The sequence below is a fragment of the Xenorhabdus doucetiae genome, assembly GCF_000968195.1.
Taxonomy (GTDB): Bacteria; Pseudomonadota; Gammaproteobacteria; order Enterobacterales; family Enterobacteriaceae; genus Xenorhabdus; species Xenorhabdus doucetiae.
The window spans coordinates 634,385-749,727 of record NZ_FO704550.1 but is presented as its reverse complement, the minus strand read 5'-3'; the positions used below and the strand labels follow the sequence as shown (position 1 = coordinate 749,727).

Sequence of the window (115,343 nt, the reverse complement as noted above, 5' to 3'; positions counted from 1 at the left end):
CGAGTTATCCCTTGGGCAAGTGGCCCTGGTCCTCTCGGCTCCCGCGAAGATCACCAACCATCTGGTGGCGATGATTGAAAAAACGGTTGCCGGGCAAGAGATTGTTTCCAATATGAGCGATGCCAGCCAAATCTTTGCTGATTTACTGTCAGGATTGAAAGAGCAACAAACCGGGTTTGATTATAAGCGCCTGAAAGGAATGGTTGAGCGTGAACTCGCCAGCCTGAAACAGACGCTGCACGGCATTTCCCTGTTGAAACAATGTCCAGACAGCATTAACGCCTCCTTGATCTGTCGTGGTGAAAAGCTATCGATTGCCATCATGGAAGCGGTGCTACAGGCACGGGGTCATCAAGTCACGGTCATTGATCCGGTCAAAAACCTGTGTGCACATGGGCATTATCTCGAATCTACCGTCGATATCCATGAATCGTCCAAACGCATTGCCGAACTTAACATCCCGGCTGACCACATCATCCTGATGGCCGGCTTCACGGCGGGTAATGAAAGTGGCGAACTGGTCGTATTGGGGCGCAACGGCTCTGACTATTCAGCCGCAGTACTGGCAGCCTGCCTGCGAGCCGACTGCTGTGAAATCTGGACGGATGTCGATGGTGTTTATACTTGTGATCCCAGGGCGGTTAAAGATGCACGCCTGCTAAAAAGCTTGTCATATCAAGAAGCGATGGAGTTGTCTTATTTCGGCGCGAAAGTGCTTCATCCCCGGACTATCGCCCCTATCGCCCAATTTCAAATTCCTTGCCTGATAAAAAACACCGCCAACCCCGATGCGCCGGGGACGTTTATTGGTGATACGCTGATTGATAATGCTCTTATTGATCATGAACAAAAAGATCAGAATATGCCGATTAAGGGCATTACCAATCTGAACCATATGGCGATGATCAACGTGTCCGGCCCCGGCATGAAAGGGATGGTCGGGATGGCGGCACGGATCTTTTCCGTCATGTCGCGCAAAGGGATTTCCGTCGTGTTAATCACCCAGTCCTCGTCAGAATACAGCATCAGTTTCTGTGTCCCGCAAAAAGAGCTGGTCAACGCGCAGAAAGCACTGACCGAAGAATTTTATCTGGAGCTGAAAGATGGTGTGCTTGATCCCATTGACGTGATCGACAACCTGGCCATTATTTCTGTCGTCGGGGATGGGATGCGTACCCAGAAAGGCACTTCCGCCCGCTTTTTCTCCGCATTGACTCGTGCCAATATCAACATCATTGCCATTGCGCAAGGCTCTTCTGAACGCTCCATTTCTGCCGTCATTGACAATGATGCCGCGACGACGGCTGTTCGTCTCTGCCACCAAATGCTGTTTAACACCGCCCAAGTGGTTGAAGTGTTCGTTGTCGGTGTGGGCGGCGTAGGCAGTGCGTTAATCGAGCAAATTCGCCGTCAGCAAACTTGGCTCAAACAGAAACACATCGATCTGCGCGTCTGTGGTATTGCCAATTCCCGTGCTTTGTTGACGGATATGCAGGGCATCAGTCTGGATAACTGGCAACAAGCACTTTCAGAAGCCACTGAGCCTTTCAGCCTGAGTCGCCTGATCCGCCTTGAAAAAGAGTATCACCTCCTGAATCCGGTGATTGTGGACTGTACGTCTAATCAGTCGATTGCGGAGCAATATGCCAGCTTCCTCGGCGACGGTTTTAACGTTGTCACCCCCAATAAAAAAGCCAATACTTTGTCGATGGCTTATTACCGCCAAATCCGTCAGGCGGCAGAAAAATCGAAACGCAAATTCCTGTACGACACCAATGTCGGGGCGGGCTTGCCGGTTATCGAAAACTTACAAAACCTGCTGCATGCCGGTGATGAATTAGTCCAGTTCAGCGGTATCTTGTCGGGTTCCCTATCCTACATTTTCGGCATGCTGGATGAAGGCATGACGCTCTCACAAGCGACCCTGCTGGCAAAAGAGAAAGGCTTTACCGAACCCGATCCACGGGATGATCTCTCTGGCATGGACGTTGCCCGAAAACTGTTGATCCTGGCGCGCGAGGCGGGCCATGAGCTCGAGCTGGAAGATATCCATGTAGAGCCTGTTTTACCCCTCTCGTTCGACGCCAGTGGTGATATTGACAGCTTTCTGCAACGTTTACCGCAACTGGATCAGGCATTTAGCCAGCGTGTAAAAGAGGCCGCAGAACAAGAAAAAGTGTTACGTTATGTTGGCTTGATTGAGCAAGGCCGTTGTACAGTGAAAATGGTCGCTGTTGACGGCAATGATCCACTGTATAAAGTTAAGAACGGCGAAAACGCGCTGGCTTTCTATACCCGTTATTATCAACCCATTCCGCTAGTATTGCGTGGTTATGGCGCAGGGAATGATGTCACGGCTGCCGGCGTTTTTGCTGATATATTACGCACTCTATCATGGAAATTGGGGGTTTAATGGTTGTCAGGGTTTATGCGCCTGCCTCTATCGGGAACGTTGGCGTCGGATTTGATGTGCTTGGCGCAGCGGTTTCTCCCGTTGATGGCTCGTTGCTTGGAGATTGTGTCTCCGTCAGTGAAGCTGAAAGTTTCAGCCTGAATAATAAAGGGCGATTTGTCGGCAAATTACCGGCCGATCCCAAACAAAATATTGTCTACCAAGGCTGGCAGCTTTTTTGTCAACGGTTAGGGAAAGCGCTGCCCGTTAGCATGACATTAGAGAAAAACATGCCGATTGGTTCCGGGTTAGGTTCCAGTGCCTGCTCTGTGGTGGCGGCTCTGGTGGCGTTGAATGACTATGCCGGCCGGCCGTTTAACCCACACCAATTGCTGGACATGATGGGGGAATTAGAAGGGCGCATTTCCGGTGGTGTTCATTATGATAATGTCGCCCCCTGCTATCTGGGTGGATTGCAGTTGATCTTATCTCAGGAAGAGACCACTTGCCTGCCAGTCCCCACATTTGATGATTGGCTCTGGGTCATGGCGTATCCCGGCATTAAAGTCTCGACATCAGAAGCCCGTGCGATCCTGCCAACCCACTACACCCGTCAGGATATCATTGAGCATGGACGTCACTTTGCCGGCTTTATTCACGCCTGCCATACCCGGCAACCGGAACTGGCAGCCAAATTAATGAAAGATGTGGTGGCAGAACCTTACCGCACACAACTGTTACCCGGATTTGCCGACGCCCGTGATGCGGTTAAGCAATTAGGGGCACTGACATGCGGCATTTCCGGCTCCGGCCCAACACTTTTCGCCATTTGTCATCAAATGGCGGTAGCCGAAGAGGTTGCACACTGGCTGCAACAACATTACGTACAGAATGATGAAGGTTTTGTACACATTTGCCGTCTGGATCTCGCAGGCGCACGACAGGTAAAGTAACCATGAAATTATATAACTTAAAAGACAGCAGCGAGCAGGTCAGCTTTTCACAGGCGGTAAAACAGGGATTGGGCAAACAACAGGGGCTATTTTTTCCACAGGATTTGCCGGCATTCAACCGTGATGAAATTGATGACTTATTGAAATTGGATTTTATCAGCCGCAGCCAACGCATTCTCTCCGCCTTTATTGGCGATGAAATTCCCGCAGAGCAATTAGCCACCCGCGTAAAAAAGGCGTTTGCCTTCCCTGCCCCCGTCGCCACTGTCGAAGATGACATCGCTTCACTGGAACTTTACCACGGCCCGACACTGGCCTTTAAAGACTTCGGCGGCCGCTTTATGGCGCAAATTCTGGCGCAGATCGCCGGAGAACAGCCCGTCACGATTTTGACTGCGACCTCCGGTGATACCGGTGCCGCCGTTGCCCATGCCTTCTATGGCTTGCATAACGTACAGGTTGTGATCCTTTATCCCGAAGGCAAGATCAGCCCATTGCAGGAAAAACTCTTTTGCACGCTGGGCGGAAACATCCATACCGTCGCAATCAAGGGGGATTTCGATGCGTGTCAGGCCTTGGTCAAACAGGCTTTTGATGACGAAGCGTTGAAGCAAGCTTTGCATCTCAACTCCGCCAACTCGATTAATATCAGCCGCCTGCTGGCACAAATCTGTTATTACTTTGAAGCGGTTGCGCAGATCCCGGCTGAAAAACGTGAACAGTTGGTGATTTCCGTCCCAAGTGGCAATTTCGGCAATTTAACCGCGGGGCTACTGGCAAAATCACTGGGGCTGCCGGTAAAACGTTTTATCGCAGCCACCAATGTTAATGACACCGTTCCGCGCTATTTAGCGGAAGGCCAATGGCTGCCACAGCAAACCATTGCAACCCTGTCCAATGCCATGGATGTCAGCCAGCCCAATAACTGGCCGCGCATCGAAGAACTGTTCAAACGCAAAGGCTGGGCGCTGAGTGAACTGGCAAATGGTGTGGTGGATGACGCAACCACGCAAGACACCCTGCGTGAACTGGCGGCAAAAGGCTATATTTCCGAACCCCATGCGGCCGTTGCTTATCGCGTCTTGCGTGATCAATTACAAGCAGGGGAATATGGCTTATTCCTGGGAACGGCGCACCCCGCCAAATTCAAGGAAAGTGTCGAAGCCACCCTCGGCCAGCCATTACCTTTGCCAAAAGCCTTAGCTGAACGCGCGGATCTGGATTTGTTATCCCACTTTATGCCTTCTGATTTCGCCACCTTGCGTGAATTTTTGCTGGAAAGAGCGCCAAAATAAAATAACCTGACATTGATCACTCCACTGATTAAGGTGGAGTGATCCCATGCTGGATGCGATTGATATTAAAAATAAAAATTAATGCTGTTCGGGACGCTTAAACACCCACTCATCCCCTTTGGAGAGGGATTCATCAAACGCATACCCTTCCAGATTGAACTCCACCAGCCGGGCGGGATCGGTCAGTTGATGCTGGATGATAAAACGGCTCATCAACCCACGCGCTTTTTTAGCGTAGAAACTAATGACTTTGTATTTGCCATTTTTTTCATCCAGAAAAACCGGCTTGATTATCTTGGCTGCCAGCTTTTTGCGATTGACCGCTTTGAAATACTCATCGGAGGCCAGATTGACCAGAATATCATCACCCTGTTGTTCCAGTGCGGTATTTAAGTTTTCCGTAATGCGATCACCCCAGAACTGATACAGGTCTTTACCGCGCGGATTTTCCAATTTAATCCCCATTTCCAGACGATAAGGCTGCATCAAGTCGAGAGGACGCAATACCCCATACAGGCCGGACAAAATTCTCAAATGCGTTTGGGCAAAATCAAAATCGCCGGCAGAGAAAGTTTCGGCCTGCATTCCGGTGTAAACATCGCCTTTAAAGGCCAAAATCGCCTGACGGGCATTTTCTGGCGTGAAATCAGGCTGCCATTCACCAAAACGGGCGGCATTCAATCCCGCCAACTTATCACTAATCCCCATCAAGCTACTGATTTGCGCCGGTGTCAGCGCCCGGCAAATCGCGATCAGTTGTTGGGATTCTGCCAATAACTGCGGTTGGCTGAACTTTTCGGTTGCGAGTGGACTGTCATAATCGAGTGTTTTTGCAGGAGAAAGGGTAATAAGCATGATTTTTTTCCTCATAATCCAGACGTTCCCCACTTTAACAAAAAAGCACACCAAGGGGAGAATCTCAGCGATACGATTTTCTTACCTTACAGCCGCGCTTGGCCATGTTATTATCACCGGATGGTGAGGCAACGTTGCCAACGATTTTACGTATAACGATGAGATATTAAACATGACCGATAAACTGACTTCCCTGCGTAAACTGACAACAGTCGTAGCAGATACCGGGGATATCGCGGCAATGAAACTGTATCAGCCGCAAGATGCGACCACCAACCCTTCCCTGATTTTGAACGCTGCGCAAATTCCAGAATATCGCCAACTGATTGATGAAGCCGTTGCATGGGCGCGTAGTCAAAGCGACTCCCGTGAACAACAAATTATTGATGCCGGCGATAAATTGGCGGTCAACATTGGTCTGGAAATTCTGAAACTGATCCCCGGCCGTATTTCTACAGAAGTCGATGCGCGTCTGTCTTATGACACCGAAGCCAGCGTCGCGAAAGCAAAACGTCTGATCAAACTGTACAACGACGCGGGCATCAGCAACGATCGCATTCTGATCAAACTGGCTTCCACCTGGCAAGGCATCCGTGCAGCGGAACAACTGGAGAAAGAAGGCATCAACTGTAACCTGACGCTGCTGTTCTCCTTCGCTCAGGCACGTGCTTGTGCAGAAGCGGGTGTCTACCTGATTTCGCCATTTGTCGGCCGTATCCTTGACTGGTACAAAACAAACAGTGACAAGAAAGAGTTTGCACCACATGAAGATCCGGGTGTGGTTTCTGTTTCTGAGATTTATCAGTACTACAAAGAACACGGCTACAGCACGGTAGTGATGGGTGCAAGTTTCCGTAACGCCGGCGAAATTCTGGAACTGGCAGGCTGTGACCGCCTGACAATCTCTCCGGCACTGCTGAAAGAACTGTCTGAAGCAGAAGGTGAAGTCGAGTGCAAATTGGGTTATGAAGGCGAAATCAAAGCACGTCCAGCGCCAATGACTGAAGCTGAGTTCTACTGGAACCACCACCAAGATGCCATGGCAACGGAAAAACTGGCGGAAGGTATCCGTAAGTTTGCAGTAGACCAAGGCAAACTTGAGAGCATGATCGCTGATCTGCTGTAATTCCCGGCGATAGGCTATTTTTTGACAGCCTATTTTTTACACAAGTGTCTTACTCAAAGGCGACTAATGAGGTCGCCTTTACTCAATAAATTTCAAGTTTCAGCCACACATTTTATTATTTTTTCTCATTTTTATAGCGAATTGAGGTTTGTATGAATGTATTGCGCATTGGCCTCGTATCTGTTTCTGATCGCGCTTCACAGGGGGTTTATCAGGATAAGGGGCTGCCTGCACTGGAAGCATGGCTGAAAAAAACCATTATCACACCTTTTAGTGTAGAAACCCGCCTGATCCCTGATGAACAAATCCTGATTGAACAGACATTATGTGAACTGGTCGATGAACTGGGATGCCATCTGGTGCTGACCACCGGGGGAACCGGCCCGGCACGTCGTGATGTCACGCCGGATGCCACGCTGGCGGTTGCTGATCGTGAAATGCCCGGATTTGGCGAACAGATGCGTCAGATCAGCCTGCAATTTGTGCCAACCGCAATCCTGTCCCGACAAGTCGGCGTGATCCGCAATCAAGCACTGATCCTCAATCTTCCCGGCCAACCGAAAGCCATCGCAGAGACGCTGGAAGGGTTGAAAGACGAAAACGGCAAGGTGTTAGTCGCAGGAATTTTTGCCAGTGTTCCCTACTGTATCCAACTGCTCGACGGCCCGTATGTGGAAACGAATGAAACCGTTGTCGCTGCGTTCCGGCCGAAAAGCGCACGGCGCTTATAATCATCGAGTGAAAAGGTTCTGAGCGCATTCAGAACCTTTCAGGGAAAATAAACCCATTCTAAGATTTCGTCTCAATGCGCATTCCGGCCTCTTTCCAGCCCGAAAAGCCTTTTTTAAACCGGCGGGCGTGAATTCCCTTAGCACGCAGCAATGCGAGGGCATTGGCAGAAAGCACGCAATAAGGGCCACGGCAATAGGCGATCAATTCTTGATTGGAGGCCAATTCGTCCAGCCGGTTTTCCAGTTCATCAACCGGAATATTCATGGCATTGGGTAAATGACCCTGTTCAAACTCCTCTTTTGGCCTGACATCAAGTAACGTCATACTCTTTGCTTTAATCCTCTCCAGCAGCTCTTCCCATGAAATGGCTTCCTGATTGCTCGAATCATCGATCAATCTGCGCATCTCTTTGCGGTTAAATTCGGCATATTGTTGCAGTGCAGCGATAATTGCCATAATAGGCCCTTCACTCCGACGGTAAAGCACATGCTTGCCGGATTTGCGGGACTGGAGCAGTCCGGCGCGTTTGAGGTGTTGGAGATGTTGGGAAGTATTGGCAATCGACAGGCCGGAAAGCGCCGACAAATTTTCCACGGATTGTTCAGTATCGATCAGACACTCAAGCAACACCAATCGATGGGAATTTCCCAACACCTTCGCGATTTCCGCGATCTCAACCAGAATTTCTTTATCAAACATTGACTTTATACTTCCCGAATTATTATATTCAATGAACTAATTGATTATGATGGTATCAAAGTTTTTTCGCTATTTCGAGTATCCATTGCTTGACCATATAGATTGATTGACCCTACAGATAGCCACAATTCGGAGGATCGCAACAGATGAATGAAGGATTGGAGTTTATTATTTATTCTATATTGATTGGTGCCGGCGCAACAATTGTTATGGATCTTTGGGCGGTTTTCATCAAACGGTGTTTCGGCATCCCCTCATTAAACTACAGCATGGTAGGCCGCTGGATTGGGCATATTCCCAAAGGCAAATTTATCCATACCAGCATCCTGCAAGCTGAACCCGTGAAAGGTGAAACCGCAATGGGTTGGTTGGCCCACTATCTGATTGGGATCATTTTTGCCGGTTTCTTATTGCTCGTTTATGGATTAGAGTGGGCGCAACACCCCACTTTTCTGCCCGCGTTAATAACCGGTATCGTGACTTTAGTTGCCCCTTTCTTCATTATGCAGCCGGGCATGGGCATGGGGATTGCAGCCTCTAAAACACCCGCCCCCAATACCGCCAGATTAAGAAGCCTGATGGCACATACTTCTTATGGCGTTGGTCTGTATTTAGCGGCGTTATTATTCACATTATTTTCTTAATTTTATTTCTCAATAACCGTCGATAAATTTGGATTATTTATCGACGGAGGTGTGTTGAATTTTCGTGCATTCTTTCTTATTAATATCTAATTTGGAATATTTCCCAATGAATTAATCTGCTTAACCAGAATGATGAGCCAAATTTAACTCTGGAGTTCACAATGTCTCTTTCAAATGTCACTCAATCCAGCATCCCTATCGCCGTTTACCTCCTGGGCCTAAGCTTGTTTGCAATGGGCAGCTCTGAATTTTTAATCTCAGGTGTATTGCCAAAAATTGCTGAGGATTTGCAAGTTTCTTTACCATCCGCAGGAATGTTAATTTCAGCGTTTGCTGTAGGTGTTTTACTCGGTGCGCCACCTCTGGCAGTCGCAACACTACGCTGGCCCAGACGTGCAACTTTACTCGCAAGCCAAGCGTTATTTGTCGCAGCAACGACTATTGGGATGTTTTCACAGGACTACTGGCCATTACTCATCTCTCGTATTGTGAGTGGCGTGGCTTATGCTGGATTTTGGGCGGTTGCTGCAACAACAGCGGTCAACCTGGTGACTCAGGATCGTACTGCAAAAGCACTGTCTATTGTGGTGAGTGGATTGAGTTTGGCAATGGTAGTTGGCGGGCCGCTTGGAACCATGATCAGTGATATTGCTGGGTGGCGTGCAGGGTTCTGGGCCATTGCAGCAGCGACATCCGTTACAGCCATTGCGTTGTGGTTTATGTTGCCTGAAATACAGCAGGAACAGATACCTGCATTACATACTGAATTAAAAGTGATGGCTCAACCCAAACTATGGGTTGCTTATTGTACGACCGTATTCACAACGGCAGCCTATATGGCAACCTTCAGTTACTTAGGTGCGCTACTTATCGATGCAAGTAAGTTAGCCGTTACTTGGCTTCCGGCAGTCCTCTCCCTTTTTGGTATTGGGGCTTTTATCGGATTAACGATAGGGGGTCGTACAGCCGATAAGTCCCCTTTCAGTACACTCGGTATTGGAACAATTGGCGTTATTGTTATCTCTGTTGCATTAGGTTTTTTAGCCGAAAATCTCATAATGACAATTGGTCTGGTATTTCTGCTCGGTATATTTGGCTTCGTTGTTAACCCTGCGGTAATGAATAGAGTTTATACGATCGCAGCGGGTGCTCCAACATTGGCCGGAGCAACCAATGTGTCAGCTTTCCAGCTTGGGATTACTTTAGCGCCCTTATTGGGTGGATTAGCCATAAAAGCAGGTTATGGGTTACCTTCAATTGGTTGGGTCAGTGCGCTATTAGCGATGGTAGCTCTGATTCCAATCCTGCTTGATGCCCATTTACACAAGAAAAAATATTAAGTGTAATTAACTTATATCTGGATTATCACTCTTGCGGAATAAAATCCTTTAATTGCTTATCATTAAGTATGCTGTTGTGAGTTTGTTACCATAATCTGAACTTAGACTTTTCTTCCCATTAAGTTCGTATTTAAAAATAGAACACAGCAGCATATTCTTTATCACCCTCCAGATCAGAAAAAAACTCACCTTGTGTGAAATAAAAAACTCATCCTCATCTCCATAAAAAACAAAAAACCATAAATTCAATTAGTTAAAGAAAACATAAAAGTCAACAAATAAAAATTATTCATTACAAATCGTTATTAGATATGTCCTGTAGTTATAAACTTGTTGAATTAATGTTAGATGCCAAATACCATTCAGGCAAAATCGGATAACTAACCAAACCGTTTATTTATGTTTTCATAAGGTTTTATTTCATCAGTAAAAATAATCATAAACAAAATAGAATATTACATAGAGAAACTTTAAATCCTCGGTCAAATGTAGGAGCTACTGTATGCAGCTTTTTCTCAAAGCATTGAAAGAATCTGGATTACAATTTTCTGTTTCTCCTGAATTATATAAACAAGAAAATGAAAATACAGAAATAGAAATTTCCCAATTAACACAACAGATTAAGGATATACTCTATAATATATTACCACTAAACTCCCCTATTCCAATAACATCACACGTGGAATCTCCTGAAACAGAAGACTTTCCATTAACCGATATTCAATATGCTTATTTGATTGGGCGTAATCCTGGGCTAGAGCTGGGAGGATTGACAAGCTGCCTATATACCGAATGGGATATAAAATCTTTAGATATCGCGTTATTAAATCAGGCCCTGAATAAGATTATTGAGTACCACCCCATGTTACGGGCAACGTTATCTTCGGACGGTCAGCAAAAGATTTTACCTATGCCATTAACCTATACCATTTCTATTCAAGATGGCAGGGCATGGTCAGATTCAGAAAAAGATAAAATGCTGGCAATATTTCGTCAGGAAATGGAAACGCAATTATTACCTATGGATAAAGCGCCCACATTTGATATACGGGCAACCCTACTTAATAATGATATTACCCGTCTGCATATTTATTTCGACTTGATGTTTGTCGATATTCATAGTGTCCGGTTGGTATTACGTGACTGGTGGAAAATTTATCAGGGTCATAAACTGCCTGTTTTACCTGATAACAGCAGTTTCCACCGTTATATTAAATCAGAACGTTATTTACAGGGACAACCGCAGGGGCTGCGTGATAAAACCTATTGGGAGAAACAGTTAGATCATTTACCTCAACCACCCGAATTACCGTTAAAAAATGCGCCAGAGATCATTTCTCCGCCGGTGTTTAAACGTTACAGCCGAAAAATCTCTGCTGAAACATTATTCGCTCTGCGGAAAAAAGCGGAATTACGCCAGCTCACGTTGGAAACCGTGCTTCTCGGTCTGTACGCAGAAGTACTGCGTCAATGGTCGAAACGTCAAACGTTTACCCTGACAATCACGCAATTTGGCCGCCGCCCCTATTTTGCTGGCATTGAAAATATGGTCGGCAACTTCCTGCAACCGCTGTTATTGGGCGTCGGGGGAACCGGAGAAGAAAGCCTCTATGATCGTTTAGTGCAGATCCAGACTGATCTGATGCTGAATCGCTGGCACTGTTCCCATAATGGTGTTCAGGTTCTGCGGGAGTTGACCCGCCGGAATCATGGCAACCGGGCAGCCACCGCGCCGGTTGTCTTTAGCAATACTCTGACAGCGGATTTGGACAACGTAGTCACCGATACCGGTTGGACGGAAGCGACCCACGTCTATAGCAGTAACCAAACCCCACAAGTCTGGTTAGAGAACCAGGTTGTCCGGGTTGATGATCTTGTCCAGATTAACTGGAACACCGTCAATGAGTTATTCCCTGACGGCATGGTGGAAGCCATGTTGGATGCGTATATGGCGCTGCTGGCGACGTGTGCCGAAGAGGATTCTGTCTGGGATGAAAACATCCCCTTGGTGCCCTTGCCGAACTCAGATCGGATGGAGCGGGAACAAGCCAACGCAACGGATACCGAATTTGATCTCAAACCCCTGCATGAAATGGTGTTACAGGCCGCCGCCAAATTCCCTCATGCCATTGCGCTGATTCAGGGTGACAAACAGGTCACCTACGCAGAAATGGTCAGTAAAGCTGATGCCGTAGCACAACAACTGCGAGCCTCCGTTCAAATCGATACCAGTGATATTGTCGCGGTTTCCCTGCCACAAAGCCCGGCGTTGGTCATCGGGTTACTGGGCGTGCTGATGTCAGGAGCGGCCTACGTCGCCATTGATCCCCAGCTTCCTGCTGAACGCCGGATGAGTTTACTCCGCCGCTGTTCAGCCAAGGGAATTGTCACTGACAGCACGGTTTTTGCCCATGATGAATTCCCTCATTTACTCCGTATCAATCTGGATGAGTGTCCGGTGTCCGGCGCGAGGGATACAGAACAAGCGACCATGCCATCCATTCAGGGATTGGATGATCTGGCCTATGTCATCTTTACCTCCGGTTCCACCGGAGAACCGAAAGGCGTCATGGCTTCCCACCGTAATGCCGCCAATACGGTGGTTGATATTAATCACAAATTCCACGTCACCAAAAAAGATGCCGTGTTGTCGGTCGCACCAGCCGGATTTGATTTGTCCGTTTATGACTATTTCGGGCTATTGAGCGTGGGCGGAAAAGTGGTTTTTTCCCTGCCTGAAACCGCCAATGATCCCAAAATCTGGTTAGATCTGCTGATCAAACATCACATTACTATCTGGGATAGTGTACCGGCTCCCGTGAAAATATTGGTAGACAGAAATGGTTCCGCCCTGTCTGAAAGCCCCTTAAGGTTAATCCTGATGAGCGGGGACTGGATACCGGTCGATCTACCGGAACGTATTCGGGAGAGTCTGCCAGAGACGGCGATTATCAGCCTTGGCGGAGCGACTGAAGGCTCTATCTGGTCGATCCATTATCCCATTGAGGAAATTGATAAAAACTGGAAAAGCATTCCTTATGGCAAGCCGCTGGCAAATCAAACGTTCCATGTTTTGAATAATTGGCTCCTTCCCTGCCCCAAATGGGTGACCGGAGAGCTTTATATTGGCGGCGACGGCGTGACCCAAGGTTATTTGGGCGACGCAGAAAAAACCGCACTGCGCTTTATTACTCATCCTGTGACGGGTGAACGGCTGTACCGAACCGGCGATTTAGGGCGATATATTGCCGGAGGTTTGATCGAAATTTTAGGACGTGAAGATAATCAGGTAAAAATCAATGGCTACCGTATTGAATTAGGTGAAATTGAGGCCTGCCTCCTGACCCATGAAAACGCCAGCCATGTTGTCATTGATGCCCCGGTTCATGCCAAAACCGGCCAACGGCATATTGTTTCCTATATTGTGCCCGAAGCACCAGAAACACTGGCTGATCCGGCGCATTTTCAGGAGCAGCTACGGGAGATTGCCCGCAAAACATTGCCCTCTTATATGGTGCCCAGTTATTACCTCTTATTGGCGCATATGCCATTAACCAGTAATGGAAAAATTGACCGTAAAGCACTGCCTGCCCCTTGGTCTGACAGCGAAGAACACGCTGATGCGCCAGTCAAGCCCGCGAATGAGATAGAAGCCAAGATCCTGAAACTCTGGCAAGCACAGCTCCAGCATGATGATTTTGATGTCACCGATGGCTTTTTTGATATTGGCGGTGATTCGCTGCACGCCGTGGGTTTACTGAGTGCGCTGCGACAGGAATTTAATATTACGCCCGTTGGCGAGCAGGACATCATCGAAGGGCTGTTTATGAATGCCAATATTCAGTCTTTCTCTCGCATCATCGAAACCCTCGTTCAATCTCAAGTGGTGAATGAGCTATGACCAAAATATACGATTATATCGTGGTCGGTGGCGGTTCCGCAGGCTGCGTGGCCGCATCACGCCTGTCCGAAAATAGCATGAAGTCGGTATTGCTGATTGAAGCAGGCTGCCAATCTGATGTACATGATCCGGCCAGTCCGCTCAGGGATGCGTCAAGACTGGTACTGGAAGGCTATAACTGGGATTACGAAGCCAATGTGCGCAATGATGAGCGGTTTACCGCCCTGATTGCGCCTCCCGTGCACGAACAAGGTAACCAGCAACAGGTTCGCAAACATAAAGAGCGCAAACCGTTTAATTATCGCGTGGGCAAAGTGCTGGGGGGTTCTTCCGCCGTCAACGGTGCCATTGCCCTGCGCGGATTTCCGAGCGATTTCGATCAATGGGCGCAAATGGGTTGCCCTAGTTGGTCTTGGCAGCAGGTTCTGCCGTGGTTTAAGCATCTGGAGAATGATACCGATTATCCCGGCGATAATATCCACGGTTCACAAGGGCCGATGTGTCTGCGCAGACCACCGCAGGGTGAGATCCATCCGCTGGATAGGGCCTTTGCCCGTGCCTGTGAACAGCTTGGTGTGCCTTATGCCAATGATCTCAATGTCGGGGAAGATCCCGCCGTCGGCCCTGTACCCGCCAATGTCATCAATGGTGCCGAAAGAGTCGATGTTTATCGTTCCTATCTTGAACCGAACCTGAGCAGGGAAAACCTGCACGTGATAACCGATGCCTTGGTCACGCAGATCATTTTTAACGGCACGGTTGCCGCCGGGGTAAAAATCATTCAGGCGGGAGAAGAGCGGGTTTATCAGGCCGGACACATTGTTCTCTGCGCTGGCGCGATTGGCTCAGCCACCTTATTGCAGCGTTCAGGGGTGGGTGATCCAGAACATCTGGGCAAATTAGGTATCCCTGTGGTTGCATCCGTGCCCGCCGTTGGCAGAAATCTCACTGACCATGCCTCCGTGGTACTCTGGGCGCTCCCCAAAGCCGGTGTCTGTACCACCGGATTACCGTGGCGGCAAATTGCTGCCCGCATTAACAGCGGTTATGACGAAAACGTCGATGTGCAAATTGGCTTGCTGAACAATGTTGCCAGCGACACCGTACCGGGATTCAGAGATCGTGTGACTTATCCGATGTTAGTGGGCGCTTCCGTGATGTTGATGCGTCCAGAGATGCGCGGGCAGGTCTTCATCAGCTCTGCCACACCCACAGAATTACCCCAGATTGATCTGCCATTAACCCGAACCCCGTCAGATATCTCTCGTCTGGTCGGCGGGGTGCGTAAAATCTGGCAGGTTTTGCACCATCCAGAAGTGAATGTGTTCCTTGATGGCATCCAGTTTTGGTCTCACTCCATGATTAATAACGATGAAATCATGAACAGTGCCATCAAGAATCTGGTCAATCCGGGCTGGCACGCCTCTGGAACGCTCAGAATGGGTCTCCACAGTGATCCCGATAGCGCCACGCAGGAAGAGGGGCAGGTACATGGCATTACCGGCGTCACCGTTGCCGATGCGTCCCTGTTCCCCACCATTCCCTCCATGCCAACCAATCTGACCACCATTATGGTAGCTGAACGCATTGTCAGTTTCCTGATCAAGCGAGAAGAAACAGGGCGGAGGATAAATGAACATTAATTGCAGGCGGGTGATTTATGCCTTTCCACATGCCGGGGCAACCACCGCCGTTTATCGCCCCTGGCTTAATGATCTGATGGCAACTCAATCGGCGATCTTGCAGCCCGTTGCCATCCCTGGTCGTGGCGCTCTGGCGAAGGAGCCGGAACTGCATGATCTCGATTCACTGATTGAGCGATTGGCTGCCGATATCTGGGCGGATTGGCAACAAAAACAGGCGCTGGGTATCACGGAGTGGATCACCTTTGGCCACAGTTTTGGTGGGGTGCTGAGTCTCGCGGTGGGTCAGGCGCTAATAAGCAATTACGGCACTTCTCCCTTATTTGGCGTGGTATCCAGTTCTGTTCCTCCTCATCGTCAACTCAACGATGAGCGGCATGAGTGGACAGATGAACAATTGATGCAGAAAACCAGACAGGATCAAGGGACACCCGCCGCCATTTTGAACGAGCCGGCGCTGATAAAACCCATCATCCGGCAACTGCGCAATGATTACCGGATACGCAGCCAATTTCCCCGGCTTGGCAATAGGCAGGTGAATTACCCGCTGGTGCTGATTTCCGCCACCCACGACAGGCATGTCACGTTGGCAGATATGGAAGCGTGGAAAGGTTACACCTCGAACGCTATTTCGCTTATCCATATCGAAGGAGATCACTTTGCTGTGTACCAACATTGGGATGTCATCAAACAAATACTGCTGAGTAAAACAAATATTGCTGAATAAAACAAAGGCTGACAAAGAATCTGGAGTGAATATGCGTATTGAGATTGATAGTTTTGATCATTACCGAAAATCCTGCCGTGAATTTCTTGCGCGGGAAATCGTGCCTGAGCATCCAAAATGGGAAGAGAACGGGCTGGTTGAGCGATCCTTTTGGGAGAAATTAGGTCAGGCAGGATTGTTAGGCATGGCTGTCAGCCCTGAGTTCGGGGGACGGGGAAAAAATGATTATCGCTTCGCCGTGATCCTGACCGAAGAGCTGATCAAAGCTGGTGTCACTGTGCCGGGGATCGTTGCCCATAATGATGTGGTGACCAGCTATCTCTTTTCCCTCGCTAATGGGGAGCAGAAAAACCGGTGGCTGCCGGAATTGTGCAGCGGAAAAAGGGTCGCCGCCATTGCCATGACGGAACCCGGCGGAGGCTCCAATACCGCAGATATCAAAACCGTGGCGAAACGTCAGGGCGATTATTATCGAGTCAATGGCAGTAAAACTTACATTACCAACGGCATCAATGCGGATCTGATCGTCGTCGCGGTAAAAACCGACGAAGGAAAACAGGGTCAGGGGATCAGCCTGCTGGCCATCGAGCGGGATATGCCCGGATTCACGAGGGGAGCGCCATTAAAGAAAATTGGCTGGCATGGCAGCGACACGGCGGAACTCTTTTTTGATGATTGCAAGGTGCCCGTTACCAACCTGATTGGCCGTGAAAACCTCGGTAACTATTATTTTATGTCAGCCATGCCGCGCGAACGCCTCAGCATTTCAACCGTGGCGGTGGCCAGCGCAGAACAGATATTGCAGAGCACCCTGGACTATGTAAAAGAAAGAGCCGCTTTCAATCAACCGATCGGCTCCTTTCAATACAACCGTTTTATGCTCGCGCAATTAGATACCGAAGTAAACATCGCCCGCATCTACCTTGATAACGCCGTTGATCGCTTTAACCAAGGGCTTTTCACTTTAGTCGATGCCGCCCGCATCAAGTTGTGGACAACCGAACTGCAAATGAAAGTGGCCGATCGTTGCCTGCAATTGCACGGTGGCTTGGGTTACCTGCGTGATTCCATTGCCGGCAAGAATTGGCTGAATAGCCGCGCCCAGACCATTTACGGTGGCACCAGTGAAGTACTGCAAGAAATCATCAGCAAATCAATGGGACTTTAAGCCGTGATCGTTGTTGGAGAGGATATAAGGGTTATGAATAAGCAAAACACTACGTCGTGTCTCATTCAATCAGTCAATGTCAGTCAATGGAATGCGATTATTCTCGATTGGGCGAATGTCGAAAACTGGGATATGAATACGGACGATGCCGCCTGTTTCTTTAATGTCGATCCGGCGGCGTTTTTTATTGCCTATCGTGGGAGCCACCCCATTGCATCAATCTCGATGGTCAATTATTCCGATTCTTATTCGTTCGGTGGCAATTTCATCATTCTGCCAGAATACCGCAACCATGTTTGTGCCGGCAGAATCTGGCAATGGTCGATGGACTATGCCGGACACCGCACCATTGGCTGTGATGGTAACTGGGATAAAACGCAACTCTACGGAAAAAGAGGCTTTGCTATTCATTATCGCAATGTCCGGCTTTCCGGGATCATCAGGCAAAAAATCACCCCACCCGCCGGCGCTCTTCCGATCACACCCGCCAATATTGATGAAGTCATTCAGTATGATGCGGAATGCACCGGCATTTATCGCGGGGCACTACTTGCCAACTGGTTCTGGGGAAAAGAACGTTATGGATTTTGCACTTATTCCAGCACCGGGATTTCCGGCGTCATCGGCATCAGGCGATCACAAAATGGCTACCGAATCGGCCCTTTCTTCGCCGATAACGCCGACGTTGTTGAAACATTGGCCCTGACCGCATTCGCCCAGATCCCGGCGGGTTTACCGGTATCCGTTGATGTTCCCGAAACCGATAACAACGATTTTCTCCCACTGGCGAACGAATATGGGCTAAAGGGGCTTTTTAACACCTACAGAATGTACAAAGGCAATCTCATACCAAAGGGGCGGCTGGATAAGGTCAAAGCCATTGCGTCTTTGGAGTTGGGGTAATCATCATTAACAAAGATATTCCTATTGAGAGGTAATGTATGGCAAATGAAACACCGACCTTATTTGAATGGATGGGAGGCCGTGAGGTACTCATGAAACTCATGGCCACCTTTTATGCCAAGGTCGAAAAAGATGAACTCCTTGCCCCGCTGTTTAAAAACATGAAATCCGATCATCCCGGCCATGTCGCCATGTGGTTGGAAGAAGTGCTCGGTGGGGAAAAACGTTATACCGACGAGCGTGGAGGCTTCAAAGTCATGTTGAGCCGTCACAGGGGCAGAAGCATTCAGCCGGAACAGAGAAAGAGATGGGTCACTTTGCTTATGGAATCAGCGGATGAAATCGGCCTGCCTGCTGATCCTGAATTTCGTGCCGCATTTGCCAGTTATATCGAATGGGGTTCGCGCCGGGCTGAAGCTAATTCTCAACCCAATGCCGCCCCTTCACGCCGCGAAACCGTACCCAAATGGGGCTGGGGAGAGGCGCCTCCGGGCACGCCCTGATCGTTACAGAAACGGAGAGATAGAGAGGTAAGTTCATGCTGTTGGCAATCAGTGACCTGCATGTATCTCATGCCACCAATAGGGCAATAGTCGACTCGTTCAGGCCAGCCACGCCTGACGATTGGCTGCTGCTGGCAGGTGATATTGCAGAGCAGGAGTCAGACTTTACTTGGGTCATCAGTACACTTTCCCAACGGTTTGCCCAAGTGGTCTGGACGCCGGGAAACCATGAGCTTTGGTGCACGCCCAAAGATCAATTAAAGTTGCCCGGCGTTCCACGCTATGAACATCTGGTCAATATCTGCCGACAGCATAACGTACTGACGCCTGAAGATGAGTTCCGTCATTACCGCAGGGGGAATGGGACAACCGTGACCATTGCCCCTATTTTTACGCTATACGATTATTCATTCAGAAATGAGGCTGACTATACGGCGGAGCAGGCCATCGAACGCGCCCGGCGTTGTGGGGTCATTAGCTCTGACGAGTTCTTCCTGAAAACCTATCCCCACCGAAATATTGTCGATTGGTGTCGGGAACGTATCCACTATACCGAAAAACGCCTGAACGCCATTCCAGAAGGTGAAGATATCGTGCTGATCAGCCATTTCCCTCTCACCCGTAAGCCGCTCGAATCGCTGCGCAACCGCGAATTTTCCATTTGGTGTGGCAGTGAAAAAACGCACCCATGGGCATCACGAACCGGGGTTCGTCTGGTGGTCTACGGACACTTGCACCTGCCTGATCTCGACTATATTCACGATGTTGCCCATTTGGAGGTCTCTTTGGGCTATCCGCGGGAATGGCAAGCGCATGGCAGGAAGTCTTATTTAGTGCCACTGGATGGATTATTGGAACACACGAACGAATATCACCCATCATCTATGCTGATAAGAGGCTAATTTAGCGATGAAAAATGATGAAATCCTGCCACAGATAAAACCCCGGATTTTAATCGGGGCAACCGGGTCAGTGGATATCACCCTGCTGCCCAAATATCTTGCCGCCATTAAAGCAACCATCGACTGTACATTGACGGTCTTGATGACCCAGCCTGCCACCACTTTTTTACCCGCCTCAACCGTTGCACTCTATGCCGATCGGGTGATTAACGGAGAGATGCCACACGATTGGCCGACCGACAAACCTTCGCGCATTGTCGCGGATCATGATCTGATGGCGGTTTTACCCGCAACAGCTAACACACTGGCGACGGTTGCCTGTGGCGGCGCACCCAATCGGTTAACAACGGTCATTCTGGCCTCGACATTTCCGGTGCTGTTTTTTCCGGTGATGGGCAGCGTCATGTGGGAAAAACCGGCGACACGTCGCAATATCAATCAATTGCGGGATGATGGTTACCACGTCATTGAACCCAAGTGGCATGAAAATTTTGACGTTTCACTACAACGAATGGTTGGGCATCCTTCATTACCGGAGATTGAAACCGTCATTTTATTACTGAAACAACATTTACCCAAACATCTGCCAAAATAAATCCTGAGATTAATCGCCTCGTGGAAGAGTAATAGCCGTAAACTCTTCCTCGATTCAAATCTAAACTACCTATCCCGACAATGAACCCTGTTTAAAAATTGCAGAACAAATGGCTTTTAATATAGCATAAGTTTTATTTTCAACTATTTTGGTTCTGGCAAGATAATTGGGAATAATCACCTTATATCCTATTTTATAACTATAAATCGGTAATTTATGTCACAAAATCTCATTCGTCCATTAAACAAACAGGATTATAAAACTCTGTCCTTAGCGTCTTTAGGCGGCGCTCTGGAATTTTACGATTTTATTATCTTTGTCTTTTTTGCTGTTGCCCTGGGAGAACTTTTTTTCCCGGCGGATATCCCGGAATGGCTCAGGCAATTACAGACATTTGGTATTTTTGCTGCGGGTTATCTGGCCCGGCCTTTGGGTGGGATCATCATGGCCCATTTTGGCGATCGGGCTGGGCGTAAGAAAATGTTTTCACTCAGTATCGTGATGATGGCCGTACCCACACTCGCCATCGGCCTGTTGCCGACCTATAACACCATCGGCATGGCAGCGCCTGTGCTGCTGTTACTGATGCGGATCATGCAGGGAGCCGCGATTGGCGGAGAAGTGCCCGGTGCCTGGGTTTTTGTGGCAGAGCATGTGCCCCATAAACGCATTGGGCTTGCCTGTGGTATTTTGACCGCAGGACTGAGCATGGGGATTTTATTTGGTTCCCTCGTCGCCACCCTGATTACCTCTCTTTACCCCAAGCAAGAAGTGTTGGATTGGGCATGGCGTCTGCCATTTTTCCTGGGAGGAATTTTCGGCCTGTGCGCTATGTACCTGCGCCGCTGGCTGCATGAAACCCCGGTCTTCAAGGAAATGCAGGAACGCAAGGCATTGGCAGAAGAGCTGCCCCTCAAATCTGTCGTTTTCAATCACAAGCGCGCCATCTCAATTTCCATGCTGCTGACATGGCTGCTTTCTGCCGGCATTGTCGTCATTATCTTGATGACTCCAACCTATATGCAGACAGTATTTCATCTGGAACAATCACTGACTTTGCAGGCAAACAGTCTGGCCATCATCGCATTAGCGATCGGCTGTATCTGTGTAGGCTATTTATGCGATAAGTGGGGAGCCAGTATTGTACTGATTGTCGGCTGCCTTCTATTAGCGGCCGCCACTTGGTTTTTCTATCACAATATCAGCCACGAACCGCGCAAACTCTTTAGCGCTTACGCCTTCGTCGGGCTGGCGGTGGGCGTCATTAGCGCAACACCTTTTGTCATGGTGAAGAGCTATCCACCAGAAGTCAGGTTCAGTGGCATTTCATTTTCATATAATCTGGCTTATGCCATTTTTGGTGGACTAACCCCCATTTTTGTCACCCTATTGCTGACATATACCCCACTGGCACCCGCCTACTACATGATGACCTTATCGGCTGTTGGTCTTTTACTGGGATGTTACTTGCGGAAAAAATCTATCTGATCATGCGGAGGGGAGCACAGGATGAGCGTCATTCGCTCATCCTGTTGAAAAACGGTTAAGCGTGTTTCACTTCACCAATGGGCAGAACAGTGCGGCCATATTGTTCATTCAGCACTTCCGCCATTGCCAGATAGAAAGCACTCGCACCACAGATAATGCCTTCAAAACCCGCGAAGGTCAGGATGTCAGCATTGCCGGTGATATTGCCAATTGCCAGCAATGCAAACAGCAGCGTCAGGCTGGCAAACACAAATTGCAGGACACGGTTAGCTTTCAACGTACCAAAGAACATAAACAGCGTGAAAATGCCCCACAGTGCGAGGTAAACGCCAAGGAACTCATGGCTGGTGGCTTCAGCCAGACCCATTTTTGGCAGGAAAAGCAACGCGATCAGGCTCAGCCAGAACAGACCGTAAGAGGTAAATGCGGTTGCCGCAAACGTGTTCCCTTTCTTGTACTCAAAAATGCCGGCCAGCACTTGAGCCAAACCACCATAAAAAATGCCCATGCTCAAAATCGCGGATGCCAATGGGAAAAAACCGGCATTGTGCAGATTCAACAAAATGGTTGTCATGCCAAAACCCATCAAACCCAATGGGCCTGGGTTCGCCAACTGATTAGAATGCATACTTCCCCTAGAAAATACAGAAATTATAAAAAGCGGCGAATCATAATGGGATGACATCAATGACACAATGGCCTGAGAAAAATTTTTTTATTAAATCTCAATTTTTTTTCAATTCCCCCCTTGATGATGAAATGAATGACCCCATCTAAGTCTCAACTACAGTTACTGCTGAATATTTCGGCATAAGCTGAAAAACAAAATGGGGAATTTCTGGCAAACCGAGCCATTGAAAAGAAAACATTCGTCCTCATATAGCTTAGTAACTTGACCGAATATATGAATTTTTTGTGGAGGCGTTTAGATGGGTAAAATTATTGGTATCGACTTGGGAACTACCAACTCTTGTGTAGCAATTATGGACGGCACAACCACGCGTGTGCTTGAAAACAGTGAAGGTGATCGTACTACACCTTCCATCATCGCATATACTCAGGATGGTGAAACTCTGGTTGGTCAACCAGCTAAACGTCAGGCTGTTACTAACCCGCAAAACACGCTGTTCGCCATCAAGCGTTTGATTGGCCGTCGTTTCCAAGACGAAGAAGTGCAGCGTGACGTCTCTATCATGCCATACAAAATCATGGCAGCAGATAACGGCGATGCGTGGCTGGAAGTGAAAGGCCAAAAAATTGCACCACCACAGGTTTCTGCTGAAGTTCTGAAAAAGATGAAGAAAACAGCGGAAGATTATCTGGGTGAACCTGTCACCGAAGCGGTTATCACCGTGCCAGCCTACTTCAACGATGCACAGCGTCAGGCAACGAAAGATGCCGGCCGTATCGCGGGTCTGGAAGTTAAGCGTATCATCAACGAACCAACCGCAGCGGCGCTGGCTTACGGTCTGGACAAAGAAGTGGGCAACCGCACTATCGCCGTTTATGACTTGGGTGGTGGTACTTTCGATATCTCTATCATCGAAATCGATGAAGTAGATGGCGAAAAAACCTATGAAGTTCTGGCAACCAATGGGGATACCCACTTGGGTGGTGAAGACTTCGACAGCCGCATGATCAACTATCTGGTTGACGAATTTAAGAAAGAACAGGGCATCGACCTGCGTAATGACCCGCTGGCCATGCAGCGTCTGAAAGAAGCGGCAGAAAAAGCGAAAATCGAGCTTTCTTCTGCCCAGCAGACTGACGTGAACCTGCCATACATCACGGCAGATGCGACCGGTCCTAAGCACATGAACATTAAAGTGACCCGTGCAAAACTGGAATCTCTGGTTGAAGATCTGGTTAAGCGTTCTATCGAGCCGCTGAAAGTTGCCCTGAATGACGCTGGCCTGTCTGTCTCTGACGTTCAGGATGTCATTCTGGTTGGTGGTCAGACCCGTATGCCAATGGTGCAGAAAGCCGTTGCAGATTTCTTCGGCAAAGAGCCACGCAAAGACGTGAACCCGGACGAAGCGGTTGCGATGGGTGCTGCGGTTCAGGGCGGTGTACTGGCAGGTGACGTGAAAGACGTGCTGCTGCTGGACGTGACTCCACTGTCTCTGGGTATCGAAACCATGGGCGGCGTGATGACTTCCCTGATTACCAAGAACACCACTATCCCAACCAAGCATAGCCAAGTGTTCTCTACTGCGGAAGACAACCAGTCTGCGGTAACCATTCACGTACTACAAGGTGAGCGTAAACGTGCCAGCGATAACAAATCCCTGGGTCAGTTCAACCTGGATGGTATTCAGCCAGCACAACGCGGAACACCACAGATCGAAGTGACTTTCGATATCGATGCTGACGGCATCCTGCACGTTTCTGCGAAAGACAAAAACTCTGGCCGTGAGCAAAACATCACCATCAAGGCATCTTCTGGTCTGAACGAAGAAGAAATCCAGCAGATGGTACGTGATGCAGAAGCAAACGCAGAAGCTGATCGTAAGTTTGAAGAGCTGGTTCAGATCCGTAACCAAGCTGACCAACTGGTTCACGGCACCCGTAAGCAAGTTGAAGAAGCGGGCGACAAACTGGCAGCGGACGATAAAGCGGCCATCGAGAAAGCGACTTCTGAGCTGGAAACAGCGGTAAAAGGCGAAGACAAAGCGGAAATCGAAGCGAAGATCCAAGCACTGGTCGAAGCATCCCAGAAACTGCTGGAAATCGCACAACAGCAAGCCCAGGCGGGTGCTGCTGATGCCGGCGCAAGCAACGCGAAGAAAGAAGACGACGTTGTAGACGCTGAATTCGAAGAAGTTAAAGATAAAAAATAATAGCCCTTAGCGGGCAAAGTAACAGGGCGCCTGTTACTTGTTAACTGGCACGGGCGTTGAGGTAACTCCACGCCCGTGCGTGCGTGTTAAGGGTAGACAATACGATGGCAAAAAAAGATTATTACGACGTTTTGGGCGTTTCCAAAACCGCAGACGAAAAAGAGATCAAAAAAGCCTATAAACGGCTGGCAATGAAGCATCACCCTGACCGTAATCAGGGTGATAAAGAATCAGAAAGCAAATTCAAAGAAATTAAAGAAGCGTATGAAATCCTGACCGATCCTCAGAAACGCGCCGCTTATGACCAATATGGTCACGCAGCCTTTGAACAGGGTGGCATGGGCGGTGGCGCAGGTTTCGGTGGCAGTGGGGCTGACTTTAGCGATATCTTTGGTGACGTTTTCGGCGATATTTTCGGTGGTGGCCGTCGTCAGCAACGCCCCAGCCGTGGCTCAGACCTGCGTTACAGCATGGAGTTAACTCTGGAAGAAGCTGTCCGTGGTGTGACCAAAGAGATCCGTATTCCCACACTGGAATCTTGTGATACCTGTCATGGCAGCGGCGCCAAAGCGGGCACCAGCCCGGAAACGTGCCCAACCTGTCACGGAGCAGGCCAAGTTCAGATGCGCCAAGGGTTCTTCGCGGTTCAACAGCCTTGTCCTCAGTGTCACGGGCGCGGAAAAGTCATCAAAGAGCCTTGTGGTAAATGTCATGGGCATGGTCGCGTTGAAAAATACAAAACGCTGTCGGTTAAAATTCCGGCCGGTGTCGACACAGGCGATCGCATTCGCTTAAGCGGAGAAGGTGAAGCCGGTGAACAAGGTGCACCAGCCGGCGATTTGTACGTTCAGGTACAAGTCAAAACGCACCATATCTTCGAGCGTGATGGCAGCAATCTCTATTGTGAGGTGCCGATCAACTTCGCAACCGCAGCGTTGGGCGGCGAAATTGAAGTCCCTACCCTTGATGGTCGCGTCAGCCTGAAAATCCCTGCGGAAACCCAGACCGGCAAACTGTTCCGCATGAAAGGCAAAGGGGTGAAATCCGTCCGTGGCGGCGTTCAGGGCGATTTGTTGTGCCGTGTGGTGGTAGAAACACCGGTTAAGCTGAACGAAGAACAAAAAGAGCTAATGCGTAAACTGGGTGAGTCTTTTGGTGGAAAAAGTGGGGAAACCAACAGCCCGCGTTCCAAGAGCTTCCTTGATGGCGTGAAAAAATTTTTTGATGATTTGACGAAGTAATTTTATTTACTGATAAAATCATTAATAACGTTTTCCCTGATTATCTTTTGGGCTGGATAATCAGGGTTGTTTTAGACAATTTATAATCCTATTGACTCCCTGCACATTCCTTACCCCAATTTAGTCCCAATAACCCCAGCCACAATCACAACACAAGCCAATAACCGCATTTTGCTAAACGGTTCCCGCAAAATAACAACCGATAATAACATCGCAAATAACACGCTGGTTTCACGCAAGGCGGCAACCAGCACAATAGGCGCATGGCTCATCGCCCAAATCACAATGCCATAACTCAATAACTGCATCAACCCGCCCAGTAACCCTTGCTGCCAATATTGGCGAAGATGCCTGCCGGCACGACTCCAATATTTGCAATACATCATCGCGCCCATGACCCAACCATTAATCGCGAACAACCATAAAATATAGCTCAAGGTATTCACGCTGGCGCGGGAGCCAGCCCCATCGGCTAAGGTATAACCTGCGGTAAATACGGAGGTTGTGATGGCGGCAATCAACGTCTTGCGATCTAATTGCAAGGATTTTTTCCCTTGTGGAAACGCAATTAACATGATCCCCACAATAATAAGTGCCACGCCCAGCATAGCAAGCGGCGGTAACATTTCCCGCAAGATAAGCCAGCTCAATAAGGCGGTGATTAATGGCGCACAACCTCTGGCAATGGGATAGACCTGACCCAAGTCTCCCGTCGCGTAAGAGCGGCTTAAAAACAGACAATACGCCGTATGTAAGATCGCAGAGAAGATTAACCACGGCAGGGAGGATAAAGTCGGCAATCCGACCCAAAATAGTCCCAATGTCGCAATGAGTCCGGCAAAAAAGACAATGATCGAAATCCCCAAGAACCGGTCAGCACTAATCTTAACTAAGGCATTCCAACTGGCATGCAGCATAGCTGCGCCAAGGACAAACAGGAAAAGTAACGTTGTCATGGATGATTTTACTGATATCGTTAGCACAAATAATGATTAAAAATTATTCTGTTATGCAGTGTAGCTTATCAATATTGCGAAAAACATTATTTCATCATGTTATAATTCGAATATAACGATTAATTTAGCATAAATAACCTGCTTTTTCCGATATCATAACTAGCATAACATTCACGACCTTGATCAATTTCATAGGTTAATTTATCCATGACAGCAATCATTCGCCAATTCTTGAAATTAGAGGCTGCGGGAGGCCTCCTTCTCATTATCGCGGCCGTTATTGCGCTGATTATGGCGAATACGCCATTGCAGGGTATTTATCATCAATTTCTCAATCTTCCTGTTGCGGTGCAATTCGCCGCATTAGAAATTAACAAACCATTATTATTATGGATAAATGATGGATTAATGGCGGTGTTTTTTCTCATTGTCGGGCTGGAAGTGAAGCGGGAACTCATGGAAGGCTCGCTTGCCGGTCGTGACAAGTCCATTTTCCCGGCGATTGCTGCGCTTGGCGGAATGCTGGTGCCTGCTTTGATCTATCTGCTGTTTAATGGCAGTGATGAGATCACACAACAAGGTTGGGCAATTCCCTGTGCAACCGATATTGCTTTTGCGCTGGGCGTCATGGCCTTGTTGGGGAAACGTGTTCCCACTGGATTAAAAGTCTTTTTGCTGGCGCTGGCGATTATTGATGATTTAGGTGTCATCATGATTATTGCGTTGTTTTATACCAAAACCGTGTCTTTGGTCGCATTAGGCATGGCGATCATCATGATTGGGCTGTTGGCCTGGATGAATTGGAAAGGAGTAGCCAAAACATCCGCTTATCTGATGGTGGGTGCGGTGTTATGGGTGTGTATCTTGAAATCGGGTGTTCATGCCACATTAGCCGGCGTTATCGTTGGGTTCTTGATCCCGCTTCGTGACAAAAAAGGTGATTCCCCCTCCGAAACGCTGGAGCATGAACTGCATTCATGGGTCGCGTATTTAATCCTGCCACTGTTTGCTTTTGCCAATGCCGGTGTTTCATTACAGGGCGTCACATTAAATGGCTTGGCAAATATGTTGCCTGTCGGCATTGCCCTTGGCCTGTTGATTGGCAAGCCATTGGGGATTTTCCTGTTTAGCTGGATTTCGGTAAAACTGGGCATGGCGAAGTTGCCGGAAAATATTGGCATGCGACAAATCTTCGCCGTTTCCGTCCTGTGTGGGATCGGTTTTACCATGTCTATCTTTATTTCTGCTCTGGCATTCGAAGGTCTCAATGATACTTTCAGTACCTACTCCCGCTTGGGTATATTAATGGGGTCTACTATCGCGGCGGTCATCGGTTATGGCTTATTGAACAGACTATTGCCAAAGACGATTACCAAAGAAAAGAGCGCAGAAAAAAGCATAGCCAAAAACCAATGAATAGATTAATTTAAGCACAAAATCAGAAAGAATTTCCGAATTAATTCACCCTGTTAATATCAATAGAAAAATTAGGAAAACGCCATAATCTGGCAACCTGAAATGTATGGTCACGGCTGTTGTACAGATGTGAGGCATACACAAGGATAAATATATGCGGGTTTCACATTTAAATTTTAACCATCTTTACTATTTTTGGCACGTTTGTAAGGAAGGTTCTGTTGTCGGGGCAGCAGAAGCGCTGTACCTGACACCACAAACCATTACCGGGCAGATCAAAGCGTTGGAAGAACGGATGGGTGGGAAATTATTCAAGCGCCAGGGAAGAGGTTTAGTGCCCTCAGAACTGGGGCAGTTGATTTTCCGTTACGCGGATAAGATGTTTACCCTCAGTCAAGAAATGCTGGATATCGTGACTTACAGCCGGGAAGCCAACCTGCTGTTTGATGTCGGCGTTGCTGATGCGCTGTCCAAGCGTTTAGTCAGCAAGGTGCTGGAAACCACCGTTGTGGAGCATGAGAAAATCCACTTACGGTGTTTTGAATCGACCCATGAAATGCTGCTTGAGCAACTGAGCCAGCATAAACTGGATATGATCCTTTCCGACTGTCCGGTGGATTCTTCGCAACAGGAAGGGTTGTTTTCAGTGAAACTGGGAGAATGCAATATCAGTTTTTACTGCCGCCAGCCGATCCCGGAAAAACCCTTTCCAGAATGTCTGGAAGAGCGCCGTCTGTTAATTCCGGGACGCCGCTCAATGCTGGGCAGAAAGCTCCTGACATGGATACGCAATAAAAACCTGCAAGTTGAAGTGCTGGGCGAATTTGATGATGCTGCCTTGATGAAAGCCTTTGGTCTGTATCACAATGCCATTTTCATTGCGCCTTCTTTCTATGCCAATGATATTTTCGCTGACAGCGATATCATTGAGATAGGCCGGCTGGATACGGTACAGGAAGAGTATTACGTCATCTTTGCCGAGCGCATGATCCAGCATCCGGCAGTCCAGCGCGTGTGTAACAAAGATTTTTCTGCGTTATTCAGTTCGCCACCCAAAAGCCGCCCTGAAAAATTACGCTAACGTGATGATGTAAAAGCATGATCTTAAAATCGATAGGTTAAAACCGACAGGTACAAAAAAACCGGCTTAAAGCCGGTTTTTTTAGCATAACCAAAACAATGATTACATTGCTTTGATTTGCGCTGACAGTGCAGATTTATGACGTGCTGCTTTGTTTTTGTGGATCAGACCCTTACAGGCGTGACGATCAACAATAGGTTGCATGTCATTGAATGCTTTCTGTGCAGCTTCTTTATCGCCAGCAGCGATAGCCGCGTATACTTTCTTGATAAAAGTACGCACCATAGAACGACGGCTTGCGTTGTGCTGACGGCGTTTCTCAGACTGTACGGCGCGTTTCTTAGCTGATTTGATATTAGCCAAGGTCCAACTCCCAAATATATTCTATCGAGGACAATTCAAAGGCCGAGGAATATGCCTGTTCAGCCTTCTTTTGTCAATGGATTTGTGCAAATAAGCGTCGTTGTACAGCGACGCTGGTTACGTTGTGATGGGGCGGGATTTTATCAGCTTACTGAGAGGGAATACAGTCTTTCGCAATAAAAAACTGCATGAATCCCGGAGAAATGCGATAAATTAAATATTTTTCGGGCATCTGGCCTATTTTTATTGTATGAATCAGGTTATTAATTAAAACCCTTTGTGATCGTGGGTTAACCTTGCGCTTTGTACAAGGTATAATCCGGCAATTTCCACGGTATTGAGCCAGCTATGGAGCTAATTCGCGGTATACACAATATCCGGGCGCGTCACCATGGTTGCGTGCTGACGATTGGTAATTTTGATGGTGTCCATCGTGGGCATCAGGCTTTATTAAAACACTTGAAGCAAGAAGGGCAGCGTCTCGGATTACCGACGATGGTCATGATTTTCGAACCGCAGCCGCTGGAAGTTTTTGTGGCGGATAAAGCGCCAGCCCGCCTGACAAGGCTGAGAGATAAAATAAAGTATCTCGCCCAAAATGGAGTTGATTATCTGTTATGTGTGAAATTTGACAACCATTTTGCCGCCAATTCGCCTGAAGCCTTTGTTTCACAGTTGCTCGTTGAAAAACTGGGTGTTAAGTTTCTGGCAATAGGGGATGATTTCCGGTTTGGCAAACATCGCCTTGGCGATTTCCACTACTTGCAGCAAGCAGGTCAACAATACCATTTTGATGTCGCCAGCACAGACAGTTTTTGTGACAGCGGTCTTCGGATCAGCAGTACAGCTATTCGTCAGGCACTGCAAAGTGATGATCTGGCCTTAGCCGAAATATTACTGGGGCATCCTTACAGCATAAGCGGCAGAGTTGTGCACGGTAAAGAATTGGGACGCACCATCGGTTTTCCCACAGCTAACTTACCGTTGAAACGTCTGGTGGCACCTGTTCAGGGCGTTTATGCGGTTGAAGTCCACGGATTGGGTGATAAACCCCTGCCGGGAGTGGCGAACATAGGCAATCGCCCCACCGTTGCGGGTCAAGGCCTGCAACTTGAAGTGCATTTGATTGATACCCAAATGGATCTGTATGGGCGTCATATCGATGTGGTATTACGCAAAAAATTGCGTAATGAGCAGCGATTTGCATCGCTTGATGCGCTTAAACAGCAAATCGCAAATGATGTGGTTGCTGCGAGAAACTATCTCTTGCAGCGATCCGAGTCATGTATCTAGCGGAAAATTGGAACTGAGAATCTATAATGAGTGACTACAAAGATACCCTGAACTTACCGGAAACAGGGTTCCCTATGCGCGGGGATTTAGCCAAGCGCGAACCCGATATGTTGAACCGTTGGTACAAAGAAGGTTTGTATCAGGCCATTCGAAAAGCAAAATCTGGCAAGAAGACGTTTATTTTGCATGATGGCCCCCCCTATGCAAATGGCGATATTCATATTGGTCACTCAGTTAATAAAATTCTCAAAGATATTGTTGTTAAGTCCAAAGGGCTATCCGGCTTCGATTCGCCTTATATTCCCGGCTGGGACTGCCACGGTTTGCCCATTGAGCTTAAGGTTGAGCAGATTATCGGCAAGCCGGGGGAAAAATTTTCCGCTGCCCAATTCCGTGCTGAGTGCCGCAAATATGCCATGACTCAGGTCGAAGCACAGAAAGCGGACTTCAAGCGTCTGGGTGTTCTGGGCGATTGGGATAAACCTTACCTGACCATGGACTTCAAAACCGAAGCTGACATCATTCGGGCACTGGGCCGCATTATCGAAAATGGGCATTTGCTGAAAGGCGTAAAACCCGTTCACTGGTGTACTGATTGCGGTTCCTCCCTCGCCGAAGCGGAAGTGGAATACTACGATAAAACCTCCCCGTCCATCGACGTGCGCTTTGCGGCGGTTGATGCCGATGCCGTGTATGCCAAATTCGGTGTACAACCCCAAGGACTGCCGGTTTCTCTGGTCATCTGGACAACCACCCCGTGGACATTACCGGCAAACCGTGCCATTTCCTTGGGCGCGGAAATTAGCTACCAGTTGGTCAAAGTTGACAACGAATGCCTGATTCTGGCGGCGGAACTGGTCGAAAGCGTGATGCAGCGTGCCGGTATCACGGCATGGGCAGTCTTGGCGGATTGCGCCGGCGCCGATCTGGAGCTGATGAGTTTCAATCACCCATTCATGGGCTTCGATGTGCCTGCCATCCTCGGTGATCACGTCACATTGGAAGCGGGTACCGGTGCCGTCCATACCGCAGGCGGTCACGGCCCTGACGATTACTCCATCAGCTTAAAATATGGCCTAGAGATCGCCAACCCAGTGGGTCCGAATGGCTGCTTTATCTCCGGCACTTATCCTTCATTGGATGGGCAATTTGTTTTCAAAGCGAACGACATCATCGTTGAATTGCTGAAAGAGAAAGGCGCACTGCTGAATCTGGCAAAAATCCAGCACAGCTACCCTTGCTGCTGGCGTCACAAAAAACCGATTATCTTCCGTGCAACCCCGCAGTGGTTCATCAGCATGGATAAAAACGGCTTACGCGAACAGTCCCTGAAAGAGATCAACGATGTTCAGTGGATACCCGGCTGGGGGCAAGCGCGGATCGAATCCATGGTAGAAAACCGTCCGGACTGGTGTATCTCCCGCCAACGCACATGGGGCGTGCCCATGTCGCTGTTTATCCATAAAGAGACCCAAGAACCGCATCCTCGTACCGCTGAGTTGATCGAAGAAGTTGCTAAGCGCGTCGAAATTGATGGCATTCAGGCCTGGTGGGATCTGGACGCCGCAGAACTGCTGGGCGATGAGGCCGCTGATTACACCAAAACGCCAGATACGCTGGATGTCTGGTTTGATTCAGGCAGTACCCACTCTTCGGTGGTAGATGCGCGTCCGGAATTCAACGGCCATTCAGCCGATATCTATCTGGAAGGTTCTGACCAACACCGTGGCTGGTTCATGTCTTCACTGATGCTGTCCACGGCGATCAAAGGCAAAGCGCCTTACCGCCAAGTGCTGACTCATGGTTTCACCGTTGATGAACAAGGGCGTAAAATGTCCAAATCCATCGGCAATACCGTCAGCCCGCAGGATGTAATGAACAAACTGGGCGCAGATATTCTGCGTTTGTGGGTCGCCTCTACCGATTATAGCGGCGAAATTGCGGTGTCTGACGAGATCCTGAAACGCTCTGCCGATGCGTACCGCCGTATCCGCAACACTGCACGCTTCCTGCTGGCAAACCTGAATGGTTTCAACCCGGAAGAGCATGGTGTAAAAGCCGAAGAGATGGTGGTGCTGGATCGCTGGGCCGTCGGACGCGCTCAGGCAGCACAGGCCGATATCCTTAAATACTATGACGAGTATGATTTCCATTCCGTGGTGCAACGCTTGATGCAGTTCTGTTCCGTGGAAATGGGTTCGTTCTATCTGGATATCATTAAAGATCGCCAGTACACCGCGAAAAGTGACAGCCTTGCCCGTCGTAGCTGCCAGACGGCACTGTTCCATATCGCAGAAGCGTTGGTGCGCTGGATGACGCCAATCCTGTCGTTCACGGCGGATGAAATTTGGCATCAACTGCCGGGTAAACGTGCGCAATATGTCTTCACCGAAGAGTGGTATGACGGGCTGTTTGGTCTGGCAGAGGGCGAAGATATGAACGATACTTTCTGGACTGATCTGCTAACGGTACGTGGCGAAGTGAACAAAGTGCTGGAACAGGCGCGTGCAGACAAGCACATCCGCAGTTCACTGGAAGCGGCTGTCACGCTCTATGCCGATGACGCACTGGCAGAAAAACTCAACAAACTGTCTGATGAACTGCGTTTTGTTCTCCTGACTTCTCAGGCGGAAGTCGCTGCTTATGCCGCTGCCGGTGAGCATGCACAGCAAAGCGAACTTGCTGGCCTGAAAGTGGCTTTCCGCAAAGCGGACGGAGAAAAATGTCCACGTTGCTGGCACTATGCTAAAAACGTGGGTCTGGTGGCGGAACACGCAGAACTTTGCGGCCGCTGTGTGACTAACGTTGCCGGTAACGGTGAAGAGCGTAAATTTGCCTGATGAGTAAACCCATTTGTTCCACCGGACTTCGCTGGCTTTGGCTGGTTGTTGTGGTATTAATATTGGATTTGGGCAGCAAACACTTAGTGTTGCAGCATTTCACGCTGTATGAATCGATCCCATTAATACCCTATTTCAACCTGACTTATGCTCAGAATTTAGGGGCAGCTTTCAGTTTTCTGGCTGATAAAGGCGGCTGGCAACGTTGGTTCTTTGCATTGGTGGCGGTTGCCATTACGGTGGTACTGCTGGTCATGATGTATCGTTCCAGTGCCAGGCAAAAGTTGAGCAATATTGCCTACGCCTTAGTGATTGGTGGGGCATTGGGAAATTTGTTCGATAGGCTGGTGCATGGCTTTGTTGTCGATTTCATCGACTTTTATGTCGGAGAGTGGCATTGGCCTACCTTTAATATTGCAGATTCTGCAATTTGCATCGGGGCTGCGCTCATTATCATCGAGAGCTTTATCAGCCCGGATGACAAGGATAAAAAAGTCGCCCCGAAAGCTTAGTCCTTGAAAACATAGTCATTGAAAACTTATTTATTGAAAACACAGTCATTGAAAAAATGATAATAAACCCGCGCCTTATCTTGTTAAGGCGCGGGTAATTTCATCGATACCCGATAGCGGTATACTTGCAATCATTTTTAAGTAAAAGGTTTGAGCAACATGTCAATGCAGGTGCAAGCGCACAGTGCAGTTTTATTACATTTCACATTAAAGCTGGATGATGGCTCTACGGCAGACTCGACATACAGTCAGGGCAAACCCGCATTATTCCGCCTCGGTGATGGTAGTCTCTCTGCCCCGCTGGAAGAACAGCTTCTTGGTTTGAAAGTCAATGATAAACATCAGTTTACGCTGGCCGGAGAAACCATTTTTGGCAAATACAACCCTGATTTAGTCCAATATTTCACGCCCCGTGATTTTTCCGATGCCGGTATCCCAGAAGAGGGAACCATCATGTTATTTACCGCCATAAATGGCAGTGAAATGCCGGGGTTTGTCAAAGAAGTGGCGGAAGGCTCCATTACCGTTGATTTTAACCATCCGCTGGCTGAACAAAACATCACTTTTGAGATTGAAGTGTTGGAAATTGACCCTCAGTTGGAGGAAACCCATGCAAATACTGCTGGCTAACCCGCGTGGTTTCTGTGCCGGTGTTGATCGTGCTATCAGCATCGTAGAACGCGCACTGGAATTGTACGGTGCGCCAATTTATGTTCGTCATGAAGTCGTCCATAACCGTTATGTGGTTGACAACCTCAGAAAACGCGGCGCTATTTTCATCGAAGAAATTGCAGAAGTGCCTGATGGCGCCATTTTGATCTTCTCTGCACATGGTGTTTCCCAAGCCATTCGTGCAGAAGCCCGCTCCCGTGATTTAACCATGCTGTTTGATGCAACCTGCCCGCTGGTTACCAAAGTGCATATGGAAGTGGCAAGGGCGAGTCGCAAAGGCAAAGAAGCCATCCTGATTGGTCACGCCGGTCACCCCGAAGTGGAAGGCACTATGGGGCAATACAATAATCCTCAAGGTGGCATGTATCTGGTGGAATCGCCGGCAGATGTGTGGAAACTGCAAGTCAAGGATGAGAATAACCTCTGCTTTATGACCCAAACGACACTCTCTGTTGATGACACTTCAGAAGTGATTGATGCGCTTAATGCAAGATTCCCCCATATTGTCGGCCCACGCAAAGATGATATCTGTTATGCCACCACTAACCGGCAGGAAGCGGTACGTGATTTGGCATTGGGGGCTGATGTTGTTTTGGTTGTCGGCTCGAAAAACTCCTCAAACTCTAATCGCCTGGCCGAACTGGCACAACGTGTGGGGAAACCGGCTTATTTAATTGATTCTGCTGAGGATATCCAAGAAGCGTGGATCACAGGAGTAAGCGCAGTGGGTGTCACGGCGGGTGCATCTGCCCCTGATATTTTGGTACAACAGGTTATTGAACGCCTGAAAACGTTCGGTGCAGAAACGGTAGACGAACTGCATGGCCGGGAAGAAAATATTGTTTTCGAAGTACCAAAAGAGTTACGCCTTGAGGTGAAAGAGGTTAATTAGCTTAAAAGCGCTATTTTAGGGTCATATACACTCAAACTCGGCTTTTTCTTAACTTTGATGCGATCACGATAAAAAGCCGAGTCTATTGCAATACCTTGAGTGTCCAATCAAAAAATGTTTTCGTAACATGACATTAACAACCCCTGTATCGATAACGATTAGGGTTACTACAATCCCATTTATTACTTTCAGCAGGGTTTAGATACAAATACTTGCCACCCTCTAATTGAGTAAAACCCATTTTGAGAGATACCGGTATTGATGAATTGTCTAGTGGAGCAAGTCTTAACTTACCATCCATTCCTAATTGCAGTGATTCGTTTACCGCATACTCCACAAGTAAAGCGCCACAATTTCGAATACCACAATGGGTTGCCAGGTAGTTGATTTTTGGTGCATCAGCAGGTTTATTTTTATCAGGTTCATCTTTATAGGTAAACTGTAAAGCACCGACAGGGACACCTCTGAAATAAGCGACAAAAAACAATAAATTTTTTTTGTCAATATATCTTATATAACTGTCCATACAACAAAGAATGTTATGTGCGCCATCATACCTTTCATTCCATTTTGTTTGTTCATCATCAGGCGACCCTAAAGAATTATCATATCTCCATCCCCGACTATTAATCACTATTATATCGGTCAGATGCAATGCTTCCTCTGCACTCACTTTCTTGATTGTTATAACCGTTCTGGCCTCAAGGAGTGTTTTATCGATATCCGAAGCAGATTTAGCATGGGGTAAAGAACTCGAAACTGAAGGCTGATTAATATTATTAAAAGATTTTGATCTGAACATTATCTTTCTACCTCACATTTGATTATTTTATGGGTTTTCTCAATCCCATATTAATATAAAGGTCATTTTTTATCACATTAGCTTAGTTTTTATATCGAAAATGATTAGGATTGCGACAATCCCATTTATTATTTTCAGCAGGATTTAGATACAAATGCGTGCTGCCGCTTAATTCAGTAAATCCCATCTTAAGATAGGCTGGTATGGCATTGTCTAACGGAGTAAGTTTTAACTGACCGCCCCTTCCTAATTGCCGTGATTCGTTTACCGCATACTCCATAAGTAAAACACCGCAATTTCGAATACCACAATGGGTTGCCAAATAATCGACTTCAGGTATCTCACATTCATAGTTAGGGTCAAACCATAAAACGCCTACAGGAACCCCCTGAAAATAAGCAACAAAAAACACTATTTTTCTTATGTCGGCATAATGCTTCATGCAACGACCTATATTCAAAAGCATGTCACAGGCATAATTATGCCTGCCATTCCATTTCTTTTGTTCATCATCAGGAAAATTCGAAGAATTATTATATTCCCATCCCTGGCTATTATTAATGATCCTTTGAGTGATGCCGTATATTTCCTCTACGCCAACCCGCCTGATTGTTATAAACGTTCTGGCATCAAAGACTGTTTTATTGATATCCGAAGCAGATTTAGCATGGGTTAAATGACCAAAAACTGAAGGCTGATTAATATTATTAAAAGATTTTGATCTAAACATTATCTCTCTACCTCATATTTTATTATTTTATGAGTTTCCTCAACATTATAATAAATAATTATTTTATGTTCATTTAATAAATAAAACACAAATTTATTTATCATATAAATCCAAGTAAATAAATTTCCATAATAGCAATACACTTAAATTATGAGATTTACTTATTCTTCGCAACGCGAAGAATAAGTAAATGAAATACAATTGTTAAATGTCATTTGCATTTAACATATTAATTTCAACTAAGATTGGCTGAAATAGGAAAATGATTTATCATCATAATCACATTACGCCGGAAATACTACATCATATTTCACTGATAACTGACCTTTCTTTTCCTGTATCGCCTGTATCCGCAGCCCGTGGATTTGCCTTAATGACGCCACGTGTGTTCCACCACAAGGATAAGGGGTAAATTCGCCAAAACTAACTTGCCTAAACCCATCATCGCGCATAGTGATTTGGCAAGGTAAGTTTTCATCAATACATTGGTCACATTTTTTCTGGAGATCTTCGATTGAAAAGGCTTGTGCACAAGACCCTGACTTAAAGATGACACGACTTTCTCCGGGCCAGTGGTGTGCCCTGATGGGATGCCAACCCAGAAGCTCGACAATGTGACCGATAAGATGCCCCGCAGAATGCAATCGTGAATGTAATTGGCGGCGTTTCTCATCAACGCGAGCCAAGGCAATGCCTGTTGTTACTGGGTGTGTGGTGTAATGGATTATTCTATTATTGTCTAACGTGACATGAGTGACCTCCACATCATTAAGCCAGCCGGTATCACTGGGTTGGCCTCCTCCTTGCGGATGAAATGGCGTGGCTTTTAATTGGATTGCATAACGTCCATCATCACAGAGGGAACAATCCAGAATTTCAACTTCCCCTGTCAGGCTAGAGCTGGATAAATAAAGGCGTTCAGACATATTAATATTCCCTGGTATTAGCAAATTTCTCCTTAATTGTATTAAATGGATTCAATTGTGATAATCCATCAAAAAATCAAATAACTTTTGACTTATGAGCACAAATAACACGATAAACTTAATGCGGGAGATGGCTATTTTTGTGAAAGTGGTTGAAACGGGTAGTTTCTCTGAAACCGCCCGCCAGCTTGCTGCTACGCCTTCTGCCATTAGTCGCTCTGTAGCCAGACTGGAAACAGCACTTGGCACCCGCCTGTTACAGAGAACAACACGTAAGCTACGCTTGAGTGACAGTGGTCAAGCAGTTTACGAGCGCTGTCTGGAGATGGTCAATGCAGCTCAGGAAGTGATGACTGTATCAGGGGCTTTCAACCCTGAGCCGCAAGGAATTATACGGGTCAGTGTGCCTAAAGCGGTCGGGCATTTTGTCGTTCACCCTCATATACCGGCTTTTCTTGCCCAATATCCCAAAGTCGATGTGAAATTACGGCTTGATGATCGATATGTCGATTTGATAGACGATCAGATTGATCTCGCCATCCGAATTACCGATCAACCCCCTCCAGGGCTTATGGGACGACGTTTATTGAATATTTGGCATATGTTATGTGCAACCCCGGCATACCTTGCACAACATGGCACGCCGCAGCACCCACACGACCTAAAAAATCATAGCTGCATCTACCTTGGAGAAGAGCCCGGTGATTCACGCTGGAAATTTAGTCAGGGCAACAAAATTGCCACCGTCAATATTCATGGTCGTTATGCTGCCAACCATACGGGAGTCAGGCTTGATGCGGTACTACAACATATCGGTATTGGCAGTTTACCTTACTTTACGGCTAAATCCGCTTTACAGCAGGGACGGCTGGTTCAAGTGCTGCCTGATTGGAACTTTAAGACCAATTATACTGGCGAGTTATGGATACTCTACCCCCCAACACGGCATTTACCGCCAAAACTGAGTGTATTCATCGAGTTTCTGGCCCAATGCCTGCGTAAAGAAGCCACCTCAGATCAAGTTTAGTTTTCTTTATAACTTTCGGCCTGATTCCTGTTTTTCTTATTGTCAGGCTATAAGTCTGGTGCAGCCATGCCTCGCCAGTTAAGCTGTAGAACGCGGTTTCCTTAAAACAGTTTTCTTAAAACAGTTTCCTTAAAGAACTGCCTTTATTACTCAATGAAAAATGATTTACAGAGAGGGCCTTATGGCTGAAACAGATATTCGCGTTGCTATTGTGGGCGCTGGCGGGCGCATGGGACGTAATCTTATTCAGGCCGTCCAGTTGTTAGACGGCGTTACACTTGGTGCGGCATTAGAACGTCCCGGATCTTCATTAGTCGGAACGGATGCTGGCGAGCTGGCGGGAATAGGTAACAACGGCGTCATTATCCATGATGACCTGCGTCAGATCATTGAACACTTTGATGTACTGGTCGATTTTACTCGGCCGGAAGGAACATTAGCCTACCTCTCCCTGTGTCGGCAATATCGCAAATCCATGGTGATCGGCACAACCGGTTTTGATGATGCCGGTAAACACGCCATTGCGGAAGCCTCTCGCGATATTCCCATTGTTTTTGCTGCGAATTTCAGTGTCGGCGTCAATCTGGTACTCAAGCTGCTGGAAAAAGCGGCCACGGTGATGGGGGAATACACCGATATCGAAATTATTGAAGCGCACCATCGCCATAAAGTGGATGCGCCGTCAGGAACCGCATTGGCAATGGGAGAATCCATCGCCAGTGCACTAGGCCGTGATCTCCAGACCTGCGCGGTTTACACCCGTGAAGGCCATACCGGAGAACGCGATCCGAAAAGTATTGGATTTGCTACCATACGAGCAGGTGATATCGTGGGAGAGCATACCGCGATCTTTGCAGATATTGGTGAGCGTGTAGAGATAAGCCACAAGGCCTCAAGCCGCATGACCTTCGCTAATGGTGCCATTAAGGCAGCAATATGGTTAACAGGGAAAAACAGTGGACTTTATAATATGAAAGACGTATTAGATCTTGATAAGATTTGATTTTAATAAATTATAATATATTGTAATTACGCAATTATTTATGAAATAATTGCGTAATAGTGATATAAGACTCATTTATAATTTAATCTCTAAATTAATCACTGTTTTTACAATAAAATTTAACTTTTTTACTGTCTTTTTTCCATAACTACAAAAAAACCAGCGTTTTTTTCTGTTTTTAAGTTTTCTCTCACAGTAATCGATTATTTACCCCCACTTTCTTTATATTTTTCAGCTATATTTACTCAATACAAGGACGGGAGTTGTAAAAAAACCAATAAAAATGCCATTTTTTATAGACAATCCCCCTTCTCATCATTAGAATGCGCGCAATTTGCCAAAATTTTGATAAAAATCATGATTGGCGTTGATTTTAAGGATTAAGTCTGAATTAATATGCATTGGATGCGACTGATTATTCATTCTGGAGGGCGTTTTGATTAAGTCAGCTATATTGGTTCTGGAAGATGGAACCCAATTTCACGGTCGCGCCATTGGTGCAGAAGGGGCGGCTGTTGGAGAAGTGGTCTTCAATACCTCAATGACCGGATATCAAGAAATACTTACCGACCCTTCCTATTCCCGCCAAATTGTTACTCTCACTTATCCCCATATTGGTAATGTCGGCATCAACGCCGCTGATGAAGAATCCCCCGCTATTCAAGCCCAAGGCCTAGTTATTCGTGATTTACCCTTAGTGACCAGCAATTTCCGCAGTGAAGAAAACCTGTCTGATTACCTGAAACGCCACCATATTGTTGCCATCGCAGATATCGATACACGCAAGCTCACCCGCCTGTTGAGAGAAAAAGGGGCACAGAACGGCTGTATCATCGCAGGTAATACGGGTAATGGCGCAGATGCCCAAATCGCGCTGGAAAAAGCAAAAGCTTTCCCTGGCCTGAAAGGCATGGATTTAGCGAAAGAAGTCACGACAGCACAATCTTACCAATGGGTACAAGGAAGCTGGACATTAGCGGATGGGCTGCCAGAAGCGCGTAAGGAGCAAGAACTGCCTTACCATATCGTGGCCTATGATTTTGGCGTGAAGCGCAACATCCTGCGTATGCTGGTGGATCGCGGCTGCCGCGTTACCGTTGTGCCGGCAAAAACCCCCGCAGATGAAGTGCTGAAAATGGCACCCGATGGCATTTTTCTGTCCAATGGACCAGGTGACCCGGAACCGTGCGATTATGCCATTGCAGCCATCAAAACCTTTTTGAATACCGACATTCCGGTATTTGGTATCTGTCTGGGACACCAGTTGCTGGCGCTGGCCAGTGGTGCAAAAACCGTGAAAATGAAGTTTGGCCATCACGGCGGCAACCATCCGGTCAAAGATCTGGATCGCAATGTTGTGATGATCACCGCACAGAACCACGGTTTTGCGGTTGATGAAAGCTCACTGCCCGCCAACCTGCGCGTAACGCATAAATCTCTTTTTGATGGCTCATTGCAAGGCATTCATCGCACTGACAAGCCCGCATTCAGTTTTCAGGGGCATCCGGAAGCCAGCCCCGGCCCACATGAAGCAGCGTCACTGTTCGATCACTTTATCGAGTTAATTGAGCAATATCGCCAGACAAACGTTGAAAACACCAAATAATCAGGAGAAGAAGAAAAATGGCAAAACGTACTGATATTAAAAGTATCCTGATCTTAGGTGCCGGCCCGATTGTTATCGGTCAGGCTTGTGAATTTGACTACTCCGGTGCACAGGCTTGCAAGGCGCTGCGAGAAGAGGGTTATCGTGTCATTCTGGTCAACTCGAACCCGGCAACGATCATGACCGATCCGGAAATGGCCAATGCGACCTATATCGAACCCATCCATTGGGAAGTGGTACGCAAAATCATTGAAAAAGAGCGCCCGGATGCCGTCCTGCCGACCATGGGCGGGCAAACGGCACTCAACTGTGCGTTAGAACTGGAACGTCAGGGCGTACTGAAAGAATTTGGCGTGACCATGATTGGTGCGACTGCTGATGCTATTGATAAAGCCGAAGATCGCCGCCGTTTTGATCAGGCGATGAAAAAGATCGGCTTGGACACCGCGCGTTCTGGCATTGCCCATTCGATGGAAGAAGCACTGGCGGTCGCGGAAGACGTGGGTTTCCCTTGCATTATTCGCCCCTCTTTTACTATGGGCGGAACCGGTGGCGGTATTGCCTACAACCGTGAAGAGTTCGAAGAGATCTGCGAACGCGGATTAGACCTCTCGCCAACCAATGAATTGCTGATTGATGAGTCCCTGATTGGCTGGAAAGAGTACGAGATGGAAGTGGTGCGGGATAAAAACGATAACTGCATTATCGTCTGCTCGATTGAAAACTTCGATCCCATGGGTATTCATACCGGCGATTCCATCACCGTCGCACCGGCACAGACGCTGACCGACAAAGAATATCAAATCATGCGTAACGCTTCGATGGCGGTATTGCGTGAAATTGGCGTCGAAACCGGTGGCTCAAACGTTCAGTTTGCCGTGAACCCGAAAAATGGCCGCCTGATCGTCATTGAAATGAACCCGCGTGTTTCCCGCTCATCGGCGCTGGCATCCAAAGCAACCGGTTTTCCCATCGCGAAAATCGCGGCAAAACTGGCCATCGGTTATACCCTTGATGAATTGATGAATGACATCACGGGCGGGCGTACCCCGGCGTCTTTCGAGCCTGCCATCGATTATGTGGTGACCAAAATTCCTCGCTTCAACTTCGAGAAATTTGCCGGCAGCAATGACCGCCTGACCACCCAGATGAAATCGGTGGGTGAGGTGATGGCCATTGGCCGTACTTTCCAGGAGTCCATGCAGAAAGCCCTGCGGGGTCTGGAAGTCGGCGCAACCGGATTTGACCCTGAAGTCAATCTGGATGATCCACAATCCCTGACCAAAATCCGCAGTGAATTGAAAGATGCCGGTGCTGAACGTATTTGGTACATCGCGGATGCTTTCCGCGCCGGCATGTCCGTTGATGGCGTTTTCAACCTGACCAATATCGACCGCTGGTTCTTGGTACAGATTGAAGAATTAATTCGTCTGGAAGAACACGTTGCGGAACAAGGTGTTAACGGCCTGAGCGCTGATTTCTTGCGTCACCTTAAGCGCAAAGGTTTTGCAGATGCACGTCTGGCGAAATTGGTAGGTGTCTCTGGTAAAGAGATCCGCAAACTACGCTCTGACTACAACTTATATCCGGTGTATAAGCGTGTTGATACCTGTGCGGCGGAATTTGCTACCGATACCGCTTACCTGTACTCCACATACGAAGACGAGTGTGAAGCCAACCCGAACAGTGACAAACCGAAAATCATGGTATTAGGCGGCGGCCCGAACCGTATCGGACAAGGCATTGAGTTCGATTACTGCTGCGTACATGCGTCTCTGGCTTTACGTGAAGATGGCTTTGAAACCATCATGGTGAACTGTAATCCCGAAACCGTTTCCACCGATTATGACACGTCCGATCGTCTCTACTTTGAACCGGTCACACTGGAAGACGTGCTGGAAATCGTGCGGGTTGAGCAGCCCAAAGGCGTGATCGTTCAGTATGGCGGCCAGACGCCACTGAAACTGGCACGTGAACTGGAAGCCGCCGGTGTCCCGATTATCGGCACCAGCCCGGATGCCATTGACCGTGCAGAAGACCGTGAACGCTTCCAGCAAGCCGTTAATCGCCTTGGCCTGAAACAGCCGGCAAACGCCACCGTTGCCACGATCGAACAGGCGGTTGAGAAAGGGAATGAGATCGGTTATCCGCTGGTGGTTCGCCCTTCTTATGTATTGGGCGGGCGTGCCATGGAAATCGTCTACGACGAGTCAGACTTGCGCCGTTATTTCCAGACTGCGGTCAGCGTATCCAACGATGCACCCGTCCTGCTGGATCGCTTCCTTGATGATGCGGTTGAAGTCGATGTGGATGCCATTTGTGATGGTGAACGTGTCCTGATTGGCGGCATCATGGAACATATCGAACAAGCGGGCGTGCACTCTGGGGACTCAGCCTGTTCTTTGCCGGCTTATACCCTGAGCAAAGAGATTCAGGATGTGATGCGCCAGCAAGTGGAAAAACTGGCGTTTGAACTGCGTGTCCGTGGTTTGATGAATGTCCAGTTTGCGGTGAAAAACAACGAAGTCTACCTGATTGAAGTGAACCCACGTGCAGCCCGTACTGTACCGTTCGTTTCCAAGGCAACCGGCCGGCCGCTGGCGAAGATAGCAGCACGTGTGATGGCAGGCCACTCCCTGCTGGAGCAGGGAGCACTTGAAGAAATCATTCCGCCTTACTACTCCGTGAAAGAAGTGGTACTGCCATTCAATAAGTTCCCCGGCGTTGACCCTATTTTGGGGCCAGAAATGCGTTCTACCGGTGAAGTTATGGGCGTCGGTCGTACCTTTGCCGAAGCCTTTTCAAAAGCGATGCTGGGCAGTCATTCCACCCTACGCAAGCAGGGTCGGGCACTACTGTCTGTTCGTGAAGGCGATAAAGAGCGGGTGGTCGATTTGGCCGCTAAGTTGCTGAAGCATGGCTTTGCACTGGATGCGACGCACGGTACAGCGATTGTATTAGGTGAAGCCGGGATCAACCCGCGTTTGGTGAATAAAGTTCACGAAGGGCGTCCGCACATTCAGGACAGAATCAAAAACGGCGAGTATGACTATATCGTCAATACCACCGCAGGTCGTCAGGCGATTGAAGATTCAAAACTGCTGCGTCGCAGCGCACTGCAATACAAAGTGCACTATGACACCACCCTGAACGGCGGTTTTGCCACCACGATGGCACTCAGCGCGGACCCGACTGAGCAGGTGATTTCTGTTCAGGAAATGCACGCGAAGATTGGTTGTTGTGATCAATAAAAATGGGTCATCGAGTGAGAGCGTTTCGGGGGAAAGCGTCCGAGCGAGGGAATTCTTAACATGGGGGTAAGTTCCATCTGGTGAACGGAATTTAAACAAAGCAAAGTGCTGTTTTTTATCCAGCACTTTGCCAGTAACCTGAGCGCCTATTCAGGCGCTTTCGTACTGGTGATGAGTGGCTCATTATTATTTGTGATTACTCTTCTTTCGGAGAGTAATTCCAACCGGACGAACCACCAAAAGTTGCTCCACCGTATCCACTACTTTGAGTACCTAACGTACCTGGGGATATTCATTTGTGCTCTTCCTTGCAAGAATATAAATAATAACCATTGATACAGGAAAAAAAATCAATATCCAAATTAGATCGCGATTTTTAATGAATTGAAAAATAGTTGAGAAATTAAAAATATAAATAAACGTAACAATATTATTCAACAGACCAATTAAAAAGGTAGAAAAAATTATGCGTAAACTGTGCTTTAGTTTATTTCTAAATAAGAATATTGCGGCACAAAAAACAAACATAAAGTTATTGGTCAGCATCACATAATCAGTGGTACGAATAAGGAATGATAACTCAGAGGAAGTGTATTCCTTACTTGACCATAGAGTTATTATTTCTTTGATAGTTAAATCAATAGAAATAAATCCCACATTGCTAATAACAAATAAAATTATTATTATCAGCATATTGAATAATGATTTAATCCACATTCAATTCCCCTATCGTTTGTGTCAAATCAAAAACCAACCTCAGGTAAAAACGCTTTTCTTTGCCTATGATAATGCGCGCTTGTAATACGTCGCAGGACAAGATATACCAGAATTACTTATGTATTCTAGTGTGATTAACGATAAAACGACAAAATCGTGATTAACATCGTATATTAAACAAATAGATATAGTTACCTATGTTACATTTTGGTTAAGACAACATATTAAAACCATACTGACGCGCTGCGCAAGCAAGAATGTAGCGATCTGTAAAATACCGCCCTTTTTGGCGGTATTTTTTTGATTATGAACCCAGTACGGTTTCTGCGACACAGGCATATTGATTATTCATATGCACCTTAGGGGGCGTAAAACAATCCTCCAAAAACCAGTCGGCGGGCGTCTCCAGGGCAATCGAAATTGCGACCAAATGCTCCAGACTGATCCGGTTGGTTCCGCGTTCATAACGTGACACTTGCTGATGGCTCACTCCAATTTTGTCCGCCAGCTCTGCTGCTGTCACTCCAATTTCTCTTCTTTTCATTTGGATTCTTTTTCCTACCAGCATACTGACTTGCATAATATTGTTACTCTCAGTTTATAGTTATAAATAACGTAAAAGAACTATTGCCGTACCTTCATATTTACCGGCTTTCGGTAGTGTTGACGTGTGCAGCACTGACGTTAGGGTGAAATACGTAGGGGCATTCCTTCCGTCAGCAGTGACATTCACTCCATTTGCTGCATCTTCTTTATCAATCTGTAACGTCGAATATATTTGCTTACCGGAATCGAGATAAACTTTGTCTTCATTATTCGTTGATCTGGCATACAACATAATTTTGTTGCTACCAATAGCACATCTAAATTGCCCCGTAATTGTGCGGGTCGCATTATTCACTTCTGTCGCGGTTAATTCCCCATAAGCAATTTCAGAAGGCAAATTGATTTCACAAACTTGATTTGGAGGAGGCATTTTGTTGCAAGTGGAATTCGGAAATTGTTGCGCACGACCAAATCCAGATGATATTTCACTTTCATGTGTATAAAACAAACCAATACAATCCGCATTTGTGGTCATAATAGGAAAGGTTACCCGTTTAGGAATGCCAAACTTCTGTTTATAGGCCCGCATTACGTCAGCGGTTGTCCGATATCTATTTGCATTCAAACATACCTTTGCATCCCTACAGGAACCGTACATTCCCGGCTGATTATTCTGCTGATTCTTATACAGAACATCGGGGCCGACATAGCATGTTTCATTTCCATAGCAAGGATTAGGGATTCCCTCTTCTTCTGTCCAGGCAATAATCTCCATAGTTGTGATAGCTTGGTTACCCGATGGAAACGTATTAACCGGCATCACATAAGCCCCGGCATAAACATAGGTGGCACTGGCTAAATACAACAGGGCGGCTAGCTTCAACAACGATTTATTAATAGAGCGCATAACTTATTTTCCAATAACATCAAACTTTGACGAAAGATCGTGGAGGAAAAACCAGTCAGCTTGACTAGTCGTAATTAACTTCAAACGTCGCGATTGCCGTAAATTGACCCACCCCCATTTTTTTCTCTTGGATCACACGGGGAGCAGCTTGTATATATGCCCGAAATGGGATTACATTCTCTGTGCTATTGGCTAATAGCGGGAATTCACTGGTTTTATTAAATGGCATCGGCGTACCATCGATTTTTTCCATACCAATGGCAATACCGCGAAGACTGCCATTAGATCTCACCGCCAACAGCCCCGGCAGCTCCTGGCTTGGTTCTCCCAAGAATTTGATTTTCAGGCGTTTTATCATTCGAGGATCACAATCCTTTAAATTCAGCTCAAATTGCCGACCTTCTGTACGATGTTTCAGATAAAGATCACTGTTAAGGACATTGCCAAAATCCACTTGTATGTTTTTCTCTTCTGTCCTAATCGAACAAGTAGGAGCAAGTACAGTTAGCGTAATCCTGACATCCTGACGCAGATTATCTCGTGCATATACACTTTGCTGGTGACCCATGCCGAACAGAAACAGCATTGGCAATACATATCTGGATAATCTGATGTTCAACGGATTCATTATTATTTACCCTACATTTATCCAATCTTATTTACCGAAAAAAACTCACCCCATTCCGGCTAATTCTGTGCGGATACCCCGTTAATATTTCGGTTAATGGCGTATCCGCACAATTCAATCAGCTTCCGCTCGTCAATCAGCTTTCACCCGTCACCGCTTTTGTTACTGCACAAGTATTGCCACTACTATTGCTATTACAGTTGAATATTAACTGTGGACGCCCACCATAATCATTAACGTAGGTCAATACTGGCGCATTCCCTAATGAATTGGCCGTTCCTCCCAGTTTTTCACTGCTTCTGGGAGCCAACATCACAGGCTGAAAACCCTCTGCACTTTTACCGTTCACCTTATTCGATGCTTCTGAAATAGTGACGTAATACGGTGTTGGGTTATGCACCACATATTGATTGCCTTCACGGGTTAACGTGAGTTTTTCCTGCCACGGGTTATCAAGATCAATACGGCGTGCAATCACCGCTTCCGGGCGATAGAACAGCTTGACCCGCGTCTGCAAGGCGATTTGCAGCACATTCGGTTTCTCACTGCGTGGCGGAATTTCACGCATATTGAAATAGAACAGGCTTTCCCGATCTTGTGGCAATTGGGCTATCGCCGGCAGGGTTTGAATTTTGATTTGGCTCTTCGCACCCGCTTCAACACGCTGTACGGGGGGAACAACCACAAGCGGGCCATTGATCTTATTTCCCTTCTCATCCTCAATCCATGCTTGTGCCAGATAAGGCAAATCAAGATGCTGATTTTCAATGTTCAGGCTGACGGATTTGGTATTGCCATTAAAAATCACGCGGGTGCGATCCAAGGCTATCGCGGCCATGGCCTGGTGAATTGACATCAAGCCAGTGATCGTCATGGCGGTTATCATTAGAATATTTTTCAGTTTCATAGTGTCATTTGCTCATGCTCAAAAGAGACTCATGTTGATATTGCTGCACTAGCGAATAGCGGCATTTTTCAAATCAAACCAATATAATACGTTATTAAATAACGATTTTTTGGATAATTTCATTACCATTTACTGACTATCACCTGTTAAAAACTGGCAAGGCAGTAAAAGTGAAGTCAAAGATTCTGATGTTATTTCATCTGGTACAGTAATCTCGCACTGGGCGCTTCCATTCCAATGTACTTTTAGTTTCTCTCCCGGATTGATTCCGCTCAGGTAAGCATATCCCTCATCGCCGATAATCCCGATTTCACGTTGGGCTGCATTGACCACAGAAGCACCAAAAGGCGGGGATGAGCCATCAGGTAACCGGATGTTTGTCATCGCCTTTATTCCTGATATCACTTGGAATTTACGATAACCAATCGCACCTTCCGTTAAGGTTGCCTGCTGAACGGAACGCAGTGCCTCGACATCATCGGGTAAGTTATCTAAGTCAATATTCGCACGGTTGCGATAGTAGCTGTTCACATCGACCAGCACCGCTTTACCAAAGTAGTTGGTGTGTACCGCGGAACCGAATCCCCGGATAGGAACATTGCTCACCCCTTCAGTATCGACCATCAGGCGGGTTGCACCCGGCAGATTGGTACGGTGCAGGGCAGCCCCGGTTGTCGTTACCGTTACCCCACCTTGCAGGCCAAGCGCAGCCGTCGTATTGCCGCCATCCTGATAACTGGCACTGGCAGTGAGTAACACCTTGTCACCATAATGGTTGTAATAACCGTCAGTGGATGCCCTGCCGTCGATATTCGTTCCCACTGAAATACGATAGTTGTTGCGATCATCAATCCGATCAAAATAACCGACGGTATGGGCATTCCCCTGACGATTCGCCATTCCGTTGTAACTGAGCGTGCCACGCTCTCCCCACGGAATGGAAAGGTTGAGGTACATGCCGTCATCTTTTTTATTGTCAAAATTGTTGCGGTAGGCCGACAAACTGACGTTAATATTTTTATAACGCCCAATATCCACGTATTTGGATAACGAAAGGTTATAGCGATCGTTTGTTGGCCGGTTCCAGTAGGTTTGATGGCTATAGTTAAGATGGGCGTTAAGGCCGATATCGGCAAATTGTTTACTGAACGTAATGGTATACATCTCTTTGCCGCTATCGGAAACAACGTTGCGATAACGGCGATCGATATACTGCCCCATATTCATGAAGTTACGTTCAGAAAAACGATATCCGGCAAAGGTCACCTGACTGTTATATTGATCAAAACGTTTCGAATAGCTGAGACGATAAGATCCGCCTGTCAGGGTTTTGTTTTCTCCCGGTAATTTTGCCCTTGATTCCGTCACATCAAACGACAGCGCACCGAACATCATCAGGTCGCGGCCAATCCCCAGCGACAGGGCGTTATAGTCCCCCGCGGCCAACAGCCCGCCATACAGCGACCAACCGTTGTTAATTCCCCATGAGAATTCCCCCAGCCCGAACGCGGGCCCTTCACGACGGTGGCGGTCATTCGTGGATTGGCCGGCAACAAATTTGTACTGGACGCGGCCGGGGCGCGTCAGATAAGGGATTGTTGCGGTATTGACCTGATATTCCTGCACGCCACCGTCTTGCTCTTCGACTCTGACATCCAGTGTTCCTGCGACCGCATCACTCAGATCCTGAATACGGAAGGGGCCGGAAGCGACCTGAGTTTCATACAGTACCCTTCCCTGCTGGCTAACCGTCACTTTGGCATTAGTCCGTGCCACGCCGGTGACTTCCGGTGCATACCCGCGCAAATTCGGTGGCAACATATTTTCATCAGTCACCAAACTGGCGCCCGTATAGCGGAAACTATCGAAAAGGCTGGAATTGAGGTAATCCTCACCCAATGTCAATTTTGCTTCCAGCCGGGGAAGCGCGCGATATACGTAGTAACGGCTCCAGTCCCAGTCACGTTCTCTTCCTGCGGAATTCCCCGATTTATCATTATCCTGCGTTTTAAGACGATGATATCTGGCTTGCCAATCAGCCCGAAAACGCCATGCCCCCAAATTCATACCAGCGGTTCCGATTGCACTTATTTGTTGGTTACTACTGCCGTGATTCGGTTTAGAAGTTTGTGCGTTAACGTTATAGTCAAACAGTAATCCGGGGACGCCATTATCCCAACGAGAAGGGGGGTCCCAGTCCGGCAAATCATATTCCAGATAAATTTTAGGGACGATTAAATACAACGTATAAGTCGTCAGGTCACCTCGGGTTGACATGCCCGGTAAGGTATTGAGATCAAGACATTGACCTTCATTCTGCCAACCTAATTTTTCTACCCACTGCTGTTTCAGTGCGATTTGTTTGACTAATTCAGGGGAGACACAGGCTTCACTGCCCGCTGGATCATCAGGCGGGGCAGTAAAATCAATAGAATAGGTATCCGAGAGTTCATTCTGATTTATCCGGACACCCATCATATAGTTGCCCGGCATGATATAACCCGCTCTGGCAAATTTATCCAAATCGATATTGGCACGTTCACTGACATCCAGGGCACCAATATTGAACTCAACGGACGAGCGAGAATGTGCGGCCTGAATGCCGGATAAGACAATCAGCACGAGGGCTGAAAGAGGTTTAACACCGAAGATTAAGTATTTTGTTTTATTCGCTATCTTCTTTTTATTAATCACACTCTTTTTATTGAAGGTATTTTCTCTTTTACTGTTTGCTTTTTTATTACTGATTGTTTTTCTATTATCAGATAAAAAATTATGATTCATAAAATCTGAAAATAAAGCCATAGCATCCTCTGAACAATGAATCGTTAATAATCCAGTTTGAATTTAGCCGTTATCTGGCACGGCTAAGTTTGTAAGCGTACAGGCGTTCTTACCTCATACATGGCGTCATTAAAGTTCATCGATCTCAATTGAGGACCCTGACCGATATAAATAAAAAAAGGGTATTTCAATTTACTGTTATAGGGATCATTTTGTTAATGGCACAATCTGTTTATTCGATCATGAATATTATTGACCTATATCAATAAAACAGATCTTATTACAGAATATTGTAGTCATACTTTACTAACACATTGTCGACTAACACGCTGTCTATTAACGCATGGTATCCCAGAAATACCCTAAATATATTATCAGGAGGGTCAAGGCAAATGGTTAAAGTGAACTTCCTGATATTCAAGCATTAAAAATGATCAGCTTGATTGCAATATTATTGGTAGTTTAAAACAAAGTTTGCGATAGCAGTGAAATCACCTGGTTTCACACCATCTTGACTATTCAGGCCTTTCAGATGCGCAGCAAAGTTCAGATCATTGTTGCCTAAATGCAGAGACATGTTGTCTGACGCTTCGCCCAAAGGAATGACTTTGTTGCCATGGTTAGTGATTGCGATTGCAGCACCCTGTGCAGTACCTTCAATCGCCAGCAAGCCTTTCTCAGCAGCTTCTGGGCCAGTAAAGGTGGTTTTCACACTTTTCTGAGTATCAAAAGTACAGCCAACTAATTCAATTTTGAAAGGCTTAGAAGCTGAGCGGCCACCATCTTTCAGAACAACATTCGAAACTGCACCCATATCAACTTCAACATTGGTGTTTTTGATTGAGCAAGGTGCATCAATGATAGAACCGGTGAATTTAACAGTACCGCTACCTTGGTTAACTAATTTTGTCTCTTGTGGAATTTGGTCATCCGCATTTGCCGCACCCGCAGCCAAAGCCACACCAAGACCTAAAACCAGTGCCAATTTGTTAAGTTTCATAATTAACTTATTCCTTTAATCGTAAAATCGATATTAATAACCAAAGGGAAGCCGAAGCCCAGAAATTAATTTCTGACACTTAGGCAAAGGATTATTTAGTTTTTTGACGTAAATCATAAGCCGTCGAGATAAACTAAATCGGCAATATCATTCTACATAACAAACCTTAAGTCAAATTTCAGCGGATAAAACTACTTATGTTCCTTAACATCATATGAAATATGAGTTTTTCTCAAAAATCACCGATTACGAGTAGAATATTTTACTAATAATTTTTTAATTTTGGATTATTCCCCTAAGTTATATCGAGCAATGTTTAGCAGTTCAGCATCTTAATTGGCGTTGCTTTATTGTTCTCTTTTATTTTCCCGCAAGGATAGGGGCATTTTATTATCCCGTCATAACCATAACATTTGGTTTTTATTATCATAACTATTCGCTGATTTAGTATAAAAACAAAATTTTTATCTAAACGACATCGTTATCAAACTAATTATCAACTTAAAATATCACTTAAAATAACCGTTCAAATTATGTTAAGTTTATTTATTATTTTTATGCATTCTCTAACCAAATTAGAAAAGAAAAGACGCCCATTAAATAAATAATCTAAACCTATTCTTTATAATAGAGATAAATTTGGATGCAATGTATAAATAAAAAGCCCTTTCCAATAATGAAAAGGGCTGATCATTTTTTAATAAAATGCCAAAACTATTGACGCTTTTTTAATTATCACCCATCAAAATGGATTCAAGCGCAATTTCGATCATGTCATTAAATGTATGTTGACGCTCTTCGGCAGTGGTTTGTTCGCCAGTACGAATATGGTCAGAAACAGTACAAATTGCCAACGCCTTGGCACCAAATTCCGCCGCAACACCGTAAATACCCGCGGCTTCCATTTCAACACCCAGAATGCCGTATTTTTCCATGACATCGAACATTTGCGGGTCTGGCGTATAAAACAGATCCGCAGAGAAGATGTTACCAACACGCACGTTAACATTCTTCGCCTTAGCCGCATCAACCGCATTACGCACCAGATCAAAGTCAGCAATCGCCGCGAAATCGTGATCTTTAAAACGCAGGCGGTTGACTTTGGAATCGGTACAGGCTCCCATACCAATCACAACATCACGGATTTTAACGTCTTCGCTGACTGCACCACAGGAACCGATACGGATGATTTTTTTCACACCAAATTCCGTGATCAATTCTTTGGCATAGATAGAACAAGACGGGATACCCATGCCGTGGCCCATCACAGAGATGCGGCGGCCTTTGTAAGTCCCGGTGAAACCGAGCATACCACGAACATTGTTAACCTGACGGGCATCTTCCAAGAAAGTTTCCGCAATGTATTTTGCACGCAGTGGGTCGCCTGGCATTAAAACAACATCAGCAAAATCGCCCATCTCAGCATTAATGTGTGGGGTAGCCATAATTTATTTCCTTGTTTTTATTACGAATCAAAATAGATGGAAATGGGGAGACCGGTTGGCCTCCGCAAAAATTAAAACATCGCTTTACCGTAATCCATAGGGGTCAGATCGAAGTATTTCGCAACGGTCTGACCCATGTCGGCGAACGTTTCACGATGCCCTAATGAGCCGGGTTTCACTTTCGGCCCGTAAACCAAAACCGGAACATGTTCACGCGTGTGATCAGTACCTGGCCAGGTTGGGTCACACCCGTGGTCAGCAGTTAAGATCAAAATGTCGTCTTCTTTCACCAATTTCAGCATTTCTGGCAGACGACGGTCAAACAACTCCAGCGCGGCTGCATAACCGGCAACATCACGACGGTGACCGTAAGAAGAGTCAAAATCAACAAAGTTGGTAAATACGATAGTGTTATCTCCTGCCTGTGCCATTTCAATCAGTGAAGCATCAAACAGGGCATCAATGCCCGTCGCCTTGACCTTTTTGGTGATCCCGACATTCGCGTAGATATCTGCGATTTTACCGATAGAAACCACTTGCCCCTGCTTTTCATCAACCAATTTTTTCAGGACGGTCGGGGCTGGCGGCTCAACCGCCAAATCATGACGGTTGCCGGTACGCTGGAAATTCCCCGCTTTATCACCCACAAACGGGCGGGCAATCACGCGGCCAATGTTATATTCACCGATATTCAGCTCTTCACGGGCGATTTCACACAACTCATACAGACGATCCAAGCCAAAGGTCTCTTCATGGCAAGCAATCTGGAAAACCGAATCCGCTGAGGTATAGAAAATCGGCTTGCCGCTTTGCATGTGTTCTTCACCCAGTTTGTCCAGAATCACCGTACCTGAAGAGTGGCAGTTACCCAGATACCCCGGCAGATTTGCCCGTTCGACCAGTTTATCCAGCAATTCCTGTGGGAAACTGTTTTCTTCGTCACGGAAATAACCCCAATCAAACAGAACCGGAACGCCGGCAATTTCCCAGTGGCCTGACGGCGTGTCTTTACCAGAAGAAAGTTCACTCGCATAACCATAAGCGCCAATAATTTCGGCATCCTTATCCAAGCCAATCGGGAAAGTGCCACAAGACTCTTCCGTTGCTTTACCCAATCCCAAACGGCTCAGGTTTGGCAAATGGAGTGGCCCTTTACGGCCGATATCAGCCTCACCACGGGCGCATTGTTCTGCAATATGCCCTAACGTGTTAGATCCCTTGTCGCCAAACTTTTCAGCATCAGCACTTGCACCAATACCAAAGGAATCCAATACCATGATGAATGTACGTTTCATTATTTTCTCCTGTGTCAATTCACGCGTTCAAGGCGGAAACTGCCAGCTATTAAAATCGATTTCAGTGCTTGTATGATTTAGCTTGTATGATTTATCCACGGATATGACGATAAATCATCGGTGTGGTGGCTTGGATTTCGTTTTCCTTAAAGACAAAAGCCCTGCGCACGGCGTCTGCGGCCGCATGCCAATCATGCTCGTTGCTGGCATGGATCATGGCCAAGGGCGTATCCGCATTCACTTTGGTGCCCAGCGCAACGATATCACTCAGCCCCACACTGTAATTAATCGTATCTGTCGCCTTACGCCGTCCCCCGCCCAATGCAACCACAGACATGCCCAAGGCACGGGTATCCATTTCTGCAACGATGCCATTTTTTTCGGCTAATTGCCCGGCCAATACTGGCTTGCTGAATTTCGCCGTCGGCAGGTAACGAGCGTAATTTTCGACAAAATCGGTTGGCCCTCGCTGGGCTGCCACCATGCGACCAAAGGTTTCCGCCGCTTTGCCACTGTCCAGTGCTGCCTGTAACTTGCGGTATGCCTCGTCACGATCGATAGCCAAATTGCCCGAAACCAGCATTTCAGCAGATAACGCCATCGTCACTTCAAATAGCCGGGGGTTACGGTATTCCCCCGTCAAGAATTGGACAGCTTCACGCACTTCCAACGCATTACCCGCACTGGATGCCAAAACTTGATTCATATCCGTCAAGAGTGCGGTGGTTTTGCATCCCGCACCATTGGCGACGCCAACGATGGCTTCGGCCAGCCGCTCCGATTGTTCGTAGGTCGGCATAAATGCCCCCGAACCCACTTTCACATCCATCACCAAGGCATCCAGCCCTTCGGCCAGTTTTTTACCCAAGATAGAGGCGGTAATCAACGGGATGGAATCCACGGTCGCCGTAATATCGCGCGTCGCATAAAAGCGTTTGTCCGCAGGTGCCAGTGCGCTGGTCTGCCCGATAATGGCAATGCCCACATCGCGGATCATGTCGCGGAAATGGTGCTCAGCGGGAAAAATGTCAAGACCAGGAATAGATTCCAGTTTATCCAGCGTTCCTCCGGTATGCCCCAAGCCACGCCCTGATATCATCGGCACATATCCTCCACACGCCGCCACCATGGGACCAAGCATCAGGGAGGTAACATCCCCCACACCGCCTGTCGAGTGTTTATCGACAACCGGGCCGGGTAAATTCAATTTTTTCCAATCTAAAACCGTACCCGAATCACGTATCGCCAATGTCAGTGCGACACGCTCCTCCATCGTCATATCATGGAAATAGATAGTCATTGCCAGTGCGGCAATTTGCCCTTCAGAAACCGTATTATCGCGGACGCCGTTAATAAAGAAGCGTATTTCTTCTTCATTCAATGGATGGCCATCCCGTTTTTTGCGAATAATTTCCTGTGCCAGAAACAAAGCTACCTCCCCAATCATGATTATCTGAAAAGAATGGCAGTCGTGCATATCATCTTCGTCACACCATTTTAGTATGCACGCAATCAGTGATTATTGATCTCAATAACCACTACTGTGTTTTTGGCTCTGGTGTCCAAGCGTGGTCAGTAAACTGCCCAACAAACTGGACGCACCAAAACGGAAATGACGGGCATCCACCCAGTTGTCTCCCATAATACGTTCCGCCAGTGCCAAATATTGTGCCGCTTCTTCGGCAGTGCGCACGCCACCCGCGGGTTTAAAACCGACACTATCAGCGACACCCATATCACGGATCACACTCAACATAATCTCGGCACTTTCCAGCGTCGCATTAACCGGCACTTTACCGGTTGAGGTTTTGATAAAGTCGGCACCTGCCTTGATGGAAATTTCCGCAGCTTTGCGAATCAAGGCCGCTGTTTTTAATTCACCGGTTTCAATAATAACTTTGAGCCAGACGCCCGATTCAGCACAGGCGGTTTTACACGCTTTCACCAAGTCAAAACCAATCTGCTCATTACCGGCCATCAATGCGCGATAAGGGAAAACCACATCCACTTCATCCGCACCGTAGGCGATGGCAGCACGGGTTTCAGCCAGTGCAATGCCGATATCATCATTGCCATGCGGGAAGTTGGTCACCGTCGCAATGCGAATATCGGGAGTTCCCTGTTCACGTAATACCTTGCGTGCCACGGGAATAAAACGCGGGTAGATACAGATAGCCGCAGTCTGTCCGGCCGGGCTGTTGGCCTGACGACACAGTGTGGTCACTTTTTCATCGGTATCATCATCATTAAGAGTTGTTAAATCCATCAAACTCAGCGCACGCTGAGCGGCAGCGGTTAAATCGGTCATAAACTCTCCAACGGTATTATTATCGTGACTGAATCAGTTTAGGAAAAACAAAAGCAGGTGAGAAATCTCACCTGCATTCAACTTGCTACCTACCCCCGGTGTCTTACAGCGCGAGGAAGAATCCGGCAATGGTTGCACTCATCAAGTTAGAGAGTGAACCCGCCAATACGGCTTTCAAGCCGAAACGGGCAATGTCACCGCGACGGTTTGGTGCCATGCCACCCAAGCCGCCCAGCAGGATCGCCACAGAAGACAAGTTAGCGAAACCGCACAGGGCAAAAGAGATGATGGCTTTAGTATGGTCAGAAAGCACTTGCAGACCCGCCGCCTGAACCACATCATCAGCTTTCAGGTACTCACCAAAGTTCATAAATGCCACGAATTCATTGACCACTAATTTCTGGCCGATGAAAGAACCCGCGATGGTGGCTTCATTCCACGGAATACCGATCAGGTAAGCGATAGGGGCGAAAACCCAACCTAAAACCAGTTCCATTGATAATTGCGGATAATCAAACCAGCCGCCGATACCGCCTAAGATCCCGTTCAGCAAAGCAATCAATGCGGTGAATGCCAACAGCATTGCGCCGACGTTCAGGGCCAACTGCATACCGGCTGACGCACCCGATGCCGCCGCATCAATCACGTTAGCAGGACGATCTTCCGCCGCAATCAACGACATCGCGTCAACGGTATCCTGCGTTTTTTCTGTTTCCGGCACCATCAGTTTTGCAAACAGCAAACCACCGGGTGCGGCCATAAATGAAGCCGCAATCAGGTATTCCAATGGCACGCCCATTTGCGCGTAACCCGCCAGCACGGACCCCGCAACCGAAGCCAAGCCACCACACATCACGGCGAACAACTCAGACTGGGTCATGGTCGCAATATACGGGCGCACAACCAGAGGCGCTTCGGTGTGACCGACGAAAATATTCGCCGTTGCAGACAAAGATTCAGTCCGTGAGGTGCCCAATAATTTTTGCAATCCGCCACCCAATATTTTGATGACAAGCTGCATAATGCCCATGTAATACAACACGGCAATCAGTGATGAGAAGAAAACAATCACCGGCAGAACACGCAGGGCAAAAACAAAGCCGCCACCGCCGAACAATTCAAACATTTTGTCGGAAACCAAGCCGCCAAAAATAAAATCAGTCCCTTTTTGCCCATATCCAATCACGTTGGAAACGCCTGCCGACATTCCCTCCAGAACGTCTTTACCAGCGGGGACATAAAGTACAAATGCCCCAATACCAACCTGAATCAGAAAGGCGCCGAGGACGGTACGAATGTTAATGGCTCGATAGTTACTGGAGAAGAGTACTGCGATAAAAACCAGTACTGCCATCCCGATCAGGCTCATAAGGAGTTGCATTGGAAGAATCCCTGTTCACTGAATAAATAATAAGAAAATATGTCAGCTATCCTATAAGTTCCTACTGACATTGTGTGCGAGCCGATTATACCTAGGACCAAAAAAGAACAAGCAACTAACATCACAAATTAATGCAGCAAAAAGTAATATAAAAACAAAAAATGAGACATTCATCACATAAAACCACCTAGTTTCGGTGGGATTAGATAATTTAACGGAGAAAAAGGTAAAAAATAGGACAAACAAGCGAGAAATGTAAGTTAAACATTATTAATATTTATTATCCCCTTACCTTTCAAATGACCCGCTAAGATCAATGTGATATCACTCAGCCCAATGCAAATCGCGTCACACTATTTTGATAAATCTGATTAGCAATTTCATCCGGCGGTTCTTGGCGCAACTCACACAATGCAGAGAAAACCTGGACAACTCTTTCGGGGCGATTTGGCTCTCCCTGAAACCCCGATAACGGCATATCAGGCGCATCTGTTTCCAAGACCAAAGATGACAGCGGCAATTGTGCAAAGGTATTACGTGTCTTTTGTGCCCTGTCGTAGGTAATGGTTCCCCCGACACCGATGTAAAATCCCAGACGAATAAAGGCTTGAGCTTGGGATAAACTGCCTGCAAAACCATGAATAACGCCTGCTCGTGGCAACTTGTGCTTTCGCAACATTGCTGCTAATTGATCATGGCTTTTTCTGGAATGGAGTATCACGGGCAAATCATGCTGTTTAGCGAGTTTTAATTGCACTTCTAACAGGCTTTTCTGCTTGTCAAACTGCGGATCAGGCATATAAAGATCAAGGCCAATCTCTCCTACCGCGACACATTTGGCACCTTTTTCCTGTAATCTCTGCGCCAACTCATCTAAATGGGTCTCTTGGTGTTCAGCAACATAGAGCGGATGTAAACCCAATGCCGCATAAATCGGGGAGTAAGCCTCAGCTAACGCAGAGACTCTCTGGAAATTCATTTGGCTTATCGCGGGAACGATGATCTTTTCCACGCCCATTTGTCTGGCTTGTTGCAGGCTGGCTATTTCATTCCCCGCAAAAGGGGGAAAATCAAAATGGCAATGGGTATCAATAAACACCTAATTATCCAAGTTATCCAAATTATTTATCATAACAGTTTCTGTCGTTTGCCCATTATCCATCATATCAGGCACAGGGGACCCTACTATTGGGTGATGATTAGCACTGCTCAGGAAATGGTTTCTGCGAAAACAATGGCGATTGAAGCCATCAGCATTTAACCCCGAACGACATGCTCCGTAACTCTTACGTTCAGCATAGCCAAATTTTCCGCCAACAAAAGTGTGCCCAATTGCTGCCAGAAAATACCGCCCGCAACGCCGCCCCAAATGATAATCCTGATTAAGTGCACTAAGCCGGCTTCCCAATGCCATTGCCGCCAAGGGTGCTGGCGGATAGATTTCGAAAATTTGTACATCATCCGGCGGATTTTCGATAAACTTCTGGGTCTTACGATAACTCTGTGCATGGAGGTTGAGCATCTTGACCATCTTTTGCAAGCTACTGGCCTCTAACCAGCGCTCCATGCGCTTGAACCACTGACGTGTATAGTAAAGCGGTGAAGGCACGGTTCGAATCACAACGATAGTATCCGCCCCTCGGCGATAAGCCTCTTGCACGGGGATCGCATCACAAATGCCACCATCTTGATAAACGACATCACCAAGGGTAACACCATTACGGTAAAACCCCGGAATAGCACTTGATGCTTTGATAATATCCATCCAATTTTTTTCATCGGGATGCAGGTAGTTCGGCTCAAAATTATCAGCGCGGCAGGCACACATGTAGAATTCACGCCCCGCATCAAACTGGCGCATTGCAGCCGAAATATTGAGTGGCAACTGCTCAGAGATGGTATCAACATACCAATCTAAATCGATTAAATGCCCACCGCGCACAAAACGCAATGGATTAAAAAAAGCAGGATCGGTGGTATAACGGTTGATGACTTTACGTGCATATCCTCGCTGACCACAGATATAAGCAGAAAGGTTTTGCGCTCCCGCAGATGTTCCAAGGAACAGTTCGAATGGATTAAAACCAAGCCGGAGGAATTCATCCAAAACACCGGCGGTAAAAATACCCCGCTGACCACCACCTTCACAAACCAGTGCAATTTTCCCAGGTTTGATCTGTGATTTATAAGCTAAAGGCGCTATATTACCCAATGTAATTGGAATATGTTTCCCCACTCTTCTTTTCCTCTGAAAGTTAATGACACCACCAAGCCATAACACATTCGCTGAATATCTATCAGTATACCGTTACTCAAACAACTTGCTTGTAACATTTTTATAAAAAAACGCCCAAATTAAGCATCAAACGTTAAATCAATTGAGAATAGCAAGTTATCGAAATACAGCCAGCGAATAACATTCCTGTGAGATAATCTCATTTATTAACAAGATGTTATTTGAGGAAAAGAAATAAAAAGAGTGGCCATCTATCAGCCACTCCATTCATAATGTCTGTTATTTTTTAATCTATAATGATTTTTTCAATCCATAGTGGTTTTTACATCGAGATCACTGCTTAATCTCTATTGTATTTTTCACTGATTTGACGCCTTTCACGCCATGAACAATTTTGGCTATTTTTGCCGCTTGATGTTTGTTTTTAACAAAACCGGAAAGATGAACAATACCTTTTTCTGTTTTCACCGAAATGTTTTTACTATTTATGCCCTTATGTTCCAGCAATGCCGCTTTCACTTTCGCCGTAATGGCACTATCGTCTAAATAAACATCTGCCTTTTTCAAGGAGCTATCAATTTTTTCTCCTGCAACATCCAGGGATTTATCGATTTTTTGTCCCGTACTCTCCAATGTTTTTCCCGAAGAAATATCGGCTGCCAGAGCACCACTACTGCTCAGTACCGAACCCAGAACAACAGCCAGCAGTGAATGGGTAAACTTGATATTTTTCATCCTACCACCTTCCTAACTTCAGTTTGAACGGTTACCAAGACAGTATGTCAATTAGCCAGTAGTGATAAAATGGAATTTACAAAAAATAACGTATATTTTCATTAAACCAGAGAATTATTCTATTAATGGCAAAAATATCAGAATATACATACATAATAAATCATAGGGCCAACAGGATAGCTGGCCCGAAAAGAGATTAATGTTCCCGCGTCTTGCGGAAAGAAACGTCAGGATAGCGCTCACTGGTCAGGTTTAAGTTGACCATGGTGGGTGCAATATACGTTAGGTTATCACCCCCATCGAGAGCCAAATTTTGTTCGTTTTTGCGTTTGAACTCTTCCAGTTTCTTCGCATCGCTGCACTCTACCCAGCGAGCCGTGGATACGTTAACCGGTTCATACAGCGCTTCAACGTTATATTCACTCTTCAAACGGGCAACAACCACATCAAACTGAAGCACCCCCACCGCACCGACAATCAGATCGTTATTGGACAGCGGACGGAATACCTGTACCGCGCCTTCTTCCGACAATTGCACCAGACCTTTCAGCAATTGCTTCTGTTTCAGCGGATCACGCAGACGAATACGGCGGAACAATTCAGGGGCAAAATTAGGAATGCCGGTAAATTTCAGCTCTTCACCTTGGGTAAAGGTATCGCCAATCTGAATGGTGCCATGATTGTGCAAACCGATAATATCCCCCGGATAAGCATGCTCGACATGAGAACGATCCCCGGCCATAAAGGTCAGTGCATCAGAAATAACCACCTCTTTCTTAATGCGGACTTGGCGCAATTTCATGCCTTTTTCATATTTACCGGAAACGACGCGCATAAACGCCACGCGGTCACGGTGTTTCGGGTCCATATTCGCCTGGATTTTGAACACAAAGCCGGTGAATTTTTCTTCACACGCGGTCACGTCACGCGCATCGGCCCGGCGAGGCATCGGGGTTGGTGCCCATTTCACCAAGCCATCCAGCATATGATCAACCCCAAAGTTGCCCAATGCCGTACCGAAAAAGACGGGTGTCAATTCGCCCTGCAAAAAGGCTTCCTGATCAAATTCATGGGATGCGCCTTTGACGAGTTCCAGCTCTTCGCGCAATTGATTCGCCAGCTCTTCACCCACTGCCGCATCGAGTTCGGGGTTATCCAATCCCTTGATGGCGCGAACCTCTTGAATGGTATGCCCTTGACCAGACTGGTACAGGTAAGTTTCATCAAGATAGAGGTGATAGACGCCTTTGAAGGATTTACCACAGCCGATTGGCCATGTAATCGGGCTACAGGCAATATTCAGTTCATTTTCCACTTCATCCATCAGCTCCATAGGATCACGAATATCACGGTCGAGCTTGTTCATGAAGGTCAGGATTGGCGTATCACGCAGACGAGTTACTTCCATCAGCTTACGGGTACGATCTTCGACCCCTTTTGCTGCATCAATGACCATCAGACAGCAGTCAACGGCGGTCAGCGTGCGGTAAGTATCTTCCGAGAAGTCTTCATGCCCTGGCGTATCCAGTAAGTTAACCAGACAGTCAGCATAAGGAAACTGCATCACGGAAGTGGTGATGGAAATACCACGCTGTTTTTCCATCTCCATCCAGTCTGATTTAGCGTGCTGGTTGGAGCCGCGGCCTTTTACCGTACCCGCTTTCTGGATCGCCTGTCCGAACAGTAATACTTTTTCGGTAATCGTGGTCTTACCCGCATCCGGGTGGGAAATGATTGCAAAAGTGCGCCGTTTCGCGACTTCTTGCAGAAATGGGGAATTTGACATCAATTGGGATCTTCTAGTCTGTACACGGATTGATACCGTTTGGGAAGCGCTTCTTGACAGCGCTTCGCTTTCAAATCCGTCGTGTTAATCGTGATTGGCGCTTATTTTGGCTGAACTTGAGGTTATAAACAATCAATGGTTATCTAATTCGTTACCATTTGCTCTCAACGTGTGCCAATGCTCAGTTGTAGCTGCTTGCAATCGTTGTTTCTTCAGCTCATGAACAACTGTGGCTAAACCACAAATTCCTTCACTACCAAAAATCGATGATAGTCTGTCGAACTACACCAATGATGGTGCAATTAGCGCAGTGGTATGTTTCGCAAGTGCTTCTCAATTGCTTCAATCATAGATTTGGTGAGCGGCAAATGGGCTTTTTCTTTCGCCCATACTTCATGGAAGCCTGCCACAGTTTGCTTGGCCGTATCCAACACCAACTTTTCTGGCAACATGGCTTTGGCCGCTAAGTGCGATAATTCATCCAGAGTAAAATCACTGAACTTTTTGCTGCGGCTAACCTTTAACGAGGCATTATCATCAGGAATGTAGGGAATGGTCGAGACAAAATCATAAGCCGGTGCAATTGATGCAGTGCGCTTGTCTTTGTAAATCACAGACCAGTTCTTCAAATGCATATCAGCATTGCCAATTAGCGTATTGAACACCAACCTACGAGTAAATTCAGCAATGTCTTCCTCTTGACCTTCTATGCCGATAACCTGCGCGATATTACACATACTGGCCTTTTTGTATTTATCTTGAGGATATACGCCAAAGACTTGCGCAAAGTCCTCAATATGTATTGCTTGCCCATCAGCACGGTCAAACCGCTTGATCGCAAAGGCACTATCGCCAAACTTTCCGATTCCTTCCGGGATGTTAGCAATCTGGTTAATGGGTAACAGCTGAATTTCTGGCACATCCATTCCTAACATTCGTGCCAATTCCATCATCGAATATTCATTTTCCGGCACGGCTTCAAAGCGAGATGATGGCAATTTCACAATCCATGAGCCACCTTTACCTGTAGCTGGGATCGTCAAACCGCCATTGGCATGTTGCACTGCTGAAAATTTCAACTGCACACCCGCCAATGAAAAGCGCATCGGTGCTTCGTATTTGGTTTCATCTTCAATTTCTTGATGCACATTAGGCGGCAGTGCTTCACCATCGGCAGGTTCAACAGTGATCGCTCCCGCTAAGTCCTGTCCTAACACCCACAATAGAAAAAATTCCCGCGCCGGGTTCACACTAGCACGCTCTGCCAGGTAGTTACGCATCGTTTCTTCTGGCAGTAGATTGGAGAAAAACGGTGTTAACTTGGTTTGGGTAGGTTTGAAGTTAGTGAGCAAACCACCGAGCGAATCTTTAAAGCCAAGTCCTAACACAGGCCGAGATTCATCATTCGTGTAAGCATCCGTAAAGGCAAATAGCGTTCTGTCATTGCCAACGTTGGTGATCGTTGCGATAGGCTCGCCGTAAAGCAAAACGTTTAGAGTGGATACATTGTTACTCATCGCTGTCTCCATCTAAATTGTATGCAGGTGACACCTGTTCACCCTCATTCTGATTACCTTTGCTACTTCGAATGATCGACTTTATCGCTGGCACAGATTTTTTAGGCGCGACAAATAGCTCTAGGTCGAGTACACGCGCAAGTGCAATCAAACTGGAAACCCTTAGGTCAACGCCTCCAGACTCGATTTTCGAGATATGGCTTTGAGGTACACCTGATCGGGCGCTCAGCTCTCTCTGGCTAAAACCTTTACGTGCGCGTGCTTCTCGAAGGCTTTCCAGTATTTGCTCTGTTACATAACTCATACTTGATATGCTTTAATACATCATTGCCCAGAAAATATATATAAAAACATATCACGACAATTAAGAGAGTACAAGTTTGATTAGCTATTACATATCAACAAGGCGAAATTGATCTACTATGGTAGATAATCAATGGTGCATCACGCTTTACCGGCTTAGTTTCCACTCAGATAACTTTAATGAGACCGGAAAACACATTCCCAACTACTAGAGTACTTTTTAGCTCACCCCCAAGAATGGAAAGGGCTTTCAAATCCGTCGTGTTAATCGTGATTGGCGCTTATTTTGGCTGAACTTGAGGTTATAAACAACCAGTGATGTTGAAGATAATGAAGATGCTAAATACACAACGGCAACGCCATAATAATAGCATCTTCCTTACCTGCCGCAGTCGGGTAATAATTCTTGCGGACGGAAACTTCATTGAAGCCCAGATCTTCGTATAAACGAATGGCGGATTGATTCGAGCGTCGCACCTCAAGCCACAATGTATTGATCTGTTTTTCCGGCAAAATATTGATAAGATGCGTCAACAATGCCCTGCCATATCCCCGTGATTGATGCTCAGGGTGAATAGCGATATTAAACAGTGTCGCTTCGTCCATCACATACTGCGTTACCGCAAAACCGATAAGTTGGCCGTCCTGCGTTATCTTATAGTTGAGATAACGTTCTCCCTGATTGGAGTAAAAGGTTTTTTCACTCCACGGAAACGCATGGCTGGCCTGTTCTATTTGAAATGCTGCAGCAAGATCAACGGGAGTTAATAGAGAAATATTCTTCATAATGGTAAATTTGTTGCCAAAGAGCGCGTTTTGCATTCCCATCAAGAGATAAGTCATTTAATGCTGGGCTTCTCAAAGAAATCCCTTGTATTGATAAGGTAATATCAACCCCTAACAGCCAGCTTGGACAGTGGATTGATTCCGAAAGTAGCTCAACATCTTTTGTCGTGATGCAATATACCGATGAGGCATCGATCCCCATGGCTGTAAAAATATCAGCAAACAATGAATGACTTAAGTCAATGTGATCATGGCTAATGATCAATAGACGGGTTGAATCAGGGATGAGGACAGATAATTCACCTTGCAACGCCAAAGGGCTACGCAAAACCCATTGGGTGATCCCCAGTTGGGAGAGTAATCTGTCACGCTTCGTCATCGTGTTTTATTCCATCTGCCATAAAAAAATAACCAGTAATATATCAGAGGGCTAATCCCTGCGCCAATTGGCATGGCATCTCAGCTCTGCCCGCTGATACTTAATTACTTGGATAAAGATTGATAAGGAGCTATACATAGATGTCAGTATTAACCCCGGCCAGTGAAGTTATCCTGCGCCATCATGAGCAATTCCGCCCTCATCACTTGCTGTTTGCCGGTGATCTTCAGGACAATCTGGCAACAGAAATCGACGCTGCAAGTGTGCGAGTGCATACCAACCAATATCATCACTGGCAATCGCTGATCCGCCAGCTTGGTGATAATGCCCACTTCGGCCTTGTCGCGGATAACGCATTTATCAGCGGATGCGATACGCTGATTTATTACTGGCCAAAAAGCAAACAGGAAGCACGTTTCCAACTACGCAGCCTGTTTTCTATCCTGCCACCCGGCACTGATATCTTTATTGTCGGTGAAAACCGCAGTGGTGTTCGCAGTGTTGATAAATTAATGGAAGGTATTGCGACTTTTCGTAAGATTGATACCGCACGCCGTTGTAGCCTGTTTTATGGTCAATTGACAAATCAGGTTCAGTTTGATCAAAACAACTGGTGGAACAGCTATCAAGTGGAAGATGTCACCATCAATACCCTGCCCGGCGTCTTTAGCCAGGATGATTTAGATGTCGGTAGTCGTCTGCTACTTTCTACGTTTAATGCGCCCATCTCTGGCAGCCTGCTGGATATGGCATGTGGTGCCGGCGTATTGGCTGCCGTATTGGGTAAAAAGAACCCGGATTTGTCCCTGACACTGAGCGATGTCAATGCTGCCGCCATCGTATCGAGTAAAGCAACGCTGAACGCCAATAAACTGCAAGGTAATGTGGTCACCAGTAATGTCTATTCTGCTATTGAAGGAAAATTCGACTGGATTATTTCTAATCCCCCTTTCCATGATGGCCTAAAAACTAACCTGGCGGCGGCCGATGATATGATCCGCATGGCGCCAACTTACCTGAAATCCGGCGGTAAATTGCGGATTGTCGCCAATGCGTTCTTGCCTTACCCTGCCCTGCTGGATAAGGCTTTTGGCAACCATGAAGTCATTGCGCAAACCGGTAAATTTAAAGTTTATCAAGCGACCAAAAGATAATTCTGACGGTCAGTGTTCCTTATTTTGCCTGCCCCCGCTTAACGGGCAGGCAATTGATATGCCGATTTTTACACCAGTCATACGTTTTCTCGCTAAATAATGATTGACGCCAGCCATAAAATCTCTAGAATGCGCCCCCATGCTATTCGTTTAAGCGATAGTCTCTGGATAGGCGAGGGTGGCGGAATTGGTAGACGCGCTAGCTTCAGGTGTTAGTGTTCTAACGGACGTGGGGGTTCAAGTCCCCCCCTTCGCACCAAATCAGATAACTATCAATTAAACAAATAAGATAAATGGCAGTACTTGCGAGGGTGGCGGAATTGGTAGACGCGCTAGCTTCAGGTGTTAGTGTCCTTACGGACGTGGGGGTTCAAGTCCCCCCCTTCGCACCATCTAAATTAAGACGCTAATAAAAAGAAGCGTCTTTTTTTATGTCTGAAATTCAGCATTCGCAAGACTTTCCTCGCTTTTTCAACCAACCGATGTCAGTCTGAGTTACCCCACATCATTCTTTGACCGCGCTTTGCTGTTATCCGGTATGGAACAACCCATAATTTTAAGGTATCTGAGAAAGCAAAATGCTGCTGTATCGGTTGGTTAAAGTCATCATGCGCAGGATAGATCAGGTACATTTCGCCTGTTCCATTAAGGTACTTATGCCCGTAGGCAAACATTTGATAAAAGTCGGATTGCGCCAATCCATACAGTGGCTGCTCTTGCGAGTTGTTACTAACCCGCTTCCATTTCGTGTCCATGACCATCTTGGTTTGAACCGGATTACGCGATTGAATCAACAAATCCGGACGCAACTTAAAGCAACCTCTTCCCCCATGCTTCGCCAACGAATAAGTATCTGCCTGCGGATTCACCTTGAGGTGAGGAGGTAGCTCGTCGGCAAGAGTTTGTGCGACAAAAGACTCAAACACCGCCTCCATAGGGAACAATAGCGATAATGCTTTGGCATCCCCTTGCAAGGCAGTGGGGCTCATTCCGTTCAATATCATTTGCGCCCAAGCAAGCGGCTCATGGTAATGAGCCATACCACGAACCAAGCGTAAGCTGTTGACATCACTTTCAATATCCCGGCTAAGCGGAATACCGTCAAAAGCAAAGCGCAGTTCCTGAAGTGAGCGTTGATTCTCTAATGACAGCCGCAGTCCAATCAGCTTATGTAGCGCGGAGTGTAAGAGCCGATTGGCTGCACAATCTGGCAAGTAATCATCATAATCAACACAAAACTTATGACGGTTCACCACGTTATGCCGCAACTGCGCAGAAAGCATCAGTTTGCCCTTCATAAAAGGCAGATTGCCTTGCTCGTCCACATAGTCGGAACGTAAACCTTGTTTAAGCAACTGTCTGACACTTTGCAAAAACTGATTAATGAAGATCTCGAGCAAAGGCATGCGCTGCGTCTGTACAGTGGCCTGTTGAGTTTGAATATGCCGAAATCCAGACAAATAGCTTAGCATCGTTAGCAATGTTTCCCGTGCACTCGCTCGCGTGAGGTTTTTACCAATCTTAGGCAATATTTCAATCTGCAGACCGTGAGGTGTATAAAGCATTCCCGCATAGTTTTGCACCTGAAGCAGTTTGAAACCTGAACGGGAAGTGAGTTTAAGGCACTGACTCCCCTTATTGCTTGTTAAACTAAGCTCCTCCAAATAATCAAAAACCTCTTGAGGAAGTCGCTTTGCGCCAACTGAAGCTGCTTTTCCAGTCCCTAACAAGTCATATTCAAAAACGGAGATCACTTCACTCATGGTTTATAGCTTGCTCATCAAGGGAGGTTTGCTGTGGCTGATAAATTGCGCGATAGGCTTGTGGCATATCCCAGATTTCTTGATCAAATGTCTCTAGCTCGTACGCTGTCGACTGCTGATCATGACGTCGTAAAGCATGATCTTTACCAAAAAGCGTATCTAGATCGTTGGTTTTCGCAATCACGAACTGGAAGCTGTTATCTGCCTTTTGATTGTCTGCCAGCACCAAACGGATCTTGTTCCAGTCATCGAAGAAGTATTCCTGCAACAGTGGAATGATCTTTTTCTGAAATGCGACTTTCAGTTGCTTAAACGCGGCCTCTTCATCACCCGCATCGAGTGCTTTTTTTACCGGCATAAAGAACGCATGCCCTAGCGTATGCTCACGATCGTAAAGTGCTTCAATGCGACTATTGAGTTTCTCCAGCAACGGTTCGAGTTCAATGCCCTTAACTTTGGCTCCACTCAGCAAAGAGAGATCTGGCATCATCTCGACAAAGTCAAAACGACGGCGCAATGCCGTGTCCATCAGTGCGAGAGAGCGGTCTGCCGTGTTCATGGCACCGATGATATCGATATTGGCTGGTACGCTGAAGGGATTACCGCTATATGACAGCTGCAGGCTCATTGCATTTGCCATCCCCGCACGTTTGTCGACTTCAATCAGTGAGATAAGCTCGCCAAAGATCTTGGAGATATTGCCGCGATTGATCTCATCAATAAAAATGGCGTAGCGATGTGCCGGATCGGCATTGGCACGCTGGCACAGACGCATAAATATACCCGGCTCAATAGGATAAGAGATATTGCCATCTTCGTCAGAGCGAGCACGCATACCTTCAATAAACTCTTCGTAGCCATATGACTGGTGGAAAGTGACCACGGCAAAACGCTGGATTGCTTCCGCCTTTTGGGGCCCATGTTTTAACTCCGAATAGCGGGTAAGTAGATCATCAATTTGCTCTAGTTGCGACTCCACAAGGAACCACTCACTATCGGCAGTTTTATCGAATATGGCGGGCTGACGGCGGCTTTTGTACGCAACGGTGTTGGACTCCGGTATGGTAAAGGATTGCAGTGTCGCCCAGGCCGTTTGAGAAAAGTTATTACTGCGCCCATTCAAAAGCGCTTTACGCTGGAACCACGGGTGTCCCGTCATTTGGTGAACTTTGGCTCGCTTGCCAAGATCAAGCAAGACTAACGTTATCACCTGCATCCAGTTCAATGATTCAAGATGAGAATCCAGCCAGGCATCATGATCTGCTGGGGCTGCCTGAGAGGTATACTCCTTCATCTTCTGTTGTAAAGTAAAGGTCTTACCGGTTCCAGGAGGACCGAAATAGATGACGTTCGTTGGTGAATGTGGAGGGGTCTTAACGCCCGATAACTGACTGGCTGTTGATGTATATACCAATCTAACTTGAAGATGCAGGTTTTAAAATCTGAAAGTTGTCAGTCAGTCTAGTCGTGAGTTCTTTCGCTTTTTCTGGCAAAGTGACATGAAAAAAGTGACGAAGGGTTTCACGGAATGTCTTCGCATCCGGAAAATAAACATTGTTACGTACTTGCTCATTCATATACTTCCACAATCGCTCTATTGGATTGAGGTTTGGGCTGTAAGGCGGTAGGTAATGCAGTTCAATATTAAGGACATATGCCACCTCTTTCACCAATTCTGCCCGGTGGTAACCCGCCCCATCCAGAATAATATGAATTTTTTGCGAAAGTGGGTAAGTTTCTCTAATAGCGCCGAAAAAATACGCGATATTTTCGGCATTGATACTCGGGTATTCACGGATCACGGTGTCTTCAATTCGTTGTAAATTGAGGGCGCCCAGAAGATTGAGACGGGTACGACTGCCGGTGGTTTCGACCACTTTTACCTGATTTTTCCCCGCTTTCATCCAACCATAGCTGAGCTTTGTGGACTGCGAAGGATGCACCGCATCAATAAATAGGATAGGTTCATTCTGACCTGCCCGGTCTTTCAGAGACTGGTAGTCATCAATAAATTGTTGCTGCTTATCCGCATCGAATTTATGAGGAACGCCCTTTGGCTTTTTGTAGCTGAAACCTTGTCGGTGAAGCCATTTCGTCATGCCTCCCACGCTGAAAGACACCTGCCAACGAGCTCGTACATAATCCACAATTTGAGCGGTCGTATGCAGCAAATTTGCCGTCAAATAATCAACCAGATCGGCGGTTTGTTTGGCAGAGAGATGGCTTTCAGAACCGCCATTTTCGGGGGTGAGTTTTTCCTGCGCGATGAAATCTTTTAGGTGACGGCTTACCGTAGTTTCATGAATACGTAAGGCCTGAGCAATCATCTGAGCTGTCCAGCCCTCTGACGCCAAAAGCACGGCCTTGATGCGATCACAGACTCGACTATCACGAGTGGTATCATGCATCAATTCGAGGGCACGTTTTTGTTCTGGTGTCAGATGAATTTTCATGATTGCAAGCATGATCGGGTTTGGATAAGAAATCAAGCATCTTCAATGGCGATTGGTATAGCTGGACATTTTCTCCTGTTTTTGCTCATTATCGCGTTCGCGCAATAATTCATAGAGATGCCAGATAGCTATATTAACGTAATAAGGATCTGCATTGGGAGATTGAACGTGTATGGCTTGCTTCAATTCATGGTTTTTCTGCAGCCAATTTCCGTTAAGCGCCAAACCGAGGCTGAATTGTTTATTTAGGAAATCCGCCGTTTTTGTAAACGCATTCTCATCCACGGCACTGGTGCAGGTCTCTGGCAAAAAAGCGGCAAAGACACGGTTTCTCAAACTCCGATACATACGCTTCAGTAGCCCGGTTTCTTTGGCCTGTTGCAGAGCATGGCCTACATATTGGTAGGTTGCTTCATCCGGTTGCTGACGAACACGCTCGGTTAATTCTCTTAGCAGTGGCAGACTTTGCTGATATTCCGCCAAAGATGGGCCACCCTGACGAATACTGGCAATGCCGTTACCACGTTCATACCAAAGCCGTTTGATTAAATCATCCGTTTCAGGTTCCGAGAATGTTGAAGTTTGCTGGAGCAGCTGTGTAAATTCACGGTATCGTCGATTCCACTCTGAAGTGGGAATATTTTTATCTTCTGCCAAGGTGTTAATCAATTCACTGAGCGTCAGCTTGCCTGCCTCGACACTATCCAAAAGATCCATCGTGATGTTTCCTCTGATGTAGCATTGCTTATTGTTTAATTTCTGTGATGTGCTCTAATTTAGCCTTATGTGGCATGCAGTTGAAGTATATGAACAATATCTTGCGACATGTCAGCTTTTTCCATGTTATTGAATTTACTGTACAGAAGCAATGCGTTACCAGTAATTGAAGTCTGGGCACAAATCCCCAATCGGCTGTCCCGAACACATGATTTTTTTAAATGCTTTGACATAGGTTAATTGATCATGTGGCAAATTTAACCTGAAAACCACCAGCGTCAACTGGTGTACCACTAGAGATGTTCTTGCAACCATCTACTCACGCCATCAACATCAAAAGCTCGTAATCCGTATCCCTGAGTAAGCAATACATCGGGTAGGTATTCGTCATATTTCTCAAGAAATTTTTCAGGCACGCTTTCGGCAAGAAAAAATTCTGATGGTACCCTAATGAATCATCCTCGTGATGTCTGGTGACCGTCTGGATAGATAATGCATCATTAACCAGCGAGGCATCGGAACCATGACTATAAAAATCAGTGTATTTTTCCGAAACATCAGATTTTATCTGTCCTCCCAAATAAAAATTGCCACGATTAATAACGATATTTTGGACTTTGACATTTTCTCCTGGGATTACCCATCGTGCTGGAGTTCTATTATGCTCGGTGGATGAGTTTGTTACTTGTCTGTGGTTACTACGAAATTCAACTGCTAAGCCATTAACGAGAGTGAAAGTCGCAAGCGCCTCATCGTCTGATGCTTGTATCTGCGATGAAGAAGTATTTACGTTTTTTACCGATTTAACAGGGTGAGATGATTGGCTTATCGTATTTTTTGAAGTGTTGTTCTTACTGTATTGGCTGGCAGTGCCATTTTTTTTCTTTTTGAAAAAAGGAGATAGATAAATATCAACACAACAAAAAAATCCAGGAGTCCATTTTTACACCCTTAGTAGTCTCTGATGATGCTTTTTCATATGGTACCACAATCGGGAAATAGAGTAAGCAAAACTGGACAATAGATGACAAAATCATACCGTGATTCGGTGCCACTGTATTGGGGCATGTTCAGATATGAATTTAAAATGGGGAGTGCATTTAGGCAGATCAATAAATGAGTTCAGGATATATTTTTCAATCCAATTTAAGGACAGCACATCGCTATTCTGGGCATTAATCTCATTCTCAACATCGTGATGCATTTTCTGCATGGCGTATCTTTCATTTGCATTTCATCAAAGGTTAAAAAAATGTAAATATTCGATCAAATAAAAATCAGGAAATAAAAAATAAGAGGTTACCATGAATAGGCAAAAACTCATGCAGCAAATCATCGTGGCTATTCTGCTTGGGATTATTACCGGCTGGGGTTTTCATCATTATCTTGATGCTGGCCAGACAAAAGAAGTTGCCTCCTATATCAACATCATCACCGATATATTCCTGCGCCTGATAAAAATGATCATCGCGCCCCTCGTATTTGCCACGATTGTGACTGGCTTAATGTCAATCGGCGGATCATCGTCCGTAGGACGCATTACCCTCAAGGCGATGACATGGTTTATTATCGCGGGCTTAGTCTCACTCGGCATTGGTATGTTGATGGCAAACCTATTCCAACCCGGCGTTGGGCTTCATGTTGCCATTATGCAGCAGGAAGAGGTGAATAGCGGCCTCAACACCAGCGAGTTCTCGCTGAAAAACTTTATCAGCCATATCTTCCCAAGCAGCTTCGCCTCTGCGATGGCGAATAATGAGATTTTGCAGATCCTGATTTTTTCCCTGTTTTTTGGTGCCGCGCTTTCCTATATCTGCCAGAACAGCCAGAAAATTAGCCCGATCGTGACCTTGATTGAAGATCTGGGGCGCATCATGTTTCGTATCACAGATTACGTGATGTCATTTGCGCCGATTGCTGTGTTTGCTGCCATTGCCTCTGCCGTTACTGTGCAAGGTCTGGGCCTGCTTTATGACTACGGCAAACTTATTGGCCTCTTTTACCTTGGGCTATTTTTGCTTTGGGCGATCCTGTCAGCCGTTGGGTTCTTTTTCCTCGGCAAGGATATGTTTTCACTGATGAAATTAATTCGGGAACCCGTGACATTGGCCTTTGCCACCGCGAGCAGTGAGTCGGCCTACCCCAAGACCATGAATGCGCTGGATCGCTTTGGTGTACCGAAAAAAATCTCCAGCTTCGTATTGCCGTTGGGCTACTCCTTTAACCTTGATGGTTCGATGATGTACCAATCCTTTGCGGTTCTTTTTATTGCACAGGCTTACAACATCGATCTGAGTATTGCAGAACAAATCATGATTATGTTGACGTTGATGATCACAAGTAAAGGCATGGCTGGCGTCGCACGTGCTTCGGTGGTGGTCGTTGCGGCAACTTTGCCTATGTTTAGCCTGCCGGAAGCGGGGATTTTGCTGATTCTCGCGATTGATCAATTTCTTGATATGGGACGCACGGCGACCAATGTCGTGGGTAACAGCATTTCTACTGCCGTGATTGCTAAATTGGAGGAAAAACAAAGTAGTAACGAACGGGAACCGCAGCAAAGCGCAATTGCCCGCCAAGAAGTTTGAGTGTACTTGCTGTATTCAGTTCAGTGATTACAGCAAGTGAATTGAGTGGCAGTCTGGTGGTCAGGTTTATACTGTCCACCGTTTTCGCATATATTGCCAAAAACGTTCAGAGGAAGGATTAAGACGGGAATAGGTTCGATAAATAAAAACGCCTATTTTTATTGCAGTCTGATCGGGTTCCAGCAAACATAACTTCTGAACCTTGAGTTCCTCACTGATTGAATAATCCGGCAGCCAACCGACACCGTGACCATCCAGCACCATACGTTTCAGTAATTCACTCATGGATGAAAGGCAAAAATAGATAAATTTGTCCTTAAAAACCTTTTCCAGTAATAGATTCACCTGACGCCCCATATAACTCTCATCGGTGTATTTCATTAACGGCAAGGGTGAATCTTCCAGCCGATATAATGGTTTTCCATCAGCTTTACAGCCGGAGACAAGATATAACTGAGCATCCAGTACTTTATGATTAAGAAACGGTGATGTCATTAGCTCTTCATTAAAAAAAGACAGAATGAAATCACTTTTACCATTTTTAAGATTATTGACAGCTTCATCAGCATTAATGGATTCGATATTAAAAACCTTATCCGACTTCTCCGCAAAACCAGAAATTAATTCAGGTAACAGAGAAATTGAAAGCGAATGGGCTGTGGCGATATTAATTCGGTGTTTAGGTATTTCACCGCCTTTTATTTTACCGATTTGATGCTCTATATCGCCAAGCAGATTTCTGGCATAAACAATAAAACCTCTCCCTTGTAATGAAAGTTGCAATGGATTCGAGTTACGATTAAATATTTCAAAACCGACAGCCTTCTCAAGTGCCTGAATCCGTCGGCTAAAAGAAGACTGGGATATATTCCTTCGTTCCGTGGCAAGCGTAAAACTGCGTAACTCCTCCAACATTACCGCATCATATAACCATTTTAGCTCAATATTATTAAGCATAAACTGCACCTTATTATTGAACTGTCTGCATAAAATGACTTATGCAAATACAGCATAATGAATAGAAACATTGCAATTACGAACAGTAATCACTGTGCCATCATAACGATTATTTACCGAGGTGGCATATGAAAAAAATAATTGGCATATTGGGTGGAATGGGGCCAGCAGCAACGCTGGATGCAATGGATAAGATCATTAAAAATACACCGGCAACTTGTGATCAGGAAAATATTCCGGTAATAACCGTTTCCTTTCCCGACATTCCTGACAGAACGGCAAGTATACTTGCTGGCAGGGAATCTCCGTTAAATAAGATGTTGGCTGCATTGAGAATATTAGAATCGGCGGGAGCGCAGTGTATTATTATGCCCTGTAATACTGCCCATTATTGGTACGAAGAACTAAAAGCATCAAGTAATATTCATTTTATAAATATGATTGAAGTGACTTGTAATAAGATAGTGAGGGAAGGAATTAATAACGTTGCGATTCTTGCTACAACGGGGACAATAAAGGCAGGTCTTTATCAGGATAGGCTGAAAAAATATAAAGTGAATTTTGTGGCTCCTGATGATATTCAGCAGGAAATTATTATGGAGAGTATATTGGCTTATAAGAGTGGGGATAGGAAAAAATCGTATTGGTTAATGGAACCTGTTATTACTCAGCTTAAAAATATGGGGGTTGAGAAATTTATTATGGGATGTAGTGAGATACCGATTATTCTTAGTGGTTGTGGCGATAAAGGGGAGTATATTGATGCTACGGAGGAATTGGTTAGAAAGGCGGTGGAGTGGAGTTGTTTGAATGAAGATTGTATTTAGTCGAATGAAATAGAACTATCGATAAAGAGTTTGATTATTTTTTTGTAGGAAGAAGTTATATAATATCTATAGTTGAACTTAATATTTTTGTTTAAATTCACAGATAGTGGCACTGAAATTTTTAATTTGGAGAATTATCACTAATGAGAGTGGCTAACCCTGCGCATCCTGGTGAAATCATTGCCGAAACATTAGAAGAAATGAATGTAAGTTTACGGCAGTTTGCTAAAGCAATGAAAATTGCTCCTTCTATTGCTAGCAGACTGCTTTCTGGGTATACATCTGTCACACCGAAAACATGGTTAAAAATACAAGCGAATTACAGCTTGTAAGGGGTAAAAGGTGTATTGATTTATGTTATCTACAGTCAGATATTGTTCTGATTTGTATGATAATTAATGCATTATTTCATCAATATTATTGTATGCTATAATGGCATACGGTTTGTCTAAGTTGATTTTGTGTGCCATTATGGCACTATGTTTAGATTGTTTTTCGAACATAAAAAGGTGAAATAATGTCTACTTATTCAGAACGTAAAGAAACCCGTTTGGTTGCCAGAACAACTATGGAAATACAAGAAATTGTACAAAGAGCAGCGGATTACTCAGGCTTAAGCCTATCTCAATTCCTTATTGAAGCAGCGATGGATAAGGCGCGTAATGTCATTGAACGTGCGGAAACATTACAGCTCTCAATGGCGGGTGCAGATGCATTATTTTCTGCGTTGGAAAACCCACCAAAAGCAAATCAGAAACTTCTTAAGGCAGCTAAGAGTTACAAGGATGTGATAAATGTCCATGATAATTGAAGAAATTACTCAACAACATAATCGTAAGGTATTTGATTGTGGTATTTATGAGCTAAATCAATTCTTGCAGCAACAAGCCCGGCAGAAAACCATAAAACACATTGCAAAAAGTTATGTCGCTTGCCGGGCTTCAGAACCGACAACTATTCTGGGGTATTACACGCTGACGGGTTATTCCGTGATAACAACACCTGCTCATAGAGATTATAAAAAATACCCTCATCCACTTAATGCAGTAAAATTGGCTCGTCTCGCTGTGGATCGCTCATATCAAGGTCAAAGGATAGGTGAAAAATTGTTGGTTGATGCTATCTATCGAACTGTATTAGTTTCACAACAAATATCAGCGATTGGATTGTTTGCTGATCCAATGAACTCTAAAGTCATTCCTTTTTATCAGCAATACGGTTTTTTATCGGTTGAACCCGAAGATCACTTATGTCTTGAAATGTGGCTACCTATCAAAACTTGTATGGAAGTTGTGGGGGAGTTATAGGATTCATATATGATTTTGATTTTTTTTATAATAATTATCTGATCTAATCAGAATTAGAACACATAAAGTTATAAAAGGCATCTCTAAATAATAGATAAATTGTGTTTCCATATCTAGTTTATGGTAAATCAAAATTTTTAATGATAATTTCATCTTATGTTTTAAGACTGATTAAGTATAAAAGAGAGTTAGTTATGGCTGATAATCATAATTCAGAAACCCGTAGTAGGAATATGCGAGCAATTAAAAGTAGTGATACATCTATAGAAAAAAAGGTAGAAAAAATTATTCAAGGACTAGGTGTTTCGTATAGAAAACAGGTTGCAGATTTACCGGGTAAACCTGATTTTGTTATAGATGAATATAAAGCTATATTATTTGTGCATGGTTGTTTTTGGCACGGACATAAATGTTATATGTTTAACCCCCCAGCGACAAGGAGAGAGTTTTGGTTGAAAAAAATAAAATATAATATTAATAGAGATAATGCTGTTATCAACACTTTACTTGATTTGGATTGGAAAATACTAATTATTTGGGGATGCTCTTTAAATGGAAAATACAAATTATCTGACCGTGATTTATCAGAACGAATTGAAGAGTGGTTATGTGAAGATTACCTATGTGTGGAAATTGATTACAAAGGTATTCATCAAGTTTATTTTTAAGTATATTATAAATCCATAAGAAAGATAAATGTGAATCTAAGTATTATAAAAGGGAATTGCATTTTTATACTCTTCTTGCTTCAAGAGATTATTTGGCTATTAATATTTTCAACTAAAAAATCAGTAATATATAAAATACCAGTATGAATCTTCAAGTTAATTGGGTATAAATAGAATTTTAATCTACAGCGAAACTATATTTCTCACGATAATCCTTCCAGATGTATAAATTTTCACAAAAAGAAATTACTACTATAATAATAACTATATGTTAATTCATTGATATGACCGGAATATAAATAGTATTAATTTCAGGCTACTATATCTTTGATGGGTATATTGACAACAAAACGGTAGACGGTAGATAGCAGGGATAGATTGGCTCAATTTAGGACTACAAAAATTATGGCTATTTCAACCTATAAAAAGATTGCTTTTTGTACTGTGGAAGCTATATGTCGCTCTAAACGTCATCAACATTCCCTAATGAATTTTCTTTTACAAATTTTATAACCAGCTAAGATAAGAAAAATAGTATCCTATTTCCAGCCAAAAATGGGCAAAGTAAGTATTAATGCAGTAACATAAATGATAAAAAAGTAGGTACTACACTAAACAGAAGAGGTTGAGTTTAAAATGGAATCGATTTCCTTTAAGACTAGGGCGAGAACAATTGATCATCTTGGGCGAGAGCAAATAGCAGATTGTCCGACCGCTATCTCTGAGCTTTGGAAGAATGCTTATGATGCTTATGCCAGTAAAGTAGAGCTAAATATTTTTGATGGAGAAATTCCAGTAGCTACATTGGTTGATAATGGGCATGGGATGGATATTGAAGAATTCAAATCTAAATGGCTGGTCATTGGCACTGAGTCGAAGGCAGGTCGTTCAATTACACAGGAAAGTGATAGACTGGGTTTCCCTGAAAGGATTAAGCAAGGCCAAAAAGGAATCGGGAGACTTTCTTGTGCAGCTTTGGGTTCATTATTGTTAATTATTTCTAAGAGGAAAAATAGTTCCTTTGTAGCAGCTTTAATTGATTGGCGATTTTTCGAAAATCCATATTTAATGTTAGATGATGTATTTATACCAATTGTTGAATTTGATAATAAAAAAGAATTGGAAAAATTGTTACCGAATATGTTTGACTCGTTGTTGAGTAATATATTGGGTGATGAAAATTCAATTGGTGATGACCCGACAGCCAGAACATTGCGATTGGTTGGTGCATGGAACCGATTGGAGGATCAGGAAGTACATGGTGGAAACTTATCCACAAAAGAACGAGTATTGAAAACAGCAAATAAAGATATTTTTGATGAAAGAATGTTATCGACATGGAGTGTATGGACTGGTGAAAGTACTCATGGCACAGCCATGTTTATGGCTGAAATTCATGATGATTTGAAAGCTCAAATACCGTTTGATGTTTCAAGTGATGGTGATACAGCTTTAATAAAAGCAAGAAATAGCCTGAAACAAACATTAATAAATTTCACTGACCCATTTTCTAAACTGGGGGAATCCAAAATTGATGATTTTTCTACATCTGTAGTAATTTGGAATGGGCATGTTCAACGGGTTATTATTGATGATGTCAGAAGTTTTGATTTATCTAATTTAGAATTACTTGAACATATAGTAGACGGAGTTATTGATGATGAAGGATATTTTCATGGTTATATTAAAGCATTTGGTGAAAAAATTGAAGATGTAGTAATTAAGCCTGTAAGAAAATATAAAACCAAATCAAATACTAAATTTGGAGCATTCAATATTCGTATCGGATCTTATGAATATAATAAAAGTAACTCAACATTGTCAGATGACTTGAATGATTTTTTCACTAAACAAAGCGAATTATATGGAGGAGTACGTATATATCGTGATGGCCTGAGAGTTATGCCATATGGAAGGGAAGATAATGATTATTTTGAGATAGAGAAAAGAAGAAGCCAAAATGCCGGTCGGTATTTTTGGTCGAATCGCCGTACTTTTGGCCGGATAGCAATTACAAGGAAAGATAATCCGAATTTAAAAGATAAGGCTGGTCGTGAAGGTTTACTAGATAACACAGCATCTAAAATGTTTAGAGAAGTTGTAGAAAATATATTAATATCAACTGCATTTAAGTATTTAGGGCGTGAATCTGATATAAGAAAAGTTCATTTAGAAGATGTTGCAGCATTAAAAGCTACACAAAAAGCCGAAGCTGACAGAAAGAAACTAATTCAAAAAGAAAGAAAAAGAATAAAAAATGCAATTAATGAGAATTTTGGATTATTAAAGTGTAAGTTACAGGATTTGAAAGACCTACAACATAGATATACCAATGTAGAAGAAATTCTTACTCTTGAGGACGCTAAAGAATTTAAAAAAACAGTAAGCTGTTTTAATGATGAAATGCAAAAATTTTCTTTGAGTCCTGTGCCAAATAATCTCGGCTCTGTTGAGAGTGACTATAAAAATTATAGAAGAATTGAATTGGAGGCCAGAGGAATAATAAAGATTTTGGATGAGTCAGCTAATGTTTCTTTGAGTAGCTTAAGCAATAAAACTGATTATGATATTGCCATTGATATTTTTAATGAAAAGAAACGTTATATCAATTCTTTTATTAGAAAAACAGCATCTTTAGGTAAAGAACTGCTTCAGGATGAACTTAATAGATTCAACGATCTTATTGGAAAACAAAGCAAGATTTTTCAACATTCTCTTGCGAATTTACTTGAAGATTTGAACTTAGAAAAAGTTCCTCTTTCTTTAGTTTTGAGAAAGATTGATGATGAATATCAAAAGCAATTAGTTGAAAGTAATCAAAGGTTGATACCATATATTACTGCAATACAGAATATACGCGAACAAATTGATTTAGAAGGATTAGCTATACATAGCTTAAATGAGACGGCTAAATGGAAACAAGAAGCGGAACGCTTAAACTCATTAGCTCAATTAGGTATCACGGTAGAAGTTATTGGTCATGAAGTTGAAGCCCTTGATTCGACCATTTCCAGAGGATTAAATTCTCTCAGAAACGCCTCGTTTACTGAACAGGAAAAAAGAATTTTCGATGATATTAATTATGCTCAACAAAGCTTAAGTGATAAATGGCGTTTCCTTTCCCCGTTAAAATTATCAGGTGAAAAAATAAAGAAAAATATTACTGGCAAAGATATTTTTGACTACATCAATAACTTTTTTGGTAATGCTTTTGAACTACGCGGCATTAGTTTCGAAATGACCAGTTCTTTCGAATGTTTTTCTATAACTGATTTTCCGTCACGGATATATCCTGTTTTTATTAATTTAGTGAATAATTCAAGATATTGGGTTTGTCAGCAAGATGTTGATAATAAAAAAATTTTGTTAGATTTTAGCGAAGGTGAAGTATTCGTATCTGATAATGGCCCTGGGGTTGATTCTGATGATATTGAACAGTTATTTACATTATTCTTCACTCGAAAACATCGAGGTGGCCGTGGTGTAGGATTATATCTTTGCCGTACTAATTTACAACCTGGAGGGCATTCTATCCGCTATGAAGTAAATGAAAGTGGTAAGAAATTATCTGGGGCTAACTTTGCTATAAAATTTAACGGAATAACAAAATGAATAATCAAAAAATGATAAATGATTTAGCTTTCGGAGAATTAATTAACGAAGCTTTTATAAAGCCTATTCGTTCTGTTACTATTATTGATGATGAGTATCCTACTATTGCAGGATTACTTCAAAATAAACAATATAAGAAAGTTAATGAAGATAGATTAAAAGAAGTTATTGATTTTTGTCATAATACTAAAAGGAATTGGATAGTAGATATTGATGACGGGCAGAGTTTTATAGATTCTTTTGATGATAGCATAGGTTCTTATATCAATAGTGATCTTTTAATATTAGATTATCATCTTGAAAAAGGAGATCATGGAAGTAGAAGTTTAACAGCTTTGAATATAATAAGAAATTTAGCCCAAAAAACACATTTTAACTTGGTTGTTATACATACAAGTGGCTATTATGGTAATGGTCATGATATAAATAAAATTTTTATTGACATAATTTCATATTTGCAATCTGCCCCAATAATAAATTATGGGAGTGGAACTGAAAATAAAGTTAATGATTTTTTAGATGAGGTCACTGTTGATGATGAAGAGTTTGAGCAGAAACTTATAGATTCTTTTACAGATTTTGATTTTTTATCTGTCCTAAAAGATTTTAATGGGAATTTATCTGACTGCTCTGAGTCATCGCATTTTAAGGAATTTATTCGTTTATGTGATGAGGCGTGTGATAAGTATAACGTTAATAGATATAGGAAAAAAGCTATGATTTCATGGCTTTGTTACCAGAAAAATAAAAGGTTTTCATCTCTTTATGGAACTAATAATATTAGTGGTCTTGACTGGAATATTGATGGTGAAATTAATTGGATAAAAGCTGATAACTTATTTGTTACTGTTCTAGCCAAAAATATATCCCCTACCAATATCCCTGATAGATTATGCCAAGCGCTTTCTAACTGGTGTCCTCATCCTCATCAATTATTATTAGCAAAACTGCGTCATGAAATTGATGAAAATGGATTTATGATTGCTAATAAAATAGTAAACAAAAAGTACTTGCAATCACATTGGTTGAAGGAAATCTTAGATACCTTAAATAGCAAAGATGAAAATACATTAGAGTTTAAAATTTGGAATATATTATCAAAACATTGGGAAGAGATCGCTGTATCAACGAAAGATGAAATGATTAATTTTTCATCAAAAATTGTTAGTTACATAAAAAATCTTCCGGAAGACAGTCAAAATTCACTTATGTCTAAATGGACTGTTAAGGATGAGAAGAAAACCTTACAGCATGTGAATAAATTTAACTGCTCTATTCCTGTTGTGGGTTATCATTTAAATACAGGGCATATTATACAGCTCGATGATGATAATGAGAAAAGTTATTGGATCTGTATGACTCCTGCTTGTGATTTACAACCAGGACAGAAAAAAATAAATACAGGACAAAACATACCAGTTACATTGGTTAGATTATTTAATCTTTCAGATGCTGCTAAAAAAGACGATAGAGAATCCGGGCTTAAGAAAGAAGACTTAATTAGTAGAGCTCTTTCGATGGCAACCAGAAATGATCTTATTTTTGTTTCTATATCAGACAGTGATGAAATTGATATATTTAGTTTTATTCCAAAAATTTATTTTTCATCAAATCCAATAAGTGATAATTTCTTAGTTGGAGATCAAGGGCGTTTTAATAAATCAGATAAATCTCTAATATTTTATAAACCAACAATAGACAATGAGAGTATACCCACGTTTAAGTCTATTCACGGGAAAGTGGTTGCACAATTACGTTATGAATATGCTCTACACTTATTACAGATTACAGGAAGAACTAAAAGCCGTATTGGACTTGATTTTGTATCTCTATGTGAAAGTTAAGTTACTTAGTGAAATGTAATATTAACTATGAAATAGGCTGCTATAAGAGCAGCCTAGTTAATGATAAATATTATTTAATTTTTTGCTCTATAAAGATGACAACAGTATAAATACTGTGATAGCACTATCATTATAAAAAATTAACTTATGGGTATAAAAATTGACTTATTTGTCGGTGTTTTTTCTTCCGTTCATAATTGAATCTATTAGGGCTTTTCCTAACATTGGAGGAACTGCATTACCGATTTGTTTTGCTTGGTGTGTCGAACTTCCGGTGAATATATAATCATCAGGGAATGTTTGGATGCGAGCTGCATGCCGTAAAGTAATACCGTGGTTTTCCCATGGATGTACAAATCTACCTTTAGATGGGTTATTGCATCCAGTGGTGATTGTATTAGCGGGTTGATGAATAATCATTCGCCCATAAACATCCTTATGCCCTTCATATCCATTTGAGTGGCAATCAAGTTCGAATTCTGATGCTGCATCATTGCGGCTGCCATTTAGTCTCGTACTTTTAAAACGTTCAACCATTCGCGGTGTTGGGTTCATATGTATGTTGCATGGATCATCTTTGGGTATTGAAGAGCCGTGCTCAAGCTTTTTCAGAAGCTTAAGGGCTTCTTTATCTGTTAATTCTGTATGTGGCCTAAAATGTTCTTTAACATACTTTTTTCTCAATTCACGGGGTAGTTTTTCAAAGACAGAAGAAGCCGTTCTCCAAGAAGGTAGTTTTTGTTGTGTAACTTCTTTTGATTTGGGAGAAAAATGTGTGGAAGTTGGTGGAAATTCAAAATCATCTCTGAGATTTAAATCTTTTCTAACACCCAGAATAAAAACTCTTTTTCTATTTTGAGGCACACCATAATCTTTTGCATTTAATGTGTTGCAATAAATGATGTTGTAATTATTAGATTTTGCTAATTCTTTGAAATCATCTAGATATTTAGCATGCCTTTCCCAAAGCAAGCCAGCCACATTTTCGACTAAGAAAAATTGTGGTTTGAATTCTTTAACAAAGTCAAAATAGCGCAGTAATAGCTTATTTCTGGGGTCATCAACACCGGCATTCTTTATACGATGGCTCGAGAAACCTTGACAAGGAGGACCGCCAAGTAGAAGTGAAAGTTCTTCCTTTTGCATTCCTAACTCTAGGCGAAGTTTCTCGGGGGAGATTGTGAGAATGTCTTGTTGAAAGAGCTTTGTTTTGTAACCCAGCCTTTCAATTAAGTTGGTTCGGTATGTATCAGCAGCGGCTTTATCAAATTCAATAGCAGCAAGCACATCAATGCCTAATTGATGTGCTGCTAAACTAAAACCACCCGCGCCTGCAAACAAATCTATCGCTTTCATACAAACCTGACCAAATTTAAACGCGGTATTCTACGTTTAACCCTTAAGAAAATAAACTCCGTTCTTTTCATACCAGAATTTATCTATATCAGCTATAGCTTAGTTAATTTTCTTTCCCATGCTTTATTGGTCGTTAATTAATCAGTTTTTTACTTAGACTGCTTTACTTCTATGTTTACAGTCATAAACTATAAACATAGAAAATTGATGGTGGATTAAGACTTATGTTGTTGATTTTAAATTTTTTATGTAGATCCCTATACTGTTTTATCTACTATCAAAAAATCACTTCCCAATCCCAACCGGATAAGATTCAAACAAAATTACCTGATGCTCATTCAACCATTCCCTGCGATAGCCAGTATTGGTGATTCAGCTATGTAACTCCATCCACATTGGATTATTTTTAAGCCACCCAACGATGGCCTAACCCACAAACTCAGTACCATTACCCCTTACACAATCTTAACCGCTGTCCCCGATACGGCGACCATCAACATACCACCATTTTTGCCGACGGTTTCATAATCAATATCAATGCCGACAACCGCATTAGCACCTAAGGCCTGGGCTTGTGCATTCATTTCTGCAAAAGCAATCTCCCGTGCATTTTTCAATTCCTTTTCATACGCGCCGGAACGTCCACCGACGATATCCCTGACCCCGGCAAAAAAATCCTTCACAATATTGACACCAAGAATCGTTTCCCCTGTGACGACACCCAGATAATCTGTGATGGTATGGCCTTCTAGTGTGGGTGTTGTTGCATTTTTCATAATCAATCTCCGTTTGGAAAAAACATAATGCCAATTTGTCTGTATCTTCTGGCAGGGGGATAGTGAGCTTAATTATTTTTATTTCAATAAAATAAACCAATAAAAATCATCCTCATAAATCCATAGATCCCACCAATAAAAAAGCGCGTCAGAATACCACAGCAAGAGAACGAACGTCCTCGCCTGTTGAATGCATCAGAGAGCAGGGGATTAAGGGTGATGGCGTTTACCTTGGGTATCTGTCTGAATCTATTGAAATATAAAGCTATTTTTCTGGTTGGAAAATCACCAATAAGTAATAGTTACAAATGATATAATTACCATCAAAATGATACTTGATGTTATTATTTTTGAAATGGTAATAAAAAATGACATATTGTCATTGTTTCAGCTTTCAATTTGGCCTTACTGCGTTTATGATGCGCGCTTCGTAATTTCAACCGGCGCCACTGGCTTTGAGCTTTAGCGGAGAAATGATGCCTCCTGCTAGCTGACACAGTCTTTTCCCGTGGCGGTTCTATCTGCATTATTCCAAGGGATAGATGATAGCATAAATGACTGAGAATACCTCTCTGACACCACTTGTTGAACTGAAAGCCTTGAGTAAGGGTTTCGACGGTAAACAAGTTATTTCACCGCTCGATTTGACCATCAATGATGGCGAGTTCCTGACCATTCTTGGGCCATCCGGTTGCGGCAAAACCACAGTACTCCGTCTGATTGCCGGGCTGGAAAATGCGGATGGCGGCAAAATCTTACTGGAAGGGCAGGATATTACCGATATTCCCGCCGAGCACCGTCACGTTAATACGGTTTTCCAAAGTTATGCCCTGTTCCCCCACATGACCGTATTTGAAAATGTCGCTTTCGGGCTTCGAATGCAGAAGACACCGGAAAAAGAGATTGCCCCGCGTGTTGAGGAAGCATTGCGCATGGTTCAGCTCGGAGAGTTTGCCCAGCGTAAGCCTGCCCAGCTTTCCGGCGGTCAGCAACAGCGTGTGGCCATTGCCCGTGCCGTGGTGAATAAACCTAAGGTGCTGCTGCTGGATGAATCGCTGTCCGCGCTCGATTACAAATTGCGCAAGCAGATGCAAAATGAGTTGAAGGCGCTCCAGCGTAAGCTCGGCATCACCTTTATCTTCGTGACCCATGATCAGGAAGAGGCGCTGGTGATGTCTGACCGCATCGTGGTGATGCGTGACGGGCACATTGAGCAAGATGGCTCTCCGCGTGAGATTTATGAAGAGCCGAAAAACCTGTTTGTTGCCCGCTTTATCGGTGAAATCAATATTTTTGATGCCGAAGTGCTGCATCGTATTGATGATCAGCGGATACGCGCCAATGTCGAAGGCCACGAGTGCGATATTTTCACGTCGCTGCCGGTGACGGTTGGGCAAACGCTGAAAGTGCTGCTGCGCCCGGAAGATCTGCGGGTAGAAGAGATCAATAACGGTGAGCAGGTATCGGGGCTGATTGGTTATGTGCGTGAGCGCAACTACAAGGGCATGACGCTGGATTCCGTGGTCGAAATGAAAAATGGCAAGATGGTCATGGTAAGTGAATTTTTCAACGAAGATGATCCTGATGTTGACCATTCCCTTAACCAAAAGATTGCCGTGACGTGGGTGGAAAGCTGGGAGGTTGTGCTGGTCGATGAAGAAGACGCGTAAGCTATTCCAGAATATTGTCATTACGGGCATCGTCGCCTGGCTGATGCTGTTCGTCTTTTTGCCGAACCTGATGATCATCGGAACCAGCTTCCTGACCCGTGATGATGCCAATTTAGTGCAGATGGTCTTCTCGCTGGATAACTATAGCCGATTGTTCGATCCACTGTATGCCGAAGTGTTGCTGCATTCACTGAATATGGCGATTGTCGCGACGCTGTGCTGTCTGGTGATTGGTTATCCGTTTGCGTTTTTCCTGGCGCGTATACCGGAGAAACTGCGTCCACTGATGCTATTCCTGCTGATCGTGCCGTTCTGGACGAACTCGTTAATCCGGATTTATGGCTTGAAGATGTTCCTCAGTACCCGTGGCTATATGAATGATTTTCTGCTGTGGGTGGGAATTATCGATAAGCCGTTGCGCATTATGTATACCCCCGAAGCCGTTGTGCTGGGGCTGGTTTATATCCTGCTGCCGTTTATGGTGATGCCGCTTTATTCCAGCATTGAGAAGCTGGATAAATCCTGTCTGGAAGCCGCGCGCGATCTGGGTGCGGGGAAATTGCAGACCTTTATCCGTATCATTGTGCCACTCACCATGCCGGGCATTATCGCCGGTTGCTTGCTGGTCATGTTGCCGGCGATGGGGCTGTTCTATGTGGCGGATTTGATGGGCGGCGCGAAGAACCTGCTGATCGGTAACGTGATTAAGAGCCAGTTCCTTAATATCCGCGACTGGCCATTTGGCGCGGCGACCAGCATCTGTCTGACGCTGGTGATGGGGCTGATGTTATTGGTCTATTATCGTGCGGCTAAGTTGCTGAACAAGAAGGTGGAACTGGAATGATCGGACGCCTGTTGCGCGGTGGCTTTATGACCATCGTTTATGCTTACCTGTATATCCCGATTATTATCCTGTTGGTAAGCTCGTTTAACCAATCCCGCTTTGGCATTCGCTGGCAGGGTTTTACCACCGAATGGTATAGCCTGCTGTTTTCCAATGACAGCCTGCTGCAAGCGGCCGGCCACTCCCTGACGATGGCGGTTGCATCCGCCACCTTCGCGACCTTGATTGGCTCCCTGACCGCCGTCGCCTTGTATCGTTATTCGTTCCGGGGCAAAAAGTTTGTTGGCGGCATGTTGTTTGTCGTGATGATGTCGCCGGATATCGTGATGGCGATTTCCTTGCTGGTGCTGTTTATGCTGCTCGGCGTCTCACTGGGGTTCTGGTCACTGCTGTTTTCGCATATCACCTTCTGCTTGCCGTTTGTCGTGATCACGGTTTACTCCCGCCTGAAAGACTTCGACGTCAAGATGCTGGAAGCGGCACGTGATTTAGGGGCGGGGGAATTGACGATTCTGCGAAAAATCATCCTGCCGCTGGCGATGCCGGCCGTGATGGCGGGTTGGCTACTGAGCTTTACCCTGTCGATGGATGATGTGGTTGTCTCCTCATTTGTGACGGGGCCAAGCTATGAAATATTGCCCCTTAAGATCTATTCGATGGTCAAAGTGGGCATTTCGCCGGAAGTGAACGCATTGGCAACGATTTTGTTACTGATGTCGTTGGTTTTGGTGCTGATTAGCCAATTTGTGATGCGTGACCGCACGGGTAAGTCTTAATCTTCTTGTAAGCGTGGTTGCGGGTTAGCCACGCTTTTCTTGTTTGTGGCTTTACCCTGCAAAATGCGGCTTTTATAATAGCCGTTTTTTGGGGGGTAGGTTCACGCGGAACCTATATTACGATACTAACGCACTAACTGCGTGGAAAAGATGACATGAAAAAGTGGTTTTATCTGCTTGCCGCCGGGATGATGGCATTAAGCATGGGTTCGGTGAATGCCGCTGATGATGGCAAGACGCTGTACTTCTACAACTGGACTGAATACGTTCCGCCTGGTTTGCTCAACCAGTTCACGAAAGAAACCGGGATTAAGGTGATTTATTCCACCTATGAATCCAATGAGAGCATGTACACCAAGCTGAAAACCTATAAAGATGACGCTTATGATTTAGTGGTTCCATCTACTTACTTTGTCTCGAAGATGAGTAAAGAAGGAATGTTGCGAAAAATCGATACCAGCAAATTAAGCAACTTCCATAATCTTGATCCTAATTTACTCCATAAGTCTTTTGATCCGAATAACGATTATTCTATCCCTTATATTTGGGGTGCCACCGCGATTGGCGTCAATGGCGACAATATTGATCCCAAAACGCTCTCCGCCTGGGCTGATCTTTGGAAGCCAGAATACCAAAGCAGCCTGGTGCTGACTGACGATGCGCGTGAAGTCTTCCAGATGGCGCTGCTGAAACTGGGGTATTCCGGCAATACCACCGATCCGAAAGAGATTGAAGCGGCTTATCAGGAGCTGAGAAAACTGATGCCGAATGTACTGGCATTTAACTCGGACAATCCGGCCAATCCCTTTATGGAAGGGGAAGCGGATATCGGCATGATGTGGAACGGTTCTGCTTATGTTGCGCGCCAAGCGGGTACGCCGGTGGATATTATTTGGCCGAAAGAAGGCGGAATTTTCTGGATGGATAGCCTGGCTATTCCGGCGAATGCCAAGAATGTCGATGGCGCGATGAAGTTAATCGATTTCTTGTTGCGTCCGGAAATTGCGGCGCAGGTTGCCAAGAAAATCGGTTACCCCACCCCGAACATGGAAGCAAAAAAATTACTGCCTAAATCGATGACAGAAGATAAGTCTCTGTATCCCGATAAGGCGGTGATCCAGAAAGGCGAATGGCAAAGCGATGTCGGCAATGCCAATATCCTGTATGAAGAATATTTCCAAAAACTGAAAGCCGGTCAGTAAACCGGCATAACTTCAAATTGCAGCTCGCAAGATAAAAGCAGCTTATTATCACCCCGCATCGCGGGGTGATAATAAATATTTATTGAAGTGTGACGCGTGTGTTTTTTTAGCCTGTATTGCCTAACATTATCATCTCTGACTATAATATCACCGTTATTCCTCTGACCAACCTGACTAAGAAGGCACTTCCCGACGATGAACTAAGTCCTGCCAGAAAATGTATCCGGATACCCAAAGGTATTCTTTTTTCTGTTCCTGGCAGACAACCGTTCTCATCCGTTTCTCTCCTGAAAAGAGATCCCTGCATTGTCTGCCACCTGTATTCAGGAGGTACGCATGACAATAGCCTGTCATTTTTCACAACTGAGTATCGAATTTAATCAAAAAAACCTGTTTCCTCCCCTGAGCGGGACACTGTTTTGCCAACAAACCGCCCTGATCGGCAGTAACGGAAAAGGCAAATCAGTCCTGTTACGGCTGCTGGCGCAGAGACTATTGCCTGCCTCAGGGTATATCGTCTGGAATAGACCCTTTATCTATGTTGACCAACTGACCCGGCTGGCGGGAGAAACCCTTGCCGATGCCTTGGGCGTCACCGCGCTCTGTCAGGCTTTTCAGCGGGTAGAAGCCGGAACTGCGACAATGGATGATTTCGAGCAACTTGATGGTCAGTGGCAACAACCGGCGATATGGCAGAGCCTGCTGGACTCCGCCCGTTTACCGCTATTGATGGAGACGCCGGTACAAAACCTCAGCGGAGGGCAACAAACCCGCCTTGCCCTGTGCCGCGCTTTTCTGCACGGCGATCACTTTCTCCTGCTGGATGAGCCGGATAACCATCTCGACCATGAAGGGCGGCTGTGGTTGACCGATCGGCTGGAACAACACAAAGCCGGTGCGCTGGTGGTCACCCATAATCGTGCTTTGCTTGCTCATATGCCGGCGATTTTTGAGTTAACCGATAGGGGACTTTGTGAATATGGCGGCAACTATGCCCTTTATGCAGAACAGAAGGCTTCTGCCATCGCCTCACTTGAAGCAGCCTCTGAGCGTCTGGATACCCGGATCCGTAACGAAAAGCGTCAACAACAGACCAGCCTGCAAAAAGCCGCCCAGCGGCGCAGACAAGGCGAAGTTATCCGCCGCAGTGGTTCTCAGTCACTCCTGTTACTCGATATGCAGAAAAACCGGGCAGAACAGCGGCAGTCTAATGTTGCCCAACGTCATCAACGGGTGTTGGGAAACCTGCAAACCCAATTACAGGAGATCCATGAGAAAAAGACCCATACCCGGCAACAAAAAATGGTGCTGAACTACCAGCCGGACGGACAAAAGGTCACCCTATTTGCCTCAAGGCTTAAATTACCCTACGGCTATTCAGGACCACTTTCATTCACGGCGTATAGCGGAGAACACTGGCACATCAAAGGCAGTAACGGCAGCGGGAAATCCACCCTCTTGAAAGTGCTGAGTGGAGAAACCCTGCGGGTATCAGGAGAATATCGGATAAATGACACTTTTTGTTACCTCGATCAGCACCTGAACCTGCTGGATAAAACCTTGCCAGTTGCAGAAGCATTACATCACTACCAAGGTGCATTTTCTGTCGAACAATGGCGGACTCAGCTCGGCATGTTACGGATAAGGGGGGATAAATCGCTCCAGCCTTTAAACCAGCTCAGTGGGGGAGAACAATTGAAAGCCACGCTGTTGGCGCTAATACATAGCCCCTCGCCTCCGGCCGTGCTTTTGCTGGATGAACCGGATAACCACCTTGATCTGGATTCTAGGCAGTTATTAGAGGCGCTGCTTTGTGAATATCAGGGAACATTACTGCTGGTTTCCCATGATGAGGCCTTCGTTGAAAACTGCGGTATCACCCATGAGTTGAATCTTTCTGATTGAGAAAAACTACACTGTTTTGTCAATTATTGCTTAAATACCTGGCTGCGATGCCAGGTAATAAAACTTTCCAAAGGGTAATAATCTCTGTTTTGAGGAAGTAATATCGGCTGTTTTGCAAAATGCCAAAACAGTTGTTTCACCATCGGGCCGCCATTAATACTTTCTGAAACCAGTAACTTCATGTGATCGTCAATACTGATTGAACCCATATCGAATGCGGAATGGTGCAGTGAGCAGAGTGCCAGCCCGTTATTGACGGTACAGGGGCCGCCATATTGTTTCCATTTGATGTGTGCCGCCTCCAGCCCAACGGGAGTGCTGTCGTGTCGCAGATTGTAGCCACATATTGCACATTCGTAGTTATAGGCGCGCAGTATTTGCTGGCGAAAATGCGGATCACGTATTTTGCGGATATCGCTTAAAGAGAAATCTAATTGATTGGCGAGCAGCTCCTGTATGCTGTCAGGGAAGTGTTCACTCAGGATTTGTTGTGCCAGTTTATCGATGACCGTGGGCTTCTTGCGTAATAACTGATAACTTTGTTGGTCGAACCCTCCTTTGACGCCGAACTCAATCAATTCACGTTTTGGCGGTTCCTTGCTGCCTTTTTGTGGTGTACAGCGTTCGCTATTTTGCAATTCCCAAAACCCGTCGCCGCGTAAGCGCCAGAAAGGTAAGGAGGGATAGTGACTTTTGCGTCTTGGGCCAAAGTGATTGAGTAACGCCAGTAATGGCTGGTGGATCTCCTCACCATAATCAAACAGTCGTTCATGGCCTTTCTGATATTGAGAGAGCACATACAGCAACAATAATGGCTTATGTGGTGCACGTTGATCACCTTTGCGCCATATAGAAAGGTTTGAGATAGCGACTTGGAGCTCTTTGATGGTAGGCATGTAAGTTGTTTGATTAATGGGTAACGGTATTGCGATCATGCTCGCAAAAGTGACAGAGGGCAAGTGGTGGATTTGGAAGGGGTTATGACTTGTTGAATAAGGTGTATGAGTAATAAAACGTAAACCATACACCTTTTATTTAGAATGACATGTAAATGAGATTCATGTGGAGCAAGAACCCTATTTGATTCGCGAACCAATCGATTTCGCTTTCAATGCAGTAAAATAATTTTTCCTGAAGAAAATGAATCGTTATGATCTTTAGGGACTCCAATTAGGTGGTAATTCGGGAAGTTTTATTCCAGTGAGTTCAGGCCCTGAATAATATTGATAATATTCTAATACCTCTTGACTGTATTTTTTTCCATACACTAAACCAGTAAAAACTTCTGCAACAAACTCATTAGAGTTCTGTTTCTCTATAGCATAACCGCTCACTTGTTCAACAATTTTTGCCGGGATATTATGTATATTGTGTTGATCAATTCTTTTGGCAAGCCAAAATTTTTCTTTTGATTCGGTTCGTTGTGCATGAATGATATGTCCAATTTCATGTACGATGGCAGCAATGACCTTTGTTGAGTTTTCGGAGTTCAATTCCAATGACTTCCTACTTCCTGATATAGCTTCGTGATAAAGTTGATCTGGTACACCCCATCCAATTCGAGCTGTTATATTCTTATTCCTTCCCCAGAAGGAATATTGAGGAGATTTTATTTCCTTAACTTTTTTAGCATTTATATGAAGATGGGGGATGCCAATACCTACTGTTTTTGTTATCGATGTATTATCTGCTATTTTGTCTTCTCTTGCTGGCCATCTAACTTCAGTTTTCCCTTCTTCCTCTCCTATATAAATGTTAATATTTCTCATTATTTTAGATAAGTTATTAACTTTTGCATAAACTTTATTAATAGCGTAACAAATGGGAGGAAGAAACTTCATTCTAATTTGATCAGAATGTTCTTCATTCTTGCCGAAGAATTTGAGATTAATGCCACAAATATAACTATCGAATAAGATAAATTTATTATTACGATAACAATCTGTAAAATCTATCTCCTGATGCAGGATGATTTCTATCTTTTTATTTCTGATGGAATCTCTCAGGGAAATTACTCGACTATCTCTCTTTTTTTTCTGTTTATACAAAACGACCTCCTATATAACATTGTCGGGCTAGGACAATCAAACTTACACCTTTCAAGAGTAAAAATAAAATAACAAAAAGTCATAATCACATATGAAATTAATTTTTAATCTATCATTATGAAATATAATGATATTTATGTCAGATAAATTTAAAACTGTCGTTCGCAAGGCGGTCGCTTATGAGGCGAATCCAATAATAACAATATCTTATACATGGTTATTTTTTCAACTAAATAGCGTTTAAAAATGGCAGGAGTTAATCTTGTCCCGCGCATCGCGCGGGACAAGATTGCAAGCTATCACTATGATGAAAATCTATTTAGAAATAACATCATAAATATAAAAAGGTATGATTGCTAAAATAAAAGAAGAAATTTGTGTTATTGTAAATATAAAAGGTAAAAAGAGAGACAGTATGATTGTCTTCTTCAAGCTTCTATCCAATACAAAAAAGTAACTTACTACCGCAAATATTAAATATAAAAAAACAAATTGAACTGCCCGTAGCAAAATAAAAATCATCATTTACCCTTAAGGTGTTATTTAACGAAATTATCCATTTACATCCATAAACAGGGTGCTTATATAATAAAAAGCCATCAGAAAATGAAATGAAAATATTTCAGTTAATAGATATATTGCCGAAATGATAAGTGAAAATTTTATTGATTTCTTTTTGTTCCTGTTTAAAATAAAAAAATAATTTACTAACGCAAACAGCACGAAAAAAACAGAGAATTGAGTCACATGTAATACGAGTAATTTCATCGTATCCTCAAAAATTTTTAGAAATGATTATCAATATCTTTTATTTTTATTGTTTTGAATATAGACATATAGAGTTGGATTAGTGAAATTGTGATGTATATCACAAATAATCAAGCGGAATCCAACAGTTGAGTATAAAATCGTCATTCCACATTGATGTTGTAACATTCTGTTTTAACTAACAATTAACATATGAGAGCAAAACAACCATATGATGGTAAATCATAATATTATAGAATTAGGTGCGAAATATCGGATTTAACGTTAATTGTCTGCTAATTAAGAAATATCCTCTTTCTGTTCACCCCATTGCCTGATAAATAATGGCCTACTATAACCCCGAACTCAGAAAGTATATTCTTCATATTTATACCTTAAGTTAAATAAATAGAATGATTATATACACGGGCATTATCTTATTTTGCATTGCCAAATGGTAAGGAATAAGGAGATCAAAATGAACTACCCGATTGAACGGTTAGGATACCGATTATTATGTTGTTTATTTGGATGGGGAACGGTTGGGGTTGTTTACCATTTTACTGCAAATTATCAAATGAATGCCGATGATCGCGCGACGGTATTGCCGCTTTCTGTGATTGATGAATGGATCACATTTTCTTCCAACGGTATTTGGCTCTATCTCTCATTCTTCCTGTTAATACCGTTAGCCTATCTGTTTTGCCCATTATCCCGTATTCGCTGGCTGATGTTGGCAATGCAGGGCTGTGCCCTGTTTTCTGGGGTGATCTATTTGCTCTATCCGACAACGCTCGATTATCCGCCAATTGCAGGTGACAACATCGCCGATCGCCTGCTGGCTTATTTGAGCATGATAGATTCGACACAAAATTGTCTGCCTTCATTACATGCTTCACTGACGGTATTATCCGTCTATGCCCTTTGGCAAAAGGAGCAAAAGATCCGGCGGTGGCTGTGGTTAACGTGGGGAGTATTGATTGGCTTTTCCATTATCCAATTGCGACGGCATCTGTTTATCGACCTGATGGCGGGAATATTAACGGCGGCTGTGGCCGGTATTCTGTGTCAGTTAATTTTACAGGCTTTCTCAACTGGCTCTGATCGTCAGAGAAAGAAGTTATTTATATAATTCACTAATGAAATAAAAAATCAAAATAACTATTAATATGAATTAAATCAAGTTGGTTTATTTGTTAATTAACATTGACCTTTATTTTACATAGACACAACAAATTCTATAGTGAAATCTCATGACATGTTTGACATATTAAAAAAAATTTATGGCATTGAAAGGAAGAACTGAGAAAACTTTTTATTTTTCATGTGGCTGGATTGGATATTTCAATTTAGTAATATGATGTATCATAAATATAGACTTCCTGTTTAACGGACTATCTGATAAATACTCATTTATTCTCACCCCTACTCAGAATCCACTTCATATTCTGACAATCAAATTAAACAAAAAATTAACACTTGGAAGTGATAAAAAAATGAAAAACTCACATGAATTGATCCCATTAAAGATCATTGCATCTGGTATCGCTTTACCAGAAAACAAAGTGTATTCCTCCGATTTAGACTTGAAGTTAAATAAACCGCGTGGTTTTGTAGAAAAACATTCTGGAATAGAATATCGCTATCATGCAGATTATAAATTGTCTCAAGCTAAATTAGCCGCAGAGGCTTTGCATGATACGTTAAAAACGCATCAAATTTCGCCGGATTCCATTGACTTGCTGATTTCGGCTTCTGCCATCCCGATCCAAGCCTTACCTTATTCCGCTGCCCATATTTTAAAAGAGAGTCAATTAAAGGCTGGGATCGCTTGCTTTGATATTAATGCAAGCTGTGTCAGTTTTATCTCTGCGCTGAGTGTTGCCGGTGGCTTGTTGGCGACCCGGCAGTATCGGCGTATTGCGATTGTCTCCGCAGAAATGGCTTCGCGTGGCATTGACTGGTCACACCAAGAGTCCTCGCTGATTTTTGGCGATGGCGCGGCTTGCATGATCGTCGAAAGAGGCGATGGACAAAGCGGGATTGTGACCTACAAACATGAAACTTATCCGGAAGGTCTCGAATTATGTGAAATTCGGGCGGGCGGAACCCGCAAGAATCTGCGTACTGGCATGGAAGACAGTGATTTTCTGTTCCAGATGCAGGGTAAGCCCCTGTTTAAACTGACGGCTTCATTGATTGAAGGTTTTACCGAACGTGTACTGGCGGATGCCAATCTCAACATGTCTAATATTGATACCGTCGTACCGCATCAGGCGAGTCATTTGGGGCTGAAACATATTCTCAAGCGATTGAATATCCAAGATGAACGCTTTGTGAATATCTATCGTTATCGCGGTAATCAGGTCTCGGCATCCATCCCCAGTGCGCTGCATGAAGCCATGATGACTGATCGCTATTACGGTCGTGATTATGTGATGTTGCTTGGCACGGCGGCGGGTCTTTCATTAAGTGAGATGATCTTAAGACCATGAAAATTCTTGTAACCGGCGCAACAAGTGGGTTGGGGCGCAATGCCGTTGATTACCTGTTATCGCAGGGTGAAGCCGTGGTGGCAACCGGGCGTGATCCGCAGGCGGGCGCGTTATTGGCGCAATTGGGCGCGGAGTTTCGCCGCGCTGAGCTGGCGACGTTAACCGTGGATGAAGCCAGCGAACTGATGTCAGATTGTGATGCCGTCTGGCATTGTGCCGCCAAATCCTCGCCCTGGGGTGATCCTGATGAATTCGAGCGCATCAATTTGACGGCGACATCCCGGTTGGCACAGGCGGCAGGTATCGGGGGTATCCGGCGATTTGTCCATATTTCTACTCCGGCGGTCTATTTTAATTTCTCACATCAACAAAATATTACCGAAGATCAGCGCAGCCCGCGTTTCGCCAATGATTACGCCCGAACCAAATTTTTGGCGGAAGAGTGCATACACCAACAGATTCACCGCTATCCTGATACCACTTACATTATCCTGCGCCCCCGTGGGTTATTTGGCCCGCATGATCGAGTGTTGTTGCCGCGCCTGCTGGCTCAGGTTAAAGCCAGCAAAGGTGTTATGGCCTTGCCGGCAGGGGGAAGAAATGTGTTGGATATCACTTACGTCATGAATGTCGTCCACGCTATGTCACTGGCGACTCAGCGCGAAGGGTTGCAAAGTGGCGCGATATATAACATTACCAATCAACAACCACAGCCATTGGCAAAAATTTTGGGGCAATTATTTGACGAAATGCAGTTTGATTACCGGATCAAATCATTGCCTTATCCACTGCTGTATGGCGTTGCGGCAATACTGGAAGGCATTGCCCTGCTTACCCGAAAAGAGCCGTTGCTGACACGTTACGGTATTGGGGCAGCTTATTACTCCATGACACTGGATAACTCAAAGGCGCGGGAAGAACTGGGATATTCGCCGATTTATAGCATGGAAGAAGGTATTCATTTAACGGCCAACTGGCTGAAACAGACAGACCAACAGACGGGTTCACATGGTTAAGATGCGTGTTTTTGAGGCGGGATATTGCACTCATCCCGGTTGCATGGCACTGAAAGGTGCCAGTCTTCGCGTGTGTAAATTTCCCGCCCGTGCGTGGTTGCTGGAGTGTAATAATAAGCGTTGGCTACTGGATACCGGATACGCCAGCCATTTTTACGATCATACCCGCAGTGGGATCATCCGCTTATATCGCAAGGTCACGCCGGTCTACTTTGACACTAAAGATTCATTGGTGATGCAGCTAAAAGCGGAAGGCATTCAGGCGCGTGATATTGAGGGCATCATCATTTCTCACTTTCATGGTGACCATATTGCCGGATTACGGGATTTTCCGCAGACCAAATTTATCTGTTCGGGGCAAGGTTGGCAGCAAACCCGCCACTTGCGTGGCATCGCTGCGCTGAAAAAAGCCTTTGTGCGGGGGCTAATCCCGGAAGATTTCGAATCCAGAACCCATTTTTATGAAGGGTTCGCAACCAGCCCATTGCCGGAAGAATTAGCCGTATTGGGGGAAGGTTATGCCGTGCCGGGCAGCCAGAAACAGATATTGATCGTTCCGCTGCCGGGACATGCGGCCGGGCACCTTGGCTTGTGTGTATTGACGCCGCAGGGATGGGTATTGCTGGCGGGAGATGCCGCCTGGTCACCCACGAATTACCGTGAACTGCGGGGGCCTGCAATGTTGGCGAATATCATTATGGATGACCGCCGTGCCTATTACGACACCTTGCATAAGCTGCATCAAATTGACCAAAAGCAGATCCCAATCCAGTTATGCCATGAGGGAGATTTGCAATGATATTCAAAATATTTTGGTACTACTGGAAGGCCAAGAAACAGTGGAAATTCTCCAACCGCGAGCAGCTTGAACAACACCAATTAAAGGCATTAGCCAGATTTAAGCATCAGGTGCTGGGGAAAAGCCCCTATTTTTCCGCATACCGTGATTTACCGTTGGCGGAATATCCGTTGATGAATAAAGCCATCATGATGGAAAATTTCGACCAGATGAACACGGCGGGTCTTAAGCGTGAAGAGCTTCTGGCCTGTGCCCGGTTGAGCGAACAGTCACGGGATTTCAGACCTACGGTCGGCAAATTCAGCGTTGGCATGTCATCGGGCACATCCGGGCAGCGCGGCATTTTCGTTATCAGCCCGAAAGAGCGGAGCATTTGGGCGGGGATCATGCTCGCCAAAATGCTGCCAAAGGGCTTATTGCACGGTGAGCGGGTCGCGCTGTTTTTGCGGGCGGGCAATAATCTCTATGACAGCGTGCAAAACCGTTGGATCTCCTTTCGTTTTTTTGATCTGTTCGCTGACTTTCATCAGCAGATACAAGCGTTGGCGGAGTATCAACCCACGATTATTGTGGCACCTGCCCAAGTATTGCGGGCGCTGGCCTTGAAGATCCAACAAGGTGAAGCCGCCGTGTCGCCGGTGAAAGTGATTTCGGTGGCAGAAGTGCTGGAGCCGCAAGATCGCCAACTGTTGCAGAGCGTATTTCGGGACGTAGGTGAAATTTATCAGGCAACGGAAGGTTTTCTGGCGTGTACCTGTCCGCATGGGACGCTGCATCTGAATGAAGAATTTCTGCATATTGAGCCAAACTGGATTGATGAATCGCGTTTTAACCCGATCATTACCGATTTTACGCGGGAAACTCAGCCGATTGTGCGTTATCAGCTTGATGATATTTTGCTGGTGAAGAAAACCCCGTGCGCTTGCGGCAATCCGGCACGGGCGATCGAGCGCATTGAAGGGCGCAGCGATGATCAGTTGATTCTGCCGGCGCAGGATGGTGGCAATGTAGGCATTTTTGCTGATCCTTGCTCGCGGATTATTGCCAATACCCTGCCGCTGACAAGTGATTATCGGCTGACACAAACGGATTTATTGCTGCGCCTGGAAGGTGATTGCGATATGGCGATCCTAAAACAGTGCCAGTCAGCGCTGACCGATTATTTCGCCAAGCAAGGCGTTGATATTGCTAAGATTACGTGGCAGTGTGTCGCGCAGACGATATCGCCGGATCTGTTTAATAAACGGCGCCGAATTATTCGAAAAAAGGGATAGGTTGGAGATTTTGTGCCTGATTAAAAATGGGGGAATGTCCACCCCCATTCGCACTGACACAAAATCAGTTAGTGTGAAGCCAGTTTTGCAAGAATTTACACCTAACTACCTGAAACGATAGTATCCAAAGCTGCAACGATATCTGAGTGGATTCCCGGAATGACACAAACGATATCCGCAGTTTTTAACTTACTCTTAGCAATGGTAGTCACGGATTTTGTAATGACAACGTATTACTTGTTGTTAATATCAATCACAGGAGTTAGCGTCTTAACGCGCGAGTTTTTATCCGATAATGGAGCGATTGGCATAATAACTCTTGAGTCATAATCGTCTAACAGGTCATTTTGAATATTGATAATGTAAGGATACTGAATCCTCGACTTAGGGGATTTATTACGGTAAACAGTGTATTAAGCCATCAAATAACCCCATATTCATCATCATCGGTAAATAACCCAGCTTCCTTCTCAAATTGATTGAAAGCGTGAATCCCCGCCTTGTTCTGGGCTTTCCATTGTTCTCTTCTTTTTTCACGAACAACGTCAGATAATATCTTATCCAGCGTTGCGGAAAGGTTAATCCCCAGCTCACGGGCTTCATCAACGATCTCTGAGGTCAGGTAAACATGGGTACTCCGCTTACCAACACGCTTTTTGCCTATGGTCGAAACGTATTGTTTTTTCATGTGGCACCTCATTTATGTGTATAATTTATGCGCATAAGCCTATGGTGGATTCATACATTTCTTCAAGAGGTTTGAAACCCAACGGTACGGAAACCTGCTCTAATTTGACGTTGTATTATGATGTTGTTGTCATTTCTTTAAGTTGTTTGGGGAGCCTTTACAATCCCAATCTTCATGACTAAAATACCGCTCCTAATCCTTCCTGAATTTGTGCTGCTGCAGGAAAAACAACACTTCTTCCCATCAAAACGGAAGAAGCGGTTTTTTGTTTTTCTAGGTAGCAAACATGTCTACATTTAATCGATTACAAAAACGTCTATCCCGTCAGGGAATCGAAACACATTACGAAAACTCTATTTATCATTTCAACAGAAACCAAATTGAAGCCAAGGTTCTGTTACCCGAATCCTTGCCATTGGAAGAAAGAGCGGTACAGCAACTGCTTGATCTTGCATCAGTACGTGTTCCCGGCAGTGATGCCAAGGTTTGTGAGGCGAGGGCAACACCGGATTTCCATCCAGGCTCAACAGCACCGGTTGGCAGTATTGTAGCCACTACAGAAGATTTGGTGATCCCGGCTGCGATTGGCACTGATATCAATTGTGGTATGCGCTTGCTCACAACGGGATTGAGCTATCAAGAAGCCGATGCCCAGAAAGCAGCACTGATTCAACAGCTAAAAAACATATTGTTGCTGGATCAACGCGATGTGCCAGTGACGCCAAACTCATTCAGCGCCTTATTTGATGAGGGACTGGAAGCATGGTTACAGGAATTGCCGTATCAGGGAATTTGGCAACAGGCTGATTTCAAGCGGATGTATACCGAATTAAGTGCCGTACTGAGTACACAAGCAGTAAAGGCTCATAGCCGATATGCGCCTGAAGCCTTTTTTGAAAAACGGGAAATTATCCGCCCAGCCAGTTTAGGCACGGTTGGTTCAGGTAACCATTTTGTTGAGCTGCAAATCGTCGATACTATTTTGGACAGGCATGCCGCTTATGCGGCGGGTTTGCGCGAAGGTGAAGTATTGATGATGATCCACACAGGTTCACGCGACGTCGGGTTTTACGTTGGTCAACGTTGGGCGGATAAAGCGAGGGCACAGTGGCCTGCTACGGAAAAATATCCGGCATCCGGTTTGTTTGGTTTGACGGCTGAACATGCCCAAGAATACTTATTGGCGATGGGGGTGGCAGCGCGTTATGCGTGGGCGAATCGTATTGTCCTGGCTGAGTTGGTGCGTTCTGCGTGGCAGAAAGTATTTACACAGGATAAAAGTAAGCTAATTGTTGACCTCTCGCATAATATTATTTTTCCTGAGCAGGGAATGAATCTCCATCGTAAAGGAGCAACGCCCGCGCGGGCAGGAGAGTTGGCGTTGATCCCTGGTTCAATGGGAGATTATTCCTATTTGGTAAAGGGAAAAGGTCATTCGGATTGGTTATGGTCTTGTTCGCACGGAGCGGGGCGTTCAGTACGGCGTCAGGTAATTCGCGGTAAGTTACCGGATATCCGGCAAAATAGCCGCTTGCCGTGGCAGTGTATTACATTGAAAAGTGAGCGCTTGCGTGAAGAAGCCCCTGCCGCTTATAAACCAATTACCCCGGTCATTGAAATTCAAGAACAAGCGGGATTGATTCAGCCTGTGGCAAGGGTCAGGCCGTGGATAACGTTTAAGGCGTAATATTGGGTTAAGTTTATAGCCAGAAAACGGCTACAGGATATGAATAATTGAACGGTAGCAAAGTTGTTTTTTCCCTCTTGAAACATTCTGCGTGAGTTTGGCCCGAATTTGGGACGTCCTCATGTGGATACTCTCAGGGATTCGAAATATCCCAACATAAGGAACTGAGGATTCAATTTGCGGGAAATCCGATAAGAGCGTTCTTCGCTTTTGATCCACATCGTGATAGTGCTGTGTGCCGGTGATAAAACAGGCATGAATGAAAAACATTTTTATAAAGATATGATTAAACTGGCTGATACTGAGTTCAGTAAGCATTTGGAAAAATAAGGAGTTACCATGTCCACTTTAGATGAACTGATGGCAAAACGTAGCCCAGAAAGCAGAGAGCGCATTATAGCTCGTACTGAGGAATTACGTCGTGAAGTTATTCTTAGTCAATTGCGCGAGGAACTGAATTTGTCTCAGGCTGAGTTAGCTGCGGCTATGGGCGTAAAACAGCCAACGTTAGCTAGAATGGAAAGCTCTGATAATGATCCTCGTTTATCAACATTGAAACGTTATGTAACAGCATTGGGTGGAGAATTAAGCATCAATATTACTCTGCCTACAGGTAAGCGAGTGGCGTTCCAAATATAAACTTGATGAAAGCCACCTTGTCATTTTTTATAGGGTGGCTGTCGGCATTTTTAGGGCTTGCCATCAAATAAGCGGTTTCTTTATAAGCCCTTTAAGGCCATTGTTGAGATGTGTGCAGTACTCGCAAAATAGTCACTGTTTCACCATATGCCTTGTACACTAAGATGTAATGAGGGTGAACCACAATTTCCTGTGTATTTTTGAGTCGGCCGGATTTATACCTATCGGGATTATCTTTTGCCCGTTCAGCGGCTGCTTAAAACGCGTCATCCAGCTTAATCGCCGCCTGTGGATTATCACGGGCAATATAGTTCATTATTTTTTCCCTGTCTTCCAACGCCATTGGTTTCCATTCCAGTCGTATTACAGTTCCTTACGCAAAGCCATTTTTCGTGATGCGAACTGACGTTTAGCATCTTCATGGGAAATCACCGGACGAGAATCGCCTATTGATGCTTGTACCTGCGTTTTGAACCAGACATCATAAGCAGCTGCTTCATGCGCGCGTTTCAGTGCCGCTGCCCGATCTGGTCGGGTATGGCTTTCTGGTGAATAATTCGCGGCATTCACATCAAACTGAACAATACCCATTTCTTTTAAATAATTCACCAAAGTTTCAAGCTTCTTAAACAGGCGAATCTGTCGGCTACGTTGTGCCACTAATGGATGTTCCACCAGACCATATTTAACCATTAAAGCCCAGCCTCCCTGCATACCGACAATATGCACAGCATGAACAGCACCGGTTTCAACCAGTTGATTAAGAGTAGAGTGATCAATGGCTTTCGTTGCCATAGCGCATACCTCATATTATTTCTATGTAATTAATAAATGATTATATGGCGATTAATTATAAATTGCGCCATGAAAATTTACCCGCTTGCGTTTTTTGCTGAAAAAAGCAATGTATTCAATGCACTTAATCAGAAGACTTTATTTTGGAGGCCTATACCAATCGCCATTGAAGATGCTTGATTTCTTATCCAAACCCGATCATGCTTGCAATCATGAAAATTCATCTGACACCAGAACAAAAACGTGCCCTCGAATTGATGCATGATACCACTCGTGATAGTCGAGTCTGTGATCGCATCAAGGCCGTGCTTTTGGCGTCAGAGGGCTGGACAGCTCAGATGATTGCTCAGGCCTTACGTATTCATGAAACTACGGTAAGCCGTCACCTAAAAGATTTCATCGCGCAGGAAAAACTCACCCCCGAAAATGGCGGTTCTGAAAGCCATCTCTCTGCCAAACAAACCGCCGATCTGGTTGATTATTTGACGGCAAATTTGCTGCATACGACCGCTCAAATTGTGGATTATGTACGAGCTCGTTGGCAGATGTCTTTCAGCGTGGGAGGCATGACGAAATGGCTTCACCGACAAGGTTTCAGCTACAAAAAGCCAAAGGGCGTTCCTCATAAATTCGATGCGGATAAGCAGCAACAATTTATTGATGACTACCAGTCTCTGAAAGACCGGGCAGGTCAGAATGAACCTATCCTATTTATTGATGCGGTGCATCCTTCGCAGTCCACAAAGCTCAGCTATGGTTGGATGAAAGCGGGGAAAAATCAGGTAAAAGTGGTCGAAACCACCGGCAGTCGTACCCGTCTCAATCTTCTGGGCGCCCTCAATTTACAACGAATTGAAGACACCGTGATCCGTGAATACCCGAGTATCAATGCCGAAAATATCGCGTATTTTTTCGGCGCTATTAGAGAAACTTACCCACTTTCGCAAAAAATTCATATTATTCTGGATGGGGCGGGTTACCACCGGGCAGAATTGGTGAAAGAGGTGGCATATGTCCTTAATATTGAACTGCATTACCTACCGCCTTACAGCCCAAACCTCAATCCAATAGAGCGATTGTGGAAGTATATGAATGAGCAAGTACGTAACAATGTTTATTTTCCGGATGCGAAGACATTCCGTGAAACCCTTCGTCACTTTTTTCATGTCACTTTGCCAGAAAAAGCGAAAGAACTCACGACTAGACTGACTGACAACTTTCAGATTTTAAAACCTGCATCTTCAAGTTAGATTGGTATAACAAACCTGCCGGCATAACAAAAGGAGCAATGTAGGTATAAAGAATATTGTGTGCCAACATCCAGAATAAGATGACAAGTAATACCGGACGTACACCTGCTGTCGTAAAGACTTTATGGACAGGAATTCGACGATCTGCGCTTTGACCAGGAAAGTCAGGCACTTTGAGCATCACCCATGCCACCAAAATCAGCGTCAGGCCAGACATAGTACCGAAAGTTCCTCGCCAACCAATCAGATTGCCTACCCAAGTTCCAACAGGAACCCCCAGGGCCAATGCGATTGGCGTTCCCACCATTGCCACTGCCATCGCCCGGCCTTGTAATGAAACTGGCACCATGCGACGTGCATAACCCGCCAGAAGTCCCCAAGCAAGACCCGCTGCCACACCAGCCAGAAAACGCGCAACCAACGTCAGAAAATAATGAGAAGACAATGCCGTAATGGTATTGAAAATCAGGAAACCAACAATCGCGAGTAGTAAGACAGGCCGTCGACGCCAGCCGCGAGTTGCAGCCGTCAGCGGAATTGCCGCCACGAGAGAACCCAGAGCATAAAGTGTGACTAGTTGTCCAGCTAACGCTTCTGAAACATTGAAGCTCATGCCAATTTGCGGTAACAAACCTGCGGGCAACGTTTCAGTCAGGATAGCAATAAAACCGGTCATTGCTAATGCCAACAGTCCAGAAACAGGTAAGCGTTCACTTTCCGTTTCTGGTAATGCAGAAGTGTTTTCGTGCATCTAAGGTAACTCCTCCTAGTTTTATATCAATCGATATAAAACTAGTGGCTATGAGGTTCTCTTGTCAAGGACTTTTATATCGACTAGTATTTAAGTTATTTTCAATAAGGAGGTAATTATGGCTAAGATGGGGCGGCCACGCAGTTTCGATCGTGATGAAGCGATCAATCAAGCGATGATGTTGTTCTGGGAACATGGCTATGAATCAACATCTCTGAGCCAGCTTAAGGCGGGAATGGGAGGTATCACAGCCCCCAGTTTCTATGCGGCCTTTGGCTCTAAGGAAGCATTATTCAGAGAGGTAGTCACTCGTTATGTCGATACGTATGGTAGTAATGTGACAGCAAGCCTTTGGGATACAACTCTTCCCCCCAAAGAGGCTATTGAGCTAGCTCTACGTCGTTCTGCAAAAATGCAAACAGAGCGTAATCATCCTCAGGGCTGTCTGTTGGTTCTATCCGCGAGTGCCGGTTCAACGGAGCACAAACATATCCAAAAATTGTTAGCCGATGTCAGAAGACAAACACGGGAAGGTTTTCTTTTCTGTATCCAACGTGCGATCAATAATGGCGAATTAGCAAGCGAAAGTGATCCTACCGTCATTGCAGCCATGTTCGATAGTTTCTTACTCGGCTTTTCAACTTTGGCCAGAGATGGAATTCCTCTGAGTGTTCTCGAATCATCTATTACAAAGATAATGGGTATTTTGAATCCCAATATAAATAACTCCTGATAAGCAATAGGCACCTAATTAGCCCATAACTATTTACGGCTATTTACACCTTGTAGTTTATCGCCGATTACTCATCACCAATTTAAATGCAAAAAGCAAAAACAATCCGCCTGTTGCACGATTCATCCACTTAATGACATTTTCACGACGCAATATATGGGAAAGAGGACGTGTGGCATAAATCAGTGATAATGACCACAATGTACCCAGCAAAACATGGATGGCGACTAAGTTGAATGTCCATAAAGTGGCTGAGTGCCCCTGTGGAATAAACTGCGGCAGGAACGAAACATAAAACACGCCCATTTTCGGATTCAATACATTGCCCAACATTCCTTTGATAAACCAATTCTGGCCTTTAACAGAAGCAGAGGTTTCTCCTCCCAGATCCTTTTTGGGGTGCCAGATCATTTGAATGCCCAACCAGCATAAATACAATGCGCCACACCATTTTAATAGGTTGAATGCCAGCTCTGATACTGCAATTAATGTGCCAAGGCCAAATGCCACCATTGCTCCCCAAATAAAACATCCCGCATTGATGCCGAGGGCGGCTTGCAAGGCTTTTTTACCCCCTTCCACCGTTGCTGTCCGTAGAATCAGTGCGGTATCCAGCCCGGGTGTCAAAGTGAGTAATGTCGCTGCCACAGTAAATGCAAGCAGGGAATCCATCACTGTCATATTTATCTCCAAAGATAAAAGTCGGGAAAAATGAGTTTACTGAAAATGTTCAACAACACTCATATATTCAACTGGCACGGTTTTTGTCAACCAAACTCCGTTATCTGCCTGATGAAATGTAAAGCCCTGCTCATACATCAACTGAGCTTCAATTTTCAGGATAATCGCCTTGCCGTACCGTTGCCCCACTTTGGTCGCCGTAGATTTATCCGCCGATAAATGCACATAGTGCCGTGTTCCGGCTATCAACCCCTGTTTAAAAATCGAAGCCAAAAAACGGGTGGCTGTACCATGATACAAAACCGCAGGAGGAATTTTCTCCTGATAGCGAATATTCACCTGCTGCGTTGAATGCCCCTGTACTGCCCTGATGCGTTTCTGATCCGCAGAAATGGCAAACCGTTTTTTGTCATTGGTATCAACAATTTTTTCTATGATCGCAAAGTCCAATCGCTTACCGTGTCTGGCGGCACATTTTATTAATGCGACGATATCGGCCCATCCCTCATTATCCAAAACCAAACCAATAGATTCCGGTTGATGGCGTAATACTGCGTGCATGCATATATTATCTAAAGCTTAATTCATCTATATTCCCATGCTCTTATATCCAATTTTTTGCGTAAAAACCAATTTTTATGATTGATAAAAAATCAAAATATAGTATGGTGTTTAATATGTTAAATACTAAAAATCGAGTAGATTTGAATGTGTATGAAAATATTTATGGCTCTTGGATTCGCATATTAAGCGCAACACCGTAATGAACGAAGTAAATGAGTTGGGGTTCCTGTAAATAACTCATTCGGTGTTTTATAATCTCGTGTCTTACGTGGTCGATTATTTAGTCGGTTTGCCACAAGGTTAACCTCCCGCTCTGATACCTTATTAAAATCGGTTCCTTTTGGGAAGTAATCTCTGATTAATCCATTTATGTTCTCATTTATCCCTCTTTCCCAAGGGGAATACGGATGAGCAAAATAAATTTTTGTCTCTAAATTTTTACCGATCCGTTCGTGTTCGGCAAATTCGAGTCCGTTATCAAAGGTAATTGTTTTAACTTTATGTTTTATCATCGATAAATGTCTTGTCGCCGCTTTGGCAACACCTTCTGCTGTTTTATCTTCAAGTTTAATGATGATCGTAAATAACGATTTTCGTTCAACTAAAGTCAATAAGGCACTTTTACGATCTTTGCCAACGATAGTATCCCCTTCCCAATCCCCAATACGCTGCTTTTTATCAACAATTTTTGGGCGCTTATCAATACTGACTCTGTTTTTAATTTTTCCTCTGTGCTCATGGCTTCCATAGCGTTTACGATACGGTTTTTTCGCTATCCTAAGATGTTGCCATAAATCACCGCCATTTATTTTATCTTTATAAATCAATCGATAAATTGTTTCATGATGTAAAGAGATTTTCGCTTCCCGCTTGAGATAACCCACAACTTGTTCCGGACTTAAGTCTTGCCAAATTAACTGTTTTATCCACTTTGTTATCTCTGGCGTGATTTTTACGGCTTTTACCTTAGAATGACGGCGTTCTAATGCTTTACGCTGAGCTTGTTCAGGTTCATATTTCTCGGCTTCCCGGTTTCGTCTCAATTCCCGGCTAATTGTTGATGGGGCCCGATTAAGCGACGTTGCAATAAAACGTTGTGTAAAACCGGCTTCTTTTAAGCCGAAAATCTGGTATCTTTCTGTTTCGGTCAGTTGCGTATAGGCCATAGTGCATTTTCCTTTGGCGAGAAAGATGCCTACTATAGCAACTGACCGCCTTTCTTAGAAATTGCACTTACTATGCGAATCCAAGGCTAATATTAATATTCAACCATCTTAATCCAATTTATGATTGAAGTGAATGAAACTTAATAGTCAAGCATATGAAGTACATTATAAAATTTTTACATCCATGAAAAATAATATACGGTACAGCTAAATGAAATTATATGATATAAAACGCATAAATGATAAATCTCTGCCCTTTGAGCCTTTTTATGTTTTCTTCTTGCAATATATACAGAGAGATGATGTTGATTTGGAAAAATCATTAGATGTTCTAAAAGTCTCTGGAATTTATACAGGAAATCTTTCAGAACAATCAAATGAAGAATACAATACTAATTTCACCATTTGTATAAATGCATTGTTAGAAAAATATCCTGATAATAAAGAGTTGATATTTGATTTTGAAAAACAATGCAAAATGATGCATGATATTAATAATTCATTCTTCGCAAATATATTAGGAAAGAATATATGGAGTAAGAATAATCCAGTATCAAACGATTTCTGCTTAAACTTCATTTTATTTAGTGAGATATTTCTCTCAACAATATCAGCTGTATCATTCAGAGTCAACTTGCTCACCATTAAGAAAACATTTCCTTTTTTTGTTTTGCCTATAAACATTTCTCAAGCGGATGAGTTTGATATAAAAACAGGATTTGATTTTGACATAGAATTTGAAAAAATATTAGACAGAGCTTATGATGAAATCGTTAGTTATACAGGTAAGATCTATTCATTTTTAAGGCTACCAATGCCATTAAAACTGAACATAAAAATTGAGCCCCAAAAAACACTATCTATGGTAAAATATTTTGATGAGTGTAACATTTTAGACTCCCTTGAAAGAATTATCGATCTCTTCAGATTGAACAATGCCAGACTCACTCAATCAGGTGAAAATAAGTACTGCTGTGATGTTAGTAATGACTGCCTATATAGAGATTATGAAGTCGCAAGGAATAGATTAATGATGAGATCTGGTAATTTATTTAACGAGGCGAGAATAACTAACACAAATAATACCAACCTTATTGAAAAATTTAAGAAAATCTTACCGCCATATTTAACTAATAACGGTGTATATAGTACAATCAAGCTCTCTGAATTAGAAAACAGTGCTCCTGCAGATTTATATGAAAAATATGGAAGAATTCCAATTTATGACTGGATACATGCTTATCAATGCCTTGTTGAGTTATCAATAAATGTAATGAGGAAAAGATTATTAGGGAAACACAAAATATCTTTAGAACCTCAAAGTTGGTTGGTAATTAAACCTCATAACAAATGGGTTTCATTTTTCGAAAAGAAAGGGCTATCGCCTCAAACAGCAAGGACAATAATAAAACATTTCACATTTGATGCAAATGCCAAGGATCTTAATGATTGCCCCTTTATTTGTTGTGATGATGGTTTGCTTTTAATGCCCGCATTAGTTTTTCGGAGTTCTCCTGTTAATTCTTTAATGTCATTGTTTGGTTCAAAAAAAATAGATACTGCAATTAAGGGCGATTTTCATGAGAGACAATTTCTCCAATTAGTATTGGAATCAGGCGTCCAAGCCTGTCATATTCATGCTCATGAAAATTATGAATGTGATTGCCTTATTTTGATAGATGATCATCTTATTTTTTCAGAATTGAAATCAAATGGACAACCAATTCGATTTGAAAAATATTACCAACACATATGTAATACTCTCGGAGATAACTCTTTTATTCTCGACAGTAAAAACAAAAAGATGCGCTCATCTAAAGAACAAATTAACCGTGTTGCAGATTATTATTTAAAGAACATAAACATAATCACAGAAAAATTTGGACTATCTGACTCCTGGAGGCCGAAAGGAGTATATAAAATGGTCTTATCAACAACCATTCTTGGTGGAATATATCATAATGATGGCGTATATGTTGTTGATAAATTTGCTATGGTTAGTTTTTTCCGCAGATCACCAGGAAAGATATATCAAGCCAATGGTAATGAGAAAATGAAAGGAAAAACTATATGTGGATATGAACACTGTGAGGGGAACATTACTATAGATAAATTCATTGCATATATAGAATCTTTACCAAGCATTTCTATTGTTAAAAAATACATGAGAAAGTTAACTTATAATGTTAAGTTGGGAGATGCATTAATTTATTATCCTTACTATGATTCGTGGCCTACAGGAACATATGTACGAAAGATAGACAATGATTAATAAATAGGTTTTCATAATTGTGATACACCCATTTTTCTCATCCCCGGTTTCTGCTGTTGTAAGGAAGCGGTTTCCATGAAGATTTTGACATGGTGAAGCAACTGCCACATAAATTGGCAGCAGTGGTTTCGTGTCACGGTTTCATGCAAGGATTGCCATAGACGTTCAATTTTATTCAACCACGGGGAATAGGACGGTAAAAAGAGAAGGTTAAATTGGGGATTTTTTGCCAGCCAAACCCTGACCTTCCGGCTCTTATGAATGCAATAGTTATCTAAAATTAACGTGATTGTCTTGGCACTGGTATATTGATGATTAATTTCATCTAACAATTTGATAAATAAATCTGAGTTCTTTCTCAAGCCACCGACATACGTGATTTCTTTCGTTTTCGCATTGAGGCAACCCGCAAGGTAGTGTGTTTGGTTCTTTCCGGGGGTAACAACACGCTTTTGCTGTCCTTTGAAGCACCAGTCTGCACCGATTTTCGGGTTAAGGTTGATGTCCACTTCATCCTCATATAAGACAGGATGTTTCCCTGAGGCATTGGATAACGCCTCGCTGATTTTGGCCATTTTTTCATCATACTCAGGGTCAGGTAATTTTAAGGTTGGCGCCGCCCTTCGCCAAACGATGCCCGCCCGACAAAAGTAGCGATAGAGTGTACTTTGAGAGAGCGATATATTCAGTATCTCATTGATTTTAAGTGTAATCAGTTCAAGGCTCCATCGTGAACGGAGATAGCCAAGATGTTGTGGAGAGTGCTGTAATAAGAAAGAAATGACGGAGAGAAGCGGGGCTAAATTCCAGATGGCAGGCCTTCCCGCAGGGAGGCTTTTAAGCCCTTCCAACCCGTATAATGTTAACCAATTTACCCAACGATTAACTGAAGAACGTGAACAGTGAAGCGTTCTGGAAACGTGAGAAACCGTACTCCCTTCATGCAACATCAAGAGCGCGGTGAGGCGACGTGCATAGTTCTTATCCCGGGTTTTCTGGATAGCTTTTTTCATTTGACGTCGTTCATTTCGGGGTATTGATGTTATGATTGGCATGACTCAGTCCATTTTGGGATTTGTTTTGATTTGGCGATTAATCAGATCGCGAAAATCGGACTGAGTTCCCTTCAAGTGATCTACTATTTTGAAAACCTATTTACTGTCTGTGATTATTCTGGCATTGCTGATTAATTTCCGTTTTTTCTTGATGGCGATGGTGATGTCACAATATTTTCATGGCATTCCTAAGCGAGATATTTTGCTGTCGATGCTTGGATTTAGTGCCAGCACTTATACGGTAACGCATTCGCATCTTTCTGCGGAAAATATCAAGGATGGCAAATCCCAGTTTCATTTTTATCTGGGCGTGGCTGTACCCTGTTTTGTGATAACATTCTGTGCCACTTTGTTGGGGTATATTTCGGCAGAACACCTGAATTATCAATCTTTTTCCCTGTTTCTTGTGATGTTGGTTCCTATTCATTTTGCCTCTCTGGCTGCCAAGCGTTCGGGTAAGGATATGTCAGTATTGGCGACAATGATGGGAGGAATATGCGCGCCGTTATTGAATGAACTGGATATGAAATTAGTGGATCTGGCGCTCCCTATTTTATGCGGAATAGGGATTGCATTTATTGAGCGGAAAATCAGCAAGGATAAAACATCATGATGCTGTTGATCGTATTGATGGGGTTAATCAGTTTCGCGTTAAGGGCAGCCCCTTTTCTGATCAGGAATAATCGGTTGTTTAAGGGAAAAAATATACTGATTACTGCACTGGATTATGCCATTTGTTTTATTCTGGGCACGATTATCGTCAATATTTCGTTGGATAATTTATCCCTCAGTGAATTAATTGAACAGTTTAATATTAGATATCTATTTGCATTGATGACGCTGGTGTTAGCTTATTTTATTAGTAAATATACGCAATCAATATTAAAAAGTTTAGTCATTTCGCTGGTGTTTTTTATGTTGATACAGGGGTTGTTGGGTTAAAAACGATATTGCAAAAAAAGCCACTGCAAATTAAATCACAGTGGCTTACATGAATAAATTTCAACTAAGAAAATTACAGGGCAGCGATCGTCTCTTTCTGCGCCAATAATTTTTCTTTCGCGGCATTGTTGGTCGCCAGACGTTCGCGCTCTTTGGCCACCACCGCTTCCGGTGCACGGCTGACAAAACTTTCGTTAGCCAGTTTGCCTGCAATGCTGCTGATTTCTTTATCCAGCTTCTCGATTTCTTTATCCAGACGTGCCAGTTCTGCGCCTTTATCGATCAAACCGGCCATTGGGATTAACACTTCTGCCCCATTGATCAATTTGGTCACAGAAACCGGGG

Annotated in this window: 98 protein-coding genes, 2 tRNA genes and 5 pseudogenes (2 of these 105 running past the window's edge); 58 read left to right on the top strand and 47 right to left on the bottom strand. The window is 44.7% G+C overall.

Going from position 1 to position 115,343, the window contains the following annotated elements; genetic code table 11:
* The 3 genes in view from thrA to thrC are tightly spaced (at most 2 nt apart) and all read left to right on the top strand, a layout consistent with a single transcriptional unit that may run on beyond the window.
* Positions 1–2,413 carry the 3' portion of a bifunctional aspartate kinase/homoserine dehydrogenase I gene (thrA, locus tag XDD1_RS03630; protein ID WP_045968772.1) on the top strand. Its footprint begins 77 nt before the window's first position, so 2,413 of the gene's 2,490 nt are visible here — the last part of the coding sequence; its start codon lies off the left edge, out of view; it ends in the stop codon at positions 2,411–2,413.
* Positions 2,395–3,345: a homoserine kinase gene (gene thrB, locus XDD1_RS03625; protein WP_045968770.1), complete on the top strand. Its 951-nt coding sequence runs from the start codon at positions 2,395–2,397 to the stop codon at positions 3,343–3,345. Before thrA ends, thrB begins: the two co-directional genes overlap by 19 nt.
* A 2-nt stretch (positions 3,346–3,347) precedes the next feature.
* Entirely contained in the window at positions 3,348–4,640 is a 1,293-nt protein-coding gene (gene thrC, locus XDD1_RS03620; protein WP_045968768.1) for a threonine synthase, read from the top strand.
* 78 nt (positions 4,641–4,718) lie between these two features.
* On the opposite strand, the gene yaaA is transcribed toward thrC, so the two are convergent.
* On the bottom strand, positions 4,719–5,495 hold the full coding sequence (gene yaaA, locus XDD1_RS03615; protein WP_045968766.1) for a peroxide stress protein YaaA: 777 nt from the start codon (positions 5,493–5,495) through the stop codon (positions 4,719–4,721).
* Between the two features lie 172 nt (positions 5,496–5,667).
* Between yaaA and tal the strand changes: the two genes are divergently transcribed.
* Together tal and mog are read left to right on the top strand one after the other, a co-directional pair.
* Positions 5,668–6,621: a transaldolase gene (gene tal / locus XDD1_RS03610; RefSeq protein ID WP_045968764.1), complete on the top strand. Its 954-nt coding sequence runs from the start codon at positions 5,668–5,670 to the stop codon at positions 6,619–6,621.
* Positions 6,622–6,773: 152 nt separating this feature from the next.
* A complete protein-coding gene (gene mog, locus XDD1_RS03605; protein WP_045968762.1) occupies positions 6,774–7,352 on the top strand; it encodes a molybdopterin adenylyltransferase in 579 nt (192 codons plus the stop codon).
* Between the two features lie 58 nt (positions 7,353–7,410).
* On the opposite strand, the gene XDD1_RS03600 is transcribed toward mog, so the two are convergent.
* On the bottom strand, positions 7,411–8,052 hold the full coding sequence (locus XDD1_RS03600; RefSeq protein WP_045968759.1) for an ArsR/SmtB family transcription factor: 642 nt from the start codon (positions 8,050–8,052) through the stop codon (positions 7,411–7,413).
* Between the two features lie 146 nt (positions 8,053–8,198).
* Here XDD1_RS03600 and XDD1_RS03595 point away from each other — a divergent pair, with 146 nt between their 5' ends.
* From XDD1_RS03595 to XDD1_RS03545, 11 genes are all read left to right on the top strand, one after another.
* Entirely contained in the window at positions 8,199–8,696 is a 498-nt protein-coding gene (locus tag XDD1_RS03595; RefSeq protein ID WP_045968757.1) for a DUF2938 domain-containing protein, read from the top strand.
* A gap of 161 nt (positions 8,697–8,857) precedes the next feature.
* A complete protein-coding gene (locus XDD1_RS03590; protein WP_045968755.1) occupies positions 8,858–10,036 on the top strand; it encodes a Cmx/CmrA family chloramphenicol efflux MFS transporter in 1,179 nt (392 codons plus the stop codon).
* 502 nt (positions 10,037–10,538) lie between these two features.
* Entirely contained in the window at positions 10,539–13,937 is a 3,399-nt protein-coding gene (locus XDD1_RS03585; protein ID WP_045968753.1) for a non-ribosomal peptide synthetase, read from the top strand.
* Positions 13,934–15,580, top strand: a complete 1,647-nt coding sequence (locus XDD1_RS03580; protein ID WP_045968752.1) for a GMC family oxidoreductase — start codon at positions 13,934–13,936, stop codon at positions 15,578–15,580. The genes XDD1_RS03585 and XDD1_RS03580 overlap by 4 nt, the downstream gene beginning before the upstream one ends.
* On the top strand, positions 15,570–16,307 hold the full coding sequence (locus XDD1_RS03575; protein WP_045968750.1) for a thioesterase II family protein: 738 nt from the start codon (positions 15,570–15,572) through the stop codon (positions 16,305–16,307). The genes XDD1_RS03580 and XDD1_RS03575 overlap by 11 nt, the downstream gene beginning before the upstream one ends.
* A gap of 31 nt (positions 16,308–16,338) precedes the next feature.
* Positions 16,339–17,475, top strand: a complete 1,137-nt coding sequence (locus XDD1_RS03570; protein WP_045968749.1) for an acyl-CoA dehydrogenase family protein — start codon at positions 16,339–16,341, stop codon at positions 17,473–17,475.
* Between the two features lie 33 nt (positions 17,476–17,508).
* Positions 17,509–18,378 carry a GNAT family N-acetyltransferase gene (locus XDD1_RS03565; RefSeq protein WP_045968747.1) on the top strand — a complete coding sequence of 290 codons (870 nt, stop codon included), beginning with the start codon at positions 17,509–17,511 and terminating at the stop codon, positions 18,376–18,378.
* Positions 18,379–18,416: 38 nt separating this feature from the next.
* Positions 18,417–18,881 (top strand): group II truncated hemoglobin, encoded by a 465-nt coding sequence (locus XDD1_RS03560; RefSeq protein WP_045968745.1) that lies wholly within the window; start codon positions 18,417–18,419, stop codon positions 18,879–18,881.
* A 35-nt stretch (positions 18,882–18,916) separates the two neighbouring features.
* The gene (locus XDD1_RS03555; protein ID WP_045968743.1) at positions 18,917–19,783 is read left to right on the top strand and encodes a metallophosphoesterase family protein; all 867 of its coding nucleotides are present in this window, start codon (positions 18,917–18,919) and stop codon (positions 19,781–19,783) included.
* Positions 19,784–19,790: 7 nt separating this feature from the next.
* Entirely contained in the window at positions 19,791–20,378 is a 588-nt protein-coding gene (locus tag XDD1_RS03550; RefSeq protein WP_045968741.1) for a flavoprotein, read from the top strand.
* 216 nt (positions 20,379–20,594) lie between these two features.
* Complete coding sequence (locus tag XDD1_RS03545) at positions 20,595–21,866, top strand: MFS transporter (protein WP_045968739.1); 1,272 nt, start codon at positions 20,595–20,597, stop codon at positions 21,864–21,866.
* Between the two features lie 55 nt (positions 21,867–21,921).
* Here the strand turns inward: XDD1_RS03545 and satP are convergent, their stop codons facing one another.
* On the bottom strand, positions 21,922–22,494 hold the full coding sequence (satP, locus tag XDD1_RS03540) for an acetate uptake transporter (protein WP_045968738.1): 573 nt from the start codon (positions 22,492–22,494) through the stop codon (positions 21,922–21,924).
* A gap of 301 nt (positions 22,495–22,795) precedes the next feature.
* Here satP and dnaK point away from each other — a divergent pair, with 301 nt between their 5' ends.
* Both dnaK and dnaJ read left to right on the top strand, forming a co-directional pair.
* Positions 22,796–24,706: a molecular chaperone DnaK gene (gene dnaK, locus XDD1_RS03535; protein ID WP_045968736.1), complete on the top strand. Its 1,911-nt coding sequence runs from the start codon at positions 22,796–22,798 to the stop codon at positions 24,704–24,706.
* A 104-nt stretch (positions 24,707–24,810) separates the two neighbouring features.
* A complete protein-coding gene (dnaJ, locus tag XDD1_RS03530; protein WP_045968735.1) occupies positions 24,811–25,947 on the top strand; it encodes a molecular chaperone DnaJ in 1,137 nt (378 codons plus the stop codon).
* Between the two features lie 110 nt (positions 25,948–26,057).
* Here the strand turns inward: dnaJ and XDD1_RS03525 are convergent, their stop codons facing one another.
* Positions 26,058–26,903: a DMT family transporter gene (locus XDD1_RS03525; protein WP_045968733.1), complete on the bottom strand. Its 846-nt coding sequence runs from the start codon at positions 26,901–26,903 to the stop codon at positions 26,058–26,060.
* Between the two features lie 207 nt (positions 26,904–27,110).
* Here XDD1_RS03525 and nhaA point away from each other — a divergent pair, with 207 nt between their 5' ends.
* Entirely contained in the window at positions 27,111–28,319 is a 1,209-nt protein-coding gene (nhaA, locus tag XDD1_RS03520) for a Na+/H+ antiporter NhaA (RefSeq protein WP_045968731.1), read from the top strand.
* A gap of 154 nt (positions 28,320–28,473) precedes the next feature.
* Positions 28,474–29,400 (top strand): transcriptional activator NhaR, encoded by a 927-nt coding sequence (gene nhaR / locus XDD1_RS03515; protein ID WP_045968729.1) that lies wholly within the window; start codon positions 28,474–28,476, stop codon positions 29,398–29,400.
* Positions 29,401–29,502: 102 nt separating this feature from the next.
* Here nhaR and rpsT read toward each other — a convergent pair whose 3' ends face one another.
* Positions 29,503–29,763, bottom strand: a complete 261-nt coding sequence (rpsT, locus tag XDD1_RS03510) for a 30S ribosomal protein S20 (RefSeq protein ID WP_045968728.1) — start codon at positions 29,761–29,763, stop codon at positions 29,503–29,505.
* A gap of 348 nt (positions 29,764–30,111) precedes the next feature.
* Here rpsT and ribF point away from each other — a divergent pair, with 348 nt between their 5' ends.
* The 5 genes from ribF to ispH all read left to right on the top strand — a co-directional run bounded on the left by ribF (position 30,112) and on the right by ispH (position 35,972).
* Positions 30,112–31,056, top strand: a complete 945-nt coding sequence (gene ribF / locus XDD1_RS03505) for a bifunctional riboflavin kinase/FAD synthetase (RefSeq protein ID WP_045968726.1) — start codon at positions 30,112–30,114, stop codon at positions 31,054–31,056.
* A gap of 26 nt (positions 31,057–31,082) precedes the next feature.
* Positions 31,083–33,896 (top strand): isoleucine--tRNA ligase, encoded by a 2,814-nt coding sequence (ileS, locus tag XDD1_RS03500; protein ID WP_045968724.1) that lies wholly within the window; start codon positions 31,083–31,085, stop codon positions 33,894–33,896.
* On the top strand, positions 33,896–34,408 hold the full coding sequence (gene lspA, locus XDD1_RS03495) for a signal peptidase II (RefSeq protein WP_045968722.1): 513 nt from the start codon (positions 33,896–33,898) through the stop codon (positions 34,406–34,408). The genes ileS and lspA overlap by 1 nt, the downstream gene beginning before the upstream one ends.
* A gap of 159 nt (positions 34,409–34,567) precedes the next feature.
* Complete coding sequence (gene fkpB, locus XDD1_RS03490; protein ID WP_045968720.1) at positions 34,568–35,038, top strand: FKBP-type peptidyl-prolyl cis-trans isomerase; 471 nt, start codon at positions 34,568–34,570, stop codon at positions 35,036–35,038.
* Positions 35,019–35,972, top strand: a complete 954-nt coding sequence (gene ispH / locus XDD1_RS03485; RefSeq protein ID WP_045968718.1) for a 4-hydroxy-3-methylbut-2-enyl diphosphate reductase — start codon at positions 35,019–35,021, stop codon at positions 35,970–35,972. The genes fkpB and ispH overlap by 20 nt, the downstream gene beginning before the upstream one ends.
* 133 nt (positions 35,973–36,105) lie before the next feature.
* Here the strand turns inward: ispH and XDD1_RS03480 are convergent, their stop codons facing one another.
* The 3 genes from XDD1_RS03480 to XDD1_RS03470 all read right to left on the bottom strand — a co-directional run bounded on the left by XDD1_RS03480 (position 36,106) and on the right by XDD1_RS03470 (position 38,430).
* A complete protein-coding gene (locus XDD1_RS03480) occupies positions 36,106–36,774 on the bottom strand; it encodes a hypothetical protein (RefSeq protein WP_045968716.1) in 669 nt (222 codons plus the stop codon).
* A gap of 82 nt (positions 36,775–36,856) precedes the next feature.
* Positions 36,857–37,504: a GNAT family N-acetyltransferase gene (locus XDD1_RS03475; RefSeq protein ID WP_045968714.1), complete on the bottom strand. Its 648-nt coding sequence runs from the start codon at positions 37,502–37,504 to the stop codon at positions 36,857–36,859.
* A 284-nt stretch (positions 37,505–37,788) separates the two neighbouring features.
* Positions 37,789–38,430, bottom strand: coding sequence for a serine-tRNA(Ala) deacylase AlaX (locus XDD1_RS03470; protein ID WP_045968712.1), 642 nt, complete (start codon positions 38,428–38,430; stop codon positions 37,789–37,791).
* A 94-nt stretch (positions 38,431–38,524) separates the two neighbouring features.
* Between XDD1_RS03470 and XDD1_RS03465 the strand changes: the two genes are divergently transcribed.
* From XDD1_RS03465 to carB, 4 genes are all read left to right on the top strand, one after another.
* Positions 38,525–39,457 (top strand): LysR family transcriptional regulator, encoded by a 933-nt coding sequence (locus XDD1_RS03465; protein WP_045968711.1) that lies wholly within the window; start codon positions 38,525–38,527, stop codon positions 39,455–39,457.
* 181 nt (positions 39,458–39,638) lie between these two features.
* The gene (dapB, locus tag XDD1_RS03460; RefSeq protein WP_045968709.1) at positions 39,639–40,460 is read left to right on the top strand and encodes a 4-hydroxy-tetrahydrodipicolinate reductase; all 822 of its coding nucleotides are present in this window, start codon (positions 39,639–39,641) and stop codon (positions 40,458–40,460) included.
* Between the two features lie 436 nt (positions 40,461–40,896).
* Positions 40,897–42,066, top strand: a complete 1,170-nt coding sequence (gene carA, locus XDD1_RS03455) for a glutamine-hydrolyzing carbamoyl-phosphate synthase small subunit (RefSeq protein ID WP_045968706.1) — start codon at positions 40,897–40,899, stop codon at positions 42,064–42,066.
* A 17-nt stretch (positions 42,067–42,083) separates the two neighbouring features.
* A complete protein-coding gene (carB, locus tag XDD1_RS03450) occupies positions 42,084–45,317 on the top strand; it encodes a carbamoyl-phosphate synthase large subunit (RefSeq protein WP_045968704.1) in 3,234 nt (1,077 codons plus the stop codon).
* Positions 45,318–46,338: 1,021 nt separating this feature from the next.
* Here the strand turns inward: carB and XDD1_RS03440 are convergent.
* The 19 genes from XDD1_RS03440 to XDD1_RS03350 form a co-directional block, all read right to left on the bottom strand.
* Positions 46,339–46,578 (bottom strand): helix-turn-helix domain-containing protein, encoded by a 240-nt coding sequence (locus tag XDD1_RS03440; protein ID WP_269450529.1) that lies wholly within the window; start codon positions 46,576–46,578, stop codon positions 46,339–46,341.
* A 60-nt stretch (positions 46,579–46,638) separates the two neighbouring features.
* On the bottom strand, positions 46,639–47,487 hold the full coding sequence (locus XDD1_RS03435; protein ID WP_045968698.1) for an MrpH family fimbial adhesin: 849 nt from the start codon (positions 47,485–47,487) through the stop codon (positions 46,639–46,641).
* A gap of 64 nt (positions 47,488–47,551) precedes the next feature.
* On the bottom strand, positions 47,552–48,115 hold the full coding sequence (locus XDD1_RS03430; RefSeq protein ID WP_045968695.1) for a fimbrial protein: 564 nt from the start codon (positions 48,113–48,115) through the stop codon (positions 47,552–47,554).
* A 136-nt stretch (positions 48,116–48,251) separates the two neighbouring features.
* On the bottom strand, positions 48,252–49,022 hold the full coding sequence (locus tag XDD1_RS03425) for a fimbria/pilus periplasmic chaperone (protein WP_045968693.1): 771 nt from the start codon (positions 49,020–49,022) through the stop codon (positions 48,252–48,254).
* A 129-nt stretch (positions 49,023–49,151) separates the two neighbouring features.
* Positions 49,152–51,869 carry an outer membrane usher protein gene (locus XDD1_RS03420; RefSeq protein WP_045968691.1) on the bottom strand — a complete coding sequence of 906 codons (2,718 nt, stop codon included), beginning with the start codon at positions 51,867–51,869 and terminating at the stop codon, positions 49,152–49,154.
* A gap of 388 nt (positions 51,870–52,257) precedes the next feature.
* The gene (locus tag XDD1_RS03415; RefSeq protein WP_045968689.1) at positions 52,258–52,806 is read right to left on the bottom strand and encodes a fimbrial protein; all 549 of its coding nucleotides are present in this window, start codon (positions 52,804–52,806) and stop codon (positions 52,258–52,260) included.
* A 728-nt stretch (positions 52,807–53,534) separates the two neighbouring features.
* Positions 53,535–54,251 (bottom strand): purine-nucleoside phosphorylase, encoded by a 717-nt coding sequence (gene deoD / locus XDD1_RS03410; RefSeq protein ID WP_045968687.1) that lies wholly within the window; start codon positions 54,249–54,251, stop codon positions 53,535–53,537.
* A gap of 71 nt (positions 54,252–54,322) precedes the next feature.
* The gene (gene deoB / locus XDD1_RS03405; RefSeq protein ID WP_045968685.1) at positions 54,323–55,546 is read right to left on the bottom strand and encodes a phosphopentomutase; all 1,224 of its coding nucleotides are present in this window, start codon (positions 55,544–55,546) and stop codon (positions 54,323–54,325) included.
* A gap of 91 nt (positions 55,547–55,637) precedes the next feature.
* The gene (deoA, locus tag XDD1_RS03400; protein ID WP_045973315.1) at positions 55,638–56,975 is read right to left on the bottom strand and encodes a thymidine phosphorylase; all 1,338 of its coding nucleotides are present in this window, start codon (positions 56,973–56,975) and stop codon (positions 55,638–55,640) included.
* Positions 56,976–57,074: 99 nt separating this feature from the next.
* The gene (gene deoC, locus XDD1_RS03395; RefSeq protein WP_045968683.1) at positions 57,075–57,854 is read right to left on the bottom strand and encodes a deoxyribose-phosphate aldolase; all 780 of its coding nucleotides are present in this window, start codon (positions 57,852–57,854) and stop codon (positions 57,075–57,077) included.
* 103 nt (positions 57,855–57,957) lie between these two features.
* On the bottom strand, positions 57,958–59,223 hold the full coding sequence (locus tag XDD1_RS03390; RefSeq protein WP_197541011.1) for a NupC/NupG family nucleoside CNT transporter: 1,266 nt from the start codon (positions 59,221–59,223) through the stop codon (positions 57,958–57,960).
* Positions 59,224–59,563: 340 nt separating this feature from the next.
* Positions 59,564–60,334 carry a TatD family hydrolase gene (locus XDD1_RS03385; protein ID WP_045968680.1) on the bottom strand — a complete coding sequence of 257 codons (771 nt, stop codon included), beginning with the start codon at positions 60,332–60,334 and terminating at the stop codon, positions 59,564–59,566.
* Entirely contained in the window at positions 60,335–61,471 is a 1,137-nt protein-coding gene (locus tag XDD1_RS03380) for a patatin-like phospholipase family protein (protein WP_045968677.1), read from the bottom strand.
* Positions 61,472–61,804: 333 nt separating this feature from the next.
* The gene (locus XDD1_RS03375; protein WP_045968675.1) at positions 61,805–62,206 is read right to left on the bottom strand and encodes a BON domain-containing protein; all 402 of its coding nucleotides are present in this window, start codon (positions 62,204–62,206) and stop codon (positions 61,805–61,807) included.
* 196 nt (positions 62,207–62,402) lie between these two features.
* Positions 62,403–63,992: a peptide chain release factor 3 gene (gene prfC, locus XDD1_RS03370; protein ID WP_045968674.1), complete on the bottom strand. Its 1,590-nt coding sequence runs from the start codon at positions 63,990–63,992 to the stop codon at positions 62,403–62,405.
* Between the two features lie 302 nt (positions 63,993–64,294).
* On the bottom strand, positions 64,295–65,509 hold the full coding sequence (locus XDD1_RS03365) for a type II toxin-antitoxin system HipA family toxin (RefSeq protein ID WP_045968672.1): 1,215 nt from the start codon (positions 65,507–65,509) through the stop codon (positions 64,295–64,297).
* On the bottom strand, positions 65,502–65,813 hold the full coding sequence (locus tag XDD1_RS03360; RefSeq protein ID WP_045968670.1) for a helix-turn-helix domain-containing protein: 312 nt from the start codon (positions 65,811–65,813) through the stop codon (positions 65,502–65,504). The genes XDD1_RS03365 and XDD1_RS03360 overlap by 8 nt, the downstream gene beginning before the upstream one ends.
* 338 nt (positions 65,814–66,151) lie before the next feature.
* Positions 66,152–66,598, bottom strand: coding sequence for a ribosomal protein S18-alanine N-acetyltransferase (rimI, locus tag XDD1_RS03355; RefSeq protein ID WP_045968668.1), 447 nt, complete (start codon positions 66,596–66,598; stop codon positions 66,152–66,154).
* Positions 66,567–66,977 (bottom strand): DNA polymerase III subunit psi, encoded by a 411-nt coding sequence (locus XDD1_RS03350; RefSeq protein WP_045968666.1) that lies wholly within the window; start codon positions 66,975–66,977, stop codon positions 66,567–66,569. The genes rimI and XDD1_RS03350 overlap by 32 nt, the downstream gene beginning before the upstream one ends.
* Positions 66,978–67,117: 140 nt before the next feature.
* Between XDD1_RS03350 and rsmC the strand changes: the two genes are divergently transcribed.
* The 3 genes from rsmC to XDD1_RS03335 all read left to right on the top strand — a co-directional run bounded on the left by rsmC (position 67,118) and on the right by XDD1_RS03335 (position 68,523).
* Positions 67,118–68,131, top strand: a complete 1,014-nt coding sequence (gene rsmC / locus XDD1_RS03345) for a 16S rRNA (guanine(1207)-N(2))-methyltransferase RsmC (RefSeq protein WP_045968664.1) — start codon at positions 67,118–67,120, stop codon at positions 68,129–68,131.
* A 172-nt stretch (positions 68,132–68,303) separates the two neighbouring features.
* Positions 68,304–68,390, top strand: a tRNA-Leu gene (locus XDD1_RS03340).
* Between the two features lie 46 nt (positions 68,391–68,436).
* Positions 68,437–68,523: transfer RNA gene (locus XDD1_RS03335), tRNA-Leu, on the top strand.
* A 93-nt stretch (positions 68,524–68,616) separates the two neighbouring features.
* On the opposite strand, the gene XDD1_RS03330 is transcribed toward XDD1_RS03335, so the two are convergent.
* From XDD1_RS03330 to XDD1_RS19600, 5 genes and pseudogenes are all read right to left on the bottom strand, one after another.
* A complete protein-coding gene (locus XDD1_RS03330) occupies positions 68,617–69,894 on the bottom strand; it encodes an McrC family protein (protein WP_045968662.1) in 1,278 nt (425 codons plus the stop codon).
* A pseudogene (locus tag XDD1_RS03325) lies at positions 69,887–71,266 on the bottom strand (AAA family ATPase); the annotation flags it as partial. The gene XDD1_RS03330 and the pseudogene XDD1_RS03325, both read right to left, overlap by 8 nt.
* A 43-nt stretch (positions 71,267–71,309) precedes the next feature.
* Complete coding sequence (locus tag XDD1_RS03320; protein ID WP_045968390.1) at positions 71,310–72,347, bottom strand: IS630 family transposase; 1,038 nt, start codon at positions 72,345–72,347, stop codon at positions 71,310–71,312.
* A 57-nt stretch (positions 72,348–72,404) separates the two neighbouring features.
* Positions 72,405–73,064, bottom strand: a pseudogene (locus tag XDD1_RS03315) (restriction endonuclease); the annotation flags it as partial.
* A gap of 1,033 nt (positions 73,065–74,097) precedes the next feature.
* The gene (locus XDD1_RS19600) at positions 74,098–74,277 is read right to left on the bottom strand and encodes a hypothetical protein (protein WP_045968658.1); all 180 of its coding nucleotides are present in this window, start codon (positions 74,275–74,277) and stop codon (positions 74,098–74,100) included.
* Between the two features lie 91 nt (positions 74,278–74,368).
* Here XDD1_RS19600 and XDD1_RS03305 point away from each other — a divergent pair, with 91 nt between their 5' ends.
* Positions 74,369–75,652 (top strand): dicarboxylate/amino acid:cation symporter, encoded by a 1,284-nt coding sequence (locus XDD1_RS03305; RefSeq protein ID WP_045968656.1) that lies wholly within the window; start codon positions 74,369–74,371, stop codon positions 75,650–75,652.
* 66 nt (positions 75,653–75,718) lie between these two features.
* Here the strand turns inward: XDD1_RS03305 and XDD1_RS03300 are convergent, their stop codons facing one another.
* Positions 75,719–76,609, bottom strand: a complete 891-nt coding sequence (locus XDD1_RS03300) for a LysR substrate-binding domain-containing protein (RefSeq protein ID WP_045968654.1) — start codon at positions 76,607–76,609, stop codon at positions 75,719–75,721.
* Between the two features lie 128 nt (positions 76,610–76,737).
* Between XDD1_RS03300 and cuyB the strand changes: the two genes are divergently transcribed.
* From cuyB to XDD1_RS03265, 7 genes are all read left to right on the top strand, one after another.
* On the top strand, positions 76,738–77,436 hold the full coding sequence (gene cuyB / locus XDD1_RS03295) for a cysteate racemase (RefSeq protein ID WP_045968652.1): 699 nt from the start codon (positions 76,738–76,740) through the stop codon (positions 77,434–77,436).
* Between the two features lie 143 nt (positions 77,437–77,579).
* Complete coding sequence (locus XDD1_RS03290) at positions 77,580–77,768, top strand: helix-turn-helix domain-containing protein (protein ID WP_045968650.1); 189 nt, start codon at positions 77,580–77,582, stop codon at positions 77,766–77,768.
* A 185-nt stretch (positions 77,769–77,953) separates the two neighbouring features.
* Positions 77,954–78,247 carry a type II toxin-antitoxin system TacA family antitoxin gene (locus tag XDD1_RS03285; protein WP_045968648.1) on the top strand — a complete coding sequence of 98 codons (294 nt, stop codon included), beginning with the start codon at positions 77,954–77,956 and terminating at the stop codon, positions 78,245–78,247.
* Positions 78,231–78,743, top strand: coding sequence for a GNAT family N-acetyltransferase (locus tag XDD1_RS03280; RefSeq protein WP_045968646.1), 513 nt, complete (start codon positions 78,231–78,233; stop codon positions 78,741–78,743). Before XDD1_RS03285 ends, XDD1_RS03280 begins: the two co-directional genes overlap by 17 nt.
* Positions 78,744–78,937: 194 nt before the next feature.
* Positions 78,938–79,411 carry a very short patch repair endonuclease gene (locus XDD1_RS03275; RefSeq protein ID WP_045968644.1) on the top strand — a complete coding sequence of 158 codons (474 nt, stop codon included), beginning with the start codon at positions 78,938–78,940 and terminating at the stop codon, positions 79,409–79,411.
* Between the two features lie 636 nt (positions 79,412–80,047).
* Complete coding sequence (locus XDD1_RS03270; RefSeq protein WP_045968642.1) at positions 80,048–83,023, top strand: sensor histidine kinase; 2,976 nt, start codon at positions 80,048–80,050, stop codon at positions 83,021–83,023.
* Positions 83,020–84,867, top strand: a complete 1,848-nt coding sequence (locus XDD1_RS03265; protein ID WP_045968640.1) for a response regulator receiver domain — start codon at positions 83,020–83,022, stop codon at positions 84,865–84,867. Before XDD1_RS03270 ends, XDD1_RS03265 begins: the two co-directional genes overlap by 4 nt.
* A 165-nt stretch (positions 84,868–85,032) precedes the next feature.
* On the opposite strand, the gene XDD1_RS03260 is transcribed toward XDD1_RS03265, so the two are convergent.
* Both XDD1_RS03260 and XDD1_RS03255 read right to left on the bottom strand, forming a co-directional pair.
* Positions 85,033–86,223 (bottom strand): DNA cytosine methyltransferase, encoded by a 1,191-nt coding sequence (locus XDD1_RS03260; protein ID WP_045968638.1) that lies wholly within the window; start codon positions 86,221–86,223, stop codon positions 85,033–85,035.
* Positions 86,224–86,678: 455 nt separating this feature from the next.
* On the bottom strand, positions 86,679–86,999 hold the full coding sequence (locus XDD1_RS03255; protein WP_045968636.1) for a heavy metal-binding domain-containing protein: 321 nt from the start codon (positions 86,997–86,999) through the stop codon (positions 86,679–86,681).
* Positions 87,000–87,553: 554 nt separating this feature from the next.
* Here XDD1_RS03255 and potA point away from each other — a divergent pair.
* The 5 genes from potA to XDD1_RS03230 all read left to right on the top strand — a co-directional run bounded on the left by potA (position 87,554) and on the right by XDD1_RS03230 (position 93,396).
* Positions 87,554–88,669, top strand: a complete 1,116-nt coding sequence (gene potA, locus XDD1_RS03250) for a spermidine/putrescine ABC transporter ATP-binding protein PotA (protein ID WP_045968634.1) — start codon at positions 87,554–87,556, stop codon at positions 88,667–88,669.
* A complete protein-coding gene (gene potB / locus XDD1_RS03245) occupies positions 88,653–89,513 on the top strand; it encodes a spermidine/putrescine ABC transporter permease PotB (protein WP_045968632.1) in 861 nt (286 codons plus the stop codon). Before potA ends, potB begins: the two co-directional genes overlap by 17 nt.
* Complete coding sequence (gene potC, locus XDD1_RS03240; RefSeq protein ID WP_045968631.1) at positions 89,510–90,289, top strand: spermidine/putrescine ABC transporter permease PotC; 780 nt, start codon at positions 89,510–89,512, stop codon at positions 90,287–90,289. Before potB ends, potC begins: the two co-directional genes overlap by 4 nt.
* 155 nt (positions 90,290–90,444) lie before the next feature.
* On the top strand, positions 90,445–91,491 hold the full coding sequence (potD, locus tag XDD1_RS03235) for a spermidine/putrescine ABC transporter substrate-binding protein PotD (protein WP_045968629.1): 1,047 nt from the start codon (positions 90,445–90,447) through the stop codon (positions 91,489–91,491).
* A 336-nt stretch (positions 91,492–91,827) separates the two neighbouring features.
* Complete coding sequence (locus XDD1_RS03230) at positions 91,828–93,396, top strand: ATP-binding cassette domain-containing protein (protein WP_045968627.1); 1,569 nt, start codon at positions 91,828–91,830, stop codon at positions 93,394–93,396.
* Between the two features lie 23 nt (positions 93,397–93,419).
* Here XDD1_RS03230 and XDD1_RS03225 read toward each other — a convergent pair whose 3' ends face one another.
* Positions 93,420–94,292 carry a phosphorothioated DNA-binding restriction endonuclease gene (locus tag XDD1_RS03225; RefSeq protein WP_045968625.1) on the bottom strand — a complete coding sequence of 291 codons (873 nt, stop codon included), beginning with the start codon at positions 94,290–94,292 and terminating at the stop codon, positions 93,420–93,422.
* Positions 94,293–94,553: 261 nt separating this feature from the next.
* The gene (locus XDD1_RS03220; protein WP_045968622.1) at positions 94,554–95,444 is read right to left on the bottom strand and encodes a hypothetical protein; all 891 of its coding nucleotides are present in this window, start codon (positions 95,442–95,444) and stop codon (positions 94,554–94,556) included.
* Positions 95,445–96,669: 1,225 nt separating this feature from the next.
* Here XDD1_RS03220 and XDD1_RS03210 point away from each other — a divergent pair.
* From XDD1_RS03210 to XDD1_RS03190, 5 genes are all read left to right on the top strand, one after another.
* The gene (locus XDD1_RS03210) at positions 96,670–97,323 is read left to right on the top strand and encodes a phosphatase PAP2 family protein (RefSeq protein WP_045968616.1); all 654 of its coding nucleotides are present in this window, start codon (positions 96,670–96,672) and stop codon (positions 97,321–97,323) included.
* 364 nt (positions 97,324–97,687) lie between these two features.
* The gene (locus tag XDD1_RS03205) at positions 97,688–98,686 is read left to right on the top strand and encodes a 3-oxoacyl-[acyl-carrier-protein] synthase III C-terminal domain-containing protein (protein WP_045968614.1); all 999 of its coding nucleotides are present in this window, start codon (positions 97,688–97,690) and stop codon (positions 98,684–98,686) included.
* Positions 98,683–99,702 (top strand): NAD-dependent epimerase/dehydratase family protein, encoded by a 1,020-nt coding sequence (locus XDD1_RS03200; protein WP_045968612.1) that lies wholly within the window; start codon positions 98,683–98,685, stop codon positions 99,700–99,702. Before XDD1_RS03205 ends, XDD1_RS03200 begins: the two co-directional genes overlap by 4 nt.
* Entirely contained in the window at positions 99,695–100,501 is an 807-nt protein-coding gene (locus XDD1_RS03195; RefSeq protein ID WP_045968611.1) for an MBL fold metallo-hydrolase, read from the top strand. Before XDD1_RS03200 ends, XDD1_RS03195 begins: the two co-directional genes overlap by 8 nt.
* Complete coding sequence (locus XDD1_RS03190) at positions 100,498–101,775, top strand: F390 synthetase-related protein (protein ID WP_045968607.1); 1,278 nt, start codon at positions 100,498–100,500, stop codon at positions 101,773–101,775. The genes XDD1_RS03195 and XDD1_RS03190 overlap by 4 nt, the downstream gene beginning before the upstream one ends.
* Before the next feature lie 233 nt (positions 101,776–102,008).
* Here XDD1_RS03190 and XDD1_RS20325 read toward each other — a convergent pair whose 3' ends face one another.
* Both XDD1_RS20325 and XDD1_RS03185 read right to left on the bottom strand, forming a co-directional pair.
* Positions 102,009–102,128 (bottom strand): CcdB family protein, encoded by a 120-nt coding sequence (locus XDD1_RS20325; protein ID WP_408068285.1) that lies wholly within the window; start codon positions 102,126–102,128, stop codon positions 102,009–102,011.
* A 68-nt stretch (positions 102,129–102,196) separates the two neighbouring features.
* On the bottom strand, positions 102,197–102,463 hold the full coding sequence (locus tag XDD1_RS03185) for a type II toxin-antitoxin system CcdA family antitoxin (RefSeq protein WP_052705633.1): 267 nt from the start codon (positions 102,461–102,463) through the stop codon (positions 102,197–102,199).
* Positions 102,464–102,749: 286 nt separating this feature from the next.
* On the opposite strand from XDD1_RS03185, the gene XDD1_RS03180 reads away from it, so the two are divergent.
* The 3 genes and pseudogenes from XDD1_RS03180 to XDD1_RS03170 all read left to right on the top strand — a co-directional run bounded on the left by XDD1_RS03180 (position 102,750) and on the right by XDD1_RS03170 (position 104,789).
* A complete protein-coding gene (locus XDD1_RS03180) occupies positions 102,750–104,150 on the top strand; it encodes an RtcB family protein (RefSeq protein ID WP_045968604.1) in 1,401 nt (466 codons plus the stop codon).
* Positions 104,151–104,234: 84 nt separating this feature from the next.
* Positions 104,235–104,480 (top strand): annotated as a pseudogene (locus XDD1_RS19810) (type II toxin-antitoxin system RelE/ParE family toxin); the annotation flags it as partial.
* Positions 104,481–104,489: 9 nt separating this feature from the next.
* Positions 104,490–104,789, top strand: coding sequence for a helix-turn-helix domain-containing protein (locus XDD1_RS03170; RefSeq protein ID WP_045968603.1), 300 nt, complete (start codon positions 104,490–104,492; stop codon positions 104,787–104,789).
* Positions 104,790–104,880: 91 nt separating this feature from the next.
* Here the strand turns inward: XDD1_RS03170 and XDD1_RS19805 are convergent.
* A pseudogene (locus XDD1_RS19805) lies at positions 104,881–104,982 on the bottom strand (type II toxin-antitoxin system RelE/ParE family toxin); the annotation flags it as partial.
* Between the two features lie 170 nt (positions 104,983–105,152).
* Entirely contained in the window at positions 105,153–105,584 is a 432-nt protein-coding gene (locus XDD1_RS03165; RefSeq protein WP_045968601.1) for an antitoxin PaaA2 family protein, read from the bottom strand.
* 212 nt (positions 105,585–105,796) lie between these two features.
* Between XDD1_RS03165 and XDD1_RS03160 the strand changes: the two genes are divergently transcribed.
* Positions 105,797–106,834, top strand: a complete 1,038-nt coding sequence (locus XDD1_RS03160) for an IS630 family transposase (protein ID WP_045973313.1) — start codon at positions 105,797–105,799, stop codon at positions 106,832–106,834.
* Positions 106,835–106,844: 10 nt separating this feature from the next.
* On the opposite strand, the pseudogene XDD1_RS03155 reads toward XDD1_RS03160, so the two are convergent.
* A pseudogene (locus XDD1_RS03155) lies at positions 106,845–107,585 on the bottom strand (MFS transporter); the annotation flags it as partial.
* Positions 107,586–107,703: 118 nt separating this feature from the next.
* On the opposite strand from XDD1_RS03155, the gene XDD1_RS03150 reads away from it, so the two are divergent.
* Positions 107,704–108,318, top strand: coding sequence for a TetR/AcrR family transcriptional regulator (locus XDD1_RS03150; RefSeq protein WP_045968598.1), 615 nt, complete (start codon positions 107,704–107,706; stop codon positions 108,316–108,318).
* A gap of 57 nt (positions 108,319–108,375) precedes the next feature.
* On the opposite strand, the gene XDD1_RS03145 is transcribed toward XDD1_RS03150, so the two are convergent.
* The 3 genes from XDD1_RS03145 to XDD1_RS03135 form a co-directional block, all read right to left on the bottom strand.
* On the bottom strand, positions 108,376–108,999 hold the full coding sequence (locus XDD1_RS03145; RefSeq protein WP_045968596.1) for a LysE family translocator: 624 nt from the start codon (positions 108,997–108,999) through the stop codon (positions 108,376–108,378).
* A 36-nt stretch (positions 109,000–109,035) separates the two neighbouring features.
* A complete protein-coding gene (locus XDD1_RS03140; RefSeq protein ID WP_045968594.1) occupies positions 109,036–109,560 on the bottom strand; it encodes an RNA 2'-phosphotransferase in 525 nt (174 codons plus the stop codon).
* Between the two features lie 185 nt (positions 109,561–109,745).
* Positions 109,746–110,729: an IS30 family transposase gene (locus XDD1_RS03135; RefSeq protein WP_045968417.1), complete on the bottom strand. Its 984-nt coding sequence runs from the start codon at positions 110,727–110,729 to the stop codon at positions 109,746–109,748.
* Positions 110,730–110,940: 211 nt separating this feature from the next.
* On the opposite strand from XDD1_RS03135, the gene XDD1_RS03130 reads away from it, so the two are divergent.
* Positions 110,941–113,001: a hypothetical protein gene (locus XDD1_RS03130; RefSeq protein ID WP_045968592.1), complete on the top strand. Its 2,061-nt coding sequence runs from the start codon at positions 110,941–110,943 to the stop codon at positions 112,999–113,001.
* A gap of 11 nt (positions 113,002–113,012) precedes the next feature.
* Here the strand turns inward: XDD1_RS03130 and XDD1_RS03125 are convergent, their stop codons facing one another.
* Positions 113,013–114,056, bottom strand: coding sequence for an IS630 family transposase (locus tag XDD1_RS03125; protein ID WP_045968590.1), 1,044 nt, complete (start codon positions 114,054–114,056; stop codon positions 113,013–113,015).
* An 88-nt stretch (positions 114,057–114,144) separates the two neighbouring features.
* On the opposite strand from XDD1_RS03125, the gene XDD1_RS03120 reads away from it, so the two are divergent.
* Entirely contained in the window at positions 114,145–114,669 is a 525-nt protein-coding gene (locus XDD1_RS03120) for an AzlC family ABC transporter permease (RefSeq protein WP_045968588.1), read from the top strand.
* Positions 114,666–114,998 carry an AzlD domain-containing protein gene (locus XDD1_RS03115; RefSeq protein ID WP_045968586.1) on the top strand — a complete coding sequence of 111 codons (333 nt, stop codon included), beginning with the start codon at positions 114,666–114,668 and terminating at the stop codon, positions 114,996–114,998. Before XDD1_RS03120 ends, XDD1_RS03115 begins: the two co-directional genes overlap by 4 nt.
* A 73-nt stretch (positions 114,999–115,071) precedes the next feature.
* On the opposite strand, the gene XDD1_RS03110 is transcribed toward XDD1_RS03115, so the two are convergent.
* Positions 115,072–115,343, bottom strand: partial view of a valine--tRNA ligase gene (locus XDD1_RS03110; RefSeq protein ID WP_045968584.1) — the final stretch only. It continues 2,626 nt past the right edge of the window; only the last 272 of its 2,898 coding nucleotides appear in the window; its start codon lies beyond the right edge, outside the window; the stop codon is at positions 115,072–115,074.

Excerpts from the sequence above, each read along its gene's own strand:
- XDD1_RS03135 (WP_045968417.1), bottom strand. The coding sequence starts at position 110,729 with ATGGCCTATACGCAACTGACCGAAACAGAAAGATACCAGATTTTCGGC.
- XDD1_RS03525 (WP_045968733.1), bottom strand. The coding sequence starts at position 26,903 with ATGACAACGTTACTTTTCCTGTTTGTCCTTGGCGCAGCTATGCTGCAT.
- XDD1_RS03150 (WP_045968598.1), top strand. The coding sequence starts at position 107,704 with ATGGCTAAGATGGGGCGGCCACGCAGTTTCGATCGTGATGAAGCGATC.
- XDD1_RS03330 (WP_045968662.1), bottom strand. The coding sequence starts at position 69,894 with ATGAGTGAAGTGATCTCCGTTTTTGAATATGACTTGTTAGGGACTGGA.
- XDD1_RS03115 (WP_045968586.1), top strand. The coding sequence starts at position 114,666 with ATGATGCTGTTGATCGTATTGATGGGGTTAATCAGTTTCGCGTTAAGG.
- thrC (WP_045968768.1), top strand. The coding sequence starts at position 3,348 with ATGAAATTATATAACTTAAAAGACAGCAGCGAGCAGGTCAGCTTTTCA.
- XDD1_RS03265 (WP_045968640.1), top strand. The coding sequence starts at position 83,020 with ATGAATAATCAAAAAATGATAAATGATTTAGCTTTCGGAGAATTAATT.
- XDD1_RS03560 (WP_045968745.1), top strand. The coding sequence starts at position 18,417 with ATGGCAAATGAAACACCGACCTTATTTGAATGGATGGGAGGCCGTGAG.
- XDD1_RS03375 (WP_045968675.1), bottom strand. The coding sequence starts at position 62,206 with ATGAAAAATATCAAGTTTACCCATTCACTGCTGGCTGTTGTTCTGGGT.
- potA (WP_045968634.1), top strand. The coding sequence starts at position 87,554 with ATGACTGAGAATACCTCTCTGACACCACTTGTTGAACTGAAAGCCTTG.
- XDD1_RS03290 (WP_045968650.1), top strand. The coding sequence starts at position 77,580 with ATGAGAGTGGCTAACCCTGCGCATCCTGGTGAAATCATTGCCGAAACA.
- rsmC (WP_045968664.1), top strand. The coding sequence starts at position 67,118 with ATGTCAGTATTAACCCCGGCCAGTGAAGTTATCCTGCGCCATCATGAG.
- dapB (WP_045968709.1), top strand. The coding sequence starts at position 39,639 with ATGGCTGAAACAGATATTCGCGTTGCTATTGTGGGCGCTGGCGGGCGC.
- potD (WP_045968629.1), top strand. The coding sequence starts at position 90,445 with ATGAAAAAGTGGTTTTATCTGCTTGCCGCCGGGATGATGGCATTAAGC.
- XDD1_RS03255 (WP_045968636.1), bottom strand. The coding sequence starts at position 86,999 with ATGAAAAATGCAACAACACCCACACTAGAAGGCCATACCATCACAGAT.
- lspA (WP_045968722.1), top strand. The coding sequence starts at position 33,896 with ATGAGTAAACCCATTTGTTCCACCGGACTTCGCTGGCTTTGGCTGGTT.
- carB (WP_045968704.1), top strand. The coding sequence starts at position 42,084 with ATGGCAAAACGTACTGATATTAAAAGTATCCTGATCTTAGGTGCCGGC.
- tal (WP_045968764.1), top strand. The coding sequence starts at position 5,668 with ATGACCGATAAACTGACTTCCCTGCGTAAACTGACAACAGTCGTAGCA.
- XDD1_RS03225 (WP_045968625.1), bottom strand. The coding sequence starts at position 94,292 with ATGCCTACCATCAAAGAGCTCCAAGTCGCTATCTCAAACCTTTCTATA.
- ileS (WP_045968724.1), top strand. The coding sequence starts at position 31,083 with ATGAGTGACTACAAAGATACCCTGAACTTACCGGAAACAGGGTTCCCT.
- XDD1_RS03595 (WP_045968757.1), top strand. The coding sequence starts at position 8,199 with ATGAATGAAGGATTGGAGTTTATTATTTATTCTATATTGATTGGTGCC.
- XDD1_RS03550 (WP_045968741.1), top strand. The coding sequence starts at position 19,791 with ATGAAAAATGATGAAATCCTGCCACAGATAAAACCCCGGATTTTAATC.
- XDD1_RS03130 (WP_045968592.1), top strand. The coding sequence starts at position 110,941 with ATGAAATTATATGATATAAAACGCATAAATGATAAATCTCTGCCCTTT.
- XDD1_RS19600 (WP_045968658.1), bottom strand. The coding sequence starts at position 74,277 with ATGCAGAAAATGCATCACGATGTTGAGAATGAGATTAATGCCCAGAAT.
- XDD1_RS03545 (WP_045968739.1), top strand. The coding sequence starts at position 20,595 with ATGTCACAAAATCTCATTCGTCCATTAAACAAACAGGATTATAAAACT.
- rimI (WP_045968668.1), bottom strand. The coding sequence starts at position 66,598 with ATGAAGAATATTTCTCTATTAACTCCCGTTGATCTTGCTGCAGCATTT.
- XDD1_RS03590 (WP_045968755.1), top strand. The coding sequence starts at position 8,858 with ATGTCTCTTTCAAATGTCACTCAATCCAGCATCCCTATCGCCGTTTAC.
- XDD1_RS03275 (WP_045968644.1), top strand. The coding sequence starts at position 78,938 with ATGGCTGATAATCATAATTCAGAAACCCGTAGTAGGAATATGCGAGCA.
- XDD1_RS03200 (WP_045968612.1), top strand. The coding sequence starts at position 98,683 with ATGAAAATTCTTGTAACCGGCGCAACAAGTGGGTTGGGGCGCAATGCC.
- dnaJ (WP_045968735.1), top strand. The coding sequence starts at position 24,811 with ATGGCAAAAAAAGATTATTACGACGTTTTGGGCGTTTCCAAAACCGCA.
- deoD (WP_045968687.1), bottom strand. The coding sequence starts at position 54,251 with ATGGCTACCCCACACATTAATGCTGAGATGGGCGATTTTGCTGATGTT.
- XDD1_RS03580 (WP_045968752.1), top strand. The coding sequence starts at position 13,934 with ATGACCAAAATATACGATTATATCGTGGTCGGTGGCGGTTCCGCAGGC.
- deoC (WP_045968683.1), bottom strand. The coding sequence starts at position 57,854 with ATGACCGATTTAACCGCTGCCGCTCAGCGTGCGCTGAGTTTGATGGAT.
- potB (WP_045968632.1), top strand. The coding sequence starts at position 88,653 with ATGAAGAAGACGCGTAAGCTATTCCAGAATATTGTCATTACGGGCATC.
- XDD1_RS03145 (WP_045968596.1), bottom strand. The coding sequence starts at position 108,999 with ATGACAGTGATGGATTCCCTGCTTGCATTTACTGTGGCAGCGACATTA.
- XDD1_RS03425 (WP_045968693.1), bottom strand. The coding sequence starts at position 49,022 with ATGAAACTGAAAAATATTCTAATGATAACCGCCATGACGATCACTGGC.
- yaaA (WP_045968766.1), bottom strand. The coding sequence starts at position 5,495 with ATGCTTATTACCCTTTCTCCTGCAAAAACACTCGATTATGACAGTCCA.
- XDD1_RS03210 (WP_045968616.1), top strand. The coding sequence starts at position 96,670 with ATGAACTACCCGATTGAACGGTTAGGATACCGATTATTATGTTGTTTA.
- XDD1_RS03205 (WP_045968614.1), top strand. The coding sequence starts at position 97,688 with ATGAAAAACTCACATGAATTGATCCCATTAAAGATCATTGCATCTGGT.
- XDD1_RS03300 (WP_045968654.1), bottom strand. The coding sequence starts at position 76,609 with ATGCTTAATAATATTGAGCTAAAATGGTTATATGATGCGGTAATGTTG.
- XDD1_RS03360 (WP_045968670.1), bottom strand. The coding sequence starts at position 65,813 with ATGAGTTATGTAACAGAGCAAATACTGGAAAGCCTTCGAGAAGCACGC.
- XDD1_RS03280 (WP_045968646.1), top strand. The coding sequence starts at position 78,231 with ATGTCCATGATAATTGAAGAAATTACTCAACAACATAATCGTAAGGTA.
- XDD1_RS03350 (WP_045968666.1), bottom strand. The coding sequence starts at position 66,977 with ATGACGAAGCGTGACAGATTACTCTCCCAACTGGGGATCACCCAATGG.
- XDD1_RS03470 (WP_045968712.1), bottom strand. The coding sequence starts at position 38,430 with ATGTCTGAACGCCTTTATTTATCCAGCTCTAGCCTGACAGGGGAAGTT.
- prfC (WP_045968674.1), bottom strand. The coding sequence starts at position 63,992 with ATGTCAAATTCCCCATTTCTGCAAGAAGTCGCGAAACGGCGCACTTTT.
- dnaK (WP_045968736.1), top strand. The coding sequence starts at position 22,796 with ATGGGTAAAATTATTGGTATCGACTTGGGAACTACCAACTCTTGTGTA.
- ribF (WP_045968726.1), top strand. The coding sequence starts at position 30,112 with ATGGAGCTAATTCGCGGTATACACAATATCCGGGCGCGTCACCATGGT.
- XDD1_RS03160 (WP_045973313.1), top strand. The coding sequence starts at position 105,797 with ATGAAAATTCATCTGACACCAGAACAAAAACGTGCCCTCGAATTGATG.
- XDD1_RS03430 (WP_045968695.1), bottom strand. The coding sequence starts at position 48,115 with ATGAATCCGTTGAACATCAGATTATCCAGATATGTATTGCCAATGCTG.
- XDD1_RS03170 (WP_045968603.1), top strand. The coding sequence starts at position 104,490 with ATGTCCACTTTAGATGAACTGATGGCAAAACGTAGCCCAGAAAGCAGA.
- mog (WP_045968762.1), top strand. The coding sequence starts at position 6,774 with ATGAATGTATTGCGCATTGGCCTCGTATCTGTTTCTGATCGCGCTTCA.
- XDD1_RS03475 (WP_045968714.1), bottom strand. The coding sequence starts at position 37,504 with ATGTTTAGATCAAAATCTTTTAATAATATTAATCAGCCTTCAGTTTTT.
- XDD1_RS03320 (WP_045968390.1), bottom strand. The coding sequence starts at position 72,347 with ATGAAAATTCATCTGACACCAGAACAAAAACGTGCCCTCGAATTGATG.
- XDD1_RS03570 (WP_045968749.1), top strand. The coding sequence starts at position 16,339 with ATGCGTATTGAGATTGATAGTTTTGATCATTACCGAAAATCCTGCCGT.
- XDD1_RS03285 (WP_045968648.1), top strand. The coding sequence starts at position 77,954 with ATGTCTACTTATTCAGAACGTAAAGAAACCCGTTTGGTTGCCAGAACA.
- XDD1_RS03190 (WP_045968607.1), top strand. The coding sequence starts at position 100,498 with ATGATATTCAAAATATTTTGGTACTACTGGAAGGCCAAGAAACAGTGG.
- XDD1_RS03180 (WP_045968604.1), top strand. The coding sequence starts at position 102,750 with ATGTCTACATTTAATCGATTACAAAAACGTCTATCCCGTCAGGGAATC.
- XDD1_RS03305 (WP_045968656.1), top strand. The coding sequence starts at position 74,369 with ATGAATAGGCAAAAACTCATGCAGCAAATCATCGTGGCTATTCTGCTT.
- XDD1_RS03140 (WP_045968594.1), bottom strand. The coding sequence starts at position 109,560 with ATGCACGCAGTATTACGCCATCAACCGGAATCTATTGGTTTGGTTTTG.
- thrB (WP_045968770.1), top strand. The coding sequence starts at position 2,395 with ATGGAAATTGGGGGTTTAATGGTTGTCAGGGTTTATGCGCCTGCCTCT.
- XDD1_RS03480 (WP_045968716.1), bottom strand. The coding sequence starts at position 36,774 with ATGTTCAGATCAAAATCTTTTAATAATATTAATCAGCCTTCAGTTTCG.
- XDD1_RS03230 (WP_045968627.1), top strand. The coding sequence starts at position 91,828 with ATGACAATAGCCTGTCATTTTTCACAACTGAGTATCGAATTTAATCAA.
- ispH (WP_045968718.1), top strand. The coding sequence starts at position 35,019 with ATGCAAATACTGCTGGCTAACCCGCGTGGTTTCTGTGCCGGTGTTGAT.
- nhaR (WP_045968729.1), top strand. The coding sequence starts at position 28,474 with ATGCGGGTTTCACATTTAAATTTTAACCATCTTTACTATTTTTGGCAC.
- satP (WP_045968738.1), bottom strand. The coding sequence starts at position 22,494 with ATGCATTCTAATCAGTTGGCGAACCCAGGCCCATTGGGTTTGATGGGT.
- XDD1_RS03365 (WP_045968672.1), bottom strand. The coding sequence starts at position 65,509 with ATGAGTAACAATGTATCCACTCTAAACGTTTTGCTTTACGGCGAGCCT.
- XDD1_RS03575 (WP_045968750.1), top strand. The coding sequence starts at position 15,570 with ATGAACATTAATTGCAGGCGGGTGATTTATGCCTTTCCACATGCCGGG.
- XDD1_RS03260 (WP_045968638.1), bottom strand. The coding sequence starts at position 86,223 with ATGAAAGCGATAGATTTGTTTGCAGGCGCGGGTGGTTTTAGTTTAGCA.
- XDD1_RS03435 (WP_045968698.1), bottom strand. The coding sequence starts at position 47,487 with ATGCGCTCTATTAATAAATCGTTGTTGAAGCTAGCCGCCCTGTTGTAT.
- XDD1_RS03185 (WP_052705633.1), bottom strand. The coding sequence starts at position 102,463 with ATGAAAAAACAATACGTTTCGACCATAGGCAAAAAGCGTGTTGGTAAG.
- XDD1_RS03585 (WP_045968753.1), top strand. The coding sequence starts at position 10,539 with ATGCAGCTTTTTCTCAAAGCATTGAAAGAATCTGGATTACAATTTTCT.
- XDD1_RS03195 (WP_045968611.1), top strand. The coding sequence starts at position 99,695 with ATGGTTAAGATGCGTGTTTTTGAGGCGGGATATTGCACTCATCCCGGT.
- deoB (WP_045968685.1), bottom strand. The coding sequence starts at position 55,546 with ATGAAACGTACATTCATCATGGTATTGGATTCCTTTGGTATTGGTGCA.
- potC (WP_045968631.1), top strand. The coding sequence starts at position 89,510 with ATGATCGGACGCCTGTTGCGCGGTGGCTTTATGACCATCGTTTATGCT.
- XDD1_RS03555 (WP_045968743.1), top strand. The coding sequence starts at position 18,917 with ATGCTGTTGGCAATCAGTGACCTGCATGTATCTCATGCCACCAATAGG.
- XDD1_RS03270 (WP_045968642.1), top strand. The coding sequence starts at position 80,048 with ATGGAATCGATTTCCTTTAAGACTAGGGCGAGAACAATTGATCATCTT.
- XDD1_RS03390 (WP_197541011.1), bottom strand. The coding sequence starts at position 59,223 with ATGAGCCTGATCGGGATGGCAGTACTGGTTTTTATCGCAGTACTCTTC.
- XDD1_RS03440 (WP_269450529.1), bottom strand. The coding sequence starts at position 46,578 with ATGAAAAGAAGAGAAATTGGAGTGACAGCAGCAGAGCTGGCGGACAAA.
- nhaA (WP_045968731.1), top strand. The coding sequence starts at position 27,111 with ATGACAGCAATCATTCGCCAATTCTTGAAATTAGAGGCTGCGGGAGGC.
- XDD1_RS03165 (WP_045968601.1), bottom strand. The coding sequence starts at position 105,584 with ATGGCAACGAAAGCCATTGATCACTCTACTCTTAATCAACTGGTTGAA.
- XDD1_RS03415 (WP_045968689.1), bottom strand. The coding sequence starts at position 52,806 with ATGAAACTTAACAAATTGGCACTGGTTTTAGGTCTTGGTGTGGCTTTG.
- XDD1_RS03600 (WP_045968759.1), bottom strand. The coding sequence starts at position 8,052 with ATGTTTGATAAAGAAATTCTGGTTGAGATCGCGGAAATCGCGAAGGTG.
- XDD1_RS03565 (WP_045968747.1), top strand. The coding sequence starts at position 17,509 with ATGAATAAGCAAAACACTACGTCGTGTCTCATTCAATCAGTCAATGTC.
- fkpB (WP_045968720.1), top strand. The coding sequence starts at position 34,568 with ATGTCAATGCAGGTGCAAGCGCACAGTGCAGTTTTATTACATTTCACA.
- XDD1_RS03465 (WP_045968711.1), top strand. The coding sequence starts at position 38,525 with ATGAGCACAAATAACACGATAAACTTAATGCGGGAGATGGCTATTTTT.
- XDD1_RS03125 (WP_045968590.1), bottom strand. The coding sequence starts at position 114,056 with ATGCCAATCATAACATCAATACCCCGAAATGAACGACGTCAAATGAAA.
- cuyB (WP_045968652.1), top strand. The coding sequence starts at position 76,738 with ATGAAAAAAATAATTGGCATATTGGGTGGAATGGGGCCAGCAGCAACG.